Origin of the sequence: Streptomyces naganishii JCM 4654 (genome assembly GCF_014650575.1) — a bacterium.
GTDB classification, from domain to species: domain Bacteria; phylum Actinomycetota; class Actinomycetes; order Streptomycetales; family Streptomycetaceae; genus Streptomyces; species Streptomyces naganishii.
In genome coordinates this window covers 1-115,343 of record NZ_BMVF01000011.1, presented here as the reverse complement: position 1 = coordinate 115,343, position 115,343 = coordinate 1, and the positions used below count along the sequence as shown (strand labels likewise).

Annotated in this window: 97 protein-coding genes and 10 pseudogenes (1 of these 107 running past the window's edge); 53 read left to right on the top strand and 54 right to left on the bottom strand. The window is 70.8% G+C overall.

Annotated elements, in window-relative coordinates; translation table 11 throughout:
• Positions 1–63, top strand: partial view of a hypothetical protein gene (locus IE217_RS21125; protein WP_190179463.1) — the end only. It extends 525 nt beyond the left edge of the window; 63 of the gene's 588 nt are visible here — the last part of the coding sequence; its start codon lies off the left edge, out of view; its stop codon occupies positions 61–63.
• Positions 64–343: 280 nt separating this feature from the next.
• Positions 344–1,096, top strand: a complete 753-nt coding sequence (locus IE217_RS21120; protein WP_190179462.1) for a YwiC-like family protein — start codon at positions 344–346, stop codon at positions 1,094–1,096.
• 58 nt (positions 1,097–1,154) lie between these two features.
• Here the strand turns inward: IE217_RS21120 and IE217_RS21115 are convergent, their stop codons facing one another.
• Genes IE217_RS21115 through IE217_RS21100 form a run of 4 tightly spaced genes read right to left on the bottom strand, consistent with a single transcriptional unit; the run spans position 1,155 to position 5,767 of the window.
• Positions 1,155–2,519, bottom strand: a complete 1,365-nt coding sequence (locus tag IE217_RS21115) for a GH1 family beta-glucosidase (RefSeq protein WP_190179461.1) — start codon at positions 2,517–2,519, stop codon at positions 1,155–1,157.
• Between the two features lie 32 nt (positions 2,520–2,551).
• A complete protein-coding gene (locus IE217_RS21110) occupies positions 2,552–3,430 on the bottom strand; it encodes a carbohydrate ABC transporter permease (RefSeq protein ID WP_373298086.1) in 879 nt (292 codons plus the stop codon).
• On the bottom strand, positions 3,423–4,436 hold the full coding sequence (locus IE217_RS21105; RefSeq protein WP_190179459.1) for a carbohydrate ABC transporter permease: 1,014 nt from the start codon (positions 4,434–4,436) through the stop codon (positions 3,423–3,425). The genes IE217_RS21110 and IE217_RS21105 overlap by 8 nt, the downstream gene beginning before the upstream one ends.
• A gap of 14 nt (positions 4,437–4,450) precedes the next feature.
• On the bottom strand, positions 4,451–5,767 hold the full coding sequence (locus IE217_RS21100) for an ABC transporter substrate-binding protein (protein ID WP_190179458.1): 1,317 nt from the start codon (positions 5,765–5,767) through the stop codon (positions 4,451–4,453).
• Positions 5,768–6,251: 484 nt separating this feature from the next.
• On the opposite strand from IE217_RS21100, the gene IE217_RS21095 reads away from it, so the two are divergent.
• Complete coding sequence (locus IE217_RS21095; protein WP_190179457.1) at positions 6,252–8,063, top strand: pectate lyase-like domain-containing protein; 1,812 nt, start codon at positions 6,252–6,254, stop codon at positions 8,061–8,063.
• Between the two features lie 316 nt (positions 8,064–8,379).
• Positions 8,380–9,372 (top strand): phospholipase D-like domain-containing protein, encoded by a 993-nt coding sequence (locus IE217_RS21090; protein WP_190179456.1) that lies wholly within the window; start codon positions 8,380–8,382, stop codon positions 9,370–9,372.
• A gap of 31 nt (positions 9,373–9,403) precedes the next feature.
• Here the strand turns inward: IE217_RS21090 and IE217_RS21085 are convergent, their stop codons facing one another.
• The 3 genes and pseudogenes from IE217_RS21085 to IE217_RS21075 all read right to left on the bottom strand — a co-directional run bounded on the left by IE217_RS21085 (position 9,404) and on the right by IE217_RS21075 (position 11,866).
• Positions 9,404–10,282, bottom strand: coding sequence for an NAD(P)H-binding protein (locus IE217_RS21085; RefSeq protein WP_229865469.1), 879 nt, complete (start codon positions 10,280–10,282; stop codon positions 9,404–9,406).
• 91 nt (positions 10,283–10,373) lie between these two features.
• On the bottom strand, positions 10,374–11,192 hold the full coding sequence (locus IE217_RS21080; protein WP_190179454.1) for a hypothetical protein: 819 nt from the start codon (positions 11,190–11,192) through the stop codon (positions 10,374–10,376).
• A 69-nt stretch (positions 11,193–11,261) separates the two neighbouring features.
• A pseudogene (locus tag IE217_RS21075) lies at positions 11,262–11,866 on the bottom strand (class I SAM-dependent methyltransferase).
• Positions 11,867–12,211: 345 nt separating this feature from the next.
• Here IE217_RS21075 and IE217_RS21070 point away from each other — a divergent pair.
• From IE217_RS21070 to IE217_RS21040, 7 genes are all read left to right on the top strand, one after another.
• Positions 12,212–13,852, top strand: a complete 1,641-nt coding sequence (locus IE217_RS21070; RefSeq protein ID WP_190179453.1) for a hypothetical protein — start codon at positions 12,212–12,214, stop codon at positions 13,850–13,852.
• 223 nt (positions 13,853–14,075) lie between these two features.
• Positions 14,076–15,359, top strand: coding sequence for a L,D-transpeptidase (locus IE217_RS21065; RefSeq protein ID WP_229865481.1), 1,284 nt, complete (start codon positions 14,076–14,078; stop codon positions 15,357–15,359).
• A gap of 147 nt (positions 15,360–15,506) precedes the next feature.
• Positions 15,507–16,352, top strand: coding sequence for an SCO4651 family lipoprotein (locus IE217_RS21060; protein ID WP_190179451.1), 846 nt, complete (start codon positions 15,507–15,509; stop codon positions 16,350–16,352).
• A 335-nt stretch (positions 16,353–16,687) separates the two neighbouring features.
• Positions 16,688–20,647 carry a Pls/PosA family non-ribosomal peptide synthetase gene (locus IE217_RS21055; RefSeq protein ID WP_229865467.1) on the top strand — a complete coding sequence of 1,320 codons (3,960 nt, stop codon included), beginning with the start codon at positions 16,688–16,690 and terminating at the stop codon, positions 20,645–20,647.
• Complete coding sequence (locus IE217_RS21050; protein WP_190179450.1) at positions 20,644–22,062, top strand: M1 family metallopeptidase; 1,419 nt, start codon at positions 20,644–20,646, stop codon at positions 22,060–22,062. The genes IE217_RS21055 and IE217_RS21050 overlap by 4 nt, the downstream gene beginning before the upstream one ends.
• Before the next feature lie 65 nt (positions 22,063–22,127).
• A complete protein-coding gene (locus IE217_RS21045; RefSeq protein WP_190179449.1) occupies positions 22,128–23,510 on the top strand; it encodes a chymotrypsin family serine protease in 1,383 nt (460 codons plus the stop codon).
• A 127-nt stretch (positions 23,511–23,637) separates the two neighbouring features.
• Positions 23,638–25,383, top strand: a complete 1,746-nt coding sequence (locus tag IE217_RS21040; RefSeq protein WP_190179448.1) for a TIGR03767 family metallophosphoesterase — start codon at positions 23,638–23,640, stop codon at positions 25,381–25,383.
• A 154-nt stretch (positions 25,384–25,537) separates the two neighbouring features.
• Here IE217_RS21040 and IE217_RS21035 read toward each other — a convergent pair whose 3' ends face one another.
• On the bottom strand, positions 25,538–26,611 hold the full coding sequence (locus tag IE217_RS21035; RefSeq protein ID WP_190179447.1) for a S1 family peptidase: 1,074 nt from the start codon (positions 26,609–26,611) through the stop codon (positions 25,538–25,540).
• 621 nt (positions 26,612–27,232) lie between these two features.
• Between IE217_RS21035 and IE217_RS21030 the strand changes: the two genes are divergently transcribed.
• The gene (locus tag IE217_RS21030; RefSeq protein WP_229865466.1) at positions 27,233–27,901 is read left to right on the top strand and encodes a rhomboid-like protein; all 669 of its coding nucleotides are present in this window, start codon (positions 27,233–27,235) and stop codon (positions 27,899–27,901) included.
• A 323-nt stretch (positions 27,902–28,224) separates the two neighbouring features.
• Here the strand turns inward: IE217_RS21030 and IE217_RS21025 are convergent, their stop codons facing one another.
• Together IE217_RS21025 and IE217_RS34825 are read right to left on the bottom strand one after the other, a co-directional pair.
• Complete coding sequence (locus IE217_RS21025) at positions 28,225–29,886, bottom strand: alkaline phosphatase family protein (protein WP_190179446.1); 1,662 nt, start codon at positions 29,884–29,886, stop codon at positions 28,225–28,227.
• A gap of 511 nt (positions 29,887–30,397) precedes the next feature.
• Entirely contained in the window at positions 30,398–30,874 is a 477-nt protein-coding gene (locus tag IE217_RS34825; protein ID WP_229865464.1) for a hypothetical protein, read from the bottom strand.
• Between the two features lie 85 nt (positions 30,875–30,959).
• Here IE217_RS34825 and IE217_RS34820 point away from each other — a divergent pair, with 85 nt between their 5' ends.
• Both IE217_RS34820 and IE217_RS35440 read left to right on the top strand, forming a co-directional pair.
• Complete coding sequence (locus tag IE217_RS34820; protein WP_229865462.1) at positions 30,960–31,745, top strand: hypothetical protein; 786 nt, start codon at positions 30,960–30,962, stop codon at positions 31,743–31,745.
• Positions 31,703–31,825: pseudogene (locus tag IE217_RS35440) on the top strand (IS5/IS1182 family transposase); the annotation flags it as partial. The gene IE217_RS34820 and the pseudogene IE217_RS35440, both read left to right, overlap by 43 nt.
• Before the next feature lie 191 nt (positions 31,826–32,016).
• Here IE217_RS35440 and IE217_RS21015 read toward each other — a convergent pair.
• Positions 32,017–34,230, bottom strand: coding sequence for an N-acetylmuramoyl-L-alanine amidase (locus IE217_RS21015; protein ID WP_229865460.1), 2,214 nt, complete (start codon positions 34,228–34,230; stop codon positions 32,017–32,019).
• Between the two features lie 569 nt (positions 34,231–34,799).
• On the opposite strand from IE217_RS21015, the gene IE217_RS21010 reads away from it, so the two are divergent.
• Complete coding sequence (locus IE217_RS21010) at positions 34,800–35,807, top strand: glycosyltransferase family 2 protein (RefSeq protein WP_190179444.1); 1,008 nt, start codon at positions 34,800–34,802, stop codon at positions 35,805–35,807.
• 385 nt (positions 35,808–36,192) lie between these two features.
• Here the strand turns inward: IE217_RS21010 and IE217_RS35435 are convergent, their stop codons facing one another.
• The 5 genes from IE217_RS35435 to IE217_RS20985 form a co-directional block, all read right to left on the bottom strand.
• A complete protein-coding gene (locus IE217_RS35435) occupies positions 36,193–36,399 on the bottom strand; it encodes a thiolase family protein (RefSeq protein ID WP_373298085.1) in 207 nt (68 codons plus the stop codon).
• 136 nt (positions 36,400–36,535) lie between these two features.
• Complete coding sequence (locus IE217_RS21000) at positions 36,536–37,789, bottom strand: FAD-dependent oxidoreductase (protein ID WP_190179579.1); 1,254 nt, start codon at positions 37,787–37,789, stop codon at positions 36,536–36,538.
• A gap of 39 nt (positions 37,790–37,828) precedes the next feature.
• Entirely contained in the window at positions 37,829–38,464 is a 636-nt protein-coding gene (locus IE217_RS20995; protein WP_190179443.1) for a maleylpyruvate isomerase N-terminal domain-containing protein, read from the bottom strand.
• Positions 38,461–39,288 carry a fumarylacetoacetate hydrolase family protein gene (locus tag IE217_RS20990; protein WP_190179442.1) on the bottom strand — a complete coding sequence of 276 codons (828 nt, stop codon included), beginning with the start codon at positions 39,286–39,288 and terminating at the stop codon, positions 38,461–38,463. The genes IE217_RS20995 and IE217_RS20990 overlap by 4 nt, the downstream gene beginning before the upstream one ends.
• Before the next feature lie 2 nt (positions 39,289–39,290).
• Positions 39,291–40,451 carry a cupin domain-containing protein gene (locus IE217_RS20985; protein ID WP_190179441.1) on the bottom strand — a complete coding sequence of 387 codons (1,161 nt, stop codon included), beginning with the start codon at positions 40,449–40,451 and terminating at the stop codon, positions 39,291–39,293.
• Positions 40,452–40,523: 72 nt separating this feature from the next.
• Between IE217_RS20985 and IE217_RS20980 the strand changes: the two genes are divergently transcribed.
• Positions 40,524–41,300, top strand: a complete 777-nt coding sequence (locus IE217_RS20980; RefSeq protein ID WP_190179440.1) for an IclR family transcriptional regulator — start codon at positions 40,524–40,526, stop codon at positions 41,298–41,300.
• A 230-nt stretch (positions 41,301–41,530) separates the two neighbouring features.
• Here the strand turns inward: IE217_RS20980 and IE217_RS20975 are convergent, their stop codons facing one another.
• Both IE217_RS20975 and IE217_RS20970 read right to left on the bottom strand, forming a co-directional pair.
• Positions 41,531–42,835, bottom strand: a complete 1,305-nt coding sequence (locus IE217_RS20975) for an MFS transporter (RefSeq protein WP_190179439.1) — start codon at positions 42,833–42,835, stop codon at positions 41,531–41,533.
• Positions 42,836–42,860: 25 nt separating this feature from the next.
• The gene (locus IE217_RS20970) at positions 42,861–44,075 is read right to left on the bottom strand and encodes a M20 metallopeptidase family protein (RefSeq protein ID WP_190179438.1); all 1,215 of its coding nucleotides are present in this window, start codon (positions 44,073–44,075) and stop codon (positions 42,861–42,863) included.
• 159 nt (positions 44,076–44,234) lie between these two features.
• Between IE217_RS20970 and IE217_RS20965 the strand changes: the two genes are divergently transcribed.
• Positions 44,235–45,245, top strand: coding sequence for an Lrp/AsnC family transcriptional regulator (locus IE217_RS20965; protein WP_190179437.1), 1,011 nt, complete (start codon positions 44,235–44,237; stop codon positions 45,243–45,245).
• Between the two features lie 179 nt (positions 45,246–45,424).
• On the opposite strand, the gene IE217_RS35115 is transcribed toward IE217_RS20965, so the two are convergent.
• Positions 45,425–45,553, bottom strand: coding sequence for a hypothetical protein (locus tag IE217_RS35115; RefSeq protein WP_268249162.1), 129 nt, complete (start codon positions 45,551–45,553; stop codon positions 45,425–45,427).
• A gap of 50 nt (positions 45,554–45,603) precedes the next feature.
• On the opposite strand from IE217_RS35115, the gene IE217_RS20960 reads away from it, so the two are divergent.
• Entirely contained in the window at positions 45,604–46,929 is a 1,326-nt protein-coding gene (locus IE217_RS20960) for an MFS transporter (protein WP_190179436.1), read from the top strand.
• Positions 46,930–47,595: 666 nt separating this feature from the next.
• Here the strand turns inward: IE217_RS20960 and IE217_RS20955 are convergent.
• From IE217_RS20955 to IE217_RS20920, 8 genes are read right to left on the bottom strand one after another with little or no spacing between them, the layout of a single operon-like run.
• A complete protein-coding gene (locus IE217_RS20955; RefSeq protein ID WP_229865458.1) occupies positions 47,596–48,453 on the bottom strand; it encodes an alpha/beta fold hydrolase in 858 nt (285 codons plus the stop codon).
• Between the two features lie 18 nt (positions 48,454–48,471).
• A complete protein-coding gene (locus tag IE217_RS20950) occupies positions 48,472–49,677 on the bottom strand; it encodes a thiolase family protein (protein WP_190179577.1) in 1,206 nt (401 codons plus the stop codon).
• Between the two features lie 2 nt (positions 49,678–49,679).
• A complete protein-coding gene (locus IE217_RS20945) occupies positions 49,680–50,327 on the bottom strand; it encodes a CoA transferase subunit B (protein ID WP_190179435.1) in 648 nt (215 codons plus the stop codon).
• Positions 50,327–51,082 (bottom strand): CoA transferase subunit A, encoded by a 756-nt coding sequence (locus IE217_RS20940; protein ID WP_190179434.1) that lies wholly within the window; start codon positions 51,080–51,082, stop codon positions 50,327–50,329. Before IE217_RS20940 ends, IE217_RS20945 begins: the two co-directional genes overlap by 1 nt.
• Complete coding sequence (gene catC / locus IE217_RS20935; protein WP_268249161.1) at positions 51,082–51,378, bottom strand: muconolactone Delta-isomerase; 297 nt, start codon at positions 51,376–51,378, stop codon at positions 51,082–51,084. The genes IE217_RS20940 and catC overlap by 1 nt, the downstream gene beginning before the upstream one ends.
• Before the next feature lie 6 nt (positions 51,379–51,384).
• Positions 51,385–52,239, bottom strand: a complete 855-nt coding sequence (catA, locus tag IE217_RS20930) for a catechol 1,2-dioxygenase (RefSeq protein WP_190179433.1) — start codon at positions 52,237–52,239, stop codon at positions 51,385–51,387.
• 34 nt (positions 52,240–52,273) lie between these two features.
• On the bottom strand, positions 52,274–53,377 hold the full coding sequence (locus IE217_RS20925; RefSeq protein WP_190179432.1) for a mandelate racemase/muconate lactonizing enzyme family protein: 1,104 nt from the start codon (positions 53,375–53,377) through the stop codon (positions 52,274–52,276).
• Positions 53,374–54,273, bottom strand: coding sequence for a LysR substrate-binding domain-containing protein (locus tag IE217_RS20920; RefSeq protein ID WP_190179431.1), 900 nt, complete (start codon positions 54,271–54,273; stop codon positions 53,374–53,376). Before IE217_RS20920 ends, IE217_RS20925 begins: the two co-directional genes overlap by 4 nt.
• A gap of 241 nt (positions 54,274–54,514) precedes the next feature.
• On the opposite strand from IE217_RS20920, the gene benA reads away from it, so the two are divergent.
• The 6 genes from benA (at position 54,515) to IE217_RS20890 (ending at position 61,623) form a co-directional block, all read left to right on the top strand.
• Positions 54,515–55,864, top strand: a complete 1,350-nt coding sequence (benA, locus tag IE217_RS20915; protein WP_190179430.1) for a benzoate 1,2-dioxygenase large subunit — start codon at positions 54,515–54,517, stop codon at positions 55,862–55,864.
• Entirely contained in the window at positions 55,861–56,367 is a 507-nt protein-coding gene (benB, locus tag IE217_RS20910; RefSeq protein ID WP_190179429.1) for a benzoate 1,2-dioxygenase small subunit, read from the top strand. Before benA ends, benB begins: the two co-directional genes overlap by 4 nt.
• Before the next feature lie 30 nt (positions 56,368–56,397).
• The gene (benC, locus tag IE217_RS20905; protein WP_190179428.1) at positions 56,398–57,429 is read left to right on the top strand and encodes a benzoate 1,2-dioxygenase electron transfer component BenC; all 1,032 of its coding nucleotides are present in this window, start codon (positions 56,398–56,400) and stop codon (positions 57,427–57,429) included.
• Positions 57,426–58,202 (top strand): benzoate diol dehydrogenase BenD, encoded by a 777-nt coding sequence (gene benD, locus IE217_RS20900; RefSeq protein WP_190179427.1) that lies wholly within the window; start codon positions 57,426–57,428, stop codon positions 58,200–58,202. The genes benC and benD overlap by 4 nt, the downstream gene beginning before the upstream one ends.
• A gap of 138 nt (positions 58,203–58,340) precedes the next feature.
• A complete protein-coding gene (locus tag IE217_RS34815) occupies positions 58,341–58,775 on the top strand; it encodes a hypothetical protein (protein ID WP_229865457.1) in 435 nt (144 codons plus the stop codon).
• Entirely contained in the window at positions 58,768–61,623 is a 2,856-nt protein-coding gene (locus IE217_RS20890) for a helix-turn-helix transcriptional regulator (protein ID WP_190179426.1), read from the top strand. The genes IE217_RS34815 and IE217_RS20890 overlap by 8 nt, the downstream gene beginning before the upstream one ends.
• Before the next feature lie 423 nt (positions 61,624–62,046).
• On the opposite strand, the gene IE217_RS20885 is transcribed toward IE217_RS20890, so the two are convergent.
• On the bottom strand, positions 62,047–62,451 hold the full coding sequence (locus tag IE217_RS20885; RefSeq protein ID WP_190179425.1) for an Hsp20/alpha crystallin family protein: 405 nt from the start codon (positions 62,449–62,451) through the stop codon (positions 62,047–62,049).
• A gap of 642 nt (positions 62,452–63,093) precedes the next feature.
• On the opposite strand from IE217_RS20885, the gene IE217_RS20880 reads away from it, so the two are divergent.
• The 3 genes from IE217_RS20880 to IE217_RS20870 are packed head-to-tail and all read left to right on the top strand — an operon-like array spanning position 63,094 to position 64,735.
• Positions 63,094–63,390 carry a DUF1918 domain-containing protein gene (locus tag IE217_RS20880; protein WP_229865480.1) on the top strand — a complete coding sequence of 99 codons (297 nt, stop codon included), beginning with the start codon at positions 63,094–63,096 and terminating at the stop codon, positions 63,388–63,390.
• Positions 63,374–64,252 (top strand): universal stress protein, encoded by an 879-nt coding sequence (locus IE217_RS20875; protein ID WP_229865455.1) that lies wholly within the window; start codon positions 63,374–63,376, stop codon positions 64,250–64,252. The genes IE217_RS20880 and IE217_RS20875 overlap by 17 nt, the downstream gene beginning before the upstream one ends.
• Before the next feature lie 24 nt (positions 64,253–64,276).
• A complete protein-coding gene (locus IE217_RS20870; RefSeq protein ID WP_190179422.1) occupies positions 64,277–64,735 on the top strand; it encodes a CBS domain-containing protein in 459 nt (152 codons plus the stop codon).
• 133 nt (positions 64,736–64,868) lie between these two features.
• Here IE217_RS20870 and IE217_RS20865 read toward each other — a convergent pair whose 3' ends face one another.
• Positions 64,869–65,495, bottom strand: coding sequence for an Rv1733c family protein (locus IE217_RS20865; RefSeq protein WP_190179421.1), 627 nt, complete (start codon positions 65,493–65,495; stop codon positions 64,869–64,871).
• Positions 65,496–65,646: 151 nt separating this feature from the next.
• Here IE217_RS20865 and IE217_RS20860 point away from each other — a divergent pair, with 151 nt between their 5' ends.
• The 6 genes from IE217_RS20860 (at position 65,647) to IE217_RS20835 (ending at position 71,589) form a co-directional block, all read left to right on the top strand.
• On the top strand, positions 65,647–65,847 hold the full coding sequence (locus IE217_RS20860; protein WP_190179420.1) for a hypothetical protein: 201 nt from the start codon (positions 65,647–65,649) through the stop codon (positions 65,845–65,847).
• 89 nt (positions 65,848–65,936) lie between these two features.
• Positions 65,937–67,775 (top strand): acetate--CoA ligase, encoded by a 1,839-nt coding sequence (acsA, locus tag IE217_RS20855; RefSeq protein WP_190179419.1) that lies wholly within the window; start codon positions 65,937–65,939, stop codon positions 67,773–67,775.
• A complete protein-coding gene (gene pdhA, locus IE217_RS20850) occupies positions 67,772–68,797 on the top strand; it encodes a pyruvate dehydrogenase (acetyl-transferring) E1 component subunit alpha (RefSeq protein WP_190179418.1) in 1,026 nt (341 codons plus the stop codon). The genes acsA and pdhA overlap by 4 nt, the downstream gene beginning before the upstream one ends.
• On the top strand, positions 68,794–69,873 hold the full coding sequence (locus IE217_RS20845) for an alpha-ketoacid dehydrogenase subunit beta (RefSeq protein WP_190179417.1): 1,080 nt from the start codon (positions 68,794–68,796) through the stop codon (positions 69,871–69,873). Before pdhA ends, IE217_RS20845 begins: the two co-directional genes overlap by 4 nt.
• 1 nt (position 69,874) lies before the next feature.
• A complete protein-coding gene (locus tag IE217_RS20840; protein WP_190179416.1) occupies positions 69,875–71,305 on the top strand; it encodes a dihydrolipoamide acetyltransferase family protein in 1,431 nt (476 codons plus the stop codon).
• A gap of 5 nt (positions 71,306–71,310) precedes the next feature.
• The gene (locus IE217_RS20835; RefSeq protein WP_190179415.1) at positions 71,311–71,589 is read left to right on the top strand and encodes an acyl carrier protein; all 279 of its coding nucleotides are present in this window, start codon (positions 71,311–71,313) and stop codon (positions 71,587–71,589) included.
• Positions 71,590–71,788: 199 nt separating this feature from the next.
• Here IE217_RS20835 and IE217_RS20830 read toward each other — a convergent pair whose 3' ends face one another.
• From IE217_RS20830 to IE217_RS34805, 3 genes are all read right to left on the bottom strand, one after another.
• Positions 71,789–72,463: a CBS domain-containing protein gene (locus tag IE217_RS20830; RefSeq protein ID WP_190179414.1), complete on the bottom strand. Its 675-nt coding sequence runs from the start codon at positions 72,461–72,463 to the stop codon at positions 71,789–71,791.
• A 342-nt stretch (positions 72,464–72,805) separates the two neighbouring features.
• The gene (locus IE217_RS20825; protein WP_190179413.1) at positions 72,806–74,272 is read right to left on the bottom strand and encodes a DUF1254 domain-containing protein; all 1,467 of its coding nucleotides are present in this window, start codon (positions 74,270–74,272) and stop codon (positions 72,806–72,808) included.
• A gap of 64 nt (positions 74,273–74,336) precedes the next feature.
• On the bottom strand, positions 74,337–75,377 hold the full coding sequence (locus IE217_RS34805; protein WP_229865453.1) for a fasciclin domain-containing protein: 1,041 nt from the start codon (positions 75,375–75,377) through the stop codon (positions 74,337–74,339).
• A 137-nt stretch (positions 75,378–75,514) separates the two neighbouring features.
• Here IE217_RS34805 and IE217_RS20815 point away from each other — a divergent pair, with 137 nt between their 5' ends.
• The 4 genes and pseudogenes from IE217_RS20815 (at position 75,515) to IE217_RS20800 (ending at position 77,407) form a co-directional block, all read left to right on the top strand.
• Positions 75,515–75,970, top strand: a complete 456-nt coding sequence (locus tag IE217_RS20815; RefSeq protein ID WP_190179412.1) for a Crp/Fnr family transcriptional regulator — start codon at positions 75,515–75,517, stop codon at positions 75,968–75,970.
• 166 nt (positions 75,971–76,136) lie between these two features.
• Positions 76,137–76,694, top strand: a complete 558-nt coding sequence (locus IE217_RS20810) for an Rv1733c family protein (RefSeq protein ID WP_190179411.1) — start codon at positions 76,137–76,139, stop codon at positions 76,692–76,694.
• Positions 76,695–76,696: 2 nt separating this feature from the next.
• Positions 76,697–77,123: pseudogene (locus IE217_RS20805) on the top strand (DUF302 domain-containing protein).
• A gap of 26 nt (positions 77,124–77,149) precedes the next feature.
• A complete protein-coding gene (locus tag IE217_RS20800; RefSeq protein ID WP_190179575.1) occupies positions 77,150–77,407 on the top strand; it encodes a DUF1876 domain-containing protein in 258 nt (85 codons plus the stop codon).
• Positions 77,408–77,814: 407 nt separating this feature from the next.
• Here the strand turns inward: IE217_RS20800 and IE217_RS35270 are convergent.
• Both IE217_RS35270 and IE217_RS20790 read right to left on the bottom strand, forming a co-directional pair.
• Positions 77,815–78,156: pseudogene (locus IE217_RS35270) on the bottom strand (universal stress protein); the annotation flags it as partial.
• A gap of 70 nt (positions 78,157–78,226) precedes the next feature.
• Entirely contained in the window at positions 78,227–78,913 is a 687-nt protein-coding gene (locus IE217_RS20790; RefSeq protein WP_190179574.1) for an HdeD family acid-resistance protein, read from the bottom strand.
• A gap of 480 nt (positions 78,914–79,393) precedes the next feature.
• Between IE217_RS20790 and IE217_RS20785 the strand changes: the two genes are divergently transcribed.
• The gene (locus IE217_RS20785) at positions 79,394–80,419 is read left to right on the top strand and encodes a 6-phosphofructokinase (protein ID WP_190179410.1); all 1,026 of its coding nucleotides are present in this window, start codon (positions 79,394–79,396) and stop codon (positions 80,417–80,419) included.
• A gap of 33 nt (positions 80,420–80,452) precedes the next feature.
• Here IE217_RS20785 and IE217_RS20780 read toward each other — a convergent pair whose 3' ends face one another.
• On the bottom strand, positions 80,453–81,340 hold the full coding sequence (locus IE217_RS20780; protein ID WP_190179409.1) for a universal stress protein: 888 nt from the start codon (positions 81,338–81,340) through the stop codon (positions 80,453–80,455).
• A 177-nt stretch (positions 81,341–81,517) separates the two neighbouring features.
• On the opposite strand from IE217_RS20780, the gene IE217_RS20775 reads away from it, so the two are divergent.
• A complete protein-coding gene (locus tag IE217_RS20775; RefSeq protein WP_190179408.1) occupies positions 81,518–82,570 on the top strand; it encodes a class I fructose-bisphosphate aldolase in 1,053 nt (350 codons plus the stop codon).
• Between the two features lie 49 nt (positions 82,571–82,619).
• On the opposite strand, the pseudogene IE217_RS20770 reads toward IE217_RS20775, so the two are convergent.
• The 3 genes and pseudogenes from IE217_RS20770 to IE217_RS20760 form a co-directional block, all read right to left on the bottom strand.
• Positions 82,620–83,300: pseudogene (locus tag IE217_RS20770) on the bottom strand (universal stress protein); the annotation flags it as partial.
• A complete protein-coding gene (locus IE217_RS20765) occupies positions 83,263–83,829 on the bottom strand; it encodes a cation-transporting P-type ATPase (protein ID WP_190179406.1) in 567 nt (188 codons plus the stop codon). The pseudogene IE217_RS20770 and the gene IE217_RS20765, both read right to left, overlap by 38 nt.
• 306 nt (positions 83,830–84,135) lie before the next feature.
• Positions 84,136–84,696: a DUF1918 domain-containing protein gene (locus tag IE217_RS20760; protein WP_373298082.1), complete on the bottom strand. Its 561-nt coding sequence runs from the start codon at positions 84,694–84,696 to the stop codon at positions 84,136–84,138.
• 221 nt (positions 84,697–84,917) lie between these two features.
• Here IE217_RS20760 and IE217_RS20755 point away from each other — a divergent pair, with 221 nt between their 5' ends.
• The 8 genes from IE217_RS20755 (at position 84,918) to IE217_RS20720 (ending at position 92,746) form a co-directional block, all read left to right on the top strand.
• Positions 84,918–85,790 (top strand): universal stress protein, encoded by an 873-nt coding sequence (locus IE217_RS20755; RefSeq protein ID WP_190179405.1) that lies wholly within the window; start codon positions 84,918–84,920, stop codon positions 85,788–85,790.
• Positions 85,791–85,899: 109 nt separating this feature from the next.
• On the top strand, positions 85,900–87,375 hold the full coding sequence (locus IE217_RS20750; RefSeq protein WP_190179572.1) for a bifunctional aminoglycoside phosphotransferase/ATP-binding protein: 1,476 nt from the start codon (positions 85,900–85,902) through the stop codon (positions 87,373–87,375).
• Positions 87,376–87,431: 56 nt separating this feature from the next.
• Positions 87,432–88,007, top strand: coding sequence for a hydrogenase maturation protease (locus IE217_RS20745; protein ID WP_229865451.1), 576 nt, complete (start codon positions 87,432–87,434; stop codon positions 88,005–88,007).
• Positions 88,008–88,101: 94 nt separating this feature from the next.
• Entirely contained in the window at positions 88,102–89,271 is a 1,170-nt protein-coding gene (locus IE217_RS20740; protein WP_190179404.1) for a 4Fe-4S dicluster domain-containing protein, read from the top strand.
• A complete protein-coding gene (locus IE217_RS20735) occupies positions 89,268–89,741 on the top strand; it encodes a cyclic nucleotide-binding domain-containing protein (protein WP_190179403.1) in 474 nt (157 codons plus the stop codon). Before IE217_RS20740 ends, IE217_RS20735 begins: the two co-directional genes overlap by 4 nt.
• Positions 89,738–90,544, top strand: a complete 807-nt coding sequence (locus IE217_RS20730) for an FAD/NAD(P)-binding protein (RefSeq protein WP_190179402.1) — start codon at positions 89,738–89,740, stop codon at positions 90,542–90,544. The genes IE217_RS20735 and IE217_RS20730 overlap by 4 nt, the downstream gene beginning before the upstream one ends.
• 1 nt (position 90,545) lies before the next feature.
• Positions 90,546–91,337, top strand: a complete 792-nt coding sequence (locus tag IE217_RS20725) for an NADH-quinone oxidoreductase subunit B family protein (protein ID WP_190179401.1) — start codon at positions 90,546–90,548, stop codon at positions 91,335–91,337.
• Positions 91,334–92,746 (top strand): Ni/Fe hydrogenase subunit alpha, encoded by a 1,413-nt coding sequence (locus IE217_RS20720; RefSeq protein WP_190179400.1) that lies wholly within the window; start codon positions 91,334–91,336, stop codon positions 92,744–92,746. The genes IE217_RS20725 and IE217_RS20720 overlap by 4 nt, the downstream gene beginning before the upstream one ends.
• Before the next feature lie 186 nt (positions 92,747–92,932).
• Here IE217_RS20720 and IE217_RS20715 read toward each other — a convergent pair whose 3' ends face one another.
• From IE217_RS20715 to IE217_RS20695, 7 genes and pseudogenes are all read right to left on the bottom strand, one after another.
• The gene (locus tag IE217_RS20715) at positions 92,933–93,787 is read right to left on the bottom strand and encodes a DMT family transporter (RefSeq protein WP_190179399.1); all 855 of its coding nucleotides are present in this window, start codon (positions 93,785–93,787) and stop codon (positions 92,933–92,935) included.
• A 645-nt stretch (positions 93,788–94,432) separates the two neighbouring features.
• A pseudogene (locus tag IE217_RS34795) lies at positions 94,433–94,564 on the bottom strand (alpha/beta fold hydrolase); the annotation flags it as partial.
• Positions 94,565–94,694: 130 nt separating this feature from the next.
• Positions 94,695–94,790: pseudogene (locus IE217_RS35540) on the bottom strand (DUF4235 domain-containing protein); the annotation flags it as partial.
• Positions 94,791–94,821: 31 nt separating this feature from the next.
• Positions 94,822–95,199, bottom strand: coding sequence for an ester cyclase (locus IE217_RS20710; protein WP_190179398.1), 378 nt, complete (start codon positions 95,197–95,199; stop codon positions 94,822–94,824).
• A 217-nt stretch (positions 95,200–95,416) separates the two neighbouring features.
• Positions 95,417–95,980, bottom strand: a complete 564-nt coding sequence (locus IE217_RS20705) for a YdeI/OmpD-associated family protein (RefSeq protein WP_190179397.1) — start codon at positions 95,978–95,980, stop codon at positions 95,417–95,419.
• Between the two features lie 210 nt (positions 95,981–96,190).
• Positions 96,191–96,529 (bottom strand): annotated as a pseudogene (locus tag IE217_RS35430) (putative quinol monooxygenase); the annotation flags it as partial.
• Between the two features lie 60 nt (positions 96,530–96,589).
• Positions 96,590–96,976: a VOC family protein gene (locus IE217_RS20695; protein ID WP_190179396.1), complete on the bottom strand. Its 387-nt coding sequence runs from the start codon at positions 96,974–96,976 to the stop codon at positions 96,590–96,592.
• A 63-nt stretch (positions 96,977–97,039) separates the two neighbouring features.
• Between IE217_RS20695 and IE217_RS20690 the strand changes: the two genes are divergently transcribed.
• Both IE217_RS20690 and IE217_RS20685 read left to right on the top strand, forming a co-directional pair.
• Positions 97,040–98,005 (top strand): helix-turn-helix transcriptional regulator, encoded by a 966-nt coding sequence (locus tag IE217_RS20690; protein WP_190179395.1) that lies wholly within the window; start codon positions 97,040–97,042, stop codon positions 98,003–98,005.
• A gap of 213 nt (positions 98,006–98,218) precedes the next feature.
• Positions 98,219–99,472 carry an IS110 family RNA-guided transposase gene (locus tag IE217_RS20685; RefSeq protein ID WP_268249160.1) on the top strand — a complete coding sequence of 418 codons (1,254 nt, stop codon included), beginning with the start codon at positions 98,219–98,221 and terminating at the stop codon, positions 99,470–99,472.
• Positions 99,473–100,868: 1,396 nt separating this feature from the next.
• On the opposite strand, the gene IE217_RS20680 is transcribed toward IE217_RS20685, so the two are convergent.
• From IE217_RS20680 to IE217_RS20655, 7 genes and pseudogenes are all read right to left on the bottom strand, one after another.
• Positions 100,869–101,237 carry a hypothetical protein gene (locus IE217_RS20680; RefSeq protein ID WP_190179394.1) on the bottom strand — a complete coding sequence of 123 codons (369 nt, stop codon included), beginning with the start codon at positions 101,235–101,237 and terminating at the stop codon, positions 100,869–100,871.
• Between the two features lie 203 nt (positions 101,238–101,440).
• Positions 101,441–101,689: pseudogene (locus IE217_RS20675) on the bottom strand (aldo/keto reductase); the annotation flags it as partial.
• On the bottom strand, positions 101,685–102,152 hold the full coding sequence (locus IE217_RS35425; RefSeq protein ID WP_373298094.1) for an AfsR/SARP family transcriptional regulator: 468 nt from the start codon (positions 102,150–102,152) through the stop codon (positions 101,685–101,687). The gene IE217_RS35425 and the pseudogene IE217_RS20675, both read right to left, overlap by 5 nt.
• A 618-nt stretch (positions 102,153–102,770) precedes the next feature.
• Positions 102,771–103,205, bottom strand: coding sequence for a hypothetical protein (locus tag IE217_RS34775; RefSeq protein WP_229865447.1), 435 nt, complete (start codon positions 103,203–103,205; stop codon positions 102,771–102,773).
• 325 nt (positions 103,206–103,530) lie between these two features.
• Positions 103,531–105,912 carry a 2OG-Fe(II) oxygenase gene (locus IE217_RS20665; RefSeq protein ID WP_190179393.1) on the bottom strand — a complete coding sequence of 794 codons (2,382 nt, stop codon included), beginning with the start codon at positions 105,910–105,912 and terminating at the stop codon, positions 103,531–103,533.
• A gap of 260 nt (positions 105,913–106,172) precedes the next feature.
• Positions 106,173–106,586, bottom strand: coding sequence for a PIN domain-containing protein (locus IE217_RS20660; protein ID WP_190179392.1), 414 nt, complete (start codon positions 106,584–106,586; stop codon positions 106,173–106,175).
• The gene (locus tag IE217_RS20655; RefSeq protein WP_111005327.1) at positions 106,568–106,852 is read right to left on the bottom strand and encodes a hypothetical protein; all 285 of its coding nucleotides are present in this window, start codon (positions 106,850–106,852) and stop codon (positions 106,568–106,570) included. Before IE217_RS20655 ends, IE217_RS20660 begins: the two co-directional genes overlap by 19 nt.
• A 774-nt stretch (positions 106,853–107,626) precedes the next feature.
• On the opposite strand from IE217_RS20655, the gene IE217_RS20650 reads away from it, so the two are divergent.
• Complete coding sequence (locus tag IE217_RS20650; protein WP_190179391.1) at positions 107,627–108,484, top strand: recombinase family protein; 858 nt, start codon at positions 107,627–107,629, stop codon at positions 108,482–108,484.
• Positions 108,485–109,587: 1,103 nt separating this feature from the next.
• On the opposite strand, the gene IE217_RS20645 is transcribed toward IE217_RS20650, so the two are convergent.
• Together IE217_RS20645 and IE217_RS20640 are read right to left on the bottom strand one after the other, a co-directional pair.
• Positions 109,588–110,739 carry a cobalamin B12-binding domain-containing protein gene (locus tag IE217_RS20645; protein ID WP_229865446.1) on the bottom strand — a complete coding sequence of 384 codons (1,152 nt, stop codon included), beginning with the start codon at positions 110,737–110,739 and terminating at the stop codon, positions 109,588–109,590.
• A complete protein-coding gene (locus IE217_RS20640) occupies positions 110,736–112,400 on the bottom strand; it encodes a PP2C family protein-serine/threonine phosphatase (RefSeq protein ID WP_229865444.1) in 1,665 nt (554 codons plus the stop codon). Before IE217_RS20640 ends, IE217_RS20645 begins: the two co-directional genes overlap by 4 nt.
• 421 nt (positions 112,401–112,821) lie before the next feature.
• Here IE217_RS20640 and IE217_RS20635 point away from each other — a divergent pair, with 421 nt between their 5' ends.
• From IE217_RS20635 to IE217_RS20625, 3 genes and pseudogenes are all read left to right on the top strand, one after another.
• Entirely contained in the window at positions 112,822–113,265 is a 444-nt protein-coding gene (locus IE217_RS20635; protein WP_190179390.1) for a globin domain-containing protein, read from the top strand.
• A 9-nt stretch (positions 113,266–113,274) separates the two neighbouring features.
• Positions 113,275–114,477 carry a globin domain-containing protein gene (locus tag IE217_RS20630; protein ID WP_190179389.1) on the top strand — a complete coding sequence of 401 codons (1,203 nt, stop codon included), beginning with the start codon at positions 113,275–113,277 and terminating at the stop codon, positions 114,475–114,477.
• A 575-nt stretch (positions 114,478–115,052) separates the two neighbouring features.
• A pseudogene (locus tag IE217_RS20625) lies at positions 115,053–115,343 on the top strand (hypothetical protein); the annotation flags it as partial.

Sequence of the window (115,343 nt, the reverse complement as noted above, 5' to 3'; positions counted from 1 at the left end):
ACCGTCCCCGGCCGCCGGACGACACCGAACGGCCGCCCCTCGCGGACCCGTCACGGCAGGTGAGCCGAACGGCTCGCGTGCGGTACGGCGGGCATCGCGTGCTTCCGGAGACCGGCCGCCGCGGGGCCGGTGCAGGGCCGCCGCGGGCCCGGCGCGGGGCCGGCGCGGGGCCGGCGCGGCGACAGTCGGCAACGGTGGTACGGACGACGCCCCCGACATGCGGGAGAAGCAGGAGCGGCGAAGGTCCCGTCGATCCGGGACCAATGGCCGCCCGCGCGCCGTCGCCCGGATGACACGCTGTGGGCGGGCCGCGCCGTACGGCCCGGAAGGTTGGACAGCGCAGATGTCTTCGCGCGCCGTCCGGCGCTGGCTGCCGAACCAGCACGGCGCCTGGGCGATGCTGGTCGTACCGTTTCTGGCGGGCACGTTCCTGGCCGGACCGACGCCTTGGCACGTCCCCCTGCTGTTCGCGTGGCTGCTCTGCTACCTCGCCGTCTTCCACGTGCAGCAATGGCTCCGGCTGCGCCGCAACTCCCGCAACCCCAGGGCCGCGGCCCGCCACGTCAGGCCCGCCGCCGTCTTCACGACGGCACTGGTGCCGCTGGGCGCCGCCCTCGCCCTGCACGCGCCCTGGCTGCTCGCCGCCGCTGCCTGCGGCTCGCCCTTCCTCGCCGTGAACTGCTGGTACGCCTGGCGCAACCGGGAGCGCGCGCTGGTCAACGGGCTCGTGGCCCTCGTCCCGGCGTGCGGCATGCTCCCGGTCGCACTGCTGCTCGGCGGGGGCGGCCTCGAGGACGCCTGGCGTCCGGCGCTCGCCTGCCTGCTCTACTTCGCGGGCACCATCCTCTACGTCAAGACCCTCATCCGCGAGCGGGGAAGCACCGCCTACCGGTGGGCCTCGGGCGGCTACCACGCCGTGGCCGTGGCGGTCGCCGGCGCGCTGATGGGCCCGTGGATCACCGGATTCCTCGCCGTGTGCCTGGGGCGGGCCCTGGCCGTTCCCGCCCTGGGCCGGGTGCGGGCGACGCGGGTCGGAATCGCGGAGGCGGTGCTGTCGCTGCTGCTCCTCGTCGTGCTGCTGGTCTCCTTCGGATGAGGTGAAGTGTGGGGCAACCCTCGGGAGGAACGGCCCGGTGGCCGGGCCGTCCCCGCCCTCAGGCGGCCTTCCGCCCCCGCTCCCGGTGCGCGCGCACGATCTTCGCGTACCGGTGCCCGCTGCCCTTGATGGTCCGTTCCTGGGTCCAGTAGTCGACGTGGACGAGCCCGAAGCGCTTGTCGTAGCCGTACGCCCACTCGAAGTTGTCGAGCAGCGACCAGGCGAAGTAGCCCGCCAGCGGGGCCCCCTTGCGGGCGGCCGAGGCGCAGGCGGCCAGGTGCCTGACGAGGTAGTCCTGCCGCTCGGGGTCGTCGATCGTGCCGTCGGGGCGGACCACGTCCGGGAAGGCCGAGCCGTTCTCGGTGACGTAGATCCTGCGGGCGCCGTATTCCTCGGTGAGGCGCAGCAGCAGGGTCTCGATGCCGCCGGCGTCGATCTCCCAGTCCATGCCGGTGCGCGGAACGCCCGGGCGGCGTACGGCCTTTGCCCGCGGCGCCGGGCCGGCGGGGTCGTCGGCGACGGTGGCCGGGAAGTAGTAGTTCAGGCCCAGCCAGTCCAGGGGCGTGGCGATCGTCTCCAGGTCGCCTCCGCGCTCGGGGAGTTCGACGCCGTAGACCTCGCGCATGTCGGCGGGGAAGCCGCGGCCGTGCACGGGGTCCAGCCACCAGCGGTTGACGTGGCCGTCGTGGCGGCGGGCGGCCGCCTGGTCCTCGGGCCGGTCGGTGGCCGGGAACACCGTGGAGAGGTTGTTGACGATGCCGATCTCGGCGCGGGGTGCCGCGGCACGGATCGCCCGGGCGGCGAGGCCGTGGCCCAGGAGCAGGTGGTAGGAGGCGCGCACGGCCGCCGTGAGGTCGGTCAGGCCGGGGGCCATCGTGCCCTCCAGATGCCCGATCCAGGCCGAGCAGGAGGGCTCGTTGAGGGTGGTGAAGTGGGTGACGCGGTCGCCGAGGCGTTCGGCCACGACCGAGGCGTAGGCGGCGAAGTGTTCGGCGGTCGCACGCTCGGGCCAGCCGCCGCGGTCCTGGAGTACCTGCGGGAGGTCCCAGTGGTAGAGGGTGACGGACGGGGTGATGCCGGCTTCCAGCAGGGCGTCGGTCAACTGGTCGTAGAAGGCGAGGCCCTTGGGGTTGACCGGCCCGTCGCCGCCCGGCAGCACGCGCGGCCACGCGACGGACAGGCGGTAGGCGTTGGTGCCGAGGCGGCGCATGAGGGCGATGTCCTCGCGCCAGCGGTGGTAGTGGTCGCAGGCGATGTCGCCGTGGTCGTTGTTGTCGGTCCTCCCCGGGGTGTGGGAGAAGGTGTCCCAGATGGACGGCGACCGGCCGTCCTCGGCGACGGCCCCCTCGATCTGGTACGCCGATGTGGCCGTGCCCCACAGGAAGTCGTGCGGGAGCGCTGCGAGGTCGATGGCGTCGGACACGTAAGTCCTCTCGGAAGTGGGCGGGTTGGCGGTCACTTCACCGCTCCGGCGGTGAGGCCCGCGACGAGGTAGCGCTGGAGCAGCAGGAAGCCGGCCACCACCGGGACGCTCACGACGAGCGAGGCGGCCATGATCTGGTTCCAGTACACGTCGTTCTGCGTGGAGTAGCCCTGGAGGCCCACGGCGAGCGTGCGGGTGGTGTCGTTGGTCATGACGGAGGCGAACAGCACCTCGCCCCAGGCGGTCATGAAGGCGTACACGGCGACGGCGACGATGCCGGGGATCGCGGCCGGCACGACCACGCGGAACAGCGCGCCGAGCGGGCCGCAGCCGTCCACCAGCGCCGCCTCGTCGAGGTCGCGCGGCACCGAGTCGAAGTAGCCGATCAGCATCCAGATGGAGAAGGGCAGCGAGAAGGTCAGGTACGTCAGGATCAGCCCGCCGCGGGAGCCGAACAGGGCGATGCCGGTGGCGTTGCCGATGTTGACGTAGAGGAGGAAGAGGGGCAGGAGGAACAGGATGCCCGGGAACATCTGCGTGGACAGCACGGTGACCGTGAAGACCCGTTTGCCGTGGAAGGCGTAGCGGCTGACGGCGTACGCCGCGAAGACGGCGATCACCACCGAGCAGACGGTCGCCGCGCCCGCCACCACGAGGGAGTTCACGAAGTACTTGGCGAGAGGGACGGTGGACCAGATGTCGATGTAGGGGCGGACGGTCAGACCGCTCGGCAGCCAGCGGAACCTGCCGGTGACGTCCGCGAGGGGCTTCAGCGAGGACGAGACCATCACGTAGACCGGGACCAGGACGAAGCCGGTGAGCAGGGTGAGGAACACCCGGCGCGACCAGACGAACGACCTGGGAGACGCCATGGGTGACGCCATGGGTGGCGCCGTGGGGGACTTAGACATCGCCGGTCCTCCGTCCGCGCGAGGTGAGGGCCAGGTAGACGCCCGTGACGAGCAGCAGGAACAGCAGCAGGAGTACGGACATGGCCGATCCGGTGCCGAAGTTCCAGGTGACGAAGGACGCTTGGTAGATGTGCACCGAGATGAGGTCGGCGGCTTCGGGGGCGGCCCTGCCGAACAGCACGTACGGCGTGTTGAAGTCGTTGAAGGTCCACAGGAACAGCACCAGGACGAGCACCTGGTTGACGGGGCGCAGCGAGGGCAGGGTGATGCGGCGGATCTGCTGCCACATGCCGGCGCCGTCCAGCGCGGCCGCCTCGTACAGCTCGCGTGGGATGTTCTGCAGGCCGGCCATGACGATGAGGAAGGCGAACGGCCAGCCCTTCCACACCGACACGGTCAGCAGGGCGTAGAAGCTGTTGTCGCCGATGAGCCAGAAGGACCGCTTGTCGGTGAGGTGCAGCTGGTCGTGCAGGACGTGGTTCACCAGGCCGTTGTCGTGCTGGAACATGAACACCCAGGTGATGACGGCCGCGTAGACGGGCAGCGCGTACGGCACCAGGAAGAGCGCCCTGAGCAGCCCGCGTCCGCGGAAGGTGTCCTGCATGAAGACGGCGGCGGCGGTGCCGATGAGCCAGCACAGTCCGACCGAGAGCAGGGTGAAGCCGACGGTGACGAGGAAGGAGTGCAGCAGCGCCTCGCCGACGGGGGCGTGGAAGTCCACCGACACGCGGTAGTTGCCGAGGCCGGACCAGGGGGCGCTGCCCCAGTCGCGGATGTAGAACTGGGTGAGCTCCTTGAAGCTCATCACGGCGCCGATCACCATCGGCACCAGATGGACCAGGAGTTCGAGGATCAGGGCGGGCAGGAGCAGCAGGTAGGGCAGCCCGGCCCGGCGGAGCCGGCCGGGGCGGGGGCCGCGACGCGGGTTCCGCGTCGCGGCCGCGCCGCCGGCCGGGCCGCGGGGCGCCGCCGTCGTGCCGGCCTGCTCGTGAGCGGTGGTCGTCATGACGGGGTCCGTGCTCACTTCGCCGGCATCTGCTGCTGGGCCTTGAGCAGCTTGGCCTTCACCGAGTCGGTGGTCACCGCGCGTCCGGCGGCGGCGTCGGCGAACAGTTCCTTGACCGCCGTGCCGACCGTCGTCTCGAACTGGGACTCGTCGGCCACCTGCGGCAGCGCGGCGGAGCTGGTGGCGAGGGTGTTCTTCAGGACGGTGTTGGCGGGGGTGCCGAACGCCGGGTCGGACTGGGCGGACTTGACGGACGGGATGCAGCTGTAGGCCTTGTTGAGGATCTTCTGCTCGTCGTCGCTGGTCATGAACTTCACGAACTTGGTCGCGCCGTCCAGGTTGTGGGTGTTCCTGAAGACGGCGAGGTTGATGCCGGCCACCATGGAGTTGACCTGCGTGCCGCTGCCGGGGGCGCCGGACTGCACGGGGACGGGGGCGACCCCGTAGGCGTCGGCGCTCATGCCCTGGGAGGCGAGGTTGGCGGAGGCGGACTGCCACAGCAGCATCGCGGTACGGCCCTTGGCGAAGTCGCTCACCGACTGGTTCTGCGCGTACTCGGCGTCGCCCGCCGGGATGACCTTGTCCTTGGCCATGAGGTCGACGTACTGCTTGACGGCTGTGACGGCCCCGGCGTTGGTGAAGTCGGGCTTGCCGTCGGCGGTGTAGAAGCCGGCGCCGTGCTGCTTGGCGAAGACGAAGACGTGGTGGATGTTCTCCGAGACGTTGGAGCCCTCGGCGCCGAGGACCTGCTTGCCCTTCGCCTGGATCTTCTTGCCGTCGGCGACCAACTCGGTCCAGGTGGCCGGGGGTTTGGCGATGCCGGCGTCGGCGAAGATCCGCTTGTTGTAGTAGAGGCCGTACGCCATCGAGTACAGCGGCACGGCGGCCGGGTCCTTGCCCGGGGCGCCGGTCGAGCCGAGCGCGGACTCGACGAACCGGTCCTTGCCGCCGATCTTCGCGAAGTTCTTCGCGTCCCAGGGCAGCAGGGCGCCGGTGGCCTGGAGGGAGGCGCTCCAGCTGTTGCCGATGTTGAGCACGTCGGGTCCCTGTCCCGAAGTGGTCGCGGTGAGGATGCGGTTGAGCAGGTCGGTCCAGGGGACGACCTCCAGCTTGACCTTGATGCCGGTCTGCTTCTGGAACTTGTCGAGCTCGGGCTGGAGCACCTTCTTGTCGATCTCGATGCTCGCGCCCTGGTTGGAGGCCCAGTAGGTGAGCGTCTTGGGCGAGGCGTTGTCCCCGCCGCCCGTCGACGAACCGCCTCCGCAGGCCGAGGCGGCAAGGGCGAGAGACATGGTGACGGCGCCTACGGCCGCGGCTCGGATGCTGCGCATGGCTCCTGGTGTCCCTTTCCGGGAGTCGAGAACCGCGAGGAATCCTCCGGACGGTGACGGGTGCGGGTCGGTGGGAGCCGCGTACCCCGTTCGACTTCCGAAGTCGCCTCATGGCTTAATTTAGGACGTGAGTTAAACCTTCCCGGAGGGGCCCGTCAAGGGATACGGCAAGGACCGTCGTGCAGAGGTCCGGCGGGGACGGCCGGCGAGGTGTCCCGTACCCCCTACGCGGCGGCGGTGACCTGCGGCGGAAGGGGAACGGTACGGCTCTGCAACGGTTGGGTCTCGACGACAGGGCGACGCCGGCCGCGAGTCCGCCACCCCATGTCCCTCGCCAGGTCGGACACTTGACGCCGACTCGGCCGCCGAGGCACGAACTGCGTCACACCCCTTGACGCTTCGTTCACACGGATGAAGCATTCACCGGCGAGAGAGCGCTCTCGAACCCCGCACCGTTCACTTCCTGAACCAGGAGAGCCGCCCCATGCCCTCTTCCTCCCCGGAGCCCGTCACCCCCGCTGTGGCCCGCAGAGCCGTCCTCGGCGCCGCGGCGGCAGTCCCTCTGCTGGCCGGCCTCGCCGCTCCCCAGGCGTCCGCGAGCACCCGTACCACCGAGCCGGCCACCGGCCCCGCCAAGTCCCGGCGTCTGCGCGGCGGCGGCGACCTCGGCCCGAACGTCCTGGTCTTCGACCCCTCGACGCCCGGCATCCAGGCCAAGCTGGACGAGGTCTTCGCCCGGCAGGAGTCGGCGCAGTTCGGCACCGGCCGCTACGCGCTGCTCTTCAAGCCCGGCACCTACCAGGGCCTGAACGCCCAGCTCGGCTTCTACACCTCCATCGCCGGCCTCGGCCTCTCCCCCGACGACACGGCGATCCACGGTGACGTCACGGTCGACGCGGGCTGGTTCGGCGGCAACGCCACGCAGAACTTCTGGCGTTCGGCGGAGAACCTGGCGCTGTTCCCGGCGAACGGCACCAACAGGTGGGCGGTCGCCCAGGCGGCGCCCTTCCGCCGTATGCACGTGCACGGCGGCCTCGACCTCGAACCGACCGGCTACGGCTGGGCCAGCGGCGGCTACATCGCCGACAGCCGGATCGAGGGCCAGGTCGGCCCGTACTCGCAGCAGCAGTGGTACACCCGTGACAGCGCGATCGGCAGCTGGCTCAACGGCGTCTGGAACATGGTGTTCTCGGGCGTGGAGGGCGCGCCCGCGCAGAGCTTCCCCAACCCCCCGTACACCGTGCTCGATTCCACCCCGGTCTCCCGCGAGAAGCCCTTCTTGTACGTCGACGGCGGTGACGAACTCCGCGTGTTCCTGCCGCAGAAGCGAGTGAACGCCCGGGGTGTCACCTGGGGCAACGGCACCCCGCGGGGCACGTCCCTGCCCCTGTCGCGCTTCTACGTGGCCCAGCCCGGCGTCACCGCGGCCACCCTCAACCAGGCGCTGGCCCAGGGTCTCCATCTCCTCCTCACCCCCGGCATCTACCATCTGGACGAGCCGATCCGCGTGGATCGCCCCAACACGGTGGTCCTGGGCCTGGGTTACGCGACCCTGGTCCCCGACGGCGGCACCGCGGTGATGAAGGTCGCCGACGTCGACGGCGTACGCCTCGCCGGCTTCCTGATCGACGCCGGCCCGGTGAACTCCCCGACCCTGCTGGAGGTCGGCCCGCCCGGGGCGTGGCGCGGCCACGCCGCCAACCCCACGACGGTGCAGGACGTGTTCGTCCGCATCGGCGGGGCCGGCGCGGGCCGGGCCACGACCAGCATGGTCATCAACAGCCGGCACACCATCGTCGACCACACCTGGATCTGGCGCGCCGACCACGGCACGGGCATCGGCTGGGACACCAACCGCGCCGACTACGGCCTCGTCGTCAACGGCGACGACGTGCTGTGCACCGGCCTGTTCGTGGAGCACTTCAACAAGTACGACGTGCAGTGGTACGGCGAGCGCGGCCGCACCGTCTTCTTCCAGAACGAGAAGGCCTACGACGCCCCCGACCAGGCCGCCGTTCAGAACGGCCCGGTCAAGGGCTACGCCGCGTACAAGGTCGGCCCCGACGTCACCACCCACGAGGGCTGGGGCCTGGGCAGCTACTGCTACTACAACGTCGACCCGACGATCGTCCAGCACCACGGCTTCGAGTCCCCGACCCGCGCCGGCGTCCGCTTCCACGACCTGCTGGTCGTCTCCCTGGGCGGCAACGGCCAGTACGAACACGTGATCAACGAAACGGGAGCGGCCACGTCGGGGACGTCGACCACGCCTTCCACGGTGGTTTCCTATCCGTGACGGCGGTGGCCGCCGGAAGGGCCGGCGCGACGAAGCGCGCCCCGGGGCCGGCGTAGACGCGTGCACCCCCTCCCGGCCGGCCACCGGCGGCCAGCGGGACCGGCCGGGAGGGGGTGGAACCGACGGCATACCAAGCCTTTGCCGTTTCAAAGAAGTCGGATCCGGCCCCTCTCACCTGCGCCGACGCGGATTCGTCCATCCGCGCACCCCCCGCGTCACGTCAAGTTCACCGCACGCCCCCTCCTCAGCGTTCTACGCGCGTGGTGTCATGCTCACGCTCACCCCACTCGAGCGTCGAAGTGACTAGGAGCCAGGCATGTTGTGGAAGGTTCTCGGACGTACCGGTGTCGCCCTGGCGGCCGGTGCCGCGATGTTCGCCACCGCCGTCCCCGCCAACGCGGCGAGCTACACCGCGTTCGCCTTCTCCCAGAGCGGCAGCCAGCCCGCGATCTACGACTTCATCAACTCGGCCACGACCTCGCTCGACATGACCATGTACGAGCTGGAGGACAGCACGGCCGTCAACGACCTCATAGCCCTGGAGAACAAGGGCGTCACCGTCCGGGTCGTCCTCGACCGGCAGCACCAGAGCGCCAACAGCTCGGCGTACAACTCCCTGAAAAGCGCGGGCGTCGGTGTGGTGTGGTCGCCTTCGGCCTTCGTCTACACGCACCAGAAGACCATCACCGTTGACGGCGTCAAGTCCCTGATCCTGACGGGCAACCTCACCTCGCAGTACTACACCACCAGCCGCGACTACGGCGTCTTCGACGACGACAGCCGCGACGTCGCCTCGATCGAGAAGGTCTTCGCGGCGGACTACGCCGGGACCTCGGTCACCCCCACCGACGGCGACCACCTGCTCTGGTCCCCCACCGACTCGCGCAACCGCCTGCTGTCCGTCATCAACAACGCCACGGCCAAACTGGACGTCGAGGAGCTGGAGTTCAGCGACAGCACGGTGGTGAACGCCATCGTGGCGCGGGCGAAGGCGGGCGTCGCCGTGCGCGTCGTCCTGGAGAACCCCTCCAATTACTCCAGCCAGGTCTCCGCGATCAAGGCGGCGGGCGGCAAGGTCGTCGGCTACTCCGACCCCAACGGCTTCTACATCCACGCCAAGGCCATGGTCGCCGACTACGGCCTGTCCACGCAGAAGGTCGAAGCCGGTTCCATGAACATCAGCTCCAACTCCCTCGACAACAACCGCGAACTGGGCCTCATCCTCACGGGCACCGGCGTCGCCCAGTCCGTGGCGACCACCGTCGAGACCACCTTCGGCAGCGACTTCTCGGGCGGCACTCCGGCGTGACCGCCCTGGGGCGCGGGACGCGGTCGAGGGGTTACGAGTCCTTCGTGAACACGGTGGCGTGGTCGGTGGCCCACTGGCGCAACGTTCGCGGCGGCGTCCCGAGGATGTCCGCCACCGCGGTGGAGACGTACGCGGGCTGTCCGACCGCCGCACCCCACGCGGCGAGCAGCATGTCGACGGCCGAGCTGGGCGCCGCACCCTCCCACAGGCTTCGGAACTCGTCCGGCGTCATCTCCTCGAACGGGATCCGGCGCCCCAAGGCGTCACCGATGGCGTCCACCTGCGCGGCCTGGGTCAGCGATTCGGGGCCGGTGAGGACGTAGTCGCCTCCGGCGTATCCGTCGTGGCAGATCGTCCGCGCCGCGACGGCCGCGATGTCGCGGTCGTCGACCGGTGCCGTCTCGGCAGCGCCGTAAGGCCACCGGACGACTTCGCCGGCCCGGATCGCGGGCGCCCACCAGGCCAGCGAGTTCGACGCGAACATTCCCGGCCGGAGGGTCGTCGACTCGAGTCCGGTGGCCGCGATGAGCCGCTCGATGCCTGCGTGCAGCACGGCCATGGGATTGGGTTGCCGGAAGAAGGGGTGCGGCGTCCGGTGCGGGGAGGAGAGGAAGACGACCCGCCGCACATGGGTCGCCAGCCGCTCGACGACCGCCTCCGCGGTCCGAGGTGGGGCGGTCCAGACGAGGAAGACCGCACCGGCGCCGCTCAACGCCGGGTCGAGCGACTCGGGCACGGTGAGGTCACCGGTGAACATTTCGGCCTTCGCCGGCAGCGTCACCGCCGCACCGGAGCGACGGGTGAGGGCACGGACCGGCACGCCCGCGTCGAGGAGTTGCCCGACGACGAGGCGGCCGACCCGGCCCGTCGCCCCAGTGACGAGTACCGGAGGAACGTCCGTCTGGTTCATGCCGCTCATGAAAACGTTACCTGCGTTCGGCCGACTGTCGTGAGGCGGTCCCGTCCCGAGGACTGTCGGCGGGGCGCTGCGCGGGCCGAGTTCATCGAGCCCCGGATGACAGCGCCCGTCGTAGGTGTTCGGCGTCCATCGCCGTCAGGCTCGGCACCGTGGTGTTCCAGCGCTCGGCCGAGTTGTCCAGTTCCCGTAGGATCGCCCGGCGCGTCCAGCGGCCGGTCACCGCGAGGACGACGGCTGCCAGAGGCCGTAGCAGCGAGCGGCCGCGCAGCGAGATCGTGATGTGCGCCTGCCAGCTCTCGCCGTCCGGGCCCGGACGCGGCGCGGCTCGCAGCTCGGCCCGCAGGAGCCGGTGGTCCAGGCGTGCCGTGGCGGGGGCGGTGGGTGAGGTGCGGCCGCCTTCCGCGGCGCTCCACCAGTCGTCCAGTCGTACGCGCGCCCGGCCGCGCGCCGCCCCGCCCGCGGTGCGGACCCTGCCGCGCGCCTCAACCAGGCGGGGGCGGTCGGGGCTGGTGAGGGCGATGTCCGCCGTGACGTGCGTGTCCGCGTCGGTCAGGGACACTTCCAGGCGTACGGCTCGGCGGCGGTCCCATTGGCCGATCGTGATGCGTACCGGTGCGTTCCTGGCCGTCGCGGCCGGTTCGACTTCGGCCGCGGTACGGGTACGGGTGCCGTCCTTTTCCGCCGTGGCGTCGTCCGGCTCCCCGACGACGTAGACCGCTCCGGGCCGCAGGTGCCGGCCCTCGGCCAGCCGTACGTCCTTCAACGGCCGGCCGTCCGGCAGGAGCAAGCGCTTCCCGTCCGCCTCGGTCTGCTCCACCTGGGTGCGGATCACCTCGAGCGCGTCGATCAGCCAGGGGCGCGGGACCGGGGCGAGGGCCACTGTGTGCCGGATGCGGAGCATGGGGTGAGGATGGTCCGGCCGGCCGGGCGTGTCCATGCCCGCGTCGGCCGTCGTACGGCGGCTACCGGGTCATCGGCGGTGGACGCTCACCGCGTAGCCCCCGCCGGTGTAGGGGTCGGCGTCCCAGGTGGCGAAGTGGTCGACGAGGGTGAGGCCGGCCGCCGCGCAGTGGGCGTCGTACTGGGGCAGGGTCATGGCCGGCGGTACGGGCAGGTGGGCCTCGTCCAGGCCGAAGCCGGCCACCAGCAGGCCGCCGGGGCGCAGGGCCGCGGCGAGGCGTCCTGTCGCCGCGGCCTCGGTGCCGGCGGCCAGGAGCGGGATGACGTTGCCCGCGGCGACCACGAGGTCGAAGTCCGCGGGTATGCCGAGCGCCCCCGCGTCGAACCGCGTCAGGTCCGCCTGGAACCAGGGCAGCTCCGGCGCCTGCTCCCGCGCCACGGCCAGCATCGAGGCGTCGAGGTCCACGCCGACGCAGTCGTACCCCAGCTCGGCGAAGCGGATCATGCCCGGCCGGTGCCGCAGCCCGCGTCCAGCACCCGCGCGCCCGGGGGCACGAGCTCCGCGCAGAAACGCGCCTCGCCGTGCATGTCCTTGACGGTGCGGGCCAGGGCCGCGAGCCGTTCGGCATAGTCCTGGCCGGACGTCTCCCCCGTCAGTTCACTCCAACGACTCATGGGCCAATCCTACGAACGCGCTCCGCCTGCGTTCCTGTGAATGCGCCGAGCCGTGTCCGCGCCAAGCCCGCGCCAAGCCACGCCGTGCCCGCGCCCGCGCCCGCGTCAAGCCCGCGTCAAGCCCGAGCCATGCCCGCGTCACCCGAGCGTCTTGCCGCTTCGTCAAGACTTCCAAGACTTCGCAATGGCTCCCACGGGCGCTGAACGCCCCCGGGGAGCGGCCCGTACCGCGAGTGGGCCCCTTGTGCCGCCGGGCGGCGGGGTCCGTGCCGTCACGACCATCGTGTGCCCCCGTACGACCGTGGGCTCCCGCCGACGGAGGGAAGCACAGTGAGGAGCAGCCCAGTGCCCCGCAAGGACTCGACACAGTCGTCGCGCATCACGCAGCGAGAGCGTGCCCGGCGGCGGAAACGGTCCAAGCTGTCGCTCGCCCTGATCGGCGGGCCGGTGATCCTCGCCGTGGTCGCGGGCTCGGTCTTCGCCGCGGAGAGCCGCGGCCACGGCACGCGCGGGGACCAAGCCGCCTCCGCGCAGCACCGGCAGGCCGCCAAGCCCGATCCCAACTGCGCGCTGCTGGTCCCGGACCACCCCCTCACCGCCGCCGGCCTGGCCACGCCGTACAGACTCGTCGCGACCGATCCCGCACAGGGGCCCTGCCACGAGGCCAACGCCGATCAGTCGGCGTTCGTGGAGGCCGCGATCATCGACGCCAAGGGCAAACTGACGATCTACAACCCGCTGGTGATCGACAAGGGCACGAGACCGGCCGCACGCCCGGTGCGGCCCTCGGTGCCCAAGGGCTCCACGGTCGGCATCTGGTTCGGTTTCAACAGCGCCGATCTCACCCTGCGCGCCGCCGGCCGCTCCGGCAGCCTCGCGCAGGGCAAGTGCGTCAACGGACTGGGCAATTCCGTCTTCGGGCAGTTCGCGTACTGCAACGCGCCCGCGTTCTTCCGCGCCGCCAACGCCCAGATCGCCAAGGGTCACTTGAAGGTCCCGGCCCTCGGCACCGCCAAGGACGGCATGCCCTGCCCGACCACGAGGGACTTCTCGGTCGTGGACCAGGACGGAAGCGACAACGTGGTGACCCACTACCTGGCCGACGGCCGCGGCCACATCGCCCAGAACAACGCGGCGGGCAGGGCGGCGCTGCGCAGGGCGGCCAAGCTCACCAACCGGGGCGACCGCCACCACCGCCACAACGGCAGGACCAAGTCGAGGACGGCCGAGGTCCCCAAGGACCTCGCCAACGGCAGCGACAACCTCCTGCTCACCCAGTTCCTGGACCCGGCGCTCGGCTGCAAGCCCTTCACCGCGCCCGACCAGTCCAGCGACGGCCGAGCCGGATCCGCCCTCGCCCTCGACGAGTTGTCCGCCGCCGCCAGGCAGAAGGCGCCGATCGCGCTGATCCCGGGGAACGACCCGATGACACTCGTCGACGGGCGCCGGAGCGTCGCGAAGACCAACGCCTATCGGGCGGGCGTCGACATGCCCGCGGTCCGCGCCGGGGCCGACGGCGACGGGGCCGCCTTCTGCAGCACCCTCTTCCGCGATCCCGCCGGCATCCAGCGCGTCTTCAGGGACAAGGCCCTCCTCGTGAAGGCGCCCTCGCCGGACCCGGGCACCGCGCCGAACCTCTTCGGCTTCCTCGCCGCACGGGCCAACCAGACGTTCACCAACCTCGGCTGCGATCACCTCCTCGGCGCCGCGGACCCCGTCACTCTCACCATGGACGCGGCGGGGATGGTGACCGACGCGGTGCTGACACCGCTCGGCCAGGCGTCCGCGCCCCCGTCGACACCCCCGGCGACGGCATCCGCGACCGCCTCCACCCCGGCGACCCCGACGGCGACCGCGCCCGCTTCCCCTCCCGCCTCCACGCCCGCCTCGACATCCGCAAACCCGTCCGCATCCCAGTCGGCACCGGCGTCCGCTCCCACATCGGCGTCCTCCGCGCCGGCAGCCCCCGCATCCGCCACCCCATGATCCTCGGATCCCCTGATCCCTTGATCCCCACGCTGACGGGGCCGTCGCGGCAGCCTCACGGGGCCGCCGCGACGACCTCGCGGAGGCCGCCGCGACGGCCTCGCGACACCGATTCGCCACCGTTACACATCCGTGGCCTTCAGCACATTTTGCCCATTTCAGTGCCCTTGTGTGCCTATAAATGCTTCTAAAGCTCACACCAGCGGCTTGGAGAAAGCGTTTGATCACGGCACGTAACCGACGCACTGGACTGACGGCTGCGGCCGGCGTACTCGGCGGCGTACTCGCGGTGACGGCCCTCGGCGGCACCAGCAGCGCCGCCACCGGCGGCAACGGTGCCGACCCCGGGGCCGGCACCGGAGCCCACCCGACAGCGCAGGCGCAGGCGACCCAGGCGGCCCAGCCGGACAAGGCGGCCGCCCAGGACGCGTCCGACGCCCGAATAACGATCACGCCCCAGCAGGGCTCGCACGGGGTCGGGGTCAACGGACCCGTCACGGTCACCGTCAGCAACGGCAAGCTCACCAAGGTGACCATGACGGCCCTCGCGACTGGCTCAGAGGTCCGGGGCACGCTGTCCGCGGACGGCACGTCCTGGAAGCCGGACGGTCCGCTGAAGCCGGCCACCAAGTACCAGGTCGCCGCGGAGGCCGACGACGCCCAGGGCCGCTCCGCCACCGCGAACGCGACGATCACCACGGTCTCCCCGGCCAACGACTTCATCGGCCACCTCTCCCCCGCGAACGGCTCGACCGTGGGCGTGGGCATGCCGGTGACGGTCGACTTCGGCAAGGCGGTCGGCACCAAGGCCGCCAAGGCCGCCGTCGAGTCGGAGTTCAAGGTCAGCTCCAGCAGCGGCCAGCAGGTCGTCGGTCACTGGCTCAACGACCACCGCCTGGACTTCCGCCCGCAGAGCTACTGGAAGGCCGGCTCGACGGTCACGGTCGAGCTGAACCGCCAGGGCGTCCACAAGACGGTCACGTTCAAGATCGGCCGCAGCCAGATCAGCACGGTCGACGCCAAGACCAAGAAGATGACCGTCGTGCGGGACGGCAAGACGCTCAAGACCATCCCCATCTCGTCCGGCAGCGACCAGCACCCGACGTACAACGGGCGGATGGTCGTCTCCGAGAAGTTCCGGCAGGTCCACATGAACGGTGCGACCGTCGGCCTCACGGAGAAGGACGGCAAGCCCTCGTACGACATCAAGGCCGTGCCGCACGCCATGCGGCTGACCGACTCGGGCACGTTCATCCACGGCAACTACTGGGGTGCCGACTCGGTGTTCGGCAAGGTCAACACCAGCCACGGCTGCGTGGGCCTGAAGGACGTCAGGGGCGGCAACGACAGCAGGACGCCCGCCGCGTGGTATTTCGACAACTCGATGGTCGGTGACGTCGTGATCGTCAAGAACTCCGTGGACAAGACCAAGCTGTCGCCGGACAACGGCCTCAGCGACTGGAACATGCCGTGGAGCGAGTGGGTCGCGGGCAGCGCCACCCACTGACGCCCACGACGCTCCCCGCGTCCGCGATACCGCATCCCCACCCCCACCGGGCGGCGGCCGGCCCCACGCCGGCCGCCGCCCGCGGTGTCAGAGGCGGCCGATAGGGTCGGCGTTCACAACAGAATCACAGCTATTGGGGTGGGACAGATGAAACTGCGGCACACCGCGGCCCTGGTCGGCGTCACCGCGGCGACGCTGATGGCTACGTCCGCGTGCGGCGCGGACGGCGCGAGGACGGCCGCGAAGGCGGTCGACAGCGCCGACAAGATCATGGCGGCGCTGGCGCGGGCGACCGACCGCACGGAGAACGTCGGGTCGGCCGAGGTCAGGACGACGACCGAGATGCCGGCGACCGGTCCGGTCAGCATGAACGGCACGTACTCCTGGGGCCACGGCCTCGCGTTCGACGTCGAGATGGACACCAAGGCCGTCCGGATGCAGCAGGTGCACGCCGCCGCCAAGACCCGCATGGTGTTCGTGGACGGCGCCTACTACTACGAGGTCGACCCGCAGCCCAGCGGCCCGCTCAAGGGCAAGCACTGGATGAGGATCGACGCGTCGGCGGTGTTCGGGGACAAGGGCGCGCAGGCGTTCCAGGGGTCGTCCGGCGCGGGCAGCCCCGCCGCCTCCATGAGGGCCCTGAAGTACGCCAGCAACGTCGACGACCTGGGCAAGGAGACCGTCGACGGCCAGAGCACGACCCACTACCGGGCCGTGGTCGACAAGGCGCACATGGGCAAGTTCAAGGATGCCTACGGCGACCGGAACAACGCCTTCGGCTCGATGACCGGCGGCAGCGAGTCGATCACCATGGACATATGGGTCGGCGGCAAGGACCTGCCGGTGAGGATGAAGCAGCGGTTCGGCAGCGCGGTGGTGACGATGGACTTCGAGAAGTTCGGCGCCACGGCCGCCATCAAGGCGCCGCCCGCGGCGCAGACCGGTGACGTCACCGAGCAGTTGAAGAAGTCCGCCGCGCGGCAGCAGGGCTGAGCGACGGGCCGGGGTGGAGGGCGCTCGCCTTCCACCCCGGCCCCCGGCATCCGGCCTCCTGGCCCCCCGGCCGCGCGGTCCGCAGCGGCCAGCATCTGGCGGGTATCACCCAAGATTCACACTTGCGCAACGCTGCAAGTTAGACTCTCCCTCGACAGGACTCTCGGGCCCGGTCCGGGGGATGACATTCTGGTATTTGGTTCACAAATTCCCCACCATGGGATGGTTGTGAATCAATTGCACCGAGTTGGTGAACGTGCCTTCCAGCGAAGGGGTCTGACAGTCCGTAAAGGGCCCACCGGCCCTCCGGACATCAGAACCAGAGGCACACCACCTTGACCTCGACCGCGCTCGACATCCCGCCCCCCTCGCCCGAACTCCCGGGAAACCGGGCCGTCTTCCGCTCCGCGGCCGCCGCGCCGCCCCGTACCCTCGTCGACGTCCTGGAGGCCACCGCCGCGCTGCACCCGGACGCACCCGCCCTGGACACGGGCGCCGAGGTGCTGTCCTACCGGGAGTTGTGCGCCGAGGCCCGCGCCCGCGCGGGGCGGCTCACCGAGCAGGGCATCGGCCCCGGGGACCGGGTGGGCGTACGAGTGCCGTCGGGCACCGCGGAGTTGTACCTGTCGATCCTCGCGGTCCTGCACTGCGGCGCGGCCTACGTCCCGGTCGACGCCGACGACCCCGAGGACCGCGCCGCGACCGTCTTCCGCGAGGCCGGTGTCTGCCGCGTCCTCGGACCGCACCCGCAACCCGCCGAGCTGGCACCCGCGTCCGGGACCGCGGCGGGCACCGCGCCCGGCCCCGGCGACGACGCCTGGATCATCTTCACCTCCGGTTCGACCGGCGCCCCCAAGGGCGTGGCCGTCACCCACCGTTCCGCCGCCGCGTTCGTCGACGCGGAGGCCGGGCTCTTCCTGCGCGGCCGGCCCCTCGGTCCCGGCGACCGGGTCCTCGCGGGCCTCTCGGTCGCCTTCGACGCCTCCTGCGAGGAGATGTGGCTGGCCTGGCGCTCCGGCGCCTGCCTGGTGCCGGCCGAACGCTCCCTCGTCCGTGCCGGGCTGGAACTCGGCCCCTGGCTGGACGACCGCCGGATCACCGCCGTATCCACCGTGCCGACGCTGCTGGCGATGTGGCCCGAGGAGGCGCTGCGCCGGGTCCGGCTGCTGATCCTGGGCGGCGAGGCCTCCCCGCCCGGGCTCGTCGAACGGTTCGCCCGCCCCGGGCGGGAGATGTGGAACACCTACGGCCCCACGGAGACCACCGTGGTCGCCTGCGCCGCCCGGATGGAGCCCGGGCAGCCGGTGCGCATCGGACTGCCCCTGGCCGGCTGGGAGTTGGCGGTGGTGGACGAGGCCGGGAACCCCGTCGCCTTCGGCGAACAGGGCGAACTGGTCATCGCGGGCGCCGGAACCGCACGCTACCTCGACCCCGTCAAGGACGCGGAGCGCTTCCGGCCGTGCCCGGCGCTGGGCTCGCCGCGCGCCTACCGCTCGGGCGACCTCGTGCGCGCGGACGCCGAGGGACTGGTGTTCCTCGGCCGAGCCGACGACCAGGTCAAGCTCGGCGGACGCCGCGTGGAACTCGGTGAGATCGACGCCGCTCTGCTCGCCCTGCCGGGGGTGCGGGGCGCGGCGGCGGCCGTGCAGGCCACGACGGCCGGCGCCCAGGTGCTGATCGGCTACATAGTCGCGCAGGAGACCGCCGACGGCCGCCGCGTCTTCGACGCGGACAAGGCGCGGGCGCTGCTGCTCGAACGGCTGCCCGCCCCGCTGGTGCCGGTGCTGGCCGAGGTCGCGGACCTGCCCACGCGGGCTTCCGGGAAGGTGGACCGCAGGGCGCTGCCCTGGCCGGTGCCGACGGCCGGCGCCGGGCACGGCGGCGAGGCGGCCCGCCGGCTGCACGGGACCGCCGCCCGACTGGCGAACGTCTGGGAGGAGTTGCTGGGTGTGCGGCCCGGTCCGGACAGCGACTTCGTCCAGCTGGGCGGCACCAGCCTGACCGCCGCCCGGATGGCCTCGGTGCTGCGCGAGGACTACCCGGGCCTGTCGGTCGCCGACCTGTACCGCCACCCGGTGCTGCGGAGCATGGCCGGCCATCTCGACTCCCTGGCGGGCGCCGCCGAGGAGGTGCGCCCCGCCCGGCCGGTGCCCCGGCGGACCTCCGTGGCGCAGTTCCTCGTCTCCCTGGCCGGTTACGGCGTCACCGGATTGCGCGGCCTGGTCGGCCTGGCCGCGGCGGACGACGTCCTCGGCTGGATCGCGCCGCAGCGGTGGGCGCCGCACACCTCGTGGTGGCTGGTCCTGGCCGGGTGGGTGCTGCTGTTCAGCGCGCCCGTGCGGTGCCTGCTCGGGGCGGCCCTCGCCCGCGCGCTGGCCGGCTCGATCACGCCGGGCGCCCATCCGCGCGGCGGCGCCGTCCACCTGCGCCTGTGGAGCGCGGAGCGCGCGGTCGCCGCGTTCGGAGTGCCGTCCCTGCTGGGCACCCCGTGGGCCGCGCTGTACGCCCGCATCCTCGGCTGCCGCACCGGGCGGGACGTACTGCTGCACGCCATGCCCCCGGTGACCGGCCTGGCCGAACTGGGCGACCGGTGCAGCGTCGAACCGGAGGCCGACATCGCGGGCTGGTGGCTCGACGGCGACACGCTGCACATCGGCCGGATCGTCGTCGGCGCCGACGCCAGGGTGGGCCACCGCAGCACCCTGCTGCCGGGCGCGGTGCTCGGGCGCGGTGCGGAACTCGCCCCCGGCGGCTGCCTGGACGGCCGTGTCCCGGACGGCCAGGTGTGGAACGGCTCACCTGCCCGCCCGGCCGCATCCGGCGAACACCTCGCGGAGCCGGGCTGGCCCACCCCGCCGGCGGACCGCCGGCGCCGCTGGCACCTCGCCTACGGGCTGTCGCTCGCCGGGCTGCCGCTGGTGTCGCTGCTGGCCACCGCCCCGGCGCTGGCCCTCACCTGGCTGCTGCTGAAGAGGAGCGGCACGCTGTCCGGGGCGGCCTGGCGGCTGCTGGCCGCCGCCCCGCTGTTCGCCGTGCTGACCGCCGGGTGCGGGATGCTCCTCACCGCGCTCACCGTGCGCCTGCTGAGCCGCTCGATCACGCCCGGTCTGCACCGCGCCGACGGGGGCGTGGCCTGGCGGGCCTGGCTGGTGACACGGCTGCTCGACGGAGCGCGCGGCTCCCTGTTCCCGCTGTACGCGAGCCTGGCCACCCCGGCCTGGCTGCGCCTCCTCGGCGCCCGGGTCGGCCGCGGCGCCGAGATCTCGACCGTACTGCCGCTGCCGTCGCTGCTGCGGGTCGAGGACGGGGCGTTCCTCGCCGACGACACGCTCGTGGCACCGTACGAACTGCGCGGCGGCTGGATGCGGTTGGGGGCCGTGCGGATCGGCAGGCGGGCCTTCGTCGGCAACTCCGGCATCGTCGGCCCCGGCCGTGAGGTCGCCGACCATGCCCTGGTGGGCGTGCTGTCGGACGCGCCGGTGCGCAGCGAACCACGCTCGTCGTGGATCGGCCGGCCCGCGATGCCGTTGCCCCGCGTGGCCCAGACAGGCGACTCGGCGCGGACGTTCGCCCCGCCGAGGCGGCTGGTGGCGGCGCGCGCGGCCGTCGAGGCGTGCCGGGTGCTGCCGGTGATCCTCGGCACGCTGCTGGCCGAGGGCCTGCTGCTGGCCCAGCAGGAAGCCCTGGACGTGGGCGGCCTGACCCTGGCGGCGCTGGCGGGCGTTCCGCTGCTCCTGGCCGCCTCGCTCGCGGCCTGCCTGGTCACGACCGCCGCGAAGTGGCTGCTCGTGGGCCGGTTCCGGCCGGTGGAGCGGCCCCTGTGGTCGTCGTTCGTGTGGCGCAACGAGTTGTTCGACACGTTCGTCGAGGTGCTGGCCGTGCCGTGGGGCATCGCCGCGCACCTGGGCACACCGGTGGTGAACTGGTGGCTGCGCACCCTGGGCGCGCGCATCGGACGCGGCGTGTGGTGCGACACCTACTGGCTACCGGAGACCGATCTGGTCAGCATCGGCGACGGCGCCACCGTCAACCGCGGCTGCGTGCTCCAGACCCACCTCTTCCACGACCGGATCATGCGGATGGACACCGTGCGCCTGGCCGCCGGCGCCTCCCTGGGCCCGCACAGCATCGCGCTGCCCGGCACGGCGATCGGCGCGGGCGCGTCCATCGCGGCGGCGTCCCTGGTGATGCGCGGGGAGACGGTGCCCGACGGCACCCGCTGGGCCGGCAACCCCATCGCCGGCGTGCCCGCGGCCGTCCCCGCCGTACGGCCGGCCGAGAGGGAGACGGCGTGACCTGGTGCAGCCGGCGCGCCCTGGTCCGGGGCGCGGCGCTCGCCCCGCTCGCGGCGGTGGCCGCCGACGGCCTGCCGAGGCCGGCCCGGCGCTACTTCGCCGGTCACGGCAGCTACGAGTACCGCACGCTCGCCTACGACCTCCACCTGGACTACGACCCGGCCGCCGGCAGGCTCCGGGGCCGGGCGCACATCCGGGCGGTCGCCGAGCGCACGCTGCGTCAGGTCCGCCTGGACCTCGCCCGGCTCTCCGTCGACGAGGCGCTCGTCGACGGGACCGCCGTGCGGCCGGGCCGCAAGGGGCACAAGCTGCTGCTGCCCGTGCCGCGCCATATCCCGGCGGGCGCCCCCTTCACCCTGGAGATCGGCTACGGCGGCCGGCCCGGCCCGGTCCGCACGCCGTTCGGGCAGATCGGCTGGGACCGTACGGGCGACGGACACGACGGGACCATGGTGGCCGCCCAGCCGCTGGGCGCCCCGTCGTGGTTCCCGTGCAACGACCGCCCGGACGACAAGGCCGAGTTCACCTTCCGGGTGACCGTGCCCCGCGGCCACCAGGTGCTGGCCAACGGCGCCTTGCTGGAGCGGCGCGAGTCGGGGGCCACCGAGTGCTGGACGTACCACCATCGGGGCCCCATGGCGCCCTACCTCGCAGCGCTCTACACCGGCCGCTTCGCGCACGAGACCTGGCAGGCCAGGGACAGCGCGACGGGCCGCACGGTCACCGGCCGCAACGCCTGCCCCGTCCGCCTGTCCGACCTGGCCCGGCACGATCTGGGGCGCCAGCCCGAGATGTTCGAGGCGTTCACCCGGTGGTTCGGGCCCTACCCCTTCGAGACCTACGGCGCCATCGTCGTGGACGCCGATCTGGACCAGCCGGTGGAGAACCAGACGGCGTCGGTCTTCGGCCGCAACCACATCGACGGCGAGCGCACCTGGGAGACGCTGGTCGCCCACGAGCTCGTCCACCAGTGGTACGGCAACAGCGTCGGCCTGCGAGACTGGCGGGACATCTGGCTCAACGAGGGCTTCGCCACCTACGGGGAATGGCTGTGGTCCGAGCACCTCGGCGAGGACTCCGCGGACACCATCGCCCGGGCGGCCTGGAACACCCTCGCCCGGCGGGGCGGGGGCCTGCGGATCGCCGACCCCGGACCGGACCGCATCTTCGACGACCGGGTGTACGACCGGGGGGCGTGCACGCTGCACGCACTGCGCCTGACGACGGGCGACGACCGCTTCTTCGCGATGCTGCGCGGCTGGCACGACACCCACCGCGGCAGGAGCGCCGACACCGCCGCCTTCGTCGCCCACGCCGACCGCACCATGCCGGGTGCGGTGGCCCCGCTGCTGCACGCCTGGCTCTACGACACCCGCCTGCCGCCGCTGCCCCCGCCGGTTCCGCGAAGTACGTGACCCGGGCGGCCCGATCCCGTAAGCATGTCCACGTCACACTCGTTCCAGCAGAAGGGCAGCGGCACATGAGACACACCGCACGTCGCAGATGGTTGGCCTTCGCCCTGCCGGCCGCGGCCCTGGCCGCCGCCGTGCCGTTCGCCGTCCCGTCCCTCGCGGACACCTCCTCCGGGCCGGCCGCGCGGGCGGCCCGGCCGGCTGCCCCGCCGGCGGAGCGGGGGACCGCCGAACGCCAGGAGGTCCTCGACGCCGTCGCCGGCCGCATCACCGAAGGGCTCTCCGAGTCCGGCCGGGCGCGCATACCCGGCTTCGCCGAGATCCAGGTCGACCCCGGCCACAACCACCTGCGGCTGTACTGGAAAGGCACCCCGCCCCAGCGGGTCGAGAACGTCCTGGCCCATCTCCCCCACGGGGTCACCGCCGAGGTCGTTCCCGCCCGCTACTCCAAGGCCGAACTCCACACCGCACGCCTGAAGTTGCTGAGGCACCTGGCCGCCATGAAGCTGCGCGTCGAGGGCACGGCCGCCGGCGTCCGCGTCACCAGCATCGCTCCGGCGGTGGACGGCAGCGGCCTCGAGGTCGGCTACGACAGCACGGACGGTGCCGCGAGCGGACTCCAGGCCGGCGGTGACGGCAAGGCACGGCAGCGGGTCGCCGCGGCCGCCGGCCGGTTCGCGGGAGTGCGCGTCGCCGCGATACCCCGGCTGCCCAGTGTGGATCTCGCCTCCCGTCAGCACGACGGCTCCCCCTGGACCGGAGCCTCGGCGCTGCGCAATCCCGGCGGCGGTATCTGCTCCGGCTCCTTCGGCGTGCGCGACTCCAAGGGCCGGTACATGCTGGCGGCCGCCTACCACTGCGGCTCGGCCGCGGGCGGCCGGTGGACCACCTGGTGGGGAGGCGACCTCGTCGGTACCACCGATGCCACCCAGCGCTCGGCCAAGGACGACGTGATCGGCATCGACCTGGCCTCGCCGCGAGTGAGCGGCCGCCTCTACGACGGCCCCGCCACCCGCACCGACGGCTACGCCAAGCCCCTCGTCGGCTGGGGGCACAACAACGTCGGCGACTACGTGTGCACCGACGGCGCGAACGGCGGGGTGCACTGCGGGGTGCGCATAGCCCAGACCGACATCGGCGTGACCGGGCCGAACCACGTCTACCGCCCCGACGTCGACCTCGCCTACGCCACCTCCGCCACCCCGGGCGGTGTCGCCGCCGTCAACGGCGACAGCGGCGGCCCGGTCTTCACCGTCGTCCGCAACCGCACAGCCGATCAGGCGCGCGGAATCATCACCGCCCTCGACCGGACCATCACCTGCCCGCCCGCGTACAACCCCGACACCGTCCTCGACGGCCACCGCAGGACGCCCTGGTGCGTGGCCGGCGTCTACTACGTCCCCATCGGCCAGACCCTCCACGACCTGCACTGGACCCTGGCCACCGGGTGACCGCACGGCCGCACTGGCCACCGGGTGACCGCACGCAGCATCGGCCGCATCCGTGACCGCGGACGTGGCGCAGAAAGAAGTCAAGTGTCGGGCAGGACGCCCGACTCCGCCATCGACAGGGGGATTCATGAGTCAGATGAGCCGTCGCCGGTTCGTGTCGGGAGCGTCCGCGGCGGGCGCGGGAGCCGCCCTGTGGCCGCTGCTGACACCGGGCAGCGCACGGGCCCGGGACCGGGCCCTGGCCGCCACGGCGGCCAGGGCCGTGCGGATCGGGGGGACCACGCTGGAACAGGTGGCCACGCCGTCCGGTGACGGGGCGTACAAACGGCTGACAGCGGGGCCCGGTCGGCCGCTGATGGTGCGCGCCGAACTGGCCCGTGCCGCCTCGGGGCGGGACGACCGGCGGACCGGGCTCGCCTCCTTCGTGCAGTTCACCGACCTGCATCTGACGGACACCGAGTCGCCGGTCCGGTTCGAGTACCTGGCGCGGCTGAACGACAGCGCCCACCGGCCGCAGGAGACGCTGACCGTGCGCGGTGCCTCGTCACTCGTCGAACGAGTCAACGCGGTGCGCCAAGGCCCTTATACGGGGATGCCGTTCAGCCTGGTCATGGCCACCGGTGACAACACCGACAACCACGAGCGGATCGAGCTCGACTGGTACCTGACGGTCATGAGCGGCGGCCGGATCACCCCGAACAGCGGGAACCCCACCCGCTACGAAGGCGTGCAGAACTCCGGCAGCGCGCAGTACTGGAACCCCGAGTCGTCCCTCCACGACGCCTACAAGGCCAAGGGCCTGCCGGAGATCCCCGGTTTCCTGAGCGGCGCCATCCGCCCCTTCGACGCCCCGGGCCTGAGCCTCCCGTGGTACACGACGGTCGGCAACCACGACGACAGCATCGAGGGCAGCCTGCCCGATCTTGGCCTGCTCAACGATCTCTACACCGGCTCCCGCAAGCTGGAGGGCTGCGACGACGCCACCGCGATGCAGTTGGCGGACGCGGTACTGCACGACCCGGCTCAGGCTGTGCTGCTGCTGAGCAAGCTGCTGGCCGCCGGCGACGCGATCCGCACGGTCACCCCCGACGAGCGGCGCCACCCGTTCACGCCCGCCGAGTTCGCCAAGGCGCACCTGAACCCCGCGTACACCGGGGCCGGCCCCGCCGGCCACGGGTTCACCGCCGACTCGGTCGGCAGCGGACACCTCTACTACACCTTCGACCTCGCCGACGGCGTCCTCGGCATCAGCCTCGACACCACCAACCGGGCGGGATTCGCGGACGGTTCGCTCGGCACCGCGCAGCTGAACTGGCTGGAGGGGGTCCTCAAGGCGCACAGCGGGCGCTGGTACGACACCGGCGGCGGCGTGGCCCGGGGCGGATCAGACAGCCGCCTCATCGTCGTCTTCAGCCACCACACCAGCAAAACGATGGGCAACCTGCTGCCCGACCCGTACCGCCCCTTCGAGGCCCGCCACAGCGGCGACGAACTCGTCACCCTCCTGCAGCGCTTCCCGAACGTCGTGGCCTGGGTGAACGGGCACACCCACACCAACCGGATCGTCCCGCACGGCCACACCGTCCCCGAGCGTGCATTCTGGGAGATCAACACCGCCTCCCACGTCGACTACCCGCACCACGCCCGGATCATCGAGATCGCCGACAACCAGGACGGCACCCTGTCGCTGTTCACCACGCTCATCGAGTCCGCCGCCCCCTACCGGACCGACTTCGCCGACACCTCCGATCCCGGTCTCGCCGCGCTGTACCGGGAACTCGCCTGCAACGACCCCTACGCCACCCCCGCCACCCGCATCGGCACCGCCGCGGACCACAACACCGAACTGCTGATCACGAAGCCCGCGAGGTAGGCCGGCCGTCCGCTCGCCGTAGCGCGAAGACCCCCGGGGCCGTCGCGGGGGTCGGTCGGGAGAGGGCCTCAACCAGCCCCGGGCACGGGCTGGTTGAGGCTACGGCCGCGTGGCGTTCCCGCGACCGCCACGGCCTGCGGGCGCCCGGCGGCTGCTACGGCAGGGTGGCTCCCTCCGCGCTCAGCGCCGCGGGCACGGGCTGGAAGAAGGTCTCACCGCCGGACGTGCAGTCACCGCTGCCGCCGGAGGTCAGACCGATCGCCGCGTCGGAGTCGAAGAGCGCGCCGCCGCTGTCGCCGGGCTCGGCGCACACATCCGTGTCGATGAGCCCGGAGACGGAGCCCTCCTGGTAGTTGACGGTCGCGTCCAGCCCGTTGACCGTCCCGCTGTGGACGCCCGAGGTGCTGCCGCTGCGCGTGACCGATTCGCCCACGTACGCGTCGGCGGCGTGCGTGATCTGCTGGCTGCTCCCGTCGTAGAGGTCGACGGCGCTGGGGTTGTCGCCGCCGGAGTCGTACTGGACCAGGGCGTAGTCGATGCCGGGGAAGTGCGAGTCGACGGTCTGGCCGACCTCCCCGCCGCCCTGCGAGTCGGACCACGACGAGGCGGCGTTGCCGCAGTGTCCGGCGGTGAGGAAGTACGGCGCGCCGTTCACGGACACGTTGAATCCGAGGGAGCAGCGCACACCGCCGCCCCAGATGGCGTCGCCGCCCGCGAGGAGCGGCTTGAACGCGGAGGCGGCCCGGCGTACGGCCACCTTGTCGCCGAGCGCGCCGACGACGGAGTTCAGCCGGGTGCGCTGGGCGCCGGTGACCGTGGGGTCGACGGTCACGACCACCTTGTCCTGACGGGGGTCGATCGACCAGGCGGTGCCCGCGATCCTGGCCCGCCGGGTCAGCGTGCCGATGGCTCCGCGAAGTTGGGCGGTGGAGTGGCGCACGGTTCTCGGTACGGCGCCGGTGGCGCGGACCGAGCCGGCCGCGGACGGGTCGGTGATGTTCACGACGAAGCGGTGGGCCGCGGTGTCGTAGTAGGAACCGGCGGCACGGTCGCCCAGCCGTGCGACGAGGGCGGACGCGGCGCGGGCGGCGGCCGGGGTCGCCCGCACACCGTCGGGAGCCGCCGCGGCCGGGCCGGCGCCGGGGAGAAGGGCCGCGCCGGTGGTGAGGGCCGCGACGCTCGCCGCGGTGAGCGCGCGGGTGGTCAAGGCCTTTCGGCTTTGCGCCATGTGAAGCCTCCAGTGGGGGTTGCCCCGCCCGCTCGTCGGGCCGGGGCCGGAGGAATGAGGGCACGGGACCTGTCGGCGTTCACAAGCCCAAGTCGTGCCCATGCCAAGCGCCGACGAGTATGGCCAGGCTCTCGCGCCACAACAAGGAAGGGTTCCGGCCTGAGGCCCGCGACGGCGAACCGTCGGACGCGGTCGCCGCCCCCGCGCCCGAACACCACCCCTTCGCCCGGCGTTCACGCACGGTGGCGACGAAGTCGCTGTCGGTTCATGCGCGGTTCGCGAAGGACTGGCCGGAACCCGACCCCGGCGTCCGGATTCCGGAGTGTGCGTCCTTTATTTGGAGCAGCCTTGGGCCACTGATGACCTGCTCCACAGGAACCCAGGCCCCGAGTCGCACCGCTCCCCCACCCGCGCTGCGGTCACCACTCCCGCCGGAGACCAGGCCGATTGCCGCGTCGCCAACCGGCGATCAGAGACACCCTTTTATGTCGGCCTCCGTCGGAACCGGACGCAGCGACCGACGGTCTCTTCCCGAGAAGGCCGGGCACACCGCCCGTGAGTACCCGAGCGCACACGTGAGCGCACACGTCGAGAAGAACGAAGCACAGGGAACGGACGGGGATGAGGGCTGCGAGGACGCTGCCGCGGCGGCTGCCGGGTACCGCCGTGTACGTGACGGCCCTGCTGCTGACCGCGTGGTGGCTGAAGGGACAACCTGCGGCAGAGCGCGCCCGTTTCGTGCGCCACAACAGCAGCAATGTCCATCACATGGATGTCGGCAAGTGGTGGACCCTGTTCACCAGCGGCCTGGTGGTCGACGGCGTGCCGACCCTGGTCGGTATCGCCGCCGTGGCCTTGGTCCTGGGATCCGCCGAATGGCGCTGGGGCACGCGGCGCGCCTGCGGCGTGTTCGTCTTCGGCCATCTCACCGCGACCCTGCTCACCGAGGGGGCCCTGTGGCTGATGCACGTCGCCCATCTGCCGGGCGTCCCCACCCGGTCCCGTGACGTGGGCATCAGCTACGGCCTGGTGACAACGGGCGCCTGCCTGCTCGCACTCGTCGACGGCCCGCTGCGGCGTTACGGCCTGCCCCTGCTCGCTGCGGCGCTGACGGCCGCGGTGCTGTACGACCAGAAACTCGCCGACGTCGGCCACTTGACGTCCTTCGCGCTGGGCTGCCTGGCCGCGCGTACGGCATGGCCGCGCACCCCGTCCGGCCCGGTACGCGCGAAACCCGTCCCACCGGATTCCGGCACCGCCGACGCACTGCCGAGCGGGAGTTCCCCGTGAGAAACAAGGGCATCGGTACGCCGGCGCCGCACCGAACCCCACATCACGCGCAGCAGGAAGGGGCACAAGCAAGCCCTGTTGGCCCTCGCCCGCCGACGCACCAACGGCGACCCGCTGCGCCGCGCCCGCGACACCAGCTGTGCAGCGTCCCGGGATGAATGCCCAGATCCTCGCCCGCCTCCGGAATCGGCTTCCCTTTTCAGCGGGCTCGTGCTTGCGGGCAGGCCGTGGCACATCCAGAACTTGACGGCACGCATGCACGGCCGGGCCGCACGCTGTTCTGCACACGGCCCACCCGCGCCGGAGTTACGGGTTGCCGAGGGTCAACGGACCGGCAGGACCTGGGTGTGTTCCTTCTGGACGGCCTGTAGGTTGTCGGGGTTCAGGCCGAGGAGGGAAAGGATCGTCGGCGCGATCTGGGTGGTCTCGACCTGACCCGACCTTGTGACACCCGCGGGGGTGCCGGCGCCGGAGATGATGAGCGGGACGTTCAAGTCATCGGCGTGGGCGCCGCCGTGCTCGGCAATCTTCTTGTGGCCGCCGGTGTAGACGACGCCGTACTTGGCGATGCCGAACAGGTCCGGCACCCGCGCGTCACCGGGTTTGACGCCGAAGTACGCGGCAGCCTCCCTGCCCGCGTAGACCTTGCTGAGGCCACTGGTGGTGAACGCCTTGGCATCGCCGTTGATGTCGTTGCCCTGACCGCTCTGGGCGAGCAGGTACCGCTTGGCGAATGACGTGGCCTCGGCGGAGCGATCGTTCAGCCACAGCAGCATGCCGTCGTCATCCACAGAGTGCGCGACAAGGTCACCGGCGCCCGCATGCTTCTTCTTCCAGGCTGCGTTGAGACCGTCGAGCAGCGGGCCGTCGTCGATACGGGTCAGGGCACTGGGGTCTGTCGGCGACTGGCCGTGCTTGGCGGACAGGACGATGTCCGTGCTGGAGGCCAGGCCCTTGGCCTGGATTTCCTTGACCATCGCGCCGACTTCATTGTTGACGAAGTCGAGGTTCTTCTGCAGCAGCCGGCCGGGGACGCCCTTGGCCGCGTAGCCGCCCCTGAGGCCCTCGGAGGTGGGGAGCTTCTGGGCGGTGGAAACCGACTGGAAGTTCATGCCGAAGATCGCCGGGGTGCCGACCTTGTGCCTGCGGGAGTGGTCGTAGCCGTCGATCTCGTTGAGGACGGCCTGGACCTTGTAATTGTCGTACTGCTCGGTGGCCTTGTTGTCGGTGGTCCAGTCGTTACCGGCCGGGTAGCCGTTGGCGTCGCTGTTGATCTCCGGGGAGAACTGGTCCTGGATGCCCGTGCCGGACGGGCCATTGAGGATGTCGTACGCGATGTGCTTGTCCGACCACGCGGTACGCAGACCGGCGTGGCGAGCCACGTTGAAGACCGTGTTCACCTGCAGGTACGAGTGCGGGTAGACCGGCTTGCATGTCCTGGGGTCGACCGGCAGCTTGCTCGGGTCGAGCAGGCTCTGCGGCCGACCGGTCATCTGCAGGATGCTGCCCGGCAGGTTCTTGAGGCCCTGGCCGGCGTCGAGGGCAGCCTTGTTCTTGTCCAGGTCCTCGGTGAGGTCCACCTCAACACCGGGCTTGGCGGTCTTGCAGTTGGTGGTACCGGCCGGAAGCAGCGCGTGGTTGTACGTGTCGTCGTAGTAGACGCCGGTGGTGCCCGGGCCGCCGCCGGTGACCTGAGCGGTCATGCCGGGGAAGGAGTCCGAGGGGGTGGTGGTGTGCGCGTTGCTGTAGTGCACGCCGCCGTTCACCAGCCGGGCCAACGCGGAGCCGGGGTGGCGGGCGACGTACCAGGACAGATCCGACTGGTGCAGACCGTCGACGGACAGTAGGAGGACGTGCTTGGCGGCTGCGGGCTTCTGCGGCGCGGCGGAGGTGCCGGTGAGCTCCGACGCCGCGGCGAGTGAGCCTCCGGCGAGGGTCGTGGCGACACCGAGGGCGGCGGCCAGTCGTACGGATCGGCGGGTCACAACTAACTCCAGTTGCTATTGATGACGCGGGCAGCGATGCGGAACAGGGGTAATCGACAGTTCTGTCGCGGCAACAGCCGGAACCTGAACATTCGACAAACCCGCCGCGTTCACCCCTCCAGGTAAGACCGTGGGCCCGCGGCGCCGGAGCGACGGAAGTGAAGCAGGCACTGGCCTGGAACAGCCTGCACGAGGTGTCGGCCGAGGACTTTGAGAAGACGTTGAGAAGTTGCTGAGAAGGGCGGGCAACGGCCCTGTCAGCACAGGCGCAACGGGGCCGTCGACAGGCTCGGGCGGGGAAGAGGGGCCGCACACCCGGGGCGCGCGGCGTCGCCTCCCGCGCCAGGCGATCAAGGAATGCGAGCGGCGACTCGCCCGCTGCCAAGCAGCCCTCGACGCCGGAGCCGCCCCCGCCGTCGCCACCCGCATCCGGATCGGCGTCGGCTGGGGCACGTACAACACCCTCCTCTGACAGCCCCGCGCTGCGCGTAGCGCACCCGTAGTACTCCAGTCAGGTAGCGAGTAGCTCCGCGGCGAAGACGTCCTCGATCCTCCACTGCCGCGTGGTCAGGCCCTGCTCGTGGTGATAGCGCAGATTGGCGTCGAGGGCGGTGCGGTTGACGGTGATGCCGTAGGGCCACCAGTCCTCGGGGAACTCCTCGCGATTGCGCTCGACGAGGGCGTTCATCCACGGAACCATGGTCTGCACCTGGTAGAGCCGCCCGTTCTGGCCGTAGCGGTCTGCGGCGGCGTCCTTGGCCCGGGAGAAGATGCGGTAGACGCCGTGCGCGAGGCCGGGACGGTCCCGCAGGAGATCCCGCCGGATGACCATGGTGTGCATGATCGGGAAGATGCCCATTCGCCGGTAGTAGTCGCGTTCCAATGGTTCGAAGTCGGGAAACAGGCGGCGGACGTTCGGGGAACCGGCGAGCACGCACTCCGGGACGTTCGCCGAAACCAGGGCGTCGATCTCGCCGGAGTCGAGCATCGCGTTCAGTGTCTTCCCCGGGCGCGACGCTCACGTCGACTTCACCCGGGTGCGGATGCGGGATGAAGTCGAAGGGGAACGCGGGGTGTTCGAGGCCGCCGATCACCCAACGGCTCTTCTCGGGCTCGAACCCGTACTCGTCCATCAGGATCCCCTTGGCCCACACACCGGAGTCCTGGCCGTAGGTGCCGAACTCGCCGATGGTCTTGCCTGCAAGATCACCCGGTTCGGTGATCCCGCTGTGGATGTTGACGAAGATGCAGGAGTGCCGGAACACGCGGTTCGGGAAGATCGGCATCGCGACGTACGGCAAGCCGGTATCCAGGAGCCGCAGGTAGAACGTGAGCCCGAGTTCGGCGACGTCGAAGGCGTTTCCGCGGATCAGGCGATCGAAGATCTCCGGCAGGGTGGCAGCGGTCCCCATCGTGACGTCGATGCCGTCTTCCCTGACGGACCCGTCGAACAGCGCCCGCGTCGTGTCGTACTCGAAGCACCCGACCGTGAGAGCGGGGTTGGTCATGAAGATCCCTCCTTGTCGGCTCCACTGCCTCCCATCGTTGGCCGTCGCGGTATCTGCAGTCCAAGACCATCTCGGTACGTCCGATACCGCGCGGGTATCGTGTTTGCGGTGGACCTCCGCTCGCTCCGGTACTTCGTCGCCGTCGCGGAGGAACGCCACATCCTGGTGCTGCTGAAGAAGCTGCGCTCGGTGAAGAAGCTGGACTGGTCGCGGGCGGTGATCGATTCCTCCCACGTGCGGGCAGCCCGGCGGGGCCCAGAAGCGGGCCCAGCCCGGTCCACCGCGCACGGCCGGGCAGCAAGCACCACATCCTCACCGACGGGCAGGGCATCCTCCTCGCGGTGTCGCTGACCGGCGGCAACCGCAACGACATCGCCCAGCTGCTGCCTCTGCTGGACAAGGTCCCGGCCGTCGCAGGACTTGTCGACCGGCACAGGCGACGGCCCGACATGCTGTTCGCCGACCGCGACTACAACCACGAAGCCTTCCTCGGCCTCGCCACCTGCCTCATCACACACCGCCCCGTCCAACGCCTTTGTGAGGACCCTTTAGCGGAGCGAGGCCGCCGAAGGAGCCCTCCGTCCGCGGGCGGAGGGCTCCTTCGTGAAGTGCGGCCGAGGGTTCAGCTGATGGTTGCGATGCCGTCGGTGGTGATGGCCGGGCGGCCCGAGGTGCCGACCACGACGATCTTGAGGGTGTGTTTGGCGGGGCTGGACCAGGTCTTGGTCCAGAGCGCCTGCCGGTAGAGGGTGGTGGACGACTTCAGGTCCACCGTGGTGACCTTGGTGCCGTCGAGGTAGACGTAGGCCTGGCCCGAAGTGGAAGCCCGCGAGACGATCCAGGCCACCGAGCGTCCGGTGAAGGTCCAGCTGATCGAGGCCTTGGCGGACGACGAGCTGTACGAGTAGCCGCCCAGGTAGCTGGTGCTGCTCTTGCGGGTCCAGGTGCCGGTGCGGGTGGTGGAGGTCTCCTGAATGATGTTCGGCGTCCGGTAGACGGAGGCGCCGCCGGTGTTGCCGGCTACGTCGTACGCCTTCAGGGCGAACAGGTCCGAGGCGCCGGGCTTGGCAGTGGTGGCCCAGGAGGTCACCGTCGGGCCGAAGGTGGCCGAGGACGGCGAGGTCGCCATGACCTTGGCGAGTGCCGCGTTGTCCGCGGCCTTCCAGGTCACCGTGACCGGGACCGAGGTGGAGTTCACCGTGCCGGTGCGCACCCGCACGCCGGGAGCGGTCGGGAAGGTCGGCGCGGTCGTGTCACCGACCAGGGTGACCGAGCCGGACAGCGTGGTCGAACCCCGGACATGGGTGGCGCGGACCTGGACCGTGTGGGTGCCGGAGGCTACCGAGATCGAGGTGGAACGGGCGGAGGCTGAGGTGTGCGCCACGGCCTTCCCGTCGACCAGGACGTCGAACCCGGAGATCACCGCGGACGGCGTGGAGGTCGTCCAGCTCACTGTGGCCGCGCCCTTGGTGTAGTAGCTCGTCCCGGACTTGACCGCCCCGCCGGCGAGTCCGGTGACGGAGACCGTGCCGACCGGGCCGGACGCGTAGGAGCGGATCGTGCTCAGGGCGTTGTAGAGCTGGTTGCCGGGGCAGTCGGTGGCGAAGCCGTTGCGGTGCCCGGAGACCACGTTGAAGCTGTAGCTGTTGCCCAGGGTGAAGCCGTGGCTGTCGGAGGAGCCCTCGGGCAGGGACGCGGTACCGGTGCCCGGGTTCACGCCGGTCATGCCGAACTTCCAGGCCGCGATGCGGGCGATGGACGCCATCATCGCCTGGCTCGGCGCGGCCCCGGGGAAGGTGCTGGCCGTGGAGTCGCCGCCGCTGAGGTCGGTGTAGGTGCCGATGGCGGCCACGCCCATGCTGTTGGTGTTGAACCCGTAGGTCTGGGCGCCCACAACGGGCAGCGCCATCCCGCCGAAGCGGCCCTCGAAAATGGTGCCGCACTTGTCGACGAGGAAGTTGTAGCCGAGGTCGCGCCAGCCCTGGTTGAGGTGCTCGGCGTAGATGCCGCGCACGATCGCCGGGGAGTCGGCACAGGAGTAGTCGTTGGTGGTGTCGGTGTGGTGGACGAACATCACTTTCACCGCCGAGCCGTACGACGGGTAACCCGTATCCCGCGCGCACTCGTCCGCGCCCCAGCCGGCCCGGGTGACCACGGTCGGCGGTGCCACCGTCGAGGTGGTCGCGGCCGGCACCGGGTCCGGCGGGGTCGGCGACGCGGTCGCGGAGGGGCTGCTGGAGGAGGTCGTGCAGGACGGGTACGCCTCGGACAGCGACGGAAGCTGGCTGGGCCAGGACGTCGGGGACGCACTTGGCGAGCTGGATGCGGAGGTCCCGTTGGACGGCGCGATCGATGCCGAGTCCGTGGGCGTGGGGATGTCGGTGGGCGAGGCGGAGTCCGTCGCGGTCGGGGTCCCCGAAGCGTCGCTGCCTGCAGTGGCTGGTGCGGTGTCGGTAGGAGCGACGCTGTCCGTCGGCGTCGCGGTGTCGGTTGACGTCGCGTCCACGGCATATCCCGCCAGGCCCATGCCCGACTGCTGCGTCGCGCCGCCGGCCGGCTCGCCCGGGTCGACCAGGTCCACCCGCAGCCCGGCGGGCAACGCGGTCGCCTTGCCCGCGCCGGTCGCACGGACCTGGATACCGTTCGACGGCCCCGACCACATGGGCGACATCCCGCCACGCACACCGGGCCGGTTCAGCTCGGCGGCGTCGGGGATGTCGTCCGGCTGCTGCATCTTCAGCCACGACGTCCAGTGGCCGCTGACGGCGGAACGGGTCCGCACCTCCACCGCGCCGCGCAGCTTGGCGTGCGCGCCGTTCCAGGTGACACCCACCATGCTGAACGGAGCCGTGGCCTGGGCCCCCAGTGTCTTGAGCGACGCACTCGCCCCAGTCAGGGACAGTGAGTGGACGTGCGTCTTGATCGGTCCCCGCGCGGCCGACGCTCCTGCATGGCCCGGCGACCCGGCCATCGCGACGGTCGCCACAGCCACGCCGCCACCGGCGACGACCGCCCCCAGCGCCACCCACGTGCGCGTTCTCAGACCGGCTCGACGACGACCGCGCCGAACCCCGTGTTCAGTTCTCATGCCCCACCCGGAAGACCCGTTGTCCTTGTCATCAGCCATCGCAGGGCACAGCTGTCACAGGAGTGCCCAGCAGTAACAGCGCAGCGGGACGTTCAAGCGTCACAGTCCCGAACGCGGGCGGGGAAGGGGCACAGGCCAACAGCGGCTGTCGCGGCCCCTGCAGGCCGGAAGGCGTGATCGGGGTCGGCCCGTGTATCAAGGCGTCCGCGCCACGGCCCGCCCGAGCGGGCCGACTTGCGGCTGCAGACTGGGGACCCGAGGGACTTGTCACGCCGTGAACTGTCCACCTATGTTCGACCACCATGCTCGCTCCCCCGATGATCAGTGTCATAGTCGCCGCGCACGACCTTCAGAGACAGCTGGAGGTCTGCCTCAATTCGATACTGAGCCAGTCCTTCCGGAACGTGGAGGTTGTCGCGGTCCTGGACCAGTCCGCGGAATGCCCTGCGGACTTGGTGGATGGCTATGCCCGGCGCGATGGGCGGGTATCGGTCGTGCGGCTGACGGGCGTCGTCGGCATCGGCCGGATTCGCAACGCGGGGGCCGAGCGCGCCACCGGTGACTACCTGCTGTTCCTGGACAGCGATCACGTCGTCGGGGGCGAAACGCTTCAGGCGATGGGCGATCAGCTGCAATCAGCAGGCAAGCCGGATGTTCTTCTCTTCGGGCACACTCGCCTCCATCGCGCCCGCACCTGGCCCGGTGCCGCCGCCGACCTGCTTGAACGGCAAGGACGTGAGCCCTTCACCTTGATCGACCAGCCAGAGCTCTTCGGTGCTCCCGCCTACTCCTGGGACCGTTTGATCCGCCGCGACCTGTGGATACGTCAGGGACTCGCGTTCCCTGACGGCCTCCACGAGGAGGTCGCAGTCGTCCACCGCGCCATGCTCGCCGCCGACCGGATCGCCGTCCTGAAATGGAACTGCGTCCAGATCCGTCGTCGGCACACTCAACACCCCGCAGGCTCACCGGACGGCACCCACTTCGACGTCTTCAGCCGGTACGAAGAGAGCTTCAATTTGCTCAAGGAACGCGACGCGCTGGACGTTGTGGCTCCCTTTCTCTTCACTCGTATGATTCGTCACTACCTCTTCCTCCTCAATCTCGAGGGATGTCTCTCCCGCTCCGAGCGCCCGCAGTTCTTCGAGCGCGCCGGCGAGCACTACCGGCGGTTCCTCCCTAACGGCTACGAGCACCCCGAAGGCCGGGAGGGCGTCAAGTTCCAACTGGTGGCGAGCGGGAGATACAGTGCGCTGAAGGCCGCCAGTCTCCCTCAGCACGCGCGGAGTCTCGTCTCCCGAAGCGCCGCGGTACGCGGACGGTAGCCCCGGGCTGGGTGGCTTCGACGTTGCCGGCCGTGATCGTGCCGCCCGGGCGGAACGACGGCACGACGGCCGCCAGTTCGGCAGCGGTGCCGGAGCGGATGCCCTCGTCACGGGGGTGCCCGTCGACGGGCACGACCAATTCGTCTGGAAGCCGTCGTTCCATGCGGCGGCGAGCCGGTGCGAGCGCACCGCGAACTCGTCCTGGCACGCGCGGGAGGTGGCGAACTCCTCTTTGGAGGAGTTCGTTGCCTCCTCCCAGCGAGACCTCAACTCCTTCGGCATCGCGGGGTGGCCAGCCGCCGGTCCAGCGTCGTCGTGGAGACGGCCGTGGCGTGGCGCGCGGGGAACACCTGGTCCGGCTTGGGCGGCACCCAGAGCGCGCGGATCATGGACCCCACGCGCCGGCGACGGCGGTGTCCGCGTCGCCGGACTTCAGGATGCGTGAAGCGCTGATCGCGGCATCCAGGCTGGATCCGCAAAGCCGGTTCGCGGCGGTGGCGGGCACGCTCACCGGCAGCCCGGCGAGCAGGACGGCCATGCGGCCGACGTCGCGGTTGTCCCTGTCGGCCTTGTTGGCGTTGCCCCACACCACATCACCGATCGCAGCGCGGTCCAGTTCCGGGGCCTTGTCGAGCAGGCCGGGTCAGCGCGGTGGCGGCGAGATCGTCGGAACGCACGCCGGCCGGCGAGGAACCACGCGCGGGCCGCGGCGTAGAGGCAGGCGTTACTCATGCCGCGTCCCCCGTCAGCACCTCTTCGCCGATGGCCACGGAGGACAGCGGGATGGGCGTGAACATCTCCGGTTCCTGGTCCGGCGTCAGGGCGGTCGGGCCGTACAGCCAGTCGGTGAAGGAGTAGTCGTAGGTGTCGCGGGCGCGCAGCAGGGCGTTGCGCTGCTCGCGGGCGAGACCGTCGAGGTGCCACAGCTCGCCCCACCTGCGGGAGGTGGTCAGCACACGGCGGCAGTGCTCCGGCCGGACGGCCTCGTAGGCGGCGAGCGCGGCGCTCCAGTCGACCGCGCCGTCCGCGGTGCGGTTGCGGGCGACGTGCTCGCCCAGCACCCAGCCGTCCTCGATGGCCATGATCGCGCCTTGCGCGATGTACTGGAGCGGCGGGTGCGCGGCGTCGCCGAGCAGCGCGATCCGGCCGTGCACCCAGTTCATGATCGGGGCGCGGTCGAACATTCGCCACCACTTGTCGCGCCACATGTACGGCAGCCCGTCCCGCACGAAGTCGCAGGTCTGGGCGAAGGCGGCGTCCAGCTCGTCCGGCGTGCCCCAGTCCTCCTGTCCGGCCAGCGCCTTGGGCGACTCGAAGACGGCGACCTGGTTGAGCAGTTCGCCACCGCGCAGGCCGTAGTGGACGAAGTGGCAGCGGGGGCCGACGTACACCACGACCTCGCTGAGGTCCACGGACCTCACCCTCGGCTGCTCGGCGGGTACGGTGCCACGGTAGGCGACGTACGCCGAGGAGACGGGCCGGTCGTCGACGAACAGCCTGCGGGCGACGGAGTGCAGGCCGTCCGCCGCGATCACGATTCCGGCCTCGTGGGTCCCGCCGGAGGCGAGGGTGACGCGGGCGCCGTCGGCGGTGTTCTCGTACGACGTCACCTGCGCGTCGTTGACCAGCTCGACTCCCGCGCGTTCGCAGGCGCGCAGGAGCAGACCGTGCAGGTCGCTGCGGTGGATGACCAGGTAGGGGTAGCCGTAGCGCTTCTCCAGGTCGCGCAGGTCGATCCGGGTCAGTTCGTCGCCGTCGACGGCGTCGCGCATGACCATCGCGTCCGGGACCACGCCGAGGCTCCTGGCCTCGTCCAGGAGGCCGTAGTCGTCGAGGATGCGGGTGCAGTTGGGGGCCAGCTGGATGCCGGCGCCGACCTCGCCGAAGGCGGGGGCGCTCTCCAGCAGGCGGACGGCGAGGCCCTGGCGGGTCAGCGAGAACGCCGCGCCGAGGCCGCCGATGCCACCGCCGACGACGATCACATCAGGTGTCATATCGGGTTGGGACACAAGACTCACCTTTCAGAGCCAGGGACCGAGTTCGGGGACGCCGACGAGCGCATGGGGACGGCCGGCCAGCCAAGCGGCGACCTCGGGCAGCGGCCCGTCGGGCAGCTCGGTCAGCGCGCGCTTGGCGCTGATCTCGGCCACCAGCGCGGTCAGGAAGTCCTCCGGCAGGTCGGCGAAGGTGACCACGCCCGTGCCGAGGTCGACGGCGTGGACGCACACCTCGCGGGCGCGCATCCAGGGCAGCTCGGTGGCGGAGACGGTACGGCCCTGGGCGGTGACCACCTCGTGCTGCCACTGCTCATCGGTGAGCCGGTCCAGGCCCGCCGCCAGCCTGTGCGCGGAGGCCGTCAGCCAGGAGCGCAGCTCCTCGCCCGACAGGGCAGGGCCCTTGGCAATGCCGGCGGCGCGCTCCTCGGCGGAGGCGTACATCGGCTTCTTCTCGCCGGTGGCCGCCCAGTGCACCAGGTTGCCCAGGGCGTCGGCGTTGGCGGCGACGTGTGCCACGAGGTGTTTGCGCGTCCAGTCCGGGAGGGCGCTGGGGGCCGAGAAGCCGGCCTCGTCGAGTCCGGCGACAGCATCCAGCAGCAGCTCGGTGCCGGTGCGAGCCCAGGCGCGCGCGTCGGTGAGGGTCCGCGTGGCGGTGCTCATGCCCGAACCACCTTGTTGACGCAGGCGCCCAGCCCGGTGATCTCGGTGACCACGGTCTGTCCGGGGTGCAGGAAGACCTTGGGGTCGCGAGCATTGCCCACGCCGGCCGGGGTGCCGGTGGCGATGATGTCGCCGGGCCGCAGAGTGATGACGGTGGAGACGTACTGGACCAGGAACACCGGGTCGAACAGGAGTGTGCCGGTGTCGTCCTGCTGCATGACCTCGCCGTCGACGACCGTCTTCACCTCCAGGGCGGGGCGGACGCCGCCGGCCTCGTCGGGCGTGACGACGTAGGGGCCGACCGGGGTGGTGGCCTCCCAGATCTTGCCCTGCGTCCACTCGATGGTGCGGAACTGCCAGTCGCGCAGCGAGATGTCGTTCATGACGGTGAAGCCGGCGATGGCGTCGGCGGCCTGCTGCTCGGCGGCGCGGCGCACCTGCTTGCCGATGACGACGGCCAGTTCGACCTCCCAGTCGAGCGCGTCGGTCTCGGCCGGCTTGACGATGTCGTCGTAGGCGCCGAGCAGGGTGTCGGCGAACTTCGGGAAGAGGGTCGGGTGGCTCGGCAGGTCCCGGCCCATCTCCTTGATGTGATTGGTGTAGTTGTGGCCGACACAGACGACCTTCGAGGGGTTCGGGACGGGCGGCGCGAAGTCGGCGCCCTCGGCCGCGTAGGTGGTGCCCGTGGCCGCGGCGGCCTTGTCCTGCCAGCCGTCCTCGGCGAACAGCTCGCCCAGGTCGGCGTGCCCGAGGTCGACGAGGACGTCGCCGTCGAGGCGGACCGCCCGGGTACCGTCGGCGGTGCGGAGGGTGGCGAGCTTCATGGTCAGGCGTCCTTCTGGGTGCGATCGAGCTTGAGCGCCTCGAAGACGGGCGCGTCGGAGAAGCGGAACAGGTCGAGGGCGCCGGAGTCGGAGTCGGTCGCGCCGGCCTCGGATTTCGCGGAGAAGGGCTCCCAGGACGGGACGACGAAGAGGTCTCCGCGGGTCACGGTCCAGGACTTGGCGCCAACGGTGACGGTGCCGGAGCCGTCGAAGACCTGGTAGACCGACGAGCCGGTCTCCCGCACCGGCGCGGTCTCGGCGCCCCGGGCAACACGGTGGAACTCGGCGCGGATCGTCGGCAGCACGTCGGAGCCGTCGTGCGGGTTGGCGTAGCGCACCGCGGCGTGACCGCACCCGACGGTGCCGCCGTAGCCCTCCTTCTCCAGCAGCAGCTGGTCGCGCAGGGCCGCGTCGGTGTACTCCCACTTGTACGACAGCAGTGGACTGCCCGGCGTGCTGGGGACGGCCGACAGCGGGCGCAGCCCGGGGTGGCCCCACAGCCGTTCGGAACGCGACCGCTTCGGGGTGACCCGCTCGGCCTCGCTGATCTCGTCGCGGCCGAACTCGAAGAACTGCGCCTCGGTGACGTACTGGAAGGGGATGTCCAGGCCGTCGATCCAGGCCATTGGCTCGGCGGTCGCGTTGTGGTGGGCGTGCCAGTTCCAGCCGGCCTGCGGAAGGAAGTCACCGCGGTTCATCGGCACCGGGTCGCCGCCGACCACCGTCCACACACCCGAGCCCTCGACGACGAATCGGAAGGCGTGCTGGGTGTGCCGGTGCTCGGGAGCGTCCTCGCCGGGCATCAGGTACTGGACGGCCGCCCACAGCGTGGGGGTGGCGAAGGGGCTGCCGCCGAGGGCGGGGTTGGCCAGCGCGATGGCACGGCGCTCACCGCCGCGGCCCACCGGGACCAGATCCCCTGCCTGCGCGGCCAGCTCCCGCAGCTTCTCCCAGCGCCACAGGTGCGGCACGGCATGTGAGCGCGGGTGGGCCGGCATCAGGTCGCCGATCTCGGTCCACAGCGGGACGAGCAGTTCCTGCTCGAAGCCCTGGTACAGCTCCTTGAGCGCCGGGGTGACCTCGGGCTGCCCTTCCTCGGCGACGGCCTGGAGCCGTACCGGGGAGCCCACGGCGATGTCTTGGGTGAGGAGGGAATCAGTCACACCCTCAGCGTGCGGCACGTCTATCTGATGAACATGTAGATTCTGGATAGCAGAATGGGAGAGGTACCCCGCGTGAACAAGCCGCTGAAGACGCCGCCGCCCTATCCCATCGCCAGCGTGGACCACGCGCTGCGAGCGGCGACCATCCTGCAACTGGAGGGCGGCGCGACCGTGGCGCAGCTCGCGGAGCGCCTGGGGGTGGCCCGGTCGACGGCACACCGGATCCTGGCGATGCTCGTCTACCGGGACTTCGCCGTGCAGGGCGAGGACCGGGTCTATCGCGCGGGTCCGGTCCTGGAGCTGGCCGCCCATTCCCAGTCGCTCGTCTCACGGCTGCGCGCGGCGGCCCTGCCCCATCTGCACCGGGTCGTCGGCCTCCTCGACGAGACGGCGAACCTGATCGTGCGCACCGGGGACACGGTGCGGTTCATCGCCAGCGTCGAGTGCCTGCAGGCCCTGCGGGTCGGGTCCCGGGAGGGAATGGTCTTCCCGGCCCACCGCACCACGGCGGGCCTGCTGCTGCTCGCCGAGCTGACCGATGGCGAGCTGGAGGAGGTCTACGGCCCCGGGCGCCAGCGCGACCGCCCGGCCGATGGCCCCGATCTCGCGCAACTGCGGACGGAACTCGGGCGCATGCGTCGCAACGGCTTCGCCGTCAACAAGGAGCGGTCCGAACGCGGCCTCGTCGCGGTCGGCGTCCCGGTGCGCGGCCGGGACGGCACGGCGCTGGCCGGCCTCTCCGTGTCGATGCCCAGCGTGCGCTACGACCCGCAGCGCCTACGCTCCCTCGTCGCCACGCTGGAGGCCGCGGCGCACGCCGTCGAGAAGGAGCTGGCCGATCAGCCGTAGTGACCTGGTCCACGACCCGATGCTGTGTGGACAGCCTGCCGATGACTTTTCGGTTGCGGTGTTCACGGCTGCGAAGAGGTCAACCGATCGTCGCCGGCTTCGGCATGTCCGTCGGCACCGCCCACGCATACATGACGGTGAAGGGGCGGTCGAAGCATCCGGTTGAGATTCCCCGCACGGCTCGTGGGTTCACACGGCCATGCGGGGACGCTCTCGTGAGCCGACTTGCCTCAGCGCATGCTGCGGTTCCGGGTCTCCGGGAGAGTGACGATGGCCGCGGACGAGATCAGCAGCAGCATGGCCGTGTAGGCGGTGAAGTACGCGCCGCCGAGCTCGGCTCCCATCCAGGTCTGCAGGTATGGGGCCGTGCCGCCGAAGGCGGCGACGCACAGCGCGTACGGAACGGCGACGCCGATCGTACGGATCCGGGTCGGGAAGAGCTCGGCGTACACGGCCGGCACGATCGCGGCGCCGGCCGCGATGAAGATCATCGCGATGGCCATGGCGAGGCCGAGCCGCCAGGACTCGCGCCCGACGAGGGAGTTCAGCGGGAAGATGACCGCGACCGTGCCGAGGCTGCAGACGAGCAGCACGGGCTTGCGGCCAATGCGGTCCGACAGCGCGCCCCACAGCGGCAGGGCCACCAGGAAGACGACGTTGGCTGCGAGTCCGGCCCACAGGGCGCCCGCCGGGTCGAGACCGCGCGAGCTGATGGCGTACTGCGGTGCGGAGACCGCCCAGGCGTAGTAGGCGACGGTGAGCCCGACGGTCATGCCGACGACCTGGAGGGCCTGCTTGCGGTGCTCGGCGAGCGTCCGCCACATCGACGGCCGGTCCTGGTCGCCGACGTCCTTGCCGGACTCCTCCTCGAAGGCCTCGGTCTCGGGCATCCGAAGCCGCATGGCCAGGGCGTACAGGCCGAAGAGTCCGCCGAGAACGAACGGCACACGCCAGCCCCACGCCTCCATCCGACTGGAGCTGAGCACGGTTGCCATGACGGCGCCCAGCGCGGTGCCGGCCATGATGCCCACGGTGCCGGAGACATAGATCAGGCTGGCCCACAACCCGCGACGGCGGCCCGGGGCGGTCTCGGCGATGTAGGTCTGCGCCGCGGGCAGTTCACCGCCGTGTGCCAGGCCCTGCACGAGCCGGGCGAGAAGCAGCACCAGCGACGCGAGGGCGCCCACCGCGCCGTAGGCCGGTGCGATGCCGATGAGCAGGCTGCCCGCGGCCGCGCCGCCGACGGACAGGCTCATCGCGAAGCGTCGGCCCCTGCGGTCGGCGATCCAGCCGAAGACGAAGCCCCCGAAGGGACGGGCGGCGAAGCCCACGGCGAAGACTGCGAGGGTGGACAACACGGCGGACAGCTGGTCGGAACTGCTGAAGAACTGCGCCGCGAGATACGGCGCGAAGATCGCGTAGATGTTCCAGTCGAACCATTCGAGGGCGTTGCCGAGGCCCACGCCGGCGAAGGTCTTCAGCCTGTCGGCGCGGGTCTTCGTCTCTTGCACCTGGGGTGTGGCGGTATCGGCCATGTGCGGCTCCCTTTCGGCGGAGCGGTCAGCGGTGGTGCGACGGGGCCATGCGGGGCAACTCTCCGAGCCGACGCAGCGCCAACTCGGCGTAGAGAGCGGCGCCGTCGGGGAGCACGGCGTCGTCGAAACGGGCGTACGGGGAGTGGTTGAACGGGGCGCGGGCCGGGTCGACACCGGCGGGCACGGCACCGAGGCCGACGAAGGCGCCGGGCACCGCGCCGAGGACGCGGGAGAAGTCCTCGGAGCCGCCGAGCGGATGCTCCAGCGGCCGGTAGCGGTCCTCGCCGAAGACCTCGCCGACGGTCCGGGCGACATGCGCAGTCTCGTCGGCGTCGGTGGTGGTGAGGGGATACTCCGCCGCATACTCCACCTCCGCCTCCACACCGTGGGCGGCGGCGATGCCGCGCAGTACGCGCGGCGCGGCCTCCATGACCCGTGCCCGGGACGCCTCCGAGAAAGTGCGCACGGTCGCCTCGAACGCGGCGGTCTCGGGGATGACGTTGCGCCGGGTGCCCGCGTGCAGGGAGCCGACGGTCAGCACGACCGGGTCGAAGACGTCGAACTCGCGAGTGACCATCGTCTGCAGCCCCGTCACCATGGCGCTGACGGCCGGCACCGGGTCGGCGGCCAGATGCGGTGTCGAGCCGTGTCCGCCGGCGCCGCGCACCGTGACGTGGAGGGCGTCCGAGGCCGACATGATCGTGCCGGACCGGGAGACGAACCGCCCCCGCGGCACCAGACCGGAGAAGACGTGCAGGGCGTACGCGGCGTGGACGGGCCGGCCGGCCGCCTCAAGGACCCCCTCGTCCAACATGACGCCGGCTCCGTCCCAGCCCTCCTCGCCCGGCTGGAACATCAGCACGACGTCGCCGTAGAGCCTGTCGCGGTGCCGGGACAGCAGCCGGGCGGCGCCGACGAGCATCACGGTGTGCAGATCATGACCGCAGGCGTGCATGGCACCCGCGGTCCGCGACGCGTACGGCACGTCGGCTGCCTCCTGCACGGGCAGCGCGTCCATGTCGCCGCGCAGCAGCACGACGGGCGGCTCACCGGGGCCGCCCGGGGCCATGGCGGTGCCCCGCAGGACCGCCGTCACCGAGGTCGTACGTTTGCCGGTGCTGATCTCCAGCGGCAGGCCGTCCAGCGCGGCGAGCACCTTCTCCTGGGTGCGGGGCAGCTCCAGGCCGATCTCGGGATCGGTGTGCAGGGCGTGCCGCAGCTCGGTGAGTTCGCCTGCCATCGCCCGAGCGTCTTCGAGTACCACGGTCACCTCGACGGCACCTCCGGTTTGTGGTTCAGGTCATACGGCTAACGGGTGGTTGACAGTGTGGGATTGTGATTGTCTGCACGCCGCACATCGGCCGATTCGTGAACCGCAACGGCTCAGAAGGTGATTTCTGTGACGGAGGCCCTCCTCGAGGAGGACCTGGCGCTCATCAACGCCCTGCAGATCGCGCCACGCGTCAGCTGGGCTGAGGCCGCGCGCGTGCTCGGCTCGAAGCCGGCCACGCTCGCCGCGCGCTGGCGGCGGCTGCGGGAGGAGGGACTGGCCTGGGTGACCGCGCATCCGGCCGGGACCCGGCACATGGTGACCTCGTTCGTCGAGGTGGACTGCGCCCCGGGGGCGCGTGCAGACGTCGTACGAGCCCTGTGCCGGGACGCACGCGCCGTCACCGTCGAGGAATCCGCCCGCGGCCGCGATCTGCTGCTGACCGTCATGACGCCGGACCTGCCGGCACTGACGGCGTTCGTGCTGGACGACCTGCCGAAGGTGCGCGGCGTACAGAGCTACCGCACCTACCTGGGCAAGGAGGTCCACCGACAGGGCAGCGACTGGCGGCTGGGCGCACTCGATCGCAAGCAGGTCGCCGCACTGGAGTCGGCGGCTCGCCGTGGCCGCCCCGAGCAGCGCGGGGAGCCCCCGTCCGGAGCCTGGCCGCTCATCGAGGCGCTCGCGGTGGACGGACGGTGCACCGCGGCCGATCTGGCCCGCATCACAGGCCGCAATCCGGCGACCGTGCGCCGGCAGTTGGCACGACTGCTCGCGTCACAGGTGCTGGCGTTCCGCTGCGAAGTCGCACAGGTCCAGTCCCACTGGCCGATCGCGTGCACCTGGCTGGCGCGCGTGCCCGCCCTTGAGCACGAGCGCACGGTGGCGGCCCTGCGGACACTGCCGGAGCTGCGGGTATGCGTCTCCACGACCGGGGACACCAACATGATGTTCACAGTGTGGACGCGCTCCCTGACCGAGGTGCTGCGCATCGAGCGGCTGCTGGGCGACCGGATGCCCTGGCTCAACCTCGTCGAAAGCGCGGTGACGCTGCGCATGGCCAAGCGGATGGGCTGGCTGCTGGACGCGGATGGGCGCAGCACGGGCGAGGTCGTGGCGCCGAGCGCCCTGAAACCATGACGCGCGACCCCGGCCGGCAGGCCGCTTCCAGCACTCCCAGGACCGGGTCGGTGTTCCTGCCGAAGATGGCCGCCGGATGCCGGCGGCCGACGGGACGGGCGTTGCGGTGACGAAGGCGGCCGCCGCCGACGTGGATGGTGCGGCGCATCGTGAGCGTCCGGCCGACGCGGTCCCCGCCCTCAGGATGCGTTCGCACTCACCGTGACGACGAAGCGGACCTTGGTTCCGACCGCCACCATCATGTTGGCCGACGCGGGCTGCGGCGCAGGGTCGATCGACTCGTTGGCCTGGGTGGGCCTGTTCTGCACAGCAGAAAAGGCTGGTCCGGGTCGAGGAAACCCCCTCACTCTCTTCTGCCATGACGCAGACCACATACCTGCCGCCTCGCCGCGCCGCATTCCTGGTGACCGCCCTGTGCTGGGTGATCGTCGTCTTCGACGGATACGACCTCATCGTCTACGGAACCGTCCTTCCGAAACTCCTCCAGGAGCCCGGCTGGCACCTGACCAAGTCCACGGCCGGCCTGCTCGGAAGCCTGGCCTTCCTGGGCATGCTCGTCGGCGCCGTCCTCGCTGGCGTGCTGGCCGACCGCATCGGCCGCCGACGGACCATCGTCGGCTGCACTGCGTGGTTCTCCGTCTTCACCGCGCTGTGCGCGTTCGCTCCGAACCCCGGGGCGTTCGGCGCCCTGCGGTTCCTCGCGGGGCTCGGCCTCGGTGGACTGGTGCCTAGCGCGAACGCGCTCGCCACCGAGTTCGTCGGCCCGCGCCACCGGTCGGTCGTCTCCACACTGATGATGTCCGGCGTGCCGATCGGCGGGACTGTGGCAGCCGTTGTCGGCATAGGTGTCCTACCCCGGTTCGGATGGGAGGCGATGTTCTTGATCGCACTGCTCGCGGTGCTGGTCGTCACGCCGCTGTGCCTGAGGCTGCTGCCGGAGTCCCCTGTCTGGCTCCGCTCCCGTGGCGAGCATGCGCGGGCTGCCGAGATCGAGGAGCGGTTCGGCCTGCCCTCGAGCCCCAACCACGGCACGGTCCTGCAGATAGGGCGTCTGCGCTCGCTGCTGCGCTCGCCGTACACGGTCGCCACCGCGTTGTTCTCGCTGGCGACCGTGGTGACACTCTTCGCCTGGTACGGCCTGGCCACCTGGCTGCCCCAGCTGATGCGGGAGAGCGGTTTCGACCTCGGCTCGTCCCTGACATTCCTGCTCGCGCTCAGTCTGGGCGCCGTGCTCGGCTCGTTGGTGACCGCCTGGGGCGCAACCCGGACCGGCCCCATCCCGACAGCCGTCATCGCCGCCCTCGCCGCAGCCGTCGGCCTGGCGGTGCTGCTGACCCATCCGCACTCGTCCGTGGCCTACGGCGCGCTCGTGCTCGCCGGTGTCGGCACGCATGGCACCCAGTGCCTGATCATCGCCGCCGTCGTCAACCACTACCCACCGCACCTGCGGGGGTCGGCGCTGGGGTTCTCGCTCGGCTTCGGCCGGATCGGTGCGGTCCTCGCACCCCAGGCGGGTGGCTGGCTGCTTGCCGCCGGGCTCGGCGTCGACTCGAACTTCCTGGCCTTCGCCCTGGCTGCTGCGGTCGCCGGCGTCTTCCTGCTGCTCTGCCCTCGCCCGTCCGCATCGGCGGACGTTGCCGATGGCGTGGCCACCTCGCGGAGTGAAGGAGCCGTTCGTACGTGACTCTCTTTCCCGTCAGCGTCCGAGGAGGAACAAGGGGAGCCAGCACAGCACACACCCGGACACAGCGTGTGCAGACGCAGCATGGGCAGACGCTCCCCTCCTGGAACCGTTTCCGGTGGACGAGGACGACCGGGTGCGCGCTCGGCCGCCCACGGCTCGCACGCTCGAAGTCCCTGCCTTCGGGTCCAGTCCGACACCGGCTACAGACCCCTATGAGTGGCTGCTGAGGCAAGTCGGCTCCGGGCACTCAGACACCCAGCGCCGCAGATCGCGAAGCGTACGGTCGTGGCAGCCGGTGGCCGCGCTGCGGACATGGCCGGTGGAGACATAAGCCGCAGGAAGGCTTCTTCGACCAACTCAGCAGTGGTGGCCCGGCCATGCAGACCGTTGGGGATTCCAGTCGGATGAGCGGCAAGCGTGTCGGTGGGTCCTTGCCGAGCGACTTGTGCGTGCTGGAGATCACCAGACAGGTGCCATACGCGAACACGCCCGCAAGCAGTTCGGGTCGAGCCCACGGACGCCAGCCCCACACCTCGTCCGCGATTGCCGGATGCCCAACGAGTGCACGACGTCGGCGAGCGTCCGACCCTGCCGAACTGCCGACGGAGCCCCGGGAGGGGACGACTTGGCTCAGGGGACGCTCGGCCCGGTAACAGTGCGGACGCGCTATCCCTCGACTGCCGTGTACGTTGCCCCGCACCCAGAGTGCCAAGCAGGGCATGGGCCCGGGCGACCGTACGTGCGGAGTTCGTTCAGGTGCGTGGTGAGCGCGTCCTGCAGGTCATCGGGTCGCTCGGCAGCCAGGTGGCCGCAGGCGATGATGTTGAGTGCGGCGTGCGGGATGCCGTCGGCCAGTTCCCGCGCGTGCTCCAGTGGCGTGGCTGTGTCGAAAGTGCCTCCGACCACCAGAGCCGGGGCGCTGATCGCCGTGAGTTCGGGGCGCAGGTCGTAGCCGGCGAGGGCGTCGCAGCACGCCGCGTATCCGACGGGGTCGGCGTCGGCGAGGTTGCCGAGCAGTCCGCGGCCAAAGGGTGTGTCGGCTACATCGGCCGTGGCGAACCACCGGCCCGAGCTGGTCTCCAGCAGTGGAGCTGTGCCCTTCGTCCGCACCAGACTGGCCCGCTCGTGCCATGGGTCTGCGGGACCGAAGTGCGCTGAGGAGCAGATCAATGCCAGTGAGGCGACCCGGTCCGGATGGCGGGCGGCGAGGTGGGCCCCGATGGCTCCCCCCAGGGAGATGCCCGCGTAGTGGAACCAGTCCCAGCCATACTGGTCGGCGAGGGCGAGCACCAGCGACGCGAGGTGTCCGACTGTCGTCCGGCCGGGGGCGGGATCGGGCAGGACAGCGGATGGGGAGCCGCCATGTCCGGGCAGATCGAAGCGCAGGACCCGAAAGCGGCGGGTCAGGGAGGGCAACTGCGGTTCCCAGACCGCCTTGGAGGTGCCCAGGGACGGGCCAAGCACCAGCGGTGGCGCGTCCGCAGGTCCGACGACGTGGTGGTGGAGCAGAGGGGGTGCGGGCACGGCGGCTCCTTGAGGGGTTTACTGGCGTTCGAGGACGAGGGCGAGACCCTGTCCGACGCCGATGCAGAGGGTCGCGACGCCGACGCCGCTGCCCTTGCGGGCAAGCTGGTGCGCTACGGTGCCGGCCAGACGCGCGCCGGAGGCGCCGAGCGGGTGTCCCAGGGCGATGGCGCCGCCCTGGGGGTTGAGGATCGCCGGGTCGATCTCGGGCCACTCGGCTGCACAGCCCAGCACCTGGGCGGCGAAAGCCTCGTTCAGTTCCAGCACCGACAGGTCGTCGAATACCTTGCCCGCTTTGGCGAGAGCGCGGTTGACCGCCTCCACGGGCCCGAGCCCGAAGTAGTGCGGGTCGATCGCCGAGACCCCTGATGCACAGACGCGGGCGAGGGGCGCGCGGCCACTGGCCTTCAGACCCTCCTCGTCGACCAGTAGCAACGCCGCGGCCCCGTCATTCAGCGGGGACGCGTTGCCTGCGGTGACCGTGCCGTTCTCCTTGCGGAAGGACGGCTTCAGCTTGGCCATGGCCTCCAGTGAGGCGTCCGGACGCACACACTCGTCCACACTGAAGACCACCGGATCGCCCTTGCGCCGCGGAATGGTCACCGGCGTCAGCTCGGCGTCGAAGAGCCCGGCCTGCTGCGCCTTCGCCGCCTTCTGGTGCGAGGCGAGCGCGAACTCGTCCTGCTGCTCCCGGTTGATCTTGTGCTTCTCGGCGATCAGCTCGGCCGACTCGCCCAGCGGGATGGTCCACTGCGGGTCCATCCTCGGGTTGACCATGCGCCAGCCCAGGGTGGTCGAGTACAGCTCGGTGTGCCCGGCCGGGAAGGCCCGGTCGCTCTTGGGCAGCACGTACGGGGCGCGGGTCATCGACTCGACACCACCGGCCACGGCGACGGAGACGTCCCCGACCGCGATGGCGCGAGCCGCCTGGATCACAGCCTCCAGGCCGGAGGCGCACAGCCGGTTGACGGTCACGCCGGGCACGGTAGTGGGCAGACCCGCCAGCAGGACGGCCATGCGGGCGACATCGCGGTTCTCCTCACCCGCACCGTTGGCGTTGCCGAAGTACACGTCGTCGATCCGCGCCGGATCCAGCTCCGGGGTACGGCCGAGGAGTGCGCGGATCACGTGGGCGGCCAGATCGTCCGGGCGCACGCCGGCAAGGCTTCCGTCGTAGCGGCCGACCGGCGTGCGGACCGCGTCGACGATGTAGACGTCCCGCAGTGTCATGACGAGATCCCCTCGGTGGTGCGGACCTTCGCGTCGGTCCTGGCCACGATGGCGTCGGCGCTCACTCCGGGCGCGGTCTCGACGAGGACGAGCCCGTTGTCGGTGACGTCGAGAACACCGAGGTCGGTGATGATCCGGTTCACGCAAGCCCGGCCGGTGAGCGGCAGCGTGCAGTCGGTGAGAATCTTGGGCGAGCCGTCCTTGGCGGTGTGGGTCATCACGACAATGACCGTGCGCGCCCCGTGAACCAGGTCCATCGCCCCACCGATCCCGGTGACCAGCTTTCCCGGGACAGCCCAGTTCGCCAGGTCGCCGGCGGCCGACACCTGCATGGCGCCCAGGACCGCGACGTCGATGTGCCCGCCCCGGATCATCGAGAACGACAGCGCCGAGTCGAAGAAGGAGGCACCGGGCAGGACAGTGACGGTCTCCTTGCCGGCGTTGATCAGGTCCGGGTCGATCTGGTCCTCGGTCGGGTACGGGCCGGTGCCGAGGATGCCGTTCTCCGACTCCAGGACCACTTCGATGCCGGGCGGGAGGTGGTTAGGGATCAGCGTGGGCAGACCGATGCCGAGGTTGACGTACTGCCCGTCCTCCAGCTCGCGCGCGGCACGGGCGGCCATCTGCTCTCGTGTCCAGGCCATCAGCTGCTCACCGTCCGCTGCTCGATCTTCTTGTCCGCCGCCTGCTCGGCGGTAAGGGCGACCACGCGCTGCACGAAGATCCCTGGCAGGTGAACGGCGTCCGGCTCGATGTCGCCGGGTTCCACGAGTTCCTCGACCTCGGCGATCGTGATCCGGCCGGCCGTGGCGGCAAGCGGGTTGAAGTTCCGGGAGGACTTGCTGAACACGAGATTCCCGTGCCGGTCCCCCCGTCGGGCCCGCACCAGCGCGAAGTCGGTGCGGATACCGCGCTCCAGCACGTACTCGGTGCCGTCGAACTCCCTCACCTCCTTCGGCGGCGATGCCAGAGCAACGCCACCAGAGCCGTCGTAGCGCCACGGCAGCCCACCCTCGGCGACCTGCGTACCCACACCGGCCGGGGTGAAGAAGGCCGGGATGCCCGCGCCCCCGGCACGCAGCCGCTCGGCGAGCGTGCCCTGCGGGATCAGTTCGACTTCCAGCTCCCCGGCCAGGTACTGCCGGGCGAACTCCTTGTTGGCGCCGATGTAGGAACCGGTCACCCGGGCGATCCGGCCGGCGGCCAGCAGCACCGCGAGGCCGGAGTCCATCGCCCCGCAGTTGTTGGAGACCACCGACAGGCCGCCCACCCCTCGCTCGTACAGCGCCTGGATCAGCACGTTCGGCACACCGCTGAGCCCGAAACCACCCACCGCCAGCGACGCGCCCTCAGGCACATCGGCCACCGCCTCAGCGGCCGTGGCGACCACCTTGTCCATCACGCCGGGACCTCACCGGCGGCGAGGGCGGACGGGTGCTGGGCCAGCGGCGTGACCTCGATCTTCATGTAGGGGAAGAGGGGCAGGTCCCACAGGATGCGGTGCAGCGCCTCGTTGTCGGCCACGTCGAAGACGCTGAGGTTGGAGTATTGGCCGACGCAGCGCCAGATGTGCACCCACTCCCCCGACTTCTGCAGTTCCTGGCAGTACGTTTTCTCACGTGCCACCAGGTCCCCGCGGGCCTCGGAGTCGAGGTCGCGCGGGATGTCGACGTCCATGCGTACGGCGAAGAGCACGGTCGATCACGCCTTGTCGAGGACGAAGTCGTAGGTGACCTCGCGGCCGGTGCCGTCTGCCACCGGGACGGGGTCGAGAATCAGCTCGGGCTTGACAGCGGAGGCGATGTCGTCGGAGACGTGGCTACCGCCCTTGAAGTACAGCTGGGTGGTGATGAGCTGGTAACCCGGTGCCGACACCTTCAGGTGAAGGTGGGCGGGACGCCAGGCGTGCCAGCCCGCGGCGGCGACGAGCTTGCCGCAGGAGCCGTCCGTCGGGATCTGGTACGGAGCCGGCTCCACGGTGTGGATCTTGAAGTGGCCCTGCTCGTCGGCCATGACGGTGCCGCGCAGGTTCCACTCGGGCAGGTCGGGGGCGAACTGCGAGTAGTAGCCGTCGGCATCGGCGTGCCAGATCTCCACGGTGGCTCCGGACAGCGGCGTGCCGTCCACGCCGGTCACCTGTCCCTGGAAGAGCAGCGGGGTGCCCGCCTCGCCCTCGCGCATGGGCAGGGTCGCCTCGGCGGGCAGCCGGGGTGAGCCGGGGACGTAGTACGGGCCTTCGATGGTGCCCTTGCTGCCCTGACGGCTCTCGCTGGCGACCTCCTCGACGACGTGCTCCAGCCAGACGTCGAGGAAGAGCGGCCACTCGCCGTCCTCGCCGACCTGGATCAGCCAGGACTTGAGCGCGTCGTACTCGGCGTAGGTGACCTTGTGGCGGCGGATGATTTCATGGGCGGCCGTGAGGAGTTCGGTGACCAGGGTGTCGACGCGCCTGGTGTCGGCGTCCGCGGCCTCCACGCGCTGCTTGGCGCGGAACTGCTCGGTGGCTGCGGCTCCGGACGCGGCGGCGGTGGCCTGCTCGGTGATGATGTCGGTCATGATCGTCCCGTCTTTCTGAAGGTCTCGGAAGGGGTCAGCGGTCCTGGCGGTAGCGCGCCAGCTTGTCGGGGTCGATGTCGATGCCGAGTCCGGCACCCTCGCGGATGCGCAGGTGGCCGTTCTCGATGGTCAGCGGCTCGGTGAGGAGGTCGTCGGTCATGTCGAGGAAGTTGGACAGCTCGCCGGCGTGATGTGCGGTGGAGCGATGGGCGGCGCCGAAGGCGACCGAGCACAGGGTGCCGACCTGGCCGTCGATCTGGTTGCCCATCACCACCTCGACGCCCAGCCCCTCGCACTCGTGCAGCACGCGCTGGGAGGCGGTGAACCCGGTGCGGGCGGTCTTGATGCTGATGGCAGTGGCGGAGCCGCCGAGGAGTTCGCGCGTCACCTCGCCGGTGCGGGTGGCACTCTCGTCGGCGATGAAGGGGAGCGGGCTCTGCGCGACCAGCCAGCGGCGGCCCAGGACGTCGTCGGCGGGGCAGAGCTCCTCGGCGAAGGTCAGACCGAGGTCGGCCATCTCGCGCAGGGCGCGCGCGGACTCGGACGCCGTCCAGCCGCGGTTGCCGTCGATGTACAGCCCGATGTCCGGGCCGAGGGCCTCGCGCAGTGCACGGCAGGCAGCGACGTCCTCGGTGTAGGGCTGCCGGCCGACCTTCACCTTGAAGGTGGTGACGCCGTAGGTGTCGCGGATCCGCTCGGCCTCGGCCACCATCTCGTCGGCGGGGGCGAAACCGACCATGTGACTCACCCGCATGCGGTCGGTGTAGCCGCCGAGCAGTCCGGACACCGGCATCCCGGCGGCCTGGCCGAGAATGTCCCACAGGGCCATGTCGATCGCCGCCTTGGCGGTGGGATTCCCCACGGTGCGGTCCAACCGGGCCTGCACGGCCTCCCGCTCCAGCGCCGTCAGTCCCAGGATCTGCGGCGCGAGGATCTTGTCGATCACCGCGACGATCGACTCCTGGGTCTCGCCGTAGGTGTACGGGCGGGGCGGCGCCTCTGCGGTTCCCGTGAGGCCGTCGTCGGTGTGCACCCGGACCAGGACGTGGTCGGCGGTGTGCACCTCACCGCTGGCGAATTTCAGTGGTTTCGCATAAGGAATGGCGAAGGGAATTGCCTCCGTCCGTACGATTTTCATGCCACTCCTTCGATGAATGCGTTGTTTCGCTCCAGCACTTCGAGGAGGTTCCGCACCAGCGGTGAGTCGTCCTCCGTGCGCCATGCCAGGACCAGCGGGACGGACAGCGCATCCTCGATGTCCCTGGACACCACGCCCTCACGGGGCGCGGAGCGGATCGAGTCGGGCAGGACGGCGACGCCGAGCCCGGCGGCGACCAGGGCCAGGGCGGCCGAGGTCTCGGTGACCTCGTAGGCGCGGTGCGGGTAGAAGCCGGAGGCGAGGCAGCTGCGGACGACGGCGTCGTTGACGACGGAGCCGAGCGCGGCACCGTACATGATGAAGTCCTCGTGGCGCAGCTGCTCGACGCGGACCGCGTCGGCCTCGGCGAGCCAGTGTTCCTCGGGTACGGCGACGACCAGCCGCTCGTCGGCGAGCAGGCGGTGAGCGATGCCCTCCTGGCGGATCGGCGGGCGCAGGACGCCGACGTCGAGGCGCCGCTCGATCAGCCCGAGCTCCTGGGCGGGCGTGAGCATTTCGGTGTGCACCTCCATCATCACGTGCGGCATCTTGCGCTTGAGCAGTCGGGCAAGTGCGGGCAGTTGCCGGTACGAGGCGGAGCCCGTCAGGCCGACCCGCAGCACCCCTTCCAGCCCCGAGGCGAAGCGCCCGACCCTCACCACCGCCTCGTCGACGGCCTTGAGGATGCGCTCCACGTCGGTGCGGAACACTTCGCCGGCGGCGGTCAGGGCGACCTGCCGGGTCGTACGGGTGAACAGGTCCACACCCAGTTCCATCTCCAGCCGGCGGATGGCCTGGGAGAGCGGGGGCTGGGCCATGTGCAGGCGTTCCGCGGCCTTTCCGAAATGACGCGTGTCGGCGACGGCCGCGAAATACCGAAGGTGCCTGAGTTCCACCGGGCTGCCCCTTTCCCTACGGGGCCCTCGAATGCGCTTCAGCGTAGAGAGCGAACCCCATAGCCCACAAATATCCGGTTCGAGGGTATTGAGACGGCGCTGATATCAATACCCCCCTGGGTCAACCCTGGGGGAATGTCTGGGGCCGACTCTTCACCGCGCTGCCATGGTGCTGCAAAGCAATGGAAACGAAGCCGCCGGCCAAGTCGGCCGGCCCGGTCGAGGTGAAAGGGACGGGAACATGGCCGACTTCAGCCGTGCGCGGACCATCCTCGAAGACGCCCTCGTGGAGGACGCGGACAACGGTGTGTACCGGGTCCGACGCAGTGTCTTCACCGACGAGGAACTCTTCGAACTCGAGATGAGGCACATCTTCGAGGGGAACTGGGTCTACCTCGCGCACGAGAGCCAGATCCCCGAGGTCGGCGACTACTTCACGACGTACATCGGCCGTCAGCCCGTCGTCATCTCCCGTGACAAGCAAGGCGAGTTGCACTGCCTGATCAACGCGTGCAGCCACCGCGGCGCGATGCTGTGCCGCCGCAAGACCGACAACCGCACCACCTTCACCTGCCCGTTCCACGGCTGGACGTTCAGCAACAACGGTCGGCTGCTGAAGGTGAAGGACCCGCGGGAGGCGGGCTACCCGGAGCAGTTCAACACCGCCGGCTCGCACGACCTGACCAAGGTCGCCCGCTTCGAGTCCTACCGCGGGTTCCTGTTCGGCAGCCTGAACCCGGACGTCAAGCCGCTCACCGCACATTTGGGGGACGCGGCAGCCGTCATCGACATGATCGTCGACCAGTCCCCGGAGGGCCTGGAGGTCCTGCGCGGCTCCTCCACCTACTACTACGACGGCAACTGGAAGCTCCAGGCGGAGAACGGCGCCGACGGTTACCACGTCTCCGCCACCCACTGGAACTACGCCGCCACCCAGGCCCGCCGCACCTCGGGCGAGTCGAAGAACGACGCGAAGACGATGGACGCGGGCGGCTGGTCCAAGCAGCAGGGCGGCTTCTACTCCTTCGACCACGGCCACCTGCTGCTGTGGACCAAGTGGCTCGACCCCGCCAACCGGCCGCTGTACGAGAAGCGGGACGAGCTGGCCGCCGAGTTCGGCAAGGAGAAGGCCGACTGGATGATCGGCGTCTCCCGGAATCTGTGCCTGTACCCGAACGTCTACCTGATGGACCAGTTCAGCTCCCAGATCCGGCACTTCCGGCCCATCTCCGTCGACAGGACCGAGGTCACCATCTACTGCATCGCCCCCAAAGGCGAGCCGGCCGAGGCCCGTGCCCGCCGCATCCGGCAGTACGAGGACTTCTTCAACGCCACCGGCATGGCCACCCCGGACGACCTGGAGGAGTTCCGCTCCTGCCAGAAGACCTACCTCGCCGAGTCCATGCCCTGGAACGACCTCAGCCGCGGCGCCGTGCACCAGATCGGCGGCCCCGACGAGGACGCCAAGAAGATCGGCATCAACCCGATCGCCAGCGGCGTGCGCACCGAGGACGAGGGCCTCTACCCCATCCAGCACGGCTACTGGCTCCACACCCTGCGCATGGCCCTGGAGTCGGAGGAGGCGAAGTGACCACGGCGATCGACGAAACCGCCCTTGAGGCGATCCGGCAGTTCCTCTACCGCGAGGCCCGGTACCTGGACGACCGCGAGTTCGAGAAGTGGCTGGAGTGCTACCACCCGGACGCCGAGTTCTGGATGCCGGCCTGGGCCGACGACGACGAACTCACCCGCGACCCGCAGCGCGAGATCTCCCTGATCTACTACCCGAGCCGGGCCGGTCTGGAGGACCGCGTCTTCCGCATCCGCACCGACCGCTCCAGCGCGACCAGCCTGCCCGAGCCGCGCACCGGTCACAACATCACCGACGTCGAGGTCACCGGCCGCGACGGCGACACGGTGGACGTGCGCTTCAACTGGTTCACGCTCTACTACCGCTACCAGGCCGTCGACACGTACTTCGGCACGTCGTACTACACCCTCGACCTGTCGGGGCCCGAACCGCTCATCACGCGCAAGAAGGTCGTCCTGAAGAACGACTACGTGCACCACGTCGTCGACATCTACCACGTCTGAGCCCCCGAGACCGCTGAAATGAGCTCCCGCATGTCCTTCCAGGTCGCCCTGAACTTCGAGGACGGCATCACCCGCTTCATCGAGTGCCGCCCCGACGAGACCGTCGCCGAGGCCTCCTACAAGGCCCGGATCAACATCCCTCTCGACTGCCGCGACGGCGCCTGCGGCACCTGCAAGTCACTGTGTGAATCGGGCAGTTACGACGGCGGCGACTACATCGACGAAGCCCTGACCGACGACGAGGCGGCAGCCGGCTACTGCCTGCCCTGCCAGATGACCCCGCACAGCGACCTCGTTCTGCGCATTCCCTCCTCCTCGGCCGCCGCGAAGACCGGCCCGGCTACGTTCGCCACGACCATGGCCGACCTCAGGCCTCTCTCCGCCACCACGGTGGAGTTCACGCTCGACGTCGACAACCGGGAGGGCCTCGACTTCCTGCCCGGCCAGTACGTCAACATCGCCGTGCCCGGCACCGACCAGACCCGCTCCTACTCCTTCAGCTCCGGCCCCGCCCAGCGGCAGATCTCGTTCCTGGTGCGCATCACCCCGGGCGGCGTGATGTCCGGTTACCTCACCGAGCGGGCCAACGTCGGCGACCGCATCGAGTTCACCGGCCCGATGGGCAGCTTCTACCTGCGCGAGCTCTCCCGCCCCGCCCTGCTGCTGGCGGGCGGCACCGGCCTCGCGCCCCTGCTGTCGATGCTGGAACGCATGGCCCAGCAGCCGTCGGCCTGTCCGGTCCACCTGCTCTACGGCGTCACCACCGAGCAGGACCTCGTCCACCTGGACACGTTGGGCGACTACGCGGAGGTCATCCCCGGCTTCACATTCGACCACTGCGTCGCCGACCCCTCCAGCACCGCCCTCAACAAGGGCTTCGTCACCGGGCTGATGGACGCCGGAACGCTGCACGACGGTGACGCGGACGTCTACCTGTGCGGGCCGCCCGCCATGGTCGAGGCCGTACGCGGTCACATCGCCTCCCTCGGCGTGGTCCCCGCGAGCTTCCACTACGAGAAGTTCACCCCGGCCACCGTACGCACCGCGGCGGAGGCCGCGTGAGCGTGCATGTCGAGCGGTTCGCCGGCAAGAACGTCGTGGTCACCGGAGCGGCCCAGGGCATCGGTCTCGCGGTCGCCCGCCGACTGGCCGCCGAATCCGCCCGGCTGACCCTCGTCGACCGGTCCGAACTCGTTCACGATGCGGCCGCCGAACTGGGCGCACAGGCCATCATCGCCGACCTGGAGTCGTACACCGGGGCGGAGGACGCGATCACCGCCGCGCGGGGGCACCACGGCCGGATCGACGTTCTGGTCAACAACGTGGGCGGCGCGATCAACTTCAAACCGTTCACCGCGTTCACGGCCGAGGAGATCCAGGCGGAGATCACCCGCTCGCTGATGACCACCCTGTGGTCCTGCCGTGCGGCGCTGCCGACCATGATGGGGCAAGGACACGGCGTGATCGTCAACGTCTCCTCGTGCGCGACCCGCGGCATCCACCGCATCCCGTACTCCGCGGCCAAGGGCGGCATCAACGCGCTCACCGCGTCGCTCGCCTTCGAGTGCGCCGACGCCGGAATCCGTGTGGTCGCGACAGCACCGGGCGGCACCGAGGCGCCCCCACGCCGTATCTCCCGGGGCACCCCCGCGCTGCGGAGCGACCGGGAGAAGGAGTGGTTCCAGGCCCACATCGACCAGACCCTCGCCTCCTCCCTGCTGAAGCGCTACGGCACCCTCGACGAGCAGGCGGCGGCGATCTGTTTCCTCGCCTCCGACGAGGCGTCCTACATCACCGGCACGGTGCTCCCCGTGGCCGGCGGCGACCTCGGCTGACCGTCACTCCCCCGGCACCTTGCTTCCCCCCACCCGATTGATGCAGATCGCCTCCCCACACGCCGCTGCCCGGCCGCCTCCCCCCTCTCGCGGCCGGGCAGCGAACACCCGTTCACTCACCCGAACACGGAGTCCCCGATGAACACTCCGCAGTTCAGAACCACCGATCCACGGCACCGCGCCACCCTGCGCTGGATCACCGCCGTCACCGCCGCCACCCTCGTCTTCGCCGGCTACGACCTCGTCGCCTACGGCACGGTCGTCCCCGTCCTCCCCCACGGCTTCGTCTCCACCTACTACGACACCGTGGCTCGCGCGGCCGGAGTCACCTGGTTCGCCGGGTTCGGCCGACTCGGCGGCATCGGCGGCATCGGCGGCCCCCTCGTGGGCGGGGCGCTCATGAGCTCGGGGCTCTCCGCGCGCCACCCCTTCTACGTCTTCGCCGGCGTCGCCGTCGTCGGCACCCTGGTGACCTGCCTCGTCCCGCGCCGGTCCGCCGCACTGGCCTCCGCCCCGGCCGCCTCCGTCCCCGGACCCCTGGGCGGCGCTGCTAGCGTGCTCGCCAATGAATGACCGTCCAGAGCTGCGGCGAAGCCTGATCGGGCGGGTCGGCGAGGTCGCCGCGCTGACCCGCTCGATCGGTTCCGCCTGCACGGGGGCTCCCGCCCTGGTGCTGGTCGAGGGACCGGCCGGCATCGGCAAGACGGCCCTGGTGGAGCAGGCCCTGGAAGCCCATCGCGACCGCGCCGGAGGGCGCGCGCCCCGTGTGCTGCGCGTCACCGGGGTCGCGTGGGAGTCGAACCTGCCGCTCGGCGTCGCCGACCAGCTCGTCCGCGCCTGCGGAAACGGCACTGGCGACGGCACCTTTCTGCCCGACCCCACGTCCCCGGACGCCGTACTCGGCACCTCCCGGATTCTGCTCCGCCAGTGGACGACCGCGCAGGAGACCGAGCCGCTGGTGGTGATTGTCGACGACGCCCACTGGGCCGACGCGGAGAGCCTGCGTGCCATCCGGTCGACGGTGCGCCGGATGTCGAACGAGCGGGTGCTCGTCCTCCTGATCGCGCGGGACGAACCGTACGAGCTGTACGACATGCGCAGAGCGCACGAGGAGCTGCCGCTGTCGGCCCTGCGGACCCTGGAGTTCCTCGACGGCTGCCAGGACGCCGCCGTACGGCCCGGGCCACTGACCGCCAAGGGCGTCCGGAGGCTCGCCTACGAGGTCCACGGACTCACCCTGGACCTGCCCGCAGCCCGCCACCTGTGCCGCCACACACTGGGCAACCCCCGCCACCTCACGCAACTGCTGCGCGAACTGCCCCCCGAGACCTGGCACGACTGGCGGCCCGAACTGCCCGCGCCCGCCCGTTACGCCGCGGCCGTCCGTCACCGGCTCGCCCAATGCGGTGAGAGCACCCGCCGACTGGTCCAGGCATGCTCCGTCCTCGGCGACGACGCCTCGCTCGCCGAGGCCACCGAACTGGCCGGCGTCGCCGACGCCCTGCCCGCCGTCGACGAAGCACGAGTGGCAGGGCTGCTCACCGCCACCATCGACCCCGGACACGCCCAGCTGTCCTTCACCCATCCTCTGGTCCGGGCTGCCGTCCTCACCGATATTCCGCTCACCCATCGCGCCGAGTTGCACCACCGCGCCGTCGAGGTCACCACGGACCGCGGCAGTCGGCTGGCGCACCGGGTCGCCGCCACCAGCACGGCGGACGACGCGCTGGCCGACGAACTCGACACGTACGCCGCCGAACACGCCTTGGCCGGCGAGTGGTCCACCGTGGCCGACACCCTGGTGCGGGCCAGTCGCCTGAGCACCGTGCGAGCCGTACGGGAGGACCGGCTGCTGCGCGCCGTCGACGCGATGATCGGCGCCGGCGACGTGCCACAGGCCACGGCGTTCGCGGCGGAACTGGAGAGCTTCCCCGCGGACATCCTGCGGGGCGCGGTCCTCGGTTACCTGGCCATCATGCGCGGTCGTCCGGCCGAGGCCGACGCCTTCCTGGCCCAGGCCTGGGAACGCTGCGAGTCGGCGCGGCACACCGAGCTGATGGCCAGGATCTGCCAGCGGCGCGTCCTGCACGCACTCGGCCGCTTCGACGGCCGCGACCTCGTCGCCTGGGCCCGCCGGGCCGTCGAGCTGGCGGACCCAGACGACCCCTCGGCCATCGAGTCGCAGGCGGTGCTCGGGCTCGGCCTGGCCACGATGGGGCGGCCCGAAGAAGCGCTGGCCGCCTACGAGACGGCCGCCGCCGAACTTCCCGGCGGCGCACAGTCCCAGCGCTTCCAGCTCGGCCGCGGCTGGGTGGACATCGCCCTGGACGCCCCGGAAGACGCCCGTCGCAGGCTCGAAGCGGCCGTGCCCACGGGCTATCGGATGGGCTCCACCCGTATCTCCCTGTGGGCGCAAGGCTGGCTGGCCCGCACCCAGTTCACACTCGGCGCCTGGCCTGAGGCCCTGGAGACCGTGCAGCGGGCCGCCGTCCACCTTGCCGAGGTGCGCATCGAGCTGTGTCGCCCGCTGGTCCACTGGACCGGGGCGCAGATACACGCCCTCAGGGGCGACTGGGAGGCCGCAGAGCACCACGTGGGCGAGGCCCACGCCGCCCCGCATCACTACGAGGTCATGCTGATCCCGTCCTGCGTGGCCCGAGCCCAGGTCGCCGAGGCGCGCGGCGACTACGAACGCGTCGTGGAAGCCCTGTCACCGCTCGTCCACCTGCCCCAGCGGCTGTCGGTGGACGAGCCGGGCTTCTGGCCCTGGCCCGACGTGTATGCCAACGCCCTGGTGATGACCGGCCGCCTCGACGAAGCCGACGCCTTCCTCGCACCGCACGAGGACCTGGCCGGCCGTCGTGCCCGCCGCTCCGCCATGGGCCGCCTCGGCCTGGCCCGCGGCCGGCTCACCGCAGCCCGAGGTGACATCGACACCGCCCGCAAGGAGTTCGAACAGGCCCTCGCCCACCTCGATCATCTCCCCCTCCCCTACGACCGCGCCCGGGTGAACTTCGCCTATGGACAAACCCTGCGCCGCGCCGGCAAGCGCCGCGAGGCCGACACCGTCCTGAAGAACGCCCGCGACGCCTACGCCGCGCTCGGCGCCCGCACCTACGTCGAGCGCTGTGACCGCGAACTCAAGGCCGGCGGCCTGCACACCGCCCGTCTCACCCCCGGCCTGGCCCGCCTCACCCCGCAGGAACAGGCCGTCGCCCGCCTGGTCGCGGACGGCGCCACCAACCAGCACGCAGCCCTGGAGCTCTTCATCTCCGTCAAGACCGTCCAGTACCACCTGACGCACGTCTACTCCAAGCTCGGCATCCGCTCGCGCAGCGAGCTGGCGGCCCGCTTCCGGGAGATGTCGGCGCAGGACCGACCGTCGAGTGGCTCGTCCGTCGATCCCGGTGCAGTCCACTGACGGCGTCGGGGTGAACCGACGGTGGCACGTGAACTCACAGCCGAAGTACCGTAACCGCCTCCCTCCCACATCCCGGTGCCACGGCCCCGCGGGTCAGGCGCCGGGCACCAGCGCGATACGTGGGCCGTCGCCCGCGGGGGCCGCCAGCACGAGTCGGCGGCACCGCGGGTCGGCGGCGCCCAGAGCGGCGGTGAGCACGGTCAGCACCGCGCCGAGGGCGTGATCGGCAAAGTCGTCAGCCCGGACCTCTGAACCCGTAGGTCTGGGCGCCCGCAACGGCGCCATCCCGCCGCGCGCACTCGTCCGCGCCCCAGCCGGCCCGGACAGCGAGTCCGGTGACGGAGACCGTGCCGACCGGGCCGGACGCGTAGGAGCGGGTCGTGCTCAGGGCGTTGTAGAGCTGGTTGCCGGGGCAGCGCGTCGTCAGCTGCTGCGGCGGATTTCGACGTGCTTGGCCTGCGCCTTCTCCGCGCGCAGACCCACGCTCACGGTCAGCACGCCGTCGGTGTACTCGGCCTTGACGTCGTCCTCGTCGGCGCCCGGCGGCAGCGTCACGCTGCGGCTCATTTCTCCGTACCGGAACTCGCTGTGGTTCCTGTCCACGTCCCGCTCGGTTCGTTCGGCCCGGACCGTCAGGACCCCGTCACTGATGAGGACGTCGATGTCTTCCGGGGACATGCCCGGAAGCTCGGCGCGCATGACGTAGCGGTCGTCCTCCAGGTAGTCCTCGATACGGACCGCGGGTGCCGAGAACCTGCTGGGTATGGTCTCGAACCAGTCCGTCATCTCGGGAAACGGAAACCTCTGCCTGCGTGCGAGTGTGGCCATTTTCTTCGTACCTCCTCGGCCGTCATCGCGTATGCCGACATCTCCAGTGCACCACGCCTTCTCCCCCGGCGCCGGGGGAGAACAGCCTCACATCCGTGTCGGACACAATGGTGGGGAGAGCCCGTCCCGGACTTTCTCACCGGCTACCGGATCACACGCGAGGACCCTGGTGGACACCCATGACACCGGGGCAGGCGTACAGGTGGCGGCCCGTGCTCCGCGCGCTCTGGAACGGGGCCCGGGATGCGCGATCCGCCTGGAGGCGGTGACCTCGACGCCCGCGCACGCCGGTCGCGCGCCCTTCTCGACTCCGCTGGACTGACCGACGTGCGGATCGTGGCCGGCGGCGGGCTCGACGAGTACGGCGTGGACCGGCTGGTGCGCTCCGGCACCCCGATAGACGTGTACGCGGTGGGCACCCGGCTGGGGGTGGCGGACCCGACGGGCCGGTCAAGGTCGGGCCCAAGTGCCCTGGCGCCTTGCTCGCACCGGGACTTGCATGGGGTTATGGCGGTACTTGTCCACCGTCGCGGCGAGGAGGCGAGAACCATGACCACGCGCGAACCGGCACGGCACAGTGACCGGCCCACTTCCAGGAATGCCCCCGGCGGCGGTGAAGGCACGGCCCTGACGCATGCCCGCGTGGGTGACGAGATCGTCGTACGTGGCACCACGTCCGGCGTGGTGACCCGGGACGGCGAAGTCGTCGGCGTGCATCACCCCGATGGCAGCCCGCCCTACGACGTGCGCTGGGCCGACAGCGGCCGGGTGGTGACCCTGTACTGCCCCGGGCTGGACCCCTACGTCCGGCATCCGGGCCATGGCCCTGTTGTGGCGCCCGCCGGCTCAGGGGCGGCGGAGCCGTACACCGACGCGGCTGAGGTGGCCTCGGCGGGCAGTGCGGCCGGGGCCGGAGGCGACCGTGTCCGCGCCCGGTGACCGGCGGCCCGTCGTCGTCGGCGTCGAGGCCGACTCCTCCCGGCGGATGGCGCTCGCGTGGGCGGCCGACGAAGCGGCCCGGCGTCACCTCCCGCTGCGCCCCGTCCGAGCCGAGGGCCTGCCCACCCGAGGTTACCGGGGAGGCGCGGTCCCTCCGTCCTGGGAGGCCTGGAACCAGGAACTCCACCGCAGCGGAGAGCAGGTCCTCGCGGACGCGGTCGCCTTCGTCGCGGCCCGGCATCCCGAGGTGGAGGTCGACGCCGTGCTCTCCGAGGGTGACCCGGTGTGGGCACTGCGCGAGGAAAGCCGCCGTGCCGCGGCCGTGGTGCTGGGCTCCCGGCATCTGAGCCGGGCCGAGGAGGTGTTCGGCTCCGCCTCCGTGGCCCTGCCTGTCATGGCCCACGCCCACTGCCCGGTGGTCGTCGTCCCGGAACCCGAGCACATCACCCAGGAACCCACGTACTACGTCGTCGGGGTCGACACCAGTGAACACTCGGCCGCCGCTGTGGACCTGGCGTTCGAGGAGGCCGCCCTGCGCGGTGCGGAACTGCGCGCGCTGTACGTCTGGGAACCCGGCCCGCTCAGGATCTTCGACGAGCACGCGGCCCAGCAGGAGTGCCGTCGGCTGCTCTCCGAGACCGTGGCCGGCCGCGGGGCCCGCTACCCGGAGGTGGTCCTCCGGCACGAACTGGTCGTCGGCCACCCCGTGCAGGTCCTCACCGAGGCCTCGGCGCACGCGCTGGGCCTGGTGGTGGGCACCCGCGGGCGCGGAGGCTTCACCGGCATGCTGCTGGGGTCGGTCAGCCAGGGGGTGCTGCACCACGCACGCTGCCCTGTTATCGCCGTGCCACGACACGGGTGAGTCCCGACAGTCAGGAGATGTCGTATGAAGGTCTCCGAGGTGATGACCGCGCCGCCGGTCTGCGTCGCGCCCGAGGACTCCCTGGCCGAGGCGACCCGAGCGATGACCCGGTCCGCGGTCGGCTCCCTCCTCGTGGTCGAGGACGGAGCGTTGCGCGGCATCGTCACCGACCGCGACCTCGCCGTACGGGGCCTGGGCGGCGGCCTGGACGGCCAGGCCCGGGTACGGGCAGTGATGACGGCCGACGTGCTCACCGTCGGCGCGGAGGACGATCTCCAGGCGGCGTACCGGAAGTTCCGGCACACGGGGGTGCGCCGCCTGCCCGTGCTGCGCGGGGGCGAGGTGCTGGGGGTGCTCACGATCGACGATCTCTTCCTCGATGTCCTGCAGCGGCTGGCGGACCTGCTGGGACCGGTCGCCTGGAGCGTGTTGCAGGAGCCGCCCGGGCCGTCCCGGGGGCACGGGGCCTTGCGGGGGGCCTGAACGGTCCCGGTGCCGCGGGGCCAGTGCCGTCGGCTCGTCAGTTCGTCTGCGCGTCGGCTCGTCAGTTCGTCTGCGCATCGGTTCGTCAGTTCGTCTGCGCATCGGTTCGTCTGCTCGTCGGCGGGGCACGGCGTCAGCGGCCGTAGCGTGCCGTCCAGCCGGGCTCCACGCTCTCCCACTCGCGAGTCCACCGCCCGAGGCGCCTGCGGTCGATGCCGCCGGCGGCGGCCCGCCACACACCGTAGGCGACGACGGCGCCCCCGCACGCGGTCGCGAACCCCACCGTCATCCCGGCTGTGTTGGCGAGGTCCCCGGTCACCGGAGGTGCGGCGGGGGCGCCGTGCCCGTCCGGCCACACGGTCGTGGTGGCCTCCCGCTCGAGCCAGGCCCGCACGGGCGTGACGCCCGTATGGCCGCCCTGCTGGTCGCTCCAGCGCACCAGTGCCTGGAAGCCGCGCTGCGCACCGGGCCGGTCGCCGGCCGACCGCGCATCGGTCAGCAGGCGGGCCTCGACGGGATGCAGCCGCGCCAGTTGCGTCTGCCGTTGCCGCGCGTAGTGGTCGTGGGCTGCCGCGCCGGCGCTCCACGCCAGGAGCGGCAGCACCGCGACGGCCACGGCCGCCAGCAGGACCCGGAGTCTGCGCTCCAGCCGGTCACTGGGCCTCTCCAGCGGGTTCCGGGTGCCGCTGCGGCCCGGCGGAGTGTGCCTGCCGTGCGAGCGGGTGCCGGTCCGCCGGGCGAAGGGATGCGGTGTTCGCATGATCCGGACCTCCGCGCAGAAGTCGCCGGTTCACAGGTCCTCTCACCGTCCCGCCTCGCGCCTGCGCCGGGTACGGGCCGTACGGTCCTCTCGGGTCCCGTTCAGCCCCGCCGCTCGGCGGACAAGGGCATGGCAAGCGCACGGAGGGACCATGAGCGAGCGCACCGAGGTCGACCCGCGAGCCGTGGACTTCGGCTGTGGTGCCAGATTGCCGTCAGGGGGCTCGGCGCGACCGCGGGCGGCCCGGTCCACGCACCCGGCCGCCCGCAGCGCGGACGGCAACCGGCTGCTGCTGTTCGACGGCACCTGGCGGCGCGTGGAAACGCTCCGCGTGCGGAGCCTGTTCGGCTGAGGGTTCACGGGGGCCGCTCGCCCCTGTGCGAGCGCGGCACTCGTGGCGGATGCTCGAAGAAGGCAGGCCCGAAGGAAGGAGGGGTCGGCATGGGCTGGGAGACCATCCGCAAGGACCGTCCGCCCCGGACCGCGCCCAATCTGGGCGACTACGACAAGGAGTGCGCACGCTTCACATGGGCGAAGGCGCGGGCCGCCCTGCAGGGACTGCCGGGCGGACGTGGACTGAACATCGCGCACGAGGCAGTGGACCGGCACGCGGCCTCGCCGCGCGCGACGGCAGCCGCGTTGCGCTGTGTCGGCCGGGACGACTCCGTGACCTGCGTGACCTACGAAGAGCTGGCCCGTTCCACGGCGCGGTTCGCCAACGTTCTCTGCGGCCTCGGCGTCGGCCCCGGCGACCGCGTCGTGACCCTGCTGGGGCGCTGCCCCGAGCTCTACACCGTGGTGCTCGGGACGCTGAAGAACACCAGCGTCGTATGCCCGCTGTTCTCCGCCTTCGGACCGGACCCGGTCGCCCAGCGGCTGACGCTGAGCGAGGCGCGGGTGCTGGTCACCACGGCGGACCTGTACCGCAGGAAGGTCGCCGCGCGGCGCGACGGACTCACCTGCCTGAGCCATGTGCTGATCGTCGGGGGCGGCGCGGAGGAACTGCCGGGGACGCTCTCCCTCGCCGCGCTCATGGCCGGCGCGGACGACACCTTCACCATCGCCTCGACCTCGCCCCAGGACATGGCCCTGCTGCACTTCACGAGCGGCACGACGGGCACACCCAAGGGAGCGGTGCACGTGCACGAGGCGGCGGTCGCCCACTACGCCACCGCCCTGTACGCCCTGGACCTCCACCAGGACGACGTCTTCTGGTGCACCGCCGACCCGGGATGGGTCACCGGCATGTCCTACGGGATCGTCGCGCCGCTCATGCACGGCGTGACGGTCGTTGTGGACGAGGGCGATTACGACGCCCGCCGCTGGTACCGGATCCTGGCCGAACAGCGGGTGGGCGTCTGGTACACAGCACCGACGGCACTGCGCATGCTGATGCGGACCACGCCGCGGACCGGGCCCTACGACCTGCCCCGCTCGTACGACCTGAGCACGCTGCGGTTCATCTCCTCGGTCGGCGAGCCGCTCAACCCGGAGGCCGTGGTGTGGGGCCGGGACGTGCTCGGGCTGCCCGTGCACGACAACTGGTGGCAGACCGAGACCGGCGCCATCATGATCGCCAACTTCGCGGCCTGCGACATCCGTCCCGGCTCGATGGGGCGGCCGCTGCCCGGTGTGGAGGCAACGGTGCTGCGGCGCGGCGAGGACGGCCGGGCGGAAGTCCGCGAAGGGCGCGTATCAGTGCTGGAGGAACCGGACGTGGAGGGCGAGCTGGCGCTCCGGCCGGGCTGGCCGTCCATGTTCCGCGGCTACCTGCACGACGAGCCGCGAACGGCGGCGGCCTTCGCGGACGGCTGGTACCTCACCGGCGACCTGGTACGGCGTGACGCGGACGGCTGGTACTGGTTCGTCGGGCGCGCGGACGACGTCATCAAGTCGGCGGGACACCTCGTCGGACCCTTCGAGGTGGAGAGCGCGCTGATGGAACATCCGGCGGTCGCCGAGTCCGGGGTGATCGGCCGTCCCGACCCGGTCGCCGGGAACATCGTCAAAGCGTTCGTCACCCTGCGGCCGGGCTACGAGGCGACCGCGCAGACCCGGCAGGAACTGCTGGCGTTCGCCAGGCGCCGGCTGGGGCCGGCCGTGGCGCCCCGGGAGATCGCGTTCGACCAGCATCTGCCGCACACCCGCAGCGGCAAGGTGATGCGCCGCCTGCTGCGCGCCCGGGAACTCGGCCTCCCCGAGGGGGACGTCTCCACCGTCGAGGACTCCTCCCAGGACGGGGAGGGATTCTCCCGGGACAGGACGGAGCGATCGGCATGAGCAGCACACGCACCGCCCACACCCCGCGGCCCGGCTCCCGGGTGCGCCGCGACGCCGCGCACCGTCTGGCCCTGCTGGAGTCGATGCTGCGGGTCCGCCGCTTCGAGGAACGCTGCGTGGAGTTGTACAGCGCGGCCCGCATCCGCGGCTTCATGCACCTGTACATCGGCGAGGAGGCCGTCGCTGTCGGTGTCAACGAGGCGCTCACCGGCGACGACGCGGTGGTGTCGACGTACCGCGAACACGGGCACGCGCTGGCCCGCGGCGTTCCGGCGGAAGCGATCATGGCGGAGATGTTCGGCAAGGTCACCGGATGCAGCCGGGGCCGCGGCGGCTCGATGCACCTCTTCGACGCAGGCCGCCGCTTCTACGGCGGCAACGCGATCGTCGGAGGCGGCCTGCCCCTCGCGGCGGGGCTGGCCCTCGCCGACCACATGACCGGACGCAACCGGGTGACCTGCTGTTTCTTCGGCGACGGCGCCTTCGCAGAGGGCGAGTTCCACGAGACCGCCAACCTCGCCGCGCTGTGGCGCCTGCCCCTGCTGCTGGTGTGCGAGAACAACCTGTACGCGATGGGGACGGCGCTGGAGCGTCACCAGGCCCAGACCGACCTCGCGCTGCGCGCGGCCGGGTACGGCATGGTCTCCTGGGCCGTGGACGGCATGGACGTCCTCGCCGTCGAGGACGCCGCGCGGCGGGCCGCCGAAGGCGTGCGCGCCGGAGCCGGACCGCATTTCCTGGAGATGCGCACCTACCGCTTCCGCGCCCACTCCATGTACGACGCCGACCGGTACCGCGACAAGGCGGAGATCGAGCACTGGAAGGAGCGAGACCCGGTCGAGGGGTTCGCCCGGCGGCTGCTGGAGGCGAAGGAGCTGACCGGCAAGGCCCGTGACGCGCTGGAGGACCGTCTGGCGGCCGGGATCGACCGTGCCGTGGAAGCCGCGGAGCAGGCTCCCGAAGAGCCGGTCGAAACTCTGCTGGAATACGTCACCAGTCCGGTGGAGGCGAACAGGTCATGACCGCGACCCGCACCCGTACTCCGGCGCCCGCTGCGGCGGCGGAGGGCAGGACGACGTACCGGGACGCCATGCGCGAGGCCATGCGCGAGGCCATGCGCGCCGATGAGCGCGTGTTCCTGATGGGTGAGGACGTCGGCCGGTACGGCGGCTGCTTCGGTGTCAGCCTCGGCCTGCTGGAGGAGTTCGGGCCCGAGCGGATCCGCGACGCCCCGTTGTCGGAGTCGGCGTTCGTCGGCGCCGGCATCGGCGCGGCCCTGGTGGGCATGCGGCCGATCGTCGAGATCATGACGGTCAACTTCAGCCTGCTGGCCCTGGACCAGATCCTCAACAACGCGGCCACCCTGCTGCACATGTCGGGCGGCCAGCTGGAGGTGCCGATCGTGATCCGGATGACGACCGGCGCGGGCAGACAGCTCGCGGCCCAGCACTCGCACAGTCTGGAGGGCTGGTACGCGCACATCCCCGGGCTGCGGGTCCTGGCCCCGGCAACCGTCGCCGACGCCCGGTACATGCTGGCTCCGGCGCTCGCCGACCCCGACCCGGTGCTGATCTTCGAGCACGGCAGCCTCTACAACGTCTCGGCCGAACTCCCCGCCGGCCCGGGCTTCCCCGGCATCGAGCGGGCGGTCGTCCGCCGCCCCGGCACGGACGTCTCCGTGATCACCTACGGCGGCTCGCTGCCCAAGGCGCTGGCCGCGGCGGACGACCTCGCCGAGGCCGGCATCAGCGCGGAGGTCGTCGATCTTCGCAGCCTGCGCCCACTGGACGACGCCACCCTCGGCGACTCCGTGGCGCGCACGCACCGCGCCGTCGTCGTCGACGAGGGCTGGCGCACCGGCAGCCTCGCCGCGGAGATCTCGGCGCGCCTGACCGAAGGACACTTCTACGACCTCGACGCCCCCGTCGAGCGGGTGTGCAGCGCCGAGGTACCGATCCCGTACGCACGCGCACTCGAGGCGGCCGCGCTGCCGCAGGCCGACACGATCGTCGCCGCCGCGCGCCGCGCCGTCGGCGATCCGGCGCCGGCCCGGGCCGATACGGCGGATCAGCGCCCCACCGCTGGAAGGCCGTCCTGAGATGAGCGCGTTCACCATGCCCTCACTCGGCGCGGACATGGACGAAGGGGTGCTGCGGGAATGGCTCGTCGGTCCCGGGGACCCGGTCCGCAGGGGCGACGTCGTGGCGATCGTGGAGACCGACAAGGCGGCCATCGAGGTCGAGTGCTTCGAGTCCGGGACCGTGGGACGCCTGCTCGTCCCGCCGGGAACCCGGGTGCCGGTGGGCACCCCTCTCGCCGAGATCGAGCACGGGCGCGAACCCGCCGGGCCCGCCCGCAAGGACACGCTGAAGCCCGGAACGCGGGCGCGGCCCGCGGGCCCGGAACCCGGGAAGGAGTCGGCCGGACGGGCCGCCAACGCGGTGGACAGCCCGGCGCGACCCGCGCCGGAGCCGTCCGGCGAGGCCGCCTGCGCCGGGGCCGGACCGCTCGTGCGGCACCTGGCGCAACTGCGGGGCGTCGACCTGACGGCTCTGAGCGGAACCGGACCCGGCGGACGGATCACCCGCGCCGACGTGGAGCACGCCCCGTCGCCCCGCGCGCCCAGGGTGCGGGCCACCCCCTACGCGCGCAGGCTCGCTCGTGACCTCGGCATCGACCTGACAGCGGTACGGGGAACCGGGGACGGCGGCGCCGTACGCGGGGTGGACGTGCGTACAGCCGCACAAGGGGCGGACGTACGAGCCGGTGCGCAGGCGGACGCTGCCGCGCGGCCGGCCGAATTCCGCCGCGAAAGCGAGCAGCGCACGCCGCCGGCCGCACCAGCCGAGGAGCACCCGGGTCGGCGTACGGACACCATGCGCCGTGCCATCGCCGAACTCATGAGCCGCTCCAAGCGGGAGATACCGCACTACTACCTCGCCACCACTATCGACCTGACGGCGGGGCAGACCTGGCTGCGCCGGATCAACCGCGGCCGTCCGCCCGCCGACCGTCTCGTCCCCGCAGCCCTGCTGATGAAGGCCGCCGCCCTGGCGGCGCGCGAGGTGCCGGCCCTCAACGGCTACTGGCGCGACGAGGGGTTCGTGCCCGGCACCGAGATCAATGTGGGGGTCGCGGTGTCGCTCCGGCAGGGCGGGCTGCTGTCGCCGGTGATCCACCGGGCCGACACGCTCGCGCCAGAGACCCTCATGGCCCATCTCAAGGACCTGGTGGAGCGGGCCCGCCGGGGACGGCTGCGCGGGAGTGAGACGACCGGCGCCACCCTGACCGTGACCAACCTCGGCGAGCAGGGGGTGGAGAGCGTCTTCGGTGTCATCCATCCGCCTCAGGTGGCGCTGGTCGGCTTCGGGGCCGTCGTCGAGCGGCCCTGGGCCAGAAACGGCATGCTCGGTGTGTGTCCGGTGGTGACCGTGACCCTGGCCGCCGACCACCGGGCCACGGACGGGGCGGTGGGAGCACGCTACCTGACGGCTGTGGACCGACTGTTGCAGAGACCGGAGGAGCTGTGAGCCGTATGAAACCGCTGACCGACGCGGAGGCCGCCTCCGTGGTCAAGGAGTCGATCGCACAGATCGTCCCGGACGCCGACTTCACCGGGGTCGGGCCGGACGACAGGTTCCGCGACGTGCTGGAACTGGACTCCCTCGACTTCCTCAGCCTGGTGGAGTCGCTGTCCGAGCGCACGGGGATCCGTATCGACGAGGAGGACTATCCGGAGCTGACCACGCTGGCCGATGCCACACGGTTCCTGGTCGGCCGGTCCAGGGAGGCGACCGGCACCTCCCCTGCCTGACGACGGCGTGGTACGGGCGTCCGTCGCCGTCGGTCCCTTGCGGCCGCAGGCCAGGCGGCCCCGCTTCACGCGCTGCGCAGTCGGCCGCGGCCCGCCTCTCGGGGGATGGGAAGCCGGTGCTGAGGTCGACGAGTCCGGCGGGGGTGTCGTGCTCCCGACCGCACGGGCACGCCTGCGAACCAGCCCGCCGCCGGCCCGTTCAACCGCCGTCGGCCGCGGGCCGGACGTCATCCGTGCGGTAGATGAGGTTGCCGGAGACCGACACCACGCCGTCGACGCGGCGGCACAACTGCTCCACGAGGGGAATGAGACTCCTGTACTTGACTGCGCCCGCGAGAGTGACCTGACCGCCCCGTACCTCCGCGGTCACGTCCCGGGCGTCGAGCCCCAGAGTGCGCCGCAGGAGATCCTCGGTGATTTCCTCACGGATGGCCTCGTCCCTGCGCAGGAAGATCCGCAGCAGGTCGCCACGGCTGACGATGCCCAGGAGCCGTTCCGCCTCGTCCACCACGGGCAGCCGTTTGACGTGCTGGGTCTCCATGAGCCGGGCGGCCTCGACAACGGTCCACTCCGGCCGCGCGCACACCGCCGGGGCGGACATGATCTCCTCGGCCCGGGAGCCCTCGCTCTTCGCCCGCTCCCAGGCCTCCAGGTGTGCCACCGGGATCCGGCCCGACGGATCTGCCTGATCGGCACTCTTGCGGAGCAGGTCGGCCTCGGACACCACACCGATGGGACGCTCCAGCTCGTCCACCACGGGTACGGCGGTGACGCCGTTCTCCTCCAGCAGCCTGACGAGCTCCTTGAACGGCGTGTCACGCCGTGCCCGGACGACGTCGCGCGTCATGAGCTCCTCGACCGTTCGGTGATGCATGTCGCCTCCCGGATGCGGGATTCGCCTCGTACGCCACCCGTCCGGGGCCGTGCGAGCGCGCGGCCTGGGTGGCAGGCCGGATATAGGACCATTCTGCGGAGCGGGCGGTGATCATGCGAACGCGGCACCGCGGTGCCCGCCTGTGCCTGCGCCGCAGCCACCGGGTCATCCGTCGGCGCCGCACGGGCAGGGACCCGCCGGCTGAATACGGAGAGCGGCCGGCCGGCGTGCCCGGAGGCCCTGGAAAGAGCGGACTTCACCAGTCGTGAACGCCGTAACGGTCCATTCGGTGGTGTTGTATACGTCCGCTGAAGTCGGTGGTGGCTCCGCCGGCGTGGAACGTCAGGCAACGCGCGTCAGCGGAGGGCACTCCCAGCTGGCGTCGATCACCTCGGGGTGCGGCCGGTACATGCGCAGGACCACGAACCAGGTGCCGTCCTCGGCGGTGGGCAGCCAGTTGGCCTCCTCGTCCTGGCCGGGTCGGTCACTTTGCAGGTGGATGGTCAGTCCGCCGTCCTCGTCCCACCGCAGCCCCGTGCTGCGGTCGCCGATCGAGTAGCGCTCGGCCGGGTTGGGAATGAGGTTCATGTCCTCCCGGTAAGCGGTCAGCGACCACAAGGCGTCGACCGGCGGCAGCGCGTCGAGCGCGAAGCGCAGTCGGTACCGGCCGCCTGGGGCCAGCTTGTCGCCGTCGGCGTCCTCAAAATTGACCAAGTAGACCGCTTCGGCCGGGTCGTTGGCAGCGACGCCGAGCAGCGACTGATCGGCGGCGCGCTTGAGGAAGTCGTCGCCGAAGCGTCCCATCTGCGGGGGCGGGTAGCGCCAGCCGTTGACGAGGTGGGCCCAGTCGCCGCTGAGGGTCTGCTGCTTGAGCATGGGCGCGCCAACGGCAGCGGCCCGGACAAGACTCTGCCTGACCGCGTCGGGCTGTGCTTCGACGTCGAGGCCGGGTCCTACGCCGATCTGGGCGAACTGCTTGAGGAGGACCTCGTGATGAGGCGGCGGGGGATTCTCGGCCAGCATCGCGTTCAGCGTCTTCCACGGTCCCAGAGGGTCCTCCGCCGCCAGGATCGGCGTCAGCACGTCACGGCTTTCGGGGACCTCCGCGTCCGGCTTGCCGTACAGGCTGAGCGGGACGAGCCGGTACTGCTCCTGAAGTGCCCGGACGCGCGGCACGTCGTCCGGGCCGCTGACGAGGGTACGACCGAGAACGAGGACCCAGGGGCTGGGCGCCTCCTTCACATGCCGCACCCCGGCGGGAAGCTTTCCCTTCCAGTCCGGGCCGACGAGGGCGAAGCTGCCCGCACCGGACCCCGTGGTGCGCTGACCGACGTAGTCGAAGTTGTCGGAGGCGATCCCGACGAGCTCGAAGGCGAAGTAGCGATCGCCCATGTCCGGATGTGAGAGGATGACCGGCTCGTTCCCGAGATTCACCCAGGCCGCTGAATAGAGCGTGTCATTGTTGGGACACCCGCCGTCGCGGTAAGTAGCGTCCAGCAACCGCTCGGCGTGCCAGAAATGATTGACGGGTGCGTAGGGGACCGTTGACGGGTTTCGTCGCTGTGTGACCCATGCGTGCCTCAGCTGGGCGCTGTAAATGTACGGGAACCCATAGACGAACGCCTGTTCACCGAGTGTGTAGGCGTACTCGCCGCGCCAGTCGTCGATACGCCCGGTAAGGATCGGCTTCACCGCCTGTCCAAGCGCGGGCACCATTCCGGGCAGGTGGCGTACGTGATCGAACGTGGACCTGGGGTGAAGCGCTGCGCGCCCGGCGGCCCGTGCCACGGTGACGGCTGCGCCGGCCACGTCTTCGGGAATCCGCCGCCAGGAAGATGTGTGTGATGGCTCCGCCATGTCAGCATCACTTCGCTCAACAGCATCGCAGACATGGACTCCGCGCGCCCACCGCGCGAGTCCACCTCCCAGCTGCCATTCTCCCCCGCTGTGCTGATCGACGCAGCCTGGGAGAACCTGTCCCCTCCACAGTCATACGCGACAGGCTTTGCATGATGTAGTGGTGTCCGTCCGGGGAAACAAGTGATCCGGGTGCAGGGCGGTCGCGGAGCTCCCCAGTGGCGGCATCCATGAGCGCGCGACGTGTCCCGTTCATCCACACGGCGTCTCCGTGGAACTCCTCGGCCGGGGCGACCCGGTCCAGGGTGCGGTACTGCTCATCGATGAAGTCGACCGGAAGGCCGGGCTGTTGTAGAACACCCCGGTGGCTCCAGAACGTCCAGAGTCCTTGGTGAAGACGATGACGGCACGTCGACCCGGAGTTGGGCCTGGAACCATCGCCGACACGGACGCCATGACGGTCCGCGGCAGGGACCTGCGAACCGACGGCTTCCTGCCGGGACGGCTCCTCTGCATCGGTCTGCCGCTGAGGGCATCCGTCGTGCTCGGCCTGCTGCTTCTTGAAGAGGAGCACATCCCTGGAGCCAGGTTGCTGACGGCCACTCCGCGTCGCGAACGGGAGCTCGGAGTCAGGACGGGGGCTGCAGAACTTCGTCGATGACGTAGATGGTGGCGTGGCGGCCTTGATGTTGCCGCAGACGATGTTCGCCTTGTCGTTGACCTTGAAGCTGGTGCCCGAACCCGAGGTGGTGAGCTCGCTGCCCTCCACCGTCGTGAAGGATCCCTTGGACAGTTCGTCCGGGGTGATCTGCTGGTCGACGATGTGGTAGTTCAGCACCTTCTTCAGCTCCCCCTGATTGCCGAGCAGGGAAGACAGTTGGGACACGGTCACCTTCTGGAAGGCCTGGTCATTCGGAGCGAAGACGGTGATGTGGGGTTTCCCGTCGAGTGTGCCGTTCAGCCCTGCCCTGACCGTGGCCGAGACCAGCTGGCTCAGCTGTGGATAGGCGGCCGCGGCCTGCGAGCCCAGCGGGACGACCGCCGCAAAGTAGGGCAATGGCGTGATCCGGACAGAGATGAAGTCACCTTGAGGGGCGGGAACCGGCGGCCTGTGGCGGCCCCGTCTGAGCGGGCGCAGGCTTGGAGGTGTGCCGGCCCCCTGGAAAGTGGCGGCAACGAGCAAGGAGCCCCGCGATGACGTCCACCACTACACTGTCCGCGGCCCTGTCGGCCGATCATCGTGCACGGCTGATGTCCCTCGCCCGCGAGGTTTCCTTCGACGTCGGCACCCGACTGTTCGAGGAGGGGCGGCGCGCCGACCGGTTCTGGATCATCAAGACCGGGACCGTCGCCCTCGACCTGCACGTCCCGGGCCGCAGGGCCGCCGCCATCGAGTCGCTGGGCCGTGGCGAACTGGTCGGATGGTCCTGGCACTACCCGCCACACGTCTGGCACCTGGGCGCCGAAGCCGCGAGCCCGGTGCGGGCCTACGAGTTCGACGCGGAAACCGTACGGACGCTGTGTGCGCAGGACCCCGAATTCGGGCGGGCGGTAGCCTGTTGGGTCGGTCAGGTGGTCGCTCATCGGCTGCACTCGGCCCGTGTCCGTCTTCTCGACCTGTACGCCCCGTACGGCAGCGGCGGCCGCTGACGACGAGGCAGCGCCATCAGTCGTTCCTCCCCGACGGCACGGGGTCGATCGGCCCTCTCCTTTCGTCCGAGGCGAGTCCGGTCGACCCTGGGTTGTCACCTGTCCGGCCCATGTGGCTGCCCCGTCGTCCCTGGCACCGTCGTGGCACGGGAAGGGAGTGGAGGCGATGAGCGGCAAGGCGCACAGGCAGCGGCTGTGGCGGTGGCGCAGCAACCCGTTGCGTCGCCACGAGGACGTCGTCGAGGCGTGGATCGTCCTGGTGATGTGGTTGGTGATCCTGGTGGGAGGCGCGATCGTCTGGACGGTGACGGCGCGAGCCGCGGACGAGGAGTTCGCCTGGGAGCGTGCCGACCGGCATGCCCTGCCGGCCGTGCTCATCACCGACACTCTCCTCGACACCAACCGTGCGCCGGCGAAGGTTCGGTGGACTGCTGCTGACGGCACCATCCACACCGATCGCACCGAGGTGCCCGCGGGCCTTGCCTCGGGCGCGACGGTGACCGTATGGCAGGACGGCACCGGTCATCTGACCACCGAACCCACCAGCGGTGCCGAGGCGCGGGCTGAAGCCCTCCTCTTCGGCGGAGCGGCTGCCGCCGCCCTCACCGGGCTCGCCTACGGCACGGCCGCCCTGGCGCGCTGGCGGCTCGACAGGCAACGCTACGAACAGTGGGGCGCGGAGTGGGACGCGGCAGGTCCTCGGTGGGATCACAAGACGGGCTGACTGTGAGGAAGGGCAATCTCACCAGTTACGACCGCACCGTGCACCTCGACGCCGAATTCGCCACGGTCCTTGGCCGGGTACGCGAGGCGCCGGCCGGACAGGGTTTCGGCGTGCTGACGGAGATCGATATCACGGCGACGCTCAAGGCCAAGCTCGACCACGAGATGGTGGACTACGTCATCCTGGGCGCCTGCAACCCGGCCCTCGCTCACCGGGTCCTGGAGACGGACCGCTCCATCGGGCTGCTGCTGCCCTGCAACGTGGTCGTCCGCAGGGACGGGACCGCACCGCCGTAAAGGCCCTCGACCCGAACACCATGGTCGCCCTGCCGGACTCGATGCCCTGCGCCCCGTCGCCGAGGAGGCCACCCGCCGCCTCGACGCCGCCCTCGCTTCGCCCACCGGGGCAGGCACGGACGGCGCACGTTGACGCGCTCAGGAACGGAAGTGATCACGATGGAAGCCAAGCGTTGGACAGTGCAGATCTACATCTCGGAGGAGGGCGACGAGACGAACGCACGTGCCGTGCTCACCACCCGCGACAGTTCGTCGGTCACGGGCCGTGGGACGGCTCGGCGCAACCCGGTCGACCGGCCGGTACCGGAGATCGGTGACGAGCTGGCCGCCAGCCGGGCCTTGGAGGACCTCGCCTTCAGGCTGCACGACGTGGCCGCCGCCGACATCGTCGACATGGCCGGCCCCGTTCGCTCGTGACGACACCACTCCCGGGGGTGGCTCCGATGCTCACCAGGGCCGGATGGCCCTGGTGGCGCTGCAAGCGATGTGGTGTTCTGAAGGTGACGGGAAGGACCGACCGAGGAAGACGCGGAGCACGGCAGCATCCGGCACCGCGCAATCAGGATCCGCGAGAAGCGGATGGTCCTTCCCGTCCACTCACGCGGGCGCACAGTCAGTCGTGCGCGACGACCGCGACGGGTGCGGCGGTGTGGTGCAGGACCCCGTGGGCATGTGAGTACCGAACAGACTGCGGCGCGCCCGCCGGCCCACGACGACCAACGAGGCCCCCTGGGAGGCGTCGACCATGAGCCGCGCGGCGCTGCGCGGACGAACACCACGGGCCGTTTCGCGTGCGCCGCAACGGACAGGCCCACGGAGCCGAGGACGAAGCCGCTGACTCCGCCCAGGGCGCGTGAGCCCAGTACCAGGAGTTCGGCCTCGCTCGCCGCCTCACAGAGTGCTTCGACAGGCCGTCCGGTGCGGTACTCGATGTTCACCTGGATGCGCGAGTGGCGCAGTCGCAGGCTTTCTCCCACCTCTCGAAGCATGTGTTCGGCCTGGTCCCGGCTCGCCTCCACGCCGAGAAGCGGGGCCTGCACCACGGGCTGCCAGGCGTGGACCACTCTCAGCGGCAGCCCCAGCAGTCCGGCCTCCCGGGCCGCCCCTTCGGCAGCGGCCCGGCTCTCGGGCGAGCCGTCCACCCCGACAGTGACGTTGCGCGGCATGCTCTCCGCCTCCTGCTGCACGTGCCCCGTCAGGCCTGCCGAAGGGTCGCGTCCGGTGGCAGGGCCCCCGTCAGTGCTGCGGGTGCGGGTGCGGATGGAACACGGATCGCCGTTGCTTCGAGGCGGTGCCCTCGGCGAGGTGACCGGTTTCGACACGCAACTGCACTGCGTGGAACACCTCGACGGCACCCAGGACGATGGCCATGATGCCCGCCACCAGGGTGAGCACACCGAGTGAGCCGAACGGCATGATGATCAACACGATGCCCGCGAGGAGCGTGATGATCCCCAGGCCCAGAAGCCAGCCACGTGCGGGGAGGTCGCGCGAAGAGATCGCGACCGCCGTCATCATGACACCTCGCAGCAACCATCCGAAGCCGATCCAGAGCGCGAGCAGCAGGATCGATTCCAGGGTGCCCCGGAAGCAGATGAGCCCGAGCAGCACACACAGCGCACCGGTGATGAAGTGCAGCGCACGCAGATGCGCCGGCACGTGCGCGCCAAAGGTCGCGGCCAGTTGGAAGACGCCACTGACCAGCAGGTAGACACCGAAGGCGATGCCGATGACGCGCAGCGTCTCACCCGGCCATGCGAGGACGACCACCCCCAGGGCTATTGACGCCAGACCGATGGTGAGCAGCGCCTGCCAGCCGAAGTTCGCCACAGCCGTCAGGTCCTCAGCGCGCCGTTGCGAAGCAGCAGCGTCCTGGGTCTCACTTGGCGGGGTGTTCCCCGCGGAAGCGGAGGGGAATGTCATGTCATCCACCTCGTCGAGTATGAGAAGTGCGGTCAGCTAGCACTTATATCGTCACTCCTCGGACCCTGCTCCGCACTCGTTGACTGCCCGGCCCCGGCGTGAGTCTCCCGGTGATCGTGGCCCACAGCCGCGCCCGTGTGCGGTACGCCCGCGACGGGACACTGGGCGCGGTGCAGCAACGCATGGCACGTCGTGCAGGACGGTCTCAGTGGCGGCCCAGTCGACCGCCTCCGGGCTTGCCTGGACCCGCCCACGGCCACCAGAGGAATCGTCACCGCGGCCGTCTCCTCTCGCCGTGCGTCCTCGTCAGCGTCGTAGGAGACGTGGTCCGCCGCCAGCCACGCAGCCGCACACCCACCATGCCAAGTGGCCACCGCCGATCGAACGGGGTGAGGCTGGAATGAAGTAGTCGAGCACGGCTTGTCCCCGATCGCCGAACAGTCGGCGGTCAGACGGGCTGACCAGTGGCGGGAGGAGCCCATGAAGGTCGGAGTGCTGACCGGCGGGGGTGACTGCCCCGGCCTGAACGCCGTGATCCGCAGCGTCGTCCGCAAGGGCGTGCAGGACTACGGCTTCGACTTCGTCGGTGTACGGGACGGATGGCTCGGCCTGCTGCAGAACGCCGTTCGGCCGCTTGACGTCTCCGGCGTGCGCGGGATCCTCCCGCGCGGCGGGACCATCCTCGGTTCCTCCCGCACCAATCCGTTCAAACACGAGGACGGCCTGCGCCGTGTGCGGGACACCATCGCCGCACACGGCGTCGACGCCCTCGTCGTGATCGGCGGCGAGGACACCCTCGGCGTGGCCACCGAGCTGCACCGGGAGGGAATTCCCCTGGTCGGCGTGCCGAAGACGATCGACAACGACGTCTCCGGTACCGACTACACCTTCGGCTTCAACACCGCCGTGAGCATCGCGACCGAGGCCATCGACCGCCTGCACACCACCGCCGAATCGCACATGAGGACCCTCGTGGTCGAGGTGATGGGACGGCACTCCGGGTGGATCGCCCTGCACGCCGGCATCGCCGGCGGTGCCAACGTGATCCTCATTCCGGAGCGACCGTTCGACCTCGAGCAGGTGCACGAGCAGGTCAACAGCCGATTCGAGATCAATTACGCGCCCATCGTCGTGGTCGCCGAAGGCGCGGTCCCCAAAGAGGGACAGATGATCCTCAAGGATCAATCACTCGACGAGTTCGGACATGTGCGGCTGTCCGGCATCGGCGAATGGCTGGCCCGGGAGCTCTCGCAACGCACCGGCAAGGAGGCCCGCACCACGGTGCTGGGTCACATCCAGCGTGGCGGCACACCCAGCGCCTTCGACCGCTGGCTGGCCACGCGCTTCGGGCTGCACGCCATCGACGCGGTCAAGGACGGCGACTTCGGTGCCATGGTCGCCCTGCAGGGCACCCGCATCGTCCGCATCCCCCTGTCCGAGGCCACAGCGCAGCCCAAGCTGGTCGATCCGGCGCTCTACGACGAAGTACAGGTGTTCTTCGGCTGACCGGCCCCCGCCCCCGGCACGCCCCCTGCCGGTTCAGCCGTCATGCGGCACGACAGCCACCGGACAGCCGGCGTGTTGCAGTACCGCGCACGCGACGGGCCCCAACCGGCCTTCGGGTGATCGCGAGCGCGTCCGGCGGCCGACGACGAGGAGAGCCGCACCCTGAGACACGTGCAGCAGCGCTTCCGCCGGGTGCATCAGCATGACATCCGTGCGGACCACGACGTCCGGGTGCCGCTCCCGCCATGGGCGCAACGCGTCGGAGAGCTGCAAGTCCTCCTGGTCCTCCCAGGTCGCGCGGTCTTCCTCGGTCACGACCAGGGTCTGCGAGGAGACGGCCTCGGCGGGGAATTCCCAGGCATGGACCATGCGCAGGCCCGTTCCGTAGGCCTCGGCGGCCTCGAACGCGAAGCCCACCACCGCACCGGCCGCGCGGTGCGCGTTCAAGCCCCCCACCACCGGTGCGGCGGCACGTGCGGCACGCGTCCTCTCCGCGAAGATGCCGGACCTCTCAGGAACCAGCACGACAGGGCACGAGGCGGCACCAGCCGTCCGCAAGGCGACCCGGCCGACCGCCAGCCCGTCGAACCCGCCCGTGCCCCGCATGCCGACGACGAGGAGCCCGGCGTCCGAGGACGCGGCGAGAAGCGCTGTATCCGGGGCATCGCCCGCCTGCTCGCACAGCACCTCGACATCCCGGTGGCGGTCGCGGAGGTCGACGGCCACCCGCTGGAGCAAAAGCTCGCCCAGCTCGCGCAGCCTGTCCGTCGCCGAACCCGTCACCGCTGGGCCCGGCAACGGTGGAGACCCGTGGACCAGACGCAGAGGAACGCCACGCACCGCGGCCTCGACCGCGGCCCAGTCGGCTGCCACCAGACTGCTCTCGGATCCGTCGACACCCGCCAGCACAGCCTGGCTCATCACGTCCCTCCTCGTCCCGTCCCACAGTCGCGCGAACGTCACACGCTCACCTCACGTCCCACTCCACTGTTCCACCACGCGCGCGCGGGGGCCGCCCGGCGCCTTCGAATGGGGCCAGGCTCGGTGGGAACCCGATGTCCCACCTTCGGCGTACCGGACTACCGGAGAGGCGAGCCGATGACCGATATCCAGAGCTTGCTGGGGGACGAGGCCACAGACCTGCTCACGTACACCGCTCAGGGCATTGCCAAGGAAGAACTGGTGCTCCCAGGGCCGGACTTCGTCGACCGGAGCCTCGCCGCGACCGATCGCTCCCCCCGCGTGCTGCGCAACCTCCAGTCCCTCTTCGGCCACGGCCGTCTGGCCGGCACGGGACATGTGTCGATCCTGCCGGTCGACCAGGGCATCGAGCACTCCGCGGCCTCGGCCTTCGCCGCGAACCCCCGATATCTCGATCCCAAGAACATCGTCGAGCTCGCCCTCGACGGCGGCTGCAACGCCGTCGCCAGCACGCTCGGCGTGCTCGGGGCCGTCTCGCGGCGGTACGCGCACAGGATCCCCTTCATCGTCAAGCTCAACCACAACGAGTTGCTGACCTATCCGAACCATTACGACCAGATCATGTTCGGCACCGTGGAGCAGTGCTTCGACCTGGGCGCGGTCGGCGTCGGCGCGACGGTCTATTTCGGCTCGGAGGAGTCCGACCGCCAGTTGCAGGAGGTCAGCGAGGCCTTCGCGCACGCCCACGCGCTGGGCATGTTCACCGTGCTGTGGTGCTACCTGCGCAACCCCGCCTTCAAGAAGGACGGAGTGGACTACGCGGTGTCGGCCGACCTGACCGGTCAGGCCAATCACTTGGGCGTGACCATCGAGGCCGACATCGTCAAGCAGAAGCAGCCGGAGAACAACGGCGGCTACCCGGCTCTGAACTTCGGCAAGACCGACCAGCGCCTCTACGACAGGCTCGCCACCGGCCACCCGATCGAGCTCACGCGCTGGCAGGTCGCCACCTGCTACATGGGCCGGGCCAGCCTCATCAACAGCGGCGGCGCGTCGGCCGGCCAAGGGGATCTCGCCCAGGCCGTACGGACAGCGGTGATCAACAAACGGGCCGGCGGCACAGGGCTCATCACCGGCCGCAAAGCCTTTCAGCGGCCCACCCAGGAGGGCATTGAACTTCTGCACGCCGTGCAGGACGTCTACCTCGACGCCGACGTCACCGTGGCCTGACCGGAACCGGCCCGTCCGGAGCTTGCCGCGAGACGCGCCCGCTGCGGCCCTATGAGCGTTCGGGTACCACGGCGACCGGGCAGGGCGAGTGGTGCACGACGGCGTGAGTGGCGCGGCCGAGCTGAAGGCCGAAGTGCCCGGAGCGGCGCCGGGCCCCGACGACGAGCAGGTCGGCCTCGTGAGCTGCGGCCAGGAGAGCCCCGCGTGCCGGGCCCTCAACGGTGCGGCGCCGCGTCTCCAGTCCCGGTGGCACATCCCGCAGCGCCCTCTCCAACGCCTCGGCGGCCCGCTCCTCGTACACCCGCTCCGGCTCCCCGGCGATCAGCGGGTGGTCGATCGTCTCGTGCGCGGGGCAGCGCCAGGCCCGTACGGCATACAGAAGGGCCGTTCGCCGTGCGGCCTCCTGCGCGGCGAAGCGGACCGCGGCCGCGCAGGCTTCCCCGACACCGACGACGACTCGGCCGTGCACCGGCACGCGGGCCTGGTTGTCGTGGCTTGCCCGCACCACGATCACGGGGCAGTCGGCATGCGCGGCGACGAACAGGCTCACCGAACCGAGCAGCACGTTCGCCACACCGCTGCGGCCCCGGTTGCCCACCACCAGGGCGGACGCGTTCTTGCCTTCCCGCACCAGGGCGTACGCCGGCTCCTCGGGGAGGGCGGCCATGCTGATCGGCAGGCCGGCCTGCCGATCACGGGCACGGTGGGCGCCGGCCCGGACGACGTCCTCGGCCATGACCCGGGCACCGTACGGGGAGCTCCAGGACAACCGCATCGCGCACCACCCGGCACTGGTGCGGAACCATGGCCTGCAGGGTCTGGGCGGTCCGCTCCGCCGAGTACTCCTGGGCGAAGCCGATGACCGCGTTCAGCACCACGACACAGAGGATCGCCACAGCGAGCTGCAACGTGCCCGTGTCCCTCGGTTGTTGAAGCGCGTAGGCGATGAAGGTGATGGCCGAGGCCACCATCAGCACGACCGCGAACAGATCCGCGAACTGGCCCGCGAGCCGACGCCACACCGCGGGGCACCGGGCGGCGGGCAGTTCGTTCGGTCCCCCGGCCTGAAGGCGCGTCCGCGCCGTGGCGGCGGACAGACCACGCGGTGAGCTCTCCAGCGTTCCGAAGACGTCGGTGACGGCCTGGGCGTGCAGCGGCTGCCGGGAGACGCGGCCGGACGATGGCGACGCCGGCGTGCCTGGCCGCCCGGTGGCCGGACCCCTCTCGTCCCCCTGCCGAGTGGGACGCAGCACCTTCATGACACAGCCCCGGGCCGGGCGGCCGCCGACTCGTGCGGCGCCTCGCGCACGACCGTGAGCTGCCCCTCGGGAGGCCGAGCGGTGGCAGTGCCCACCGTGCGGTGGGGAACCCCGGCACTCCTGGGCGTCGTCGAGCTCCGCGGCCCGCCTGTGCGAAGCCGGTGACCAAGCCGCGCCCGCAATGGGGCTCGACGTGCGTGTCGGCCACCTGCGGATGGTCGCGCCCGAGTCCACCCGGCACAGGCACATGATGACGGGCAGGACCGCGATCCGGTAAGAGACAGCCAGGTCACCATCGGCCCCGCCTCACCGGTCCGCCGGTGCGATCCGGCGTCCCGTCAGTCGGGTGAGAGCCACCCTCGCCCACAGCGGGCGCGCTCCGCCCGCCCAGGGTTCGGAGTGTGGCCGCTCCTGAAGCCGGCGGAGCATCTCCGGGGCGCCGACGGCGTCTGCACGACCCACCTCGAGCACGCTCCGACCGCGGCTCGTCGCCTCGTCCACATGGTCGACTTCGAAGGCGGCGTCGCTGCCTACGGCTCCGGCGGTGGTGGGGCCGGGCGCGGTGCGGAAGAACACGTCATCGTCCGACGCGGCGTAGTCGACCGGGCGCGCGGCGGGCACGACGGGCGCCGCAGCCGGTGCACCGGCTGGCGGCCCCTTGGCCGGCGCCTCCCGGCCCAGCACGGGCCGGACGCGCGCGTCCGGCCCGGGGAAGACCAGCGCGATCTCGTTCGCGTCCCACCATCGCACCTCGTACGGGGGGCCGTCGTCGTGGTGCAGGCGACCGATCTCACCGTCACGCCGGGTGACACCGGTGACCGGGTTCTCCACGACCAGTCGATCACCTGGCTGAGCGTGCATGGTCATGCCCTCTCCCATGAAGCGCGTTTCCCAGCATCACCCGGCAGTAGTACCCGCACCAACGATCCCGAGGTCCCCCCCGGTGGGGACGTAAGGCTCGGTTTCGTGACCTGCCGGCCTGCTCCATCGGACGGGAACCCGAGCCCGGTCGGCGCTGCACATGCGCCGGACGGCGTGATGCGGTAGTTCTCGAGTCAGAACGCACGGTGCTGACGGAGGGCGCGGCCATGGAACCGGTCGTCACCGTGGGCCTCGACGGCTCACCCGAGAGTCTCGCCGCGGCCCGCTGGGCCGCCGACGAGGCCGCCGAGCGCGGGATCGCTCTGCGCCTGCTGCACGCGTGGCCGCACCTCGTCCCGGAGCCGACCCGGGTCCCGGCGGAATCCGATCAAAACGCCTGGGCAAGACATCTGCTGCGCTCCACGCGGACCGAACTCCAGCAGCGCCATCCGAATCTGTCCGTCGTCGAGGCCCTGGTCGCCGACGATGCCCAGAACGCCTTGCTCCAGGCGGCTTCGGATGCCGGGTCGGAGATGGTGGTGCTCGGATCACGAGGCCTGGAGCCCGTCGAGAGTTACTTCGTGGGTGACGTCAGCATGCCCGTCGTCGTACGGTCCGTACGGCCGGTGGTGCTGGTGCGCGCCCGCAGCGCGGAGCAGGAACCGCCATCCCGTACGCCCTTCCCCGGCGTGATCGTGGCCCTGAAACTGTCGGGATCATCCGACGACCTGCTCGATTTCGCCTTCCGCACAGCCGCTGCCAGGGGAGTCGGTCTCCTGGCCATTCACGGCAAGCGGGTACCTCTGCCCGCGGACGTGCCCCTGGCCGCCGATGCCGACGAACCGATGACGCAGGAGCCGCGCAACGAGTTGGACGCGGCGCTGCGCCCATGGCGGGAGAAGTACCCGCGGGTGAGCGCGACCGGCAGTGTCCGCCTCACCGGCCCCGCCGAAGCCGTCGTACGCGCCGCCGAAGGCGCGGTGCTGCTGGTCGTCGGCCGGCGCCGGCACCACCTGGGCACGGCGCCCCGTCTCGGACCCGTGGCTCAGGCCGCCGTCCACCACGGGCGCTGCCCCGTGGCCGTCGTTCCTCATGACTGAGTCCGGCGTCCCCGCGGAACCGGCCCGCCCGGTGCCCGGGTCGGACCCGTCCGCGCTCCGTGCCGGTGACCACGGCGTGGGCCACCGCGGAGCGCTGCCGCGAGCAGAGGTGTGCGAGACCCACACAGCGACCCTGTTCTTCGCCGGCGACCGCGTCTACAAGCTGAAGAAGCCGGTGGATCTGGGGTTTCTGGACTACACCACGGTGACGGCCCGCCGGGCCGCGTGCGAACGAGAGATCGCGCTCAACCGGCGTTTCGCCCCTGACGTCTATCTGGGCGTGGGCGAGCTGCGCAGCCCGGGTGCACAGGAAGCGGAACCGCTGGTGGTGATGCGCCGCATGCCGGCGGATCGCCGTCTGTCCCGGCTGGTGCGCCACGGCGTCGACGTCAGCGATGTCCTGCGGGCCGTCGCCCGGCGCCTCGCCGCGTGGCACGCGAAGGCACCTCGCGGCCGCCACGTGGACGAACAGGGCACCCGCGACGCGTTGTCGTCGCGTTGGGAAGCGAGCTTCGCACAGGTCCGCTCGCTGGCTGCCGAAGGCCTCGTGGCGGACACCGTGCCGGAGACCGAGCGGCTGGTGCGCCGCTACCTCGCCGGCCGCAAAACCTTGTTCGCTGCGCGCATCGAACAAGGGCGGGTCGTCGACGGCCACGGCGACCTGCTCGCCGATGACATCTTCTGCCTCGACGATGGTCCCCGCGTCCTGGACTGCCTCGAGTTCGACGACGGCCTGCGCTACGTCGACGGCCTCGACGACGCCGCCTTCCTCGCCATGGACCTGGAACAGCTCGGCGCGCGGGAGGCCGCGGCGTACTTCCTCGCCCGGTACAGCGAGTATTCCGGCGACCCCGCGCCCTCTTCCCTGTGGCATCACTACATCGCCTACCGCGCGTTCGTCCGCGCCAAGGTCTCCCTCATCCAGGCACGGCAGTCAGCGCCGGGCGCGGAGTCGGCGGCGGGACGGCTGGCCTCCACGGCACTGCGGCACCTGCGCTCCTCCGCCGTCCGTCTCGTCGTCGTCGGCGGGCTGCCGGGCAGCGGGAAGTCCACCCTGTCCGGTGCGTTGGCCAGCCGGCTCGGCGTGTCGCTGCTGAGCAGCGACCGGCTGCGCAAGGAGTTGGCGGGCATCCCGGCGGAGCAGTCCGCGTCGGCCCGGTACGGCGAAGGCCTCTACACACCCGAGTGGACGGCCAGGACCTACGCCGCCCTGCTGGAGCGCGCGGCCGCCTTGCTGTCCCGCGGCGAGTCCGTCGTGCTGGACGCCACCTGGACCTCCACGCAGCAGCGGGAAGCGGCGCTCCGCACGGCCGAGAGCACGAGCGCGGACCTCGTGGCCCTGCACTGCCAGGTGCCCGGTGCCGTGTCCGTGGCCCGCCTGGGAGCACGCGGCCCCGGAACATCGGACGCCGACCCGGACATCGCGTCCGCCATGGCGGTCAGGGAACCGCCCTGGGCCGAGGCCGTCGCGGTGGACACCAGTGGCCCGCTCGAGTCGGCGGTCGCTCAGGCGCTCGCGGCCGTACGCCCGTGGGGCACCGGCCTGGCTCCGGTCTTCCGCCGTCCGTACATGGAGCCCGACTGAGGCCGGCCGTGCTTCGCCGGGCCGTCGGGAGCCGCGGGCGAGAGAGAGGAGTCGTGGTGAGGACGTCGGCCGGTGCGGTGGTCGTCGGGGTCGGCAATGTGTTCCGGCGGGACGACGGTGTCGGCCCCGCCGTGCTTGCCCTGCTCGAGGAGCGCGCCCTCGCGGGGCCACTGCCGCACGGCACCGTGCTCCGGGAGTGCGACGGGGATCCCGGGAGGCTGCTCGGGCTGTGGGAGAACGCCGGCCTCGCGGTCGTCGTCGACGCCTGCTTCCCGCCCTCCGCACACCCCGGACGCGTGCACCGGTGGTGCCCCGTCCCTGGCGCCACGCCGGTTCCCACGGGCGCCCGGCGGCACAGCACGCACGGCCTCGGGCTCCTGGAGACCATTCGCCTGGCCCACAGTCTCGGACGGAAGCCCGGTCGCCTCGTCGTGTACGCGGTCGAAGGAGCCGAACGCTGCCTCGGCACCGGACTGACGCCGTCGGTGGCGCGGGCGGTCCTGCCGCTGACGGAACATGTCGAGCGGGACCTCGTGCGGCACGCCGAAGCGGTCGGACGCTATCGGCGGCTCCGCGCGGGCGCAGACGGGACACGCCGGAGCGCATGCGTCCCTTCGAGCGCCCCTCCCTGACACCCTGTCAGTGATCGCCGGTGAGCAGCCGTGGACCCGCGCGACGACACGAGCACCTCCCCGCCCGGGAGGCCCGGACCGAGGGGAATGAGACATGACCGGCCCCGGTGACATCCGAGCCGCGTCCGGCGCACCGACCGAGGCGGTACTCGGCCGTGACGGACTCGATGCGTTGGTTCAGGTCCTGAAGCGGCAAGGTCGTACGGTGGTCGGCCCCACCGTCCGTGACCGCGCCGTCGTCCTGGCCGAACTGGACTCGGCGGACGAGCTGCCCCACGGGTGGGGCGTGGAACTCGAGGCCGGGCGGTACCGCGTCCGCCGCAGAACGGACGGTGCCGTGTTCGCGCACAGCGCCGGACCGCAGTCCTGGAAATCGTTCCTGCACCCTCCCCGAGTGCGCCAGTGGACCGCCGAGCGTGACGCCGACGGTGGACTGACCGTGCGCGAGGACGAACCGCCGGGCGTGTCGTACGCCTTCCTCGGGGTGCGCGCCTGTGACCTGCACGCCATCCGCATCCTCGACCGTGTGATGATCGGCGGCAAGTACCCCGATCCCGCCTACGGCTCCCGCCGGAAGGGAGTCTTCCTCGTCGCGGCCGAGTGCACCGAGCCCGGCGCCACCTGCTTCTGCGTCTCCATGGGCACCGGGCCCGCCGTCGACACCGGCTACGACCTCGCCCTCACCGAGGTCGTCGACGACGGCGGCCACCGCTTCCTGTGCCGCAGCGGCAGCGAGGAGGGCGCCGCCGTACTCGCGGAACTGCCCCGGCACCAGGCGGACGAGGTCACTCGCACCGCGGCCGCCGAAGCCGTACGGCGGGCCGCCGGGAACATGGGCCGGTCCATGCCGCCCACCGACCTGCGCGCGCTGATGCGCGACAACCTCGAGGCCGACCGCTGGGACGACGTCACCGCCCGCTGCTTGAACTGCGGCAACTGCACCATGGTCTGCCCCACCTGCTTCTGCACGACCACCGAGGACGTCAGCGATCTGACCGGCGACCACGCCGAGCGCTGGCGCCGCTGGGACTCCTGCTACGACCTGGACTTCACCCTGCTGCACGGTGGACCGGTCCGGGCGAGCGAACGCAGCCGCTACCGCCAGTGGCTCACCCACAAGATCGGCACCTGGCACGATCAGTTCGGCAGTACCGGCTGCGTCGGCTGCGGCCGGTGCATCGTCTGGTGCCCCACCGGCATCGACCTCACCGAGGAGGCACACGCCCTCCACCAGGAGGCCACGCGGCAGAGGCCGACGCCATGAGCCGCCCAGGTCCCGTCCCGTCGACAGGGCTGATCGGGTCCTTGCCCCCCGGGCACCGCGAGCGGCTCCTGACCCTCGCACACGAGGTCGACCACCCGGCTCTCACTCGTCTGTTCGAAGAGGGTGGCCGGGCCGACCGCTTCTGGATCGTCCGCACCGGCACGGTCGCACTCGACATCCACCTCCCCGGCCGCGGGCCGGCCGTCGTGGAGACGATTGGCGCCGGCGGCCTCGTGGGCTGGTCGTGGTTGTGCCCACCGCACGAGTGGCACCTGGGGGCCGAGACCAGAAGCCAGGTGGAGGCCTGGCAGTTCGACGCTGCCGAGGTGCGGGCCGTGTGCGCCGCTCACCCGGAGTTCGGCCTGCCACTGGTCACCCTGGTCGCCGAGACGATCGGCCGCCGACTGCGCGCGACCCGCACCCGCCTTCTGGACCTGTACGGGCCACAGCCGGGGGCGCCGAGTCCATGACCTTGGTACCTCTGCCCCATCGCCTGATGAGCCGTCACCGCGAGACCGCCGACACGGTCACGTTCGAGCTGGAGCCGCTCAGCGGCGGACTCGGGCCTTTCGCCCCGGGGCAGTACGCCATGCTGTACGCGTTCGGGATCGGGGAGATCCCGGTCTCGGTGTGCCGCACGGCAGGGGGCGGCCGGCTGACGCATACCGTCCGCGCGGTCGGGGCCGTCTCCCGGAAGCTGTGCGATCTGCCGACGGGCGCATCGGTCGGCGTACGCGGCCCCTTCGGAACCGGGTGGAACCTGCGGGCCGCCCGGGGGCACGATCTGCTCGTCGTCGCCGGTGGCATCGGACTCGCCCCGCTACGCCCCCTGATCGACTCCGTCCTGGCCGAGCCCGCGGCGTACGGGAGGCTGAACGTCCTGGTCGGTGCCCGCACCCCCGGCGATCTGCTGTACCGCACGGAGCTGCCCGCCTGGCGGCGCCCGTTCGGGGCCGTCACGGTGGACCGACCCGCCGGCGGCTGGACCGGCCGGGTCGGAGTCGTCACCGCGCTGCTCGACGAGGCTTTGTTCACCCCCGAGAACACCACAGCGTTCATCTGCGGTCCGGAAGTGATGATGCGCGCCACCGCCCGCGAGCTGGTCCACCGGGGCCTGCCCGCTGGTCGTGTGCAGCTCTCCCTGGAGCGGAACATGCGCTGCGCCACCGGCCACTGCGGGCACTGCCAGCTGGGTCCGCTGCTGCTATGCCGTGACGGCCCCGTCGTCCTCTACGACCGAACCGAGCCGCTGCTTACCGTAAGGGAGTTGTGAGATGACCACCTCCGCCGGACGGCCGGGCGGCTCGCGTCCCCGGCTCGGTGTGTTCAAGTTCGCCTCGTGCGACGGCTGTCAGCTCACCCTCCTCGACTGCGAGGACGAGCTGCTGGGCATCGCCGGCGAACTGGAGATCGCCCACTTTCCAGAGGCATCGAGCGACGTCGCGCCAGGGCCGTACGACCTGGCGCTCGTCGAGGGGTCGGTCTCCACTCCCGAGCACCTGACACGCGTCCGGCGCATCCGAGCCGAGTCCCGTCATCTGGTCACCATCGGTGCCTGCGCCACGGCCGGGGGTGTGCAGGCCCTGCGGAACTACGCCGACGTCACGGACTACCTCGCCACCGTCTACGCCCGCCCCGACTACATCGAAACCCTCGCCACCTCCACTCCCATCGCCGACCACGTGCCCGTCGACTTCGAACTGCGCGGCTGCCCGATCGACCGCGGCCAGTTGCTGGAGGTCATCACCGCCTTCCTCGCCGGCCGGAAGCCCGGCATCCCGAACCACAGCGTGTGCTTCTCCTGCAAGCAGCGCGGAAACGTCTGCGTCCTCGTCGCGCACGGCACCCCGTGTCTGGGTCCCGTCACCCACGCCGGATGCGGGGCCCTGTGCCCCACCTTCGGGCGCGGCTGCTACGGCTGCTTCGGGCCGGCCGGCACCACCAATCTCGGTGCTCTCGTCCCGGTCCTGCGCCGCGACGGGATGAACGACGGGGACATCGGCAGATTCCTGCACACCTTCAACGTCACCGACTTCACCGCGGTGGAGGAGAAAGACCTGCCGTGAGCGAACCCGCCGACGCGTCCGCCGCCGCATCCCGTGTCGTCCGCATCCCCGCTCTCACCCGTGTCGAGGGCGAGGCCGCGCTGCACCTGCGCGTCCACGACGGCACCGTCACCGAGGCCCAGCTGAAGATCTACGAACCCCCGCGGTTCTTCGAGGGGTTCCTCCGGGGCCGGGCCCACACCGAACCGGTCGACATCACCTCCCGCATCTGCGGGATCTGCCCCGTCGCCTACCAGCTGAGCGCCTGCCGCGCCATCGAGGACGTGTGCGGAATCGTGGTGGACGGCCGGCTGGACGCCCTGCGCCGACTGCTGTACTGCGGCGAGTGGATCGAGAGCCAGACCCTGCACATCTACCTGCTGCACGCGCCCGACTTCCTCGGCTGCGCCGACCTGGTCGACATGGCGGGCAGCCATCGCGAGCACGTCGAACGCGGTCTGCGCCTCAAGCAGACCGGCAACGCCGTCATGGAACTGCTCGGCGGACGCGCGATCCATCCCATCAACGTGCGTCTCGGCGGCTTCCACCGCACCCCCACCCGCGCCGAACTGCGCCCCCTCGCCGAGCGCCTGCGCCGCTCCCTCGACGACGCCTGGGACACCGTCCGCTGGGTCGCCCGCTTCGACTTCCCCGAGGCCCACTGCGACGTCGATCTGCTCGCTCTCGCCGAGCCCGGCACGTACGCCATCCAGTCGGGCGTCCCCACCGTACTCCCGGCCGACCGCAGCCTTGCTCCCTACAGCTTCCCCGTACGGTCCTTCTCCGATCACGTCACCGAGGAGCAGGTCCCGCATTCCACCGCCCTCCACTCCCGTCTGGACGGCAGGCGGCACCTCACCGGCAGCCTCGCCCGCTACGCCGTCAGCGGCCACCTGCTGTCGCCACTCGCGCGTGAGGCCGCCCGGGAGGCCGGACTGAGCGACCCCCCACTGACCCCGGGAACACCACAGGGCGAGGTGTGCAGGAACCCTTATCGGAGCATCCTCGTCCGGGCCGTGGAGGTCCTGTACGCGGTGGAGGAGGCCTTGCGGATCATCGATGTCTACGAACCTCCGGAGCACCCGTACATGAATGTCCCCGCCCAGGCGGGCGTGGGCCACGGCGCCACCGAGGCACCGCGCGGACTGCTGTACCACCGCTACGCGCTCGACACCGAGGGCCGGATCACGGACGCCTGCCTCGTCCCGCCCACGGCCCAGAACCAGGGCGCGATCGAGGAGGACCTGCGCGTCCTCGTGCAAGCCGCCCTGGCCTGCGGGACGACGTCCGATGCCGAAGTGGCCCACCTGTGCGAACGGGCCATCCGCAACCACGACCCGTGCATCTCGTGCTCGGCCCACTTCCTGGACGTGGACATCCAGGGGGATGGTGGATCAGCTCCACGGTCCCCTCGCGCACCGTCGGCGTAGTCGGCCAGGACGCCGTCCCCGCCCCGTGAGGCAGGGTCACCTCCGGCTCACGGAGCCGTAGTGGATCTCGCTGCGGTGCTTTTCCATCTCGCGTTCGCTGCTTTCGGCCTTGACGGTCAGCACGCCTTCGCTGATGACGACGTCGAATGGCCCTTGCCCGTCCGCATTGCCTGCGTCCGGACGGCTTCACATGCGTCCGTACACCCACGGTGACCTGCCCAGGATGACGATGCCCGCCACGGCCGCCAGGGCCCCCAGTCCCTGGACGGCCAGCGCCCAGGACGTGGCCAGGCGTTCCTGAAAGACCACAGCGCCCATCAGCACGCCACCAATCGGCTCGAGGGTGTCGATGATGGGCAGACTGACCGTCAAGGAACCGGCCTGAAAAGAACTCTGGGCAAGCAGCATGCCCGTGCCTCCGACAAGGAGGAGCGCATAGGGTTCCCAGTGCGCGAGCGTACCGACGCCGTTCTCCCGGAAGAGGCCGGCCGTGCTCTTGGTCAGGCTGTCAAGAAGGGCGAACATCACACCGGCCGCCGCCGCGTAGAGGGCCGTGCGTGAGCGTCCCGGCCTACGCCGTCCGACCGGTACCAGCACGCACACGCATCCCGCGGCAACGGCGAGAAGGGGAAGCCAGTCCCCCACACTCGGCGCCACAATCCCGGCGGGTGGTGGCAGAGCCGCCAAGAAGGCGGCGACACCTCCCGACGTGCACGCCGCACCCGTAATCTCCGCCGCGGTGAGACGTCGCCGGCGGCGCAGGGCGACCATGGGCAGGGCGAAGACGAGGTCCAGAGCGGCCAGCGGCAGCACGAGCACGAGCGGACCGAACGCCAGGGCGACGCCCTGGATGACGTAGGAGAAGAACGACATACCGATCCCGGCGAGCCACAGCGGTCTGCGGAGCAGGTCCAGGATCAGGCGGGGGCGCAGAGAATCGCTCTCGGGCACGGAAGCGGCGGCGGACTGCTGCATGACGGCCGCGGCGGCGAAACAGCAGGCCGATGCCAGTGCCGCGGCCACCGCGAAGCCCGTTGTCATGGATCAAGGATGCTGCTCCACATCACGTCGAACGTGCATGCCGTCCCGGCGCGGCGAGGCCCGGCTGCACCGCTGATCAGCCGCGGGCGCGAGAGTTTCCGCAACTCGGCGGTGACCGTCGAACGCCCCAGGTGATCTCACAGGCATGGAGGCACCCGCACCCCGGCGCAGGGCAAGACGCGGCTGCGCACCCCAGTGGGCACATGCCCGTTGGGCGATTGCCGACCGGATGACGTGAGAGAGGGCCTGTGAATGCCGACAGGGGTGCACCTTCGCGACGCACGACCGTTACCGACGAGGCAGGCTGCGCCAAAGGCGTCTGCACCGGCACTTCACCGACTTCGGCGCCTTCCTCACCGACCTCCTGCTGGACCGGGCCACGCAGCTCGAGACGCAGGCGAGTGCACTGCGCGAGTCCGCCGCACCGGCCCGGTGGCCGACAACCTCACCAAAGCGCTGACCACTTCGGCATCGCGATTCTCGCCCATGCCACGACCGCGATCTCCGCTTGCCTTGCCGACGAACGTGAACTCGGCCGCATCGCAGCCGACGCCGACATCGACTCACTCACGCTCCCCCTGGTGGGGGCGGGCATCTCCAGTTCGCCGCCGCCACCCGGGGGCCTCAACCTTGACAGCCGTCACCAAGCTCGTGCCAGGTCTCCGATGTGTGGGGATGCCCGTGTAGCAGCACCACCGGCGGACCGTCCCCACCGAAGCGGACGAAAACGGAAGCCTCACCGACATCGATCTGGGCGATCTCGAACCCTTCGAACACCCGGCCTCCTCAGGGCGGCTCACGTGCCGCCTCTTACGCCCGCGCGGCACCAACACTGCCGTGCCCCGGCCGGTAGCGGCCATGTGTCCGCGCCTGTTCGTGTCGACCAGTCCTCCCACCTCCATGCGCGTCAGCCGGGCCAGGTTCCGGTCAGGCGGCGGACGGTGGTGGTGCCGGCGCGGTCGACGGCTGCTTTGACTCCGGCCAAGAGCGCGCCCTGGAGCGACTCCCCGCCAGAGAGGGCATCCCACACGTCATCAGCCCGAGGTTGCACTGCCGTCCGCTGAGCGGTTGAGCGTCGACATGCCCCACAGTTCGACGATGCGGCCGTCCTGCACCCGGAAGATCTCCATCATCGAAGGGGAAAGCTGTTCCTCAACACTCGCCGGGATGCCGTGCAGGGTCGTGCGGACTGCTGCTTTGCCTCTCTCCACGATCATGTCCTCGACGATGACCTGGATGTCGGGGAACGCAGCGTGGAGTCCGTTCCACGCCTTCACGACGCTGTCGACACCAACGGTTTCCAGCGGGTGGCTCACGAAGTCGGCGGAGAAGATCGTCTCTGCCGCAGCGAGGTCACGGGAGTTGAATGCGCCATACATGCGGTGCGCGATCGCTCTTACGTCGTCCGTCATCTCAACATCCTGTCCGGCATGCATATGAAGGAAAGGTCGGTTGCGGGGAAACCGGAGCGGACCCCGGGTGAGCAAGATCGGTCTGGGGACGGTGATCCATGGCGACCGAGACAGCGGCTCCGCCTACTTGCGGTGATCGACCTGACGGCGGGCCCTCCCGATAGGGAGTTTCGTTCACCGGGCAACTCCGGTGGTTGCCGGCCCTCGATGGACTGTCTCAGGGGTGGAGCTTTTTCTGCTCGGCGAGCATTGCTACATAGGTCTCGATCCGCCGCGCACGGGTCTCGGGCTTCTTGGCGTCCTGGATGCGGTACAGGATCGCGTATCGGTTCTGGCCGTCCAATGTCGCGAAGAACTCTGCAGCGGCGGGGTTGCAAGCGAGGGCCTCGGCCAGATCGTCCGGTACCGAGGCGCTCCTCCATCCGTCGTACGCGGTGTCCCACCGGCCATCGGCCTTGGCGCGCTCGACCTCCGCGAGCCCCGGCGGCCGCATGCGGCCCTGTTCGAGTAGGGCGGCGGCCTTGTCGCGGTTTATCTTGGACCATTTGCTCTTCGGCCTGCGTGGCGTGAACCGCTGCAGCCAGTACGAGTCGTCGAACTTGTCCTTCTGCCCGTCGATCCAGCCGTAACAAAGTGCAACGTCGAGGGCCTGCGCGTAGTCCAGAGCCACGACACCTGCAGCCTTCTTCCTGAGCTTCAGCCAGATGCCGGGCGAGGAGGAGTGGTACTCGTCCAGCCAGCGCTCGAATGCCTCAGCAGATTCGAACAGGGTGATTTCCAAGTCGTCAGCTTCCTCTCAGCATGGTCCTCGGGCGGGAGGACAGGCAGGACTTGGTGCCGGTCGTACCCCCGGGCTCCGGTCTCAACGTCTGCCGCGTGACTTCCCGGTCGCGCTACCCCTGCCAGTCCGAACAATCCGTCCCTGCCCGTCATGGAGCCTGGCAGAGCCGCGGACGGACGTGCGCGAAAGTGGCTCGTTCGTCAGGGCCGACTATCGGCCGGGAGGCCCACCCCGCCCAGGACGGTGAGGTTCGTACGGTGCGGTGGGGGCGCCAGCAGGGCGAGGATGTCGGTGTTGTCGGCGACGGCTGAATTGTGAGCCACTGCGACGAACCCAAGCGTCGCTACTGGTCCACTTTTCAGCCGTCGCCGACAGGTGTTGGGCGGGTCCGTCGGCGGGAGGCGGAGCGTCGAGGGCGGCCCGTGCGCTGGCGTCGTCCTTCCAGACCTCGGTGATGCGGACCGTGTCCGGGTCGGCTGTGTCCTGGCTGATCAGGTAGATCTCACAGCCCGGGAAGCCGCGCAGCCTCTCCGCGACCCTCAGCAGGTCTGTGGCGAGCTCTGGGCCCTTTGGGGTGCGCGGTCATGGTCATCAGTCGGCCGATCATGTTCAAACCAGGGTGGAGATGCAGAACGGGTGGCCGGCGGGGTCCAGCAGGACCCTCCACCGATCAGGCTCCGGCTGGGCCGAGGGCTCCACGGCGCCAAGGGCCAGCAGCCGGGCCTGGGCGGCATCGAGGTCGTCGACGCCCAGGTCGATGTGGGCCCGCTTCTCCTGGGAGGGGTCCGGCCAGGTGGGACGTTGGTAGTTGGCCAGCCGGCAGAAGCCCAGTCCGGGCGAACCTTCCTGGCCGAGCAGGATGAAATCGTCGCTGGAGTAGACGACGGGCAGGCCGGGGGCGTCGCCGTAGAAGCGGGCCAGCTCGGCCGGGTCCGGGCAGTCGAAGGTGACGGCCGAGTAGCGGATCGCGGGTGCGGATGTGGTTCCGGTGCTCATGGGGAAGACGCTACGACCAGATCAGGACAGGTTCGGTCCTGGTCATGGGGGAGACTTCGGGATGTGATCAGTACATCCGCCCGCCTGCTGCGACTTGTCTCGCTGCTGTCCGCGCGGCCGTCGTGGACCTGCGGCGAGCTGGCCGGGAGGATGGAGGTCACCGAGCGCACAGTGCGCCGGGACATCGCCAGGCTGCGAGAACTCGGCTACGGGGTCGAGTCCGAGCCTGGGCCGTGGGGCGGCTACCGCCTGGGCGGCGGCACCCGGGTGCCGCCGCTGATCCTCGACGACGAGGAGGCACTGGCCGTGGCCGTTGCCCTGCGCGAGGCCGCGCTCAGCGGCGTCCTCGGCAGCGACCAGGCCGCGTTGTCCGCGCTGCTGAAACTGCGGCAGGCCCTCCCGCCGCGGATCGCGGGCCGGCTGGGTGAGATGGACGCCGCGTTCGTGCACACACCCAGGCCCGACGAACCGCAGATCGCGCCCGGCATGCTGCTAGAACTCGCCACCGCGTGCCGCCGGGGCGAGCGCACCCGCCTGTCGTACCGCGACCGGGCGGAGAAGGCCACCGTCCGAGACGTCGACCCGTACCGCCTCGTGCACACCGGGCGCCGCTGGTACTTCGTCGCCCGGGATGTGGCGCGGGGCGAGTGGCGGACGTTCCGGGCCGACCGGGTGACGCAGGTACGGCCAACCGGGCGCGCGGTGGAAGTCCTCGACCCTCCCGATCCGGCTCTTCTTGTCTCGCGGGGCATCGCCAGCGGCGCGTACCCGCTGTACGTGACGGTCCGCCTCCCGCTGCCCATGGACCGGGCGCTGCGGCTGGTCCCGGCGACGGTCGGCACTCACCACCCGGACGGCCCCGACTCCACCATCATCGAGATCGGCGGCCCCGACGCGGACGGGCTCGCCAAATACCTGCTCAGCTTGGGCAGCCCGCTACGGGTGTTGTCCCCGGACGACGTACGGCAGGCACTGCTGCGCCGCACGCGCGAGATGTTCGAGGACAACGGGGGTGGTCAGCCCCTGTAGGGGGTTACGCCGGGAACGAGCACCGAACCTCAACCGACTGCCAGAGGACAATGGTCCCGTGGGACGGAGGCGATCAGTGCGCGTCTCACCCCGGTTTGGGCACCGGGCCCGCAGCGGCCGGTATCCGGCCGGGTCGAGCTTGGCGAGTTCGGTGTCGACCTTGACGTTGATCGTGCCGTGGTAGTTGACGTTCTCGCCGTGCGCGGGGCAGATATGCGCGAGCAGCGTAGCGCTTGCCCTTCTCCTTCACCTCCGCCTGCGCCAGGCGCACTTCGCCTCGCACCAGTTCGGTCGCTGCTGCGAGGCCCGCTGCACCAGCTCGCCCACCGGCTCCTGGCCCAAGCGGTCCGTGCTCTGGCCGGACCCATCGAGACCGTCACCCTGACCAGCCGACGCCAGTACATCCTCGCGGTCATCGAGCACGCCACCCGCCGCATCCGGATACTCGTCGACCAGCCGGCCTCCATCGGCGCCCTGCCCATCGCAGTCGCCCGGGACATGGGCTGCCAGGTCGCCTATCTGCCCGGTCTCACGATGCGCCGGATCGCCGACCTCTATCCCGGCGAGGCAAAGACCGACGCCCGCGACGCCTTCGTCATCGCCGACGCCGCCCGGTCGATGCCGCACACCCTCCGCTCGATCGAACTGACCGACGAGACCGTCGCCGAGCTGGAGATGATCGTCGGCTTCGACGACGACCTGGCCGGCGAGGCCACCCGCATCAGCAACCGGCTGCCCGGCCTGCTCACCCAGATCCACCCGCACCTCGAACGTGTCCTGGGCCCACGTATCCAGCACCCGGCCGTCCTCAAGCTGCTGGACCAGTTCGGCTCCCCAGCCCTGATCCGCAAGGCCGGACGACGCCGACTGATCAGCCTCATACGCCCGAAGGCTCCGCGAATGGCCGAACGACTGGACGAGGACATCTTCACAGCACTCGACGAACAGACCGTCGTCGTCCCCGGCACGGACGCGGCCGCCCTGATCGTCCCCAGCCTCGCCAACTCGCTCCAAGCCGTCCTCGACCAGTGCAAACTCCTCGCCACCAGGATCGAGGAACTCCTGGAGACCCACCCTCTTTCCAAGGTCCTGACGTCCATGCCCGGTATCGGCGTCAGGACCGGAGCCAGGATCCTCATCGACGTCGGTGACGGCAGCAGTTTCCCGTCCGCCGCCCACCTCGCCGCTTACGCCGGACTCGCCCCGGCAACCCGCAGCTCGGGCTTGTCGATCCGCGGCGAACAGCCCTCCCGCCGGGGAAACAAGCAGCTCAAACGGGCCTTCTTCCTGTCCGCGTTCGCGGCCCTGGCCGACCCGGTCTCGCGGACCTACTACGACAAGAAGATCGCTCAGGGAAAGCACCACACCCAAGCCCTCCTCTGCCTCGCGAGACGACGAGTCGACGTGCTCTTCGCGATGCTCCGCGACGGCACCTTCTACGACCCCCAACCCGCCCCCACAGGTTGACGTAACCCATAGGGGCACCCCCCAGCAGCGCGCACGAGAAAACACCGGCAAGGTCGAGATAACGCGTCGCGACCGTGACTCCGGCAGGGATCAGGGAAGCCGACATCACACACACGGTGGACACAACGACGAGCCTAGTGACTCGGCGTCTCCACGGCACGCACACGGCCACGGACAGCGATGTTCCGCGACAGTGCGTGTCCGATAGGTCGGATCGCCCGCACTCAGAGTCCCGCCGGCGCAGGATGGGTACAGGTCGGATGTCCGCGGCTTCATCGCCGGAACCCAGCCGGATGTGTTCACCGACCACATCCAGAAGTTCGGGCAGTTCGCCGACCTCGCTACTGCGCCGAGGGCTGGCCCCCCGAAGCTCCCAGGTCCAGGTAAAAGCGACGCCGGGACACGGGGGCGTCGATCTCAGCAGGGCGAGGTGGGTGACGTTGGAGCGACACCGCACTGCGTCGGATGAACGACCGAACCAGCCCGCCGACCTTCCGCGCACAGCGGTCACCGCCACGGCCGTCATCGATGATCACGGCATCGTCACGGGATGGAGCGAAGGGGCCCTGAGCTGACCCCGGTTTGGTGGGGTCCCTGAAGCCAGGCCTCGGCGTGCTTGATCATCGTCTGCGCGTCGTCGGCGGCGGTGACGTGGGCGGCCGTCCAGATCTGCGCGAGGGTGTTCAGCAGGTCGGGGCCGAGGAGGGTGGTGAGTGCCTCGTTGAGGGGCTGGGATTCGTCCGGGTCGAGGATGCCTGCGTCGCGGCGGGCCAGGATCAGTCCCGCCGCCGCCCCGGCCTGCCAGGGGTCGGTCCTCGAACGACAGCTATCGCCGCCTCCACCATCTGGGAGATCCTCAAGAACCAGGGCATCGACCCCTCACCCGACCGGGCCGCCACCGCCTGGGCCGACTTCCTGCGCTCCCAGGGCAGGAGACGAACAACGTCGTCCAGTGGACGGACCACGACCGCGGTGGCCATTTCCCTGCGCTGGAGGTGGCGGACCTGCTCGTCGATGACACCCGGAGGTTCTTCCGCACCCTGCACCTCAGAGCGGATCCTGGATAAGCGTCAGCTCGCAGTGCTGGTCTTCCTCGCCTGCCCTCACTGCACTCGTCGTCATGGGCGCACTCGACACCGCAATTCCCAGAGTCGTGACGAGGAGCAGAATCCACCACAGCTTAGTGGTGGTCAGCTTCCTGACTCACACGAAGTTGGATGCTCATGCAAATACCCTCCGCCTGTCCGTGTCAGGTACATGAATGCGGACTCAAGGCTGCTCAGCTCACCCGGGCAGGCACGCTGCAGCAGGCTCTCCAGAGCTTCGTAGGCCATGACGGTTCTCGCCGTCCAGGTGGGCATACTCGGCGCCACGCCGCGCGGGGCTTCAGCGGATGTCAGGCGGGTGGGCATCCGAACCAGTTCACCGTATCGTCGTCGGAGGTGTAGCCGAGGCACCTGATCGTTCTGTTGTGCAGGGTCTCGGTCCGGTCGACCCCTCCATCGAGATTGTCCCCCTTGTAGTGGACCTGCACGAGGGCATCGATCTCAACGGTGAACCAGCGGTCCCTGTCGGTCGGGATGCTGCAGTCGTGGCCGGTCACGCTGCGGCTGGGCCCGTCGCTCCACATGTCCTGTTCGGCACGGGCGCAGTGCGCGCTGTCGTCGTCGCCGACGGCGGTGTCGGCGCCGGTGCCGAGCAGGGCCGCCGCGCCCGTGGCCACCGCCGCGGTGATGCCGAGCAGACGTTTCGTGATGAGGTTCATCGATTGGTCCTCCTGCCAGGGGTGGTGGCGGTCCGAATTCACATGTCACCTTGTGTGATGATCACACTCGTCCGGGATGTCCGGCCCGGCAGCCAACGGCGCGGTCCCCCGACCCGGTGACATCGGTCATGCCAATGCAGCAGTGCGCCTGCCAAGAATGTCATCCATGTAAGGGCTTGCTCGGTGCTGAGGCAGGATGAGCATTCGACCTGGCCACGCAACTGGTCGGGGCGGGCCTTGGTGATCCACTCGCCGGATGCGCCGCACCCTGGGCCAACCTTGGTCACCACGACCACGTCGCCGTGCCAGGAGGAGAGGGCGCGGTTAATGAGCTCGTTCGCGGACCGCAGTGGCCAGAAGTAGAAGGCGGCCGTGTCGATGTGGTTGACGCCCCGCTCGAACATGCTGTGCAGGGATGCGGCCCAGAGGACCCGGTGAACCGCGGACCTATCGTGTCTTGCGGGCGTGGTTCCTGGGTGCGATGAGGGTTTGGGTGGCTGGCTCGGGTTCGAGGCCGAGGTCGGCGAGGTGCCGCTCGAGCCGGGTATAGGTGTGCCGGGCGGCGTCGTGGCGGCCTGCAGCCTGGTAGAGGCGGATGGCGTGCTGGGCAAGTCGTTCGTGATCGGGGTGCAGGGTGCTCAGGTGTTCCAGAAGACCGAGGACCTCTTCCTGTTCCCGCGGTGAGGCGTCGGCTCGTTCGGCTCGGCTGGCTAGGCGCAGGGCGGCGTCGGTGGCCTGGGTGGCGAAGTGCTCGCGGATGGCATCGGCCCATAGATAGTCGCTGCCCTGCGCAAAGTGTCCGCGGTAGTGAGCCAAGGCGTCGCGGACTTCGGACAGGGCATTGTTCTGGTCTTTTTCCTTGCCGGAGAAGGCTTCTTTCAGGCAGTGAGTGAAGTCGGCGAGGTCGGTTTCCACGAGGTCGGGGTGGAGCTTGTGGAGTTCTCCTTGGAGGAGGATGAATTCTTGGGCGGTGATTCCGGTGGCGGCGCGCAGGGCGCGGCGTACGGCGCGGCGCAGGTTTTTCAGGGCGTTTTGGTCGCTGCCTGGGGCGAGGTGGAGTTTCTCGGCGATGTCGGAGGCGAGGAGGCCGGTGGGGCGTGCGGCGAGCAGGGCGAGAAATTCGTGGACTTCGCTGCGGAGGTTGGTGCCGATAAGGTCGGGGTTGCCGCGGGCGTAGAGGGTGATGGGCCCCAGCACGTGCAGGCATACGGGCTTGGTTTGCGCCGGCCGTGATGTCTTCACCGGGTGCGATCGGGCGGGCGGGTCCTCCGGCTCGGGCTCGACCGGTGGATCGGGGTGCTCACTGTGGGGGGGGTTGTGCGGGGATGGGGAGGATGCGGAGGCGGGGGCGCTGGCCGTGGGCGGTGAGCAGGACGTCGGTTACGTTCCGTCCGGCCTCGGGCGTGAGGTGGAAAAGCCTAACTAAACGTTGAAGCGGAATGCCTGCGGCCCGATCCTGACCTGCGGCGGAGCCCCACCCGAGCCTCTGAACAGGCATTTCACCGTTTGGGTGCGTTGGCCACCGACGGGCGTCTACGAGCATCCTGCGGACTGGCTGCGGACCGGCGGGAACTCCACCGGCCTGGAAATACATGGCGCCGGGACCGGCCCATCGATGAGACTGCGCGGGTGAGCCGCGCGTTCCACCCGGGCCGCGACCGGGGCGTCGATCACCGCCAGGGTGCTGTCCGAGACCGGCCGCGGGAACACCGGCCGCCAGTGGTACTGGAGCTGTTCGGCCTGAAGGACGTTCGTCGCGCCGAGCACGATCGCGCGGACCAGTCGGGCCAGCGCCATGCCCCGATCCCGCCGGCCCGGCCCGGTGCCCTTCGGCAACACCGCACTCAGCGCGATGGCCAGGCCGACACGGTCGACGACCTTCCGCAGCAGCACCGCGCCCGAGCGGCCGATCAGGTTCTTGTCGTCGGCCCGCACGGCAAGCCGGTGATCCCATTCTGCAGCCTGCACCTGTTGGGTGCCTCTTCTCTGCGACGGTTTCGATCTGGACAGTCCAGATCATCGCAGCTGGGAGGCACCCGTCTTCTGTTGGTGCGCCGGGTCATGGCCACAGCTGAACGCATGAGGTCGACCCCAGCGGGCCGCGAGCGGCAGGCCGTCGGCGAGACAGCTGCGGGAGACCGTGCCCAGAGGGGTGTGCAGTTTCCGCGCCGGGCACGGCGAGCATGTCGCGGACCAGGGCGTCGCAGTCGTGGCGGTCAAAGGGCTGGTGTTCATGGCGGATCCGCCGGCAGACGCCGATGTGCCCGCACCCTCCCCGCCTTTGCCTTTCGGCCTACGCCCAGGTCGCCTTCAGCCAGGTCAGGTCCGTGCCCGCAGTGCGCCGAGTCTGCCGCTCGCGCGTGAACAGTGCATCGGTCTTGGTCAGGACAAGCGTGTACGGGCGGCCCTGGCGCCGGGTCGAGTGGCTCACCGGGAGGCCCGCCAGGTCGATGGCACTGTGCACGTGCCGCCGTCCGTCCTTGGCCAGCGGCCACTCCAGGACCCGCTCGGTGGAGGAAGCGAGGAACGCGGCCAACGTGTCGCACAGCTCGCACCCGCCCGTGTGCGCCCGCCCTCTCCCGGCGATGAGCCCACGGCCCGCCCCGCAGCCCGCCCAGGCGATCGACCAGTCGCCCTCGGCGCGCTGCGGGGTGGCGAGGAACGCCTCGAGACGCCCGACGCAGTCCCGCGCGAGCAGCGCGGCCCCCGCCGCTCCGCGCACTTGTGCCGGCAGCTTCGCCGCCGCGCGCAGGGCCGGGACCACGCACTCCAGGACGGTGTCCGGGTATCCGCGCAGCGCCTGCGCGATCGCGGCCCGCCGCTCGTCCTCGGCCGCCTGCCAGACGCGTGCCAGAGGCGGGCCGAGTTCGGCCAGGCGTGGCCCGCGCTCCTCGGCCCGCGCCCGGGCGCACCACAGGCCCAGCTCTTCCTCCAGCCAGCGCCAGGCGGCGTCCGCGAGCAGCCGCGCCGCGTACGAGCCCCCAGCGGCGCGCAGTGCGTCGCACAGCTGGGGCAGGCCCTGCACCCACTCTCCACGGTCGGTCCCGGACACGCGCCAGACGCGCTGTGCGGGGAACCATCCCCCGACGAGTTCACGCGTCCACTCTCTGCCGTACGCCCCGGCCACCGCGGCCAGCGCGTCCGCGTGGTCCGGGGTGAGCGCCTCCGCGCGGAACGGCTCCAGCAGCATCGCCGCCGTCCCGGGCACGCCCAGGCCGGCCGCGACCTCAAGGGCCGTACCCAGCGCTTCGTCCCGCGGCGCGGCCTGCGGCCAGAACGACGCCAGCGAGGCCGCGTCGACCCGGACCCTGTCCAGCCCCCCGGCCGCGATCCGGTCGCGCAGCTCGGCCAGCGCGTCTTCGGATCCGGCCTCGGCCCGGGCCGCGAACGCCCGCTCGCGCGGCCACAGCAGGACCGCGGAACGCCGGTACCAGCGGTCAAGGGTGTTGCCGTAGTTACCCATGTAGCCCTCGTACTCCGACCGGAAGGGCTTCAGGTCCTTGTTCGGCGTGGAGGCACACCGCTCCTCGTCGGAGACGGGCAGACAGATCGCCTCGCCGCCCCCGCCGTCCGGGCGGGTCCACCAGCCGAGAGTGATCTCGTCGTCGATCAGGTCGTTGAGCTCGTAGTCCGCATAGTCGTCGTGGGCGCCGCTGCCGGTACCGGGGGCCAGGTCCTCCTCGTCCTCCTCATCGTAGGAATCGTCGTCGTAGTAGTAGTCGCGGTCCCACGGGTCACCGCCGCCGGGCGGGTAGGCGTCCCAGGTTTCCTTCACCTCGGCGAGCGCGAGCACCGCCTCGCAGCCGGCCCGCGCCGCGGCGGTACGCAGCAGCGCGGCGCGCTCGGCGTCCGCGCCCTTGAGGCGGCTCCAGGACAGTCCGCGCTGGGTGTACTCGTGGTCGAGCAGGTAGACCAGCCGGTTCGGCGGAGGCAGTTCCCGGCCACCCCAGCGCGGGAGGGCCGGCTCGGCGAAGTGTTCGGTCAGACAAGCCGCGAGGTCGGCGACCGGGCCGACGTCCCCGGACGCGTCCTCGTCCTCGGCGTCGGCGAGCAGGTTGAAAGTGAGGGTCACCCGATAGCCCGACTTCACCGGCTTGACCTCGTGCCGGCAGTCGGCGTAAAAGGCGACGAAGGTCAGCCGCTCCTTCGACGCCTGGTAGACCCTGCTCTCACCGCCGTGCTCCACCACCAGTTCGCCGCCGGTGTGTGCCGAAGGCAGCGACACCACCAGCGTGCCCACCATCGCGTCGTCCTTCTCGGAGTCCTGGTGGGGAAGGAAGAACTGGCCCTTGCCGTACACAAGGAGCGCGTGCGGCTCGGCCCGCAGCCGGGTCTTCGCCGGCAGCCCGAGCTCGTCACGGAAGTACTCCAGAGCGGCGTCCAACATCGGCACCCACCCTGTCCCGCCCAGCTCGAACCGGTCCGGAGTGATCTCCCAGGTGTCGCGGACACCGGGGTCGCTCAACGTCTCCTCACCGCGCCCGAACTTCGCCGGCCGCGCCACCTCGATCAGCTTCTTCGTACGCGGCGCGCGCAGCGGAAGCACCATCGGCCCAACACCCGCCACGTCCAGCCGGAGCACATCGGCCGGCGCGTTCATCCGGGCGGCGAACGAGCCGCCCGGGTCCGAGCCACCGAGCAGTCGCGCCAGCCGCTCCCGTGCCGAGATCGCCATGTTCCGTCCCCTTTTCACGTCCATGCCCCGCTTCGTACCGCCGGGGACGCCCCGGCTTCCCTGACGATCGCAGTGACGGCGGGCACCGCTCCCGCGCGAACGACCGGACGCCGACGCCCGACCCCTCAGCGGCGCGGAGGCCATCACCCCGGGAACATCCCCTGCCGGTACGACGCCGGGGCGTTCATCGCCGTCGACAACGACGACCGACGCACGCAGGGCCGCCACGGCCTGGCCGGGCCGCCCTCGACCGCAGGAAATCACACCGCCACGAGCCGGACACGATCGCCGCAGAGTTTGACCATGTCGTCGATATCGGAGGTCAACATGACAACGGGGCGGTGCTGCCTCAGCGCGGCCTCGGCGACCGCCGCATCGATCGCATATTTGTGCCCGTGCAAGCCGGCGTCCATCAGCAGTTTCGAGGCCGCTCTCGCCTCCTCGTCGCCCACCGGGACTACGCGCAGTCCGGAGAGTACCCAGTTCAGGCGGGACTTGTTCGTACGGACGTGGACGGCCTCGATGATGGTGAGCGCACTGATCATGACCTCCATGCCTCGCGAGCGCGCCTCAGCAACCAGAGCCACCACCTGCTCGTCGTCGGCGAGCAGCTTCGAGAGCCCCTCGCTGTCGAGGACCAGCGTCCCCTCGTGACTCAGCTTGCGGCGGGCCACCCGGCCTCCTCGGCGAACACCTCGTCGAAGACCTGCCGCGCCCGCTGACGAGCCTGCTCGGAGACCGGCCCCTTGCGGTTCTCGTAGTCCGCCAGGTACTCGTCCAACACCTGGCCGCGCAGCTCACGCTCGACCGCCGCGGCGATGAACGCGGAGAACTCCCGCTTGCCCACCCGCGCACGGATCGCCTCCGCGGTCCCCTCCGGAAGCGACAGGCTCACCCGCGTCGCCGGCCCTTCTCCGATGCTGTACGTCGTCTCAGCCATGCCCCAAGTGTGTCAAACGAGTAGGAAAAGCGCTACGGCCCGCGCCCCCGCCACCCACGCGGGAGCCACCCGGGAAAGGCCGGGGAAGAGTCGCCCACCCCCTCTCGTCGCGCACCGCACAGTCCGCGACTCAGCACGGAAGCCAGCCACCATCCCAACACGGGAAGCAACCAGGGGCCCGACCCCGAAAGGTCGGCCCCCTCCTGACCTGCATGTTTGCTAGATCAGCGACGTGGCGATGCAGCGCCCGCTACACGTTGAAGCGGAACTCCATCACGTCCTCAGTCTGCGCGACGTAGCCCTGACCCGCCTCCACGCGCTGGGCACCTCCGCCTTGATGGTCCTCTCCCGAGGTCTGCACGCAGCGCTCAGCGATGTCTACCACTGGCGGCTTGGCGGCTGCTGTAGGACGACAAGTCCGGCCTGCGACATCCCTATAGAAGACGTGTCAGCCCTAAGCAGATCTCTAGGCCACGGCGTCCCACAGCGCCTGCCCCAGCCGCCATCCCAGCACGACGCGTCTCCAGACAACCGTCAGGGGATCCACGTGGACCTCCCCGAGGAGCCACCTAAGGTGACGGAGCACATCGCAGCCGCCCTACTGCACCTCCTTCGCATCCTGGTTACCGATCCCGGCCAGCCACGCCCCGAGGCCGTAGTCAGCACAGACGAGCGGACGGCCGCTGGCTCTTCTAGCCCAACCGAGGTACGACAGACCCCCACATAACACCCGCACCGCGCTACACGCCATACACCCCGGGAGACTGACCGCACGTGATCCGTTTCGCCTTCGCCGGACGCTGTTCCACCGAGGACCTTCAAGACCCCGAGGCCTCCAGAAACTGGCAGCTCACCCGGGCCCGTGCCCTGATCGAACCCGCTGGCGGCCAGATCGTCACCGAGTACTTCGACGTCGGACACAGCCGCTCCCTGCCCTGGCAACGCCGGCCCCGCGCCAACGAACTCCTCCAAGCCCTCCGCAACCCAAACCGCGGCTTCGACGCCGTTGTGATCGGAGAACCCCAGCGCACCTACGGCAACCAGTTCGGCAACACCTTCCCCGTCTTCGTCCACTTCCGCATCCCCCTGTGGGTCCCGGAAGTCGGCGGCCCGATCGACCCGGACAACGAAGCCCACGACCTCGTCATGTCCGTCTTCGGCGGCATGAGCAAGGGGGAACGCAACCGCATCAAGATCCGGGTGCGGACCGCCATGGGCTCGCAGGCCCAGCTCCAGGGCCGCTATCTCGGCGGGCGGCCACCCTACGGCTACCGGATCGCCGACGCAGGCCCCCACCCCAACCCCTCGAAGGCCGCCGCCGGCCAGCGCGTCCACAAGCTCGAGCTGGACCCCGGCGCCGCACCCGTCGTGCAGCGGATCTTCACTATGTATGTGGAAGGCATGAGCTACAGCGCCATTGCCGCCCAGCTCACTCGGGAAGGCATCCCCTGCCCCTCCGCCCACGACGCCACCCGCAAACCGCACCGCAAGAAGACCGCATGGCAGCAGGGCGTCGTGCGCGCCATCCTCCTCAACCCCCGGTACACCGGCCACGAGGTCTGGAACAAGCAGCGCAAGGAAGAAGCCTCCTCGACGTCGACGACGTCACCCTCGGCCACCGCACCCACATGACCCACAACCCGCCCGATGAGTGGATCCACTCCAACGAACCCGCTCACGAAGCGATCATCAGCCTGGACCTCTTCGAGTCTTCGATGCCGCCCGCACCGTGCGCACACAGCGCGCCCGCAACCAGGGGCGGCAGGAGCGCGTCGGAAAGCGGGGCGCGCGCCCCTACGCTCTGCGCGGCCGGGTCCGGTGCAGCCTGTGCGGGCGCAAGATGCAGCCCGCCACCAATCCGCAGCCGCGTCTACTACCGCTGCGAGTTCAAAGAGGAAGAAGCCGCCCTCTACCCCGACCTCACCCACCCGCGCACCGTCTACCTGCGGGAAGACATCGTGTGCCAGGCCCTGGACCGGTGGATCGCCCGGGCCTTCGCCCCGGACCGGCTCTCCGCCACCATCGAAGCGCTCACCCACGCGAGCGCCGCAGCGAGCACCGCAGAGCCCCAGACCCCCGAGCAGGCCCAAGCACGCCAGGCGATCAAGGAGTGCGAGCGCCGTCTCGCCCGCTACCAGGCAGCCCTCGACGCCGGAGCCGATCCCGCCGTCGTCACCCAGTGGATCAACGAAGCCAAGCGGGACAAGGACGCGGCACAGAAGAAGCTCGACGCGCACACCGCCGTCCCCCGGAAGAAGCAAACCCCGCTCGACGCGCAACAGATCCGACAGATCACTGAGAGTCTTGGAGATATTGCACAGCGCATCCAAGTCGCAGCCGTCGAGAAGAAGGGCCCCCTCTACGAGGCACTGGGCATCACCATTAGCTACGAATACGCAACGAGGACCGCGACCGTAAGGTCGGGGCCCTCGTCACCGTATCGTCAATCGTTGTGTCCGAGGGGGGAGTTGACCGTGACGACACGGTCGTGGTCGCGCAGGAAAAGCTCTTCCCCCGAGGCACCTGTCGGTGCAGCCGCCGCCGCTGCCGCTACCACTACTCGTCGGTGGAGTCAGTGGTGCGGGGCCGGCGCGATCTCATCCGCTCCGAGCGGCGTGTCAGGGGATGGTGGCGCCCCTCTGCGCCGGGAGCTGCCGTCACGGGCTGGAAGAGGGTCTCGCCGCCCGAGGTGCAGTCACCGACCGCCGTCCGCGGCGGGCTCCCGGCACCGTCCGTCAGCCCGACTCGCCCGTTGGGCCGGCGCCTCTGTCGTCGTCCCGCCCTGCCCGTTCACCGGGTCCTCCCGTCGTGCCGGCCTCGTCGTCGGGCGTGCAGGTGCCGAGGCCCACGGCCGTGAGCCAGCGCCGCCCGGCGTCCAGGTGCGCGGCCGTCCGCGGAAGCCCCCGCAGCCGCTCGGACAGCGTTGCCAGGGCCGCGCCCAGAACGGCGGTGGGCACACCACGGGCGCGCAGGAACTGCGCGCCGAAAGAGAGATAGTCGGTGAGAACCCGCGGATCGTCGACGTAGTTCGCCGCGGCCACGACGTCGGGGAGACGGCCGAGGTCCTCCATGACGGCCTCCGCGTACTGCGAGCCCGGATCACCGAGCCACGGGTACCGCTCCAGCACATGGACGCGCAGTCGCCCCAGCAACTCGGTCCGCTGCCGGACGATCCGGAAGTACTCCTCGTCGGCGAGGTGTTCCAGGGGCTCCGCTGCCTCCGGGGGCCTCGGCCACCGCAGCGCGAGCATCTCGGCGGCGACGGCCGGATCGGACGCGTACAGGTCGGCTCCGATCGTGCGGGCCCAGACGCCCCCGGGGCCGAACCCCGAGCCGCCCACAAGCACCGGTGCCCCTGCTCGCCGACCGCACTCGACGAGGTGGTGTGCGGCGGGCAGGCGCGCCGGAATCATGCATGACAGACACACCAGGTCGGGCCCCTGCCGGTGGATGTGGGACAGCAGGTGCGGGGCGAGGACGTTCGCGCCCAGAAACGTCACGTCGAAGCCGCGCAGCCTCAGCACCTCCGCGGCGATCCGTGCGGGCAGGGTGTGACGCTCCCCCTCGACGCACGCGAACACGACCCGGCGGGCCGGTGCGGAGCCCGGGTGCCACGACCCCGCAGCCGCGGCGGCCACGGCGTTCACCACGCGCTCGCTCACATGGGTGGCGGCGTGCTCCTGGGCCACGCTCCACTCCGCGGCCACCCATCGGGCGCCGACGGCTGCCTGTGCCGGGGCGATCAGTCGGAGCAGGATGTCCTCCGCCGCGGCCCCTGACCGCAGCAGACCCAGAGCCAGTGCGGTGGCCCCCGCCTCGTCGGCGTGGGCGAGGTGGTTGTCGAAGGCGGCGCGGACCTCCGGGAGGACGGCCGGCACGTCGGTCACCGTGGGGGTCCAAGAGCGTCGGACGCACCTGGCGAGAGGCGCGAGGGCGGCGACGACTGCAGCGCCAGGACCGCGATGTCGTCATGGGCACGTCCGGCCAGCCAGTCGGCGACGCGCAGTTCGATCCGCTCGGCGACCGCGCCGGCGGGCATCCCCGCGCAGCCCGCCAGGTCGTGCGCGAGCCGCTCGGCCCCGTACTCCTCGGCACCGGCGGGACCGCCCCGGGCCTCGGTGACCCCGTCGCTGTACAGCAGGATCAGCTCGTCGCGCGCCAGCCGGACCGCGGCCTGGCCGAATTCCGCGCCGGGCAGGGCCCCGACCAGCATCCCGCCCACGTCCACCGCCTCCACGGCTCCGCCACGGCGCAGCACCAGCGGTGGCGGATGCCCGCCACCGGCGAGCACGACGTCCAGTGCGCCTCGGCCGGCCGGGCGGGCGGCGCCCACGACCAGGCTGGCGAACCGGCCTGAGTCAGCCTCGAGCAGCGACCGGTTGAGCACGTCGAGCACACGCAGCGGCCGGGTCTCGACGAGGGCCAGGGTCCGCAGGCTCTGGCGGACATGACCGGTGAGCACGGCCGCCTCCGCGCCCTTGCCGCAGACGTCCCCCAGGCTGAACCTCACGCCCCCACCACCGTCCTGCTCGGACTCCACCTCGTAGAAGTCACCGCCGAAGCCCAGTGCCTCGGGGGCGGGGCGATAGGCGGCGCCCAGCCGCACGCCCGGCACCTCGGGCAGCGGCGCGGGATCCAGGCCCGCCTGGAGCACGGCCGCAGTGTGAGCCTGCTGGGCGTAGAGGGCGGCGGCCGACAGAGCCGTACCGGCCCGGTAGGCGAATTCGGATACCACCGCGGAGTCCGCGACGGGACGCTCCCCCGTTCCGGCCGCGCGGAAGAGGACCAGAGCCCCCGCCGAGCCCCCGCCACCGGGCAGCGCGGTCACGAGCGACTCGCCTCCGGGACCCGGGTCCGGCGGCGTCGCCCCGCCCAGACCTTCAAGATCGCCCGGGCGGCAGGCGGCGAGCCGGGGTGACAGATCGGACAGTGCCCTCACCAGCTGCGGTACACGCTCGAGGGTGGACGCCGGCAACGCTCCCGACTCCGCCGCCACGCCCGGCGCGGCGCAACGGTGCCAGTCCGCGTGGCCACCGCGCGGCGGCAGCACGAGCAGCGCGGCGTCGGCCAAGGCCGGCACGGCGAGTTCCACCACACTCCGTGCAGTGCGGCCGTGGTGCAGGGAGGCTCCCAGCCGTCGGCCCGCCTCGCTCAGGAACGCCGTCCGGAGCCGCTCGGCGCGCAGCTCGGCCCCGCACCGGCGGACCTCGGTGTCGTCGCTGACGAGCCACACCGAGCAGTCCCGCACCGAGTTCCTGCGGCCGGTCAGCCGCCGGCCGAGGAACTCGGCGTCGAAAGCCGCCGCGGAGGCGACGACCGCCTGCCCCAGAGGTCCGGCTGCCGCGGGGTCCGCCGTGATCCCCGGCCGCAGGCCCGGAAAGCAGACGGCGGCCGGGCCGTTGCACCAGAGGACCACACCGGAAGCGTCACAGACCACGACCGCCTGGTCGACGAGGTCGAGCAGGGCGTCCAGCAGCTTCCGTCCGGGACGGCGAGGAGCCTGCCCGCCGCCGTCCGAAGCCGGGCGCCGGGCCCGTGTGTCCGTCACCGCTCCCGTGCTCCGGGAGGACGGACCAGGACACAAAGCGGAAAACGGCCGACTGCCGCGCCGGCCGGGGCAGAGAACATGCACACCGCCGTTTCACACTCCGAAACCCGAGAAGTCCCTCAGATCCGGTTTCCACCTTCAGATCCGGTTTCCACCTTACGGCCGTACGGGCCGGGGCACCGCCTGCGAGACGCCGCGGCCGCCGGAACGGCGAACACCCGCCCCAGGCGAGAGCCGGAAACGGGTGCGGTTTCGCGTGCGCCGGCAGAGGCCCGGCACCGCCTTCGCTCGTGCGACAGACAGGAGCAATTCATCGCATCGGCACATTCTTGGAGATATAACAAACTGGATACAGTGACGTTCTTAACAGATAACGCTTTCATAACAGGTCGGTCGGCGTGGCGCTGTACAGTCTGGCGCCATGGCTCTGGAAACCGCACTGGTCACACGCAGCTTCGCCGCCGTCGAGCCCTACGGGATCGACGTCGCCGCCTACTTCTACGACCACCTTTTGACCCGCAATCCTGAGTTGCGGAGCCTTTTCGCCGCACATCTCGACGAGCAGCGCGACCGGCTCTGGGCCGCGCTGCGCACCCTGGTCGCCAACCTCGAAAAGCCGCAGAATCTGCAAAGCATCCTGGAAGGGCTCGGGCGCCGGCACGCCTCGTACGGTGCCTTGCCGGAGCACTATCCCGCAGTCGGCGCCAGCCTCCTCGCCACGCTCGAGCACTTCGCCGGAGACAGCTGGGACTCCGCGACCGCGCGGGCGTGGAGCGCCCTGTTCGGCGTCGTGAGCGCCACCATGACCGGCGCCGCGGCGGGCACCTCCGAGGGCGGGTCCGCGAGCGCCGCCACCGTTGCCTGAGGTCGGCCCATGGCTTTGGACCCCGCGCTGCTGTGTGCCAGCCTCTCCGTGGTGGAGCGCCGCGCCGATCAGGCCTCCGCCTACTTCTACGCGCACCTGTTCGCCAACAACCCGGACGTGCGGTCGCTCTTCCCTGTCGAGATGGCAGAACAGCAGGACCGGCTGTTCGCGGCCCTCACCCGACTCGTCGGGCTGCTGGATACCTCTGAGCGACTCGGCGCCTACCTCGCCACCCTCGGCCGGGACCACCGGAAGTTCGAGGTCCGGCCCGAGCACTACCCGGCAGTGGGCGCCAGCCTGCTCGCCACCCTCCGCCAGTTCTGCGGGAACACCTGGACCCCGGCCGTGGAGAAGGCGTGGACCGAGGCGTACTCGGTCATCGCCCAGGCGATGATCGACGCTGCCGCAGCGGTGTCTCCCGCCACGCCGGCCTGGTGGGACGCCCGGGTCGTCGAACGACAGCAACCGCAGTCCGACCTCGTCATCCTCACTCTCGCACCGGACCGGTCCTATCCCTTCCTGCCCGGCCAGTACCTCACTCTCTGCAGTCCACACGCTCCCCGGGTGTGGCGGCCCTTCTCCATCGCCAACGCACCTCGCCCCGACGGCACTGTGGAGCTGCACGTGCGGAAGGTCCCCGAGGGCATGGTGAGCACCGCCCTGGTCGACGCGACCCGTGTCGGCGAGGCACTGCGGCTGGGGCCACCGCTCGGAGACGCCGTCCTGCCTTCCGGCTCACAGCGGCCTCTGCTGGCGGTGGCGGGCGGCACCGGCTGGGGGCAGACCAAGGCCGTGCTGGAGCAGGTGGCGTACGCCCCTCGCCGCACCACCCTGTTCCTCGGCGGGCGCTGCGATGGCGACCACTACGACTCGGCCGGTGTGCGGCTGCTGGCGCAACGTCACCCCTGGCTGGAGGTGGTGTCGACCGTCCCCGGCGAACGCGTGCCCGGATCCGCGGGCGTGCGGATGATGCAGACCGCCATCCTGGAGCACGGCAGCTGGGCAGGACACGACGTCCATCTGAGCGGGCCGCCCGACATGGTGCGCGAGGTGGCCGGCCTGCTGCGGTCGCGATGCGGCGTGGCCGGTGAGCTCATCCGCCACGACCCGTTGCCCACGACGTTCTGCCGCAGCAGGCCGACCAACAGCGCCGAACGGTTCCTGATGGAGCGGGACGTGTGCTGGATCAACCGCACCGAACTCGGCATCTGACACAGCCACGGCATCGTGGCCCCCAGACCCCGAGAAGCTTCCCGCCCGTCGGCGGCCCCTGCGGAACGCGACTGAACCTCCCCGAGGAGTTCGGCATCCACGACTGGAGGCACAGCGAGGTCACGAACGGTCCGGAGGCCGGGGAGAACCCGTAGAGGTCTCCGCGAACCGCGCAGACTGGCTGCCTCCGGTGGGGCCGACTCGGCCTGTCGTCTCTGGTCCGGCCTGGGAAGTCGAGAGGGCGCCCGGCGGGGTCGGACGCGGCTTCGCGCGCGTGCTTGCCGCCGCAGCCTGCAAAGACCGCGGACGCGGTCGGCGTGGCCGACGTCCGGCGCCGGCTGACGGACGCGCGACCCACCCCGCTGCCGCACGACGTCCGCGCAGACGCCTCCGTCCAGCGTTCCACCATGCGAACTCCTTCCCCCTGGCCAGGACCACTGATCGATGTGGGGTAATGCGGCATCGCTTGGTGAGAACACCCTTTATCGCCGGCCGCCGTCGGAACCGGACGCAGCGACCGGCGGTCTCTTCCCGAGAAGGTCGGGCACACCGCCCGTGAGTACCCGAGCGCACACGTGAGCGCACACGTCGAGAAGAACGAAGCACAGGGAACGGACGGGGATGAGGGCTGCGAGGACGTTGACGCGGTGGCTGCCGGGTACCGCCTGTACGTGACGGCCCTGCTGCTGACCGCGTGGTGGCTGAAGGGACAACCTGCGGCAGAGCGCGCCCGTTTCGTGCGCCACAACAGCAGCAACGTCCATCACATGGATGTCGGCAAGTGGTGGACCCTGTTCACCAGCGGTCTGGTGGTCGACGGCGTGCCGACCCTGGTCGGTATCGCCGCCGTGGCCTTGGTCCTGGGA

What these genes read in the sequence shown, in the direction of transcription:
- IE217_RS21120 (WP_190179462.1), top strand. Translation starts at nt 344, where the DNA reads ATGTCTTCGCGCGCCGTCCGGCGCTGGCTGCCGAACCAGCACGGCGCC.
- IE217_RS21110 (WP_373298086.1), bottom strand. Translation starts at nt 3,430, where the DNA reads ATGTCTAAGTCCCCCACGGCGCCACCCATGGCGTCACCCATGGCGTCT.
- IE217_RS21105 (WP_190179459.1), bottom strand. Translation starts at nt 4,436, where the DNA reads ATGACGACCACCGCTCACGAGCAGGCCGGCACGACGGCGGCGCCCCGC.
- IE217_RS21100 (WP_190179458.1), bottom strand. Translation starts at nt 5,767, where the DNA reads ATGCGCAGCATCCGAGCCGCGGCCGTAGGCGCCGTCACCATGTCTCTC.
- IE217_RS21095 (WP_190179457.1), top strand. Translation starts at nt 6,252, where the DNA reads ATGCCCTCTTCCTCCCCGGAGCCCGTCACCCCCGCTGTGGCCCGCAGA.
- IE217_RS21090 (WP_190179456.1), top strand. Translation starts at nt 8,380, where the DNA reads ATGTTGTGGAAGGTTCTCGGACGTACCGGTGTCGCCCTGGCGGCCGGT.
- IE217_RS21085 (WP_229865469.1), bottom strand. Translation starts at nt 10,282, where the DNA reads ATGAACCAGACGGACGTTCCTCCGGTACTCGTCACTGGGGCGACGGGC.
- IE217_RS21080 (WP_190179454.1), bottom strand. Translation starts at nt 11,192, where the DNA reads ATGCTCCGCATCCGGCACACAGTGGCCCTCGCCCCGGTCCCGCGCCCC.
- IE217_RS21060 (WP_190179451.1), top strand. Translation starts at nt 15,507, where the DNA reads ATGAAACTGCGGCACACCGCGGCCCTGGTCGGCGTCACCGCGGCGACG.
- IE217_RS21045 (WP_190179449.1), top strand. Translation starts at nt 22,128, where the DNA reads ATGAGACACACCGCACGTCGCAGATGGTTGGCCTTCGCCCTGCCGGCC.
- IE217_RS21040 (WP_190179448.1), top strand. Translation starts at nt 23,638, where the DNA reads ATGAGTCAGATGAGCCGTCGCCGGTTCGTGTCGGGAGCGTCCGCGGCG.
- IE217_RS21035 (WP_190179447.1), bottom strand. Translation starts at nt 26,611, where the DNA reads ATGGCGCAAAGCCGAAAGGCCTTGACCACCCGCGCGCTCACCGCGGCG.
- IE217_RS21030 (WP_229865466.1), top strand. Translation starts at nt 27,233, where the DNA reads ATGAGGGCTGCGAGGACGCTGCCGCGGCGGCTGCCGGGTACCGCCGTG.
- IE217_RS34825 (WP_229865464.1), bottom strand. Translation starts at nt 30,874, where the DNA reads ATGCTCGACTCCGGCGAGATCGACGCCCTGGTTTCGGCGAACGTCCCG.
- IE217_RS21015 (WP_229865460.1), bottom strand. Translation starts at nt 34,230, where the DNA reads ATGGTGGGTGTCACCTGGAACGGCGCGCACGCCAAGCTGCGCGGCGCG.
- IE217_RS21010 (WP_190179444.1), top strand. Translation starts at nt 34,800, where the DNA reads ATGATCAGTGTCATAGTCGCCGCGCACGACCTTCAGAGACAGCTGGAG.
- IE217_RS20995 (WP_190179443.1), bottom strand. Translation starts at nt 38,464, where the DNA reads ATGAGCACCGCCACGCGGACCCTCACCGACGCGCGCGCCTGGGCTCGC.
- IE217_RS20990 (WP_190179442.1), bottom strand. Translation starts at nt 39,288, where the DNA reads ATGAAGCTCGCCACCCTCCGCACCGCCGACGGTACCCGGGCGGTCCGC.
- IE217_RS20975 (WP_190179439.1), bottom strand. Translation starts at nt 42,835, where the DNA reads ATGGCCGATACCGCCACACCCCAGGTGCAAGAGACGAAGACCCGCGCC.
- IE217_RS20970 (WP_190179438.1), bottom strand. Translation starts at nt 44,075, where the DNA reads ATGGCAGGCGAACTCACCGAGCTGCGGCACGCCCTGCACACCGATCCC.
- IE217_RS20960 (WP_190179436.1), top strand. Translation starts at nt 45,604, where the DNA reads ATGACGCAGACCACATACCTGCCGCCTCGCCGCGCCGCATTCCTGGTG.
- IE217_RS20945 (WP_190179435.1), bottom strand. Translation starts at nt 50,327, where the DNA reads ATGGCCTGGACACGAGAGCAGATGGCCGCCCGTGCCGCGCGCGAGCTG.
- IE217_RS20940 (WP_190179434.1), bottom strand. Translation starts at nt 51,082, where the DNA reads ATGGACAAGGTGGTCGCCACGGCCGCTGAGGCGGTGGCCGATGTGCCT.
- catA (WP_190179433.1), bottom strand. Translation starts at nt 52,239, where the DNA reads ATGACCGACATCATCACCGAGCAGGCCACCGCCGCCGCGTCCGGAGCC.
- IE217_RS20925 (WP_190179432.1), bottom strand. Translation starts at nt 53,377, where the DNA reads ATGAAAATCGTACGGACGGAGGCAATTCCCTTCGCCATTCCTTATGCG.
- benA (WP_190179430.1), top strand. Translation starts at nt 54,515, where the DNA reads ATGGCCGACTTCAGCCGTGCGCGGACCATCCTCGAAGACGCCCTCGTG.
- benC (WP_190179428.1), top strand. Translation starts at nt 56,398, where the DNA reads ATGTCCTTCCAGGTCGCCCTGAACTTCGAGGACGGCATCACCCGCTTC.
- IE217_RS34815 (WP_229865457.1), top strand. Translation starts at nt 58,341, where the DNA reads ATGAACACTCCGCAGTTCAGAACCACCGATCCACGGCACCGCGCCACC.
- IE217_RS20890 (WP_190179426.1), top strand. Translation starts at nt 58,768, where the DNA reads ATGAATGACCGTCCAGAGCTGCGGCGAAGCCTGATCGGGCGGGTCGGC.
- IE217_RS20885 (WP_190179425.1), bottom strand. Translation starts at nt 62,451, where the DNA reads ATGGCCACACTCGCACGCAGGCAGAGGTTTCCGTTTCCCGAGATGACG.
- IE217_RS20870 (WP_190179422.1), top strand. Translation starts at nt 64,277, where the DNA reads ATGAAGGTCTCCGAGGTGATGACCGCGCCGCCGGTCTGCGTCGCGCCC.
- IE217_RS20865 (WP_190179421.1), bottom strand. Translation starts at nt 65,495, where the DNA reads ATGCGAACACCGCATCCCTTCGCCCGGCGGACCGGCACCCGCTCGCAC.
- IE217_RS20860 (WP_190179420.1), top strand. Translation starts at nt 65,647, where the DNA reads ATGAGCGAGCGCACCGAGGTCGACCCGCGAGCCGTGGACTTCGGCTGT.
- acsA (WP_190179419.1), top strand. Translation starts at nt 65,937, where the DNA reads ATGGGCTGGGAGACCATCCGCAAGGACCGTCCGCCCCGGACCGCGCCC.
- pdhA (WP_190179418.1), top strand. Translation starts at nt 67,772, where the DNA reads ATGAGCAGCACACGCACCGCCCACACCCCGCGGCCCGGCTCCCGGGTG.
- IE217_RS20845 (WP_190179417.1), top strand. Translation starts at nt 68,794, where the DNA reads ATGACCGCGACCCGCACCCGTACTCCGGCGCCCGCTGCGGCGGCGGAG.
- IE217_RS20840 (WP_190179416.1), top strand. Translation starts at nt 69,875, where the DNA reads ATGAGCGCGTTCACCATGCCCTCACTCGGCGCGGACATGGACGAAGGG.
- IE217_RS20835 (WP_190179415.1), top strand. Translation starts at nt 71,311, where the DNA reads ATGAAACCGCTGACCGACGCGGAGGCCGCCTCCGTGGTCAAGGAGTCG.
- IE217_RS20830 (WP_190179414.1), bottom strand. Translation starts at nt 72,463, where the DNA reads ATGCATCACCGAACGGTCGAGGAGCTCATGACGCGCGACGTCGTCCGG.
- IE217_RS20815 (WP_190179412.1), top strand. Translation starts at nt 75,515, where the DNA reads ATGACGTCCACCACTACACTGTCCGCGGCCCTGTCGGCCGATCATCGT.
- IE217_RS20810 (WP_190179411.1), top strand. Translation starts at nt 76,137, where the DNA reads ATGAGCGGCAAGGCGCACAGGCAGCGGCTGTGGCGGTGGCGCAGCAAC.
- IE217_RS20800 (WP_190179575.1), top strand. Translation starts at nt 77,150, where the DNA reads ATGGAAGCCAAGCGTTGGACAGTGCAGATCTACATCTCGGAGGAGGGC.
- IE217_RS20790 (WP_190179574.1), bottom strand. Translation starts at nt 78,913, where the DNA reads ATGACATTCCCCTCCGCTTCCGCGGGGAACACCCCGCCAAGTGAGACC.
- IE217_RS20785 (WP_190179410.1), top strand. Translation starts at nt 79,394, where the DNA reads ATGAAGGTCGGAGTGCTGACCGGCGGGGGTGACTGCCCCGGCCTGAAC.
- IE217_RS20780 (WP_190179409.1), bottom strand. Translation starts at nt 81,340, where the DNA reads ATGAGCCAGGCTGTGCTGGCGGGTGTCGACGGATCCGAGAGCAGTCTG.
- IE217_RS20775 (WP_190179408.1), top strand. Translation starts at nt 81,518, where the DNA reads ATGACCGATATCCAGAGCTTGCTGGGGGACGAGGCCACAGACCTGCTC.
- IE217_RS20765 (WP_190179406.1), bottom strand. Translation starts at nt 83,829, where the DNA reads ATGAAGGTGCTGCGTCCCACTCGGCAGGGGGACGAGAGGGGTCCGGCC.
- IE217_RS20760 (WP_373298082.1), bottom strand. Translation starts at nt 84,696, where the DNA reads ATGACCATGCACGCTCAGCCAGGTGATCGACTGGTCGTGGAGAACCCG.
- IE217_RS20755 (WP_190179405.1), top strand. Translation starts at nt 84,918, where the DNA reads ATGGAACCGGTCGTCACCGTGGGCCTCGACGGCTCACCCGAGAGTCTC.
- IE217_RS20740 (WP_190179404.1), top strand. Translation starts at nt 88,102, where the DNA reads ATGACCGGCCCCGGTGACATCCGAGCCGCGTCCGGCGCACCGACCGAG.
- IE217_RS20735 (WP_190179403.1), top strand. Translation starts at nt 89,268, where the DNA reads ATGAGCCGCCCAGGTCCCGTCCCGTCGACAGGGCTGATCGGGTCCTTG.
- IE217_RS20730 (WP_190179402.1), top strand. Translation starts at nt 89,738, where the DNA reads ATGACCTTGGTACCTCTGCCCCATCGCCTGATGAGCCGTCACCGCGAG.
- IE217_RS20725 (WP_190179401.1), top strand. Translation starts at nt 90,546, where the DNA reads ATGACCACCTCCGCCGGACGGCCGGGCGGCTCGCGTCCCCGGCTCGGT.
- IE217_RS20715 (WP_190179399.1), bottom strand. Translation starts at nt 93,787, where the DNA reads ATGACAACGGGCTTCGCGGTGGCCGCGGCACTGGCATCGGCCTGCTGT.
- IE217_RS20710 (WP_190179398.1), bottom strand. Translation starts at nt 95,199, where the DNA reads ATGACGGACGACGTAAGAGCGATCGCGCACCGCATGTATGGCGCATTC.
- IE217_RS20695 (WP_190179396.1), bottom strand. Translation starts at nt 96,976, where the DNA reads ATGAGCACCGGAACCACATCCGCACCCGCGATCCGCTACTCGGCCGTC.
- IE217_RS20685 (WP_268249160.1), top strand. Translation starts at nt 98,219, where the DNA reads ATGCGCGAGCAGCGTAGCGCTTGCCCTTCTCCTTCACCTCCGCCTGCG.
- IE217_RS20680 (WP_190179394.1), bottom strand. Translation starts at nt 101,237, where the DNA reads ATGAACCTCATCACGAAACGTCTGCTCGGCATCACCGCGGCGGTGGCC.
- IE217_RS20665 (WP_190179393.1), bottom strand. Translation starts at nt 105,912, where the DNA reads ATGGCGATCTCGGCACGGGAGCGGCTGGCGCGACTGCTCGGTGGCTCG.
- IE217_RS20655 (WP_111005327.1), bottom strand. Translation starts at nt 106,852, where the DNA reads ATGGCTGAGACGACGTACAGCATCGGAGAAGGGCCGGCGACGCGGGTG.
- IE217_RS20635 (WP_190179390.1), top strand. Translation starts at nt 112,822, where the DNA reads ATGGCTCTGGAAACCGCACTGGTCACACGCAGCTTCGCCGCCGTCGAG.
- IE217_RS20630 (WP_190179389.1), top strand. Translation starts at nt 113,275, where the DNA reads ATGGCTTTGGACCCCGCGCTGCTGTGTGCCAGCCTCTCCGTGGTGGAG.